This window comes from Curtobacterium salicis, from assembly GCF_011759505.1.
Lineage (GTDB): Bacteria > Actinomycetota > Actinomycetes > Actinomycetales > Microbacteriaceae > Curtobacterium > Curtobacterium salicis.
The window spans coordinates 286682-401217 of the sequence record NZ_JAAOYO010000003.1 but is presented as its reverse complement, the minus strand read 5'-3'; the positions used below and the strand labels follow the sequence as shown (position 1 = coordinate 401217).

Here is a 114536-nt window from a genome sequence, read left to right as displayed (position 1 = left end):
TCACCGGTCGGAGCATCCTGCTCGACCAGGTCACGAAGCGCTACCCCGGTCAGACGAAGCCCGCGGTCGACGGCATCACGCTCGAGATCCCGGCCGGCAAGATCGTCATGCTCGTCGGCCCGTCCGGCTGCGGCAAGACCACCACGCTGAAGATGATCAACCGGCTCATCGAGCCCACCGAGGGGCGCATCGTCGTCGGTGACGACGACGTGACGAAGATCGACGGCGACGAACTCCGCCGTCGGATGGGCTACGTCATCCAGGCCGGCGGGCTGTTCCCGCACATGACGGTCGCGGCGAACATCGCGGTCGTGCCGAAGATGCTCGGCTGGTCGAAGGACGAGATCGCCGCCCGCGTCGACGAGCTCCTCGACCTGGTCTCCCTCGACCCGGGCACCTACCGCGACCGGTACCCCCGCGAGCTCTCCGGCGGACAGCAGCAGCGCGTCGGCGTCGCCCGGGCCCTGGCTGCCGACCCGCCCGTCCTGCTCATGGACGAGCCGTTCGGCGCGGTCGACCCGATCACCCGGCAGCGTCTGCAGGACGAGCTCATCCGCATCCAGGCGGAGCTCCACAAGACGATCGTCATCGTCACGCACGACTTCGACGAGGCCGTCAAGCTCGGCGACTGGATCGTGGTGTTCTCCGAGGGTGCCCACATCGTGCAGTACGACTCCCCGGAGCGGATCCTCGCCGAACCCGCGAACGAGTTCGTGGAGAACTTCATCGGTTCGGGTGCCGGCCTCAAGCAGCTGACCCTGACCCGCGTGCGGGAGGTCGGGCTCGCCGACGCCGTCACCTGCTCCCCGGGCGAAGAGACCCAGGCCGTGCTGCAGCGCATGCGCGAGGCCGGTGGCCACGGGCACGCCGTCGTCGTCGACCAGCGCCAGCGTCCGATCGGGTGGCCGTCCCGCCGCCAGCTCGAGCGGCTCGACCGGATCCCGGACGGCACCGAGGTGGGCCTGCCGGTCGTGTCCGAGGCCTCCACCCTCAACGACGCGCTCGACACGATGCTCGTCTCGAGCGCCGGCGCCGCACTGGTGACCGGCCGTCGGGACGCGTTCCAGGGCGTCATCACGGTCGAGACGGTCATGGACGCGATCACCCGCACCCGTGCCGCCGCTGCCGGTGAGCAGGCCTACACGCCGGTCGGGACGAACACGAACCCGCTCGAGACGCTGCCGAGCTCGCCCGTCGCCGCCCGGGACGACCAGTGAGCGACGTCGTCACCGCGTCCCCGGCGACCGGCACGCGCACCAGCTGGCGCGGACTGGTGATCCAGCCCGTCGCGATCCTCGTCGTCTTCGGGGCGTTCGCCGTCTGGTTGGCCACGGCGGACCTGACCGAGTCCGAGCGGTCGACCCTCAACCCCTCCGGGCTGCTCGACCTGGCGTGGCAGCACGTCCTGCTCACCGTGGTGTCGACGGTCATCGTCCTCGTGATCGCCATCCCGCTCGGCATCGCGCTCACCCGCGGTCCGCTGCGGAAGGCCAGCGGAGCGATCCTCGCCGTCGCGAACTTCGGTCAGGCCGCACCCGCCGTCGGGCTCATCGTGCTGCTGGCGTTCTGGCTCGGCTTCACGTTCTGGGCCGCCGTCGTCGCACTGGTCCTGTACGCGATCCTGCCGGTGCTCCGGAACACGATCATCGGCATCGAGAGCGTCGACGCCCGGCTCGTCGAGGCCGGCCGCGGCATGGGCATGAGCGCTGCCGCCGTCCTGCTCAAGGTCGAACTGCCGCTCGCCGTCCCCGTCATGCTCGCGGGCATCCGCACCGCGCTCGTGCTGCTGGTCGGGTCCGCCGCCCTCGCGACGTTCATCGGTGCCGGCGGCCTCGGGCTGCTCATCACCACCGGCGTGAACCTGTTCCTGCCGAAGGTGCTCGTCTCCGGGGCGCTCCTCATCGCGCTCCTCGCCCTCTCCATCGACTGGCTCGGCCGCATCGTCGAGACGTTCGCCCGACCGAAGGGACTCCGATGACCCGCACGCGCACCACGGGCCGCCGCACCCGCCGTCTGCTCGCCGCCGTCGTCCTGGCGGGCGCGACCACGAGCCTCCTGGCCGGCTGCGGCCTGCAGCCCGCGGCCGCGTTCGTCCCCGCCGCCGCACCCGGCACGATCGAGCACATCGACGGCCTGCCCGAGGACGCGAAGCTCACGGTCACGTCGAAGAACTTCACCGAGCAGCTCGTCCTCGGCAAGATCGCGGTCCTGGCCGCCTCGGCCGCGGGCTTCGACGTCACCGACGAGACGAACGTCCCGGGCTCGGTGGCGGTCCGTCAGTTGATGACCGGCCACGACGCCGACGTCACGTACGAGTACACCGGCACCGCCTGGCTGACCTTCATGGCGCACAAGCAGGGGATCCCGGACAAGACCGAGCAGTGGCAGGCCGTCAAGGACGAGGACGCCGGCAACGGGCTCACCTGGCTGAAGCCCGCGCCGATGAACAACACCTACGCGTTCGCGGTGCGGAAGGAAGCCGTCAAGGACCTCGACGGCATCACGAAGCTGTCGCAGATCGCCGACCTGCCGGCCGACGAGCGCACCTTCTGCGTCGAGTCCGAGTTCAACTCGCGCGCCGACGGCTTCAAGCCGATGCTCGCCAAGTACGGGCTGACGCTCGGCGGCTCCGGTGACGGTGCGGTCCCGAAGGGCAACGTCGACATCCTCGACACCGGCACGGTCTACACGGCGACGGACCGGGGCACGTGCAACTTCGGCGAGGTGTTCACCACCGACGGCCGCATCAAGTCGCTCGGGCTGCAGGTGCTCGAGGACGACCGCGGGTTCTTCCCGGCGTACAACGTCGCACCGGTCCTGTCGACCGCGACGCTCGAGGAGTACCCGCAGCTCGAGGAGGTCTACGACCAGATCTCGCCGAAGCTCACCGACGCGGTGCTGCAGGAGCTGAACCGGCAGGTGGACGTCGAGGGCCGCGAGCCGGCGGACGTCGCCTTCGAGTGGATGGTGAAGGAGGGCTTCATCACGAAGCCCTAGTCGCGACGCGACCAGGTCACGGACGGGAGGCGCGGTGCCAGCTGGCACCGTCCCTCCCGTCACGGCCGTCGTGCCGCTGGCGCGTCACGCCGGTACCGGCGCGAGGGGCCCACCTCCCGTCCGTCGTCCGGACGCCGACCATTACGCTGTCCCCGTGTCAGAGCCACGACGGAGTCCGGGCAGTCAAGCTTCACTGCGTGAAGCCAACCGGGGTCGTGTCGTGGCGGCGGTCAAGCGCCACGGTGGCCTGACGCAGGTCGAGCTGGCCGGCGCGACCGGCCTCAGCCCCGCGACCGTGTCGAACATCGTCAAGGAACTCGTCGCCACCGGCGCCCTGCACGCCACCCCGAGCACCTCGAGCGGACGCCGCGCCCTGCGGGTGACGCTGCCGCACGGCCTCGGCCTGGTCGCCGGCGTCCACGTCTCGCCCCGGCACCTGCGGTTGGCGTTGTCCGACCTCAACGGGACCGTCCTGGCGGAGCGGCACATGCCCCTGGCCCGCGACCACCGCGCGGACGCCGAACTCGACAAGACCGCGCTGCTCGTGATGGACATGGCCGAGTCGGTGGAGTCCTCGATGGACGAGGTCCTGGCCGTCGGCCTGGCCGTCGCGGCCCCGATCGACCGACGGACGGGCATGACCGCTCGCGGCGGGATCCTCCGCGGCTGGGACGGGTTGCCGATCGGGGAGTCGCTCGAGCGTCGGGTCGGCAAGCCCGTGCAGGTCGACAACTCCGCGAACCTGTCGGCGCTGGCCGAGCACCGGAGCGGGGCGGCCCGGGGACGGGACTCCGTGATCACCCTGGACGTCGGCAACGGCATCGGGGCGGGGTTGATCCTGGACGGCCGGCTGTTCCGTGGGCACCACGGGGTCGCCGGGGAGTTCGGGCACACGCCCGTCGTCCCGCACGGACCCATCTGCCGGTGCGGCAACCGCGGCTGCCTGGAGGCCGTGGCCGGCGCTCCCGCCGTGCTCGAGAGCGTCCGCGACGAGGTCGGCACCCTGAAGACGGCGGACCTGATCCTCCGTGCGATGTCCGGCGACCCGGTGTGCATCCGGGCGATCGCGGACGCGGGCCGGGCGATCGGCACGGCCGCGGTGGGGCTCTGCAACGTGCTCGACCCGGAGCGGCTCGTGGTGACCGGGGAGTTCGCGCGTGCCGGGGAGCTGCTGCTCGGCCCGATGCGGCACGCCCTCGAGTCGATGCTCATCGTCGACGCGGACGGCACGCCGGACGTGGTGCAGGGCCAGCTCGGCGAGAAGGCCGCCGTGACGGGGGCGCTGGCGGTCGCGATCGAAGCGGTGGACGTGCACCACTCACGGTGACTTGATAACGATTTCGTCACGGCACCGCACCCTTGCGTTCAACTCTTGCAGCCAAGAACCGCCGCTGGCACACTCAGGTCACCGCCAACGTGGGCGGTCCACCTGTTGGAGGACATTTCGATGAAGAAAGCCACCACACGAGCCATGCTGGGCGTCGGCGCCCTGCTGCTCGCGATCACCACCCTGGCGGGCTGTTCGAACGGAGCCGACGCGGGAACGGGTTCCGGCGGCGGTGGGGGCGACGCCTCCAAGGCCAAGATCGGCCTGCTCCTGCCCGACTCCGTCACGGCCCGCTACGCCAGCGCCGACCGCCCGCTCTTCACCGCCGAGGTGAAGAAGCAGTGCAGCGGCTGCTCCGTCGTCTACGCGAACGCCGACGGCGACGCGTCCAAGCAGCTGCAGCAGGCACAGTCCATGCTCACGCAGGGCGTCAAGGTCCTGGTCCTCGACCCGTTCGACGGTGAGGCCGCGGCCTCGATCGTGCAGCAGGCGAAGGCCAAGAAGGTGCCGGTCATCTCCTACGACCGACTCATCGACAGCCCGGACCTCAGCTACTACATCTCGTTCGACAACGAGAAGGTCGGCGAGCTGCAGGGCGAGGCACTGGTCAAGGCACTCAAGGCGAAGAACGTCCCCTCGGGCTCCGGCATCATCATGGTGAACGGCTCCCCGACCGACAACAACGCCACCCAGTTCAAGGCCGGCGCCCACAAGGCGATCGACGACAGCGGCTACAAGGTGCTCGCCGAGTACGACACCCCCGGATGGGACCCCGCCAAGGCGCAGGACTGGGCTGCCGGGCAGATCAGCAAGCTCGGTGCGGACAAGATCACCGGCGTCTACGCGGCCAACGACGACACCGGCGGTGGCGTCATCGCGGCCCTGAAGTCGGCCGGCGTCTCCGAGCTCCCGCCCGTCACCGGCCAGGACGCGTCCCTCGCGGGCATCCAGCGCATCCTCTCGGGTGAGCAGTACATGACCGTCTACAAGGCGTTCAAGCCCGAGGCGTCCAAGGCAGCCGACCTGGCCATCCAGTTCGCCAAGGGTGACACCCCGAAGGGCGACACCACCACGAAGACGGCGGGCGGCGCGAGCGTGCAGTCCACCCTCCTCGACCCGGTCGCCGTGACGACCGCCAACGTGCAGGACACCGTCATCAAGGACGAGCTCTACACGGTCAAGCAGGTCTGCACCTCGCAGTACGCCAGCGCCTGCTCGAAGAACGGCATCGAGTAACGAACACCACCGGCCGCCCGGTCCGATCCGGACCGGGCGGCCCTCACGCACTTTCGATCGAGGACGACACCGTGAGCACCGAGCCCCCAGCAGCACACCCCACCACCGAACCCGTGATGTCCCTCCGCGGCATCGACAAGCGGTTCGGTGCCGTCCAGGCCCTCAGCGACATCGACTTCGACGTCCACCCGGGCGAGGTCGTCGCCATCGTCGGGGACAACGGCGCCGGCAAGTCGACGTTCGTGAAGATCCTCGCCGGCGTCTACACGCCGGACGGCGGCACGATCACCTTCAACGGCGACGAGGTCACCGTCCCGAACCCGGCAGCGGCCCAGTCCCTCGGCATCGCCACCGTCTTCCAGGACCTCGCACTCGCCGACAACCTCGACGTGGTGTCGAACCTGTACCTCGGTCGGGAGATCGCCCACCCCTTCCTCGACGAGGAGGAGATGGAACGCCGCTCGTGGGAGCTCCTGCAGCAGCTCGCCGCCCGGATCCCGTCGGTCCGCATCCCGATCGCGTCGCTGTCCGGTGGGCAGCGGCAGACGGTCGCGATCGCCCGGTCCCTGATCGGCGACCCGCAGGTCGTCATCCTCGACGAACCGACCGCGGCACTCGGCGTCGCGCAGACCGCCGAGGTCCTCAACCTCGTCGAGCGCCTCCGCGAACGCGGGCTCGGCGTCGTCCTCATCAGCCACAACCTCGCCGACGTGCAGGCCGTCGCCGACCGGGTCGCGGTGCTGCGACTCGGTCGGAACAACGGCACCTTCCGCATCGACGACGTCTCCTACGAGGAGATCATCGCGGCCATCACCGGCGCGACCGACAACGCCGTCACCCGTCGTGCCGCGGCCCGGACCGAGCAGGAGACCAGCGCATGAGCAAGACCGACGAGACCCTCACCGCGTCGACCCCGACCCCGTCGGCGGCCGACCTGCAGGACGAGCGACTGCTCCGCGACCAGGGGATCGGCGGCGCCGCGAAGGCGTTCGTCCGCCGGGTCCGCGGCGGCGACATCGGCTCGCTGCCCGTCGTGGTCGGTCTCATCGTCATCTGGGCGGTGTTCCAGGCCCTCTCGCCCGACTTCCTGTCCCCGGGCAACCTCGTCAACCTCGCGCTGCAGTGCGCGGCGGTCGGCACCATCGCGATCGGCATCGTCCTGGTGCTGCTCCTCGGTGAGATCGACCTGTCCGTCGGCAGCGTCAGCGGTCTCGCGGCGGCGATCCTCGGGCAGGGGCTGACGACACTCGGCTGGCCGCTCTGGCTCGTCATCGTCGTGGCACTCGCGGTCGGTGCGGCAGCGGGTCTGCTCTACGGCCTGCTCTTCACCCGCTTCGGTGTCCCGAGCTTCGTCATCACCCTCGCCGGTCTGCTCGGCTTCCTCGGCCTGCAGCTGCTCATCCTCGGCCCGAACGGCTCGATCAACCTGCCGTACTCGTCGCCGATCGTGCAGTTCGCCTCGGCGTCGTACCTGCCGCCGTGGTTGGCGTACGTGCTGGCCGCGGTCGCCGCCGGCGGGCTGTTCATCACCGAGGTCCGTCGCGCCGGCCGTCGTCGTCGTGCCGGCCTGTCCACCGGGGCGATGTCGCTGACGATCGCGAAGTCGGCCGCGCTGTTCATCGCGCTCGCCGTGATGGTCTGGTACCTGTCGCGGGACTTCGGCACCGGCACGTCCTTCGTGTTCTTCATCGTCCTCGTCGTGCTCATGAACTTCCTGCTGAAGCGCACCCGCTGGGGCCGCTCGGTCTTCGCGGTCGGCGGCAACGTCGAAGCCGCACGACGCTCCGGCATCCGGGTGAACCGCATCTACATCTCGGTGTTCGTGCTCACCTCGCTGTTCGCCACCATCGGCGGCATCCTCGCGGCGGCGCGACTCAACTCGGCCAGCCTGTCCTCCGGCGCCGGCGACACGAACCTCAACGCCATCGCCGCGGCGGTCATCGGTGGGACGAGCCTCTTCGGCGGACGCGGCAGTGCGTGGTCGGCGCTGCTCGGCATCATCGTGATCCAGTCGATCTCGAACGGGCTCACCCTGCTCAGCCTCGACTCCTCGATCCGCTACATGATCACCGGTGCGGTCCTGCTGCTCGCGGTCATCATCGACTCGCTGTCGCGTCGCAGCCGCGCCAGCCACGGGGCGGCCTGAGTCGGTGGCCTGAGTCGCGACCACCTCCGGACGGGAGGCGCACTGCCAGCCGGCAGCGCGCCTCCCGTCCGCCGTCCTCCACCGTGCCTGGTTCTCCACAGGCCCTCGTTCCCTCTGCCCGGCGGGACCGTGACGCCGGTATCGTCGTCGCATGGCACTGTTCGGACGACGCAAGCCCGACGTGCGCGATCGGCCCGTCAGCCAGGTCGAGCTGAAGCGTGCGGTGGACGAGGGGTTCCTCATCGCCAAGGCAGCCGTGACCGTCGCCGTGGCGAACCGGATCATCACCAACGCCCTGCGCGACCAGGGGTACTTCGACCACGCCCTCATCGCCGACGCCGCGCGCCAGGAGCTGCACCGGATGGCCGACGAACAGCGCGGGGACGCCGAACGGATGCGGGAGATCCGGGTCCGCTCGAGCAAGCAGGGCGGGCGCTCGCAGCACCAGCACGACTACCGCCGCGGGGACGACCTCAAGCTCCGCACGCGCGAGGCCACCTACGACGAGCTCGCGAAGCGCCTCGACGCACGCCGCGACGACCAGCACTTCGTCGACGGCATCGTGCTGGCCGCACGGGCCCGGGCGTGGGACGACATCGGCACCACCGTCGTCGGGCGTCTGGGATGGGCGCAGCGGCCCGCCGACGACTACGAGGTCGGGCGCGACGAACGTGTGCAGCAGCTCCTCGACGAGGACTTCGCCACCCTGGTCGCCGAGCACCCGGTCGTCTCCGGCACCCCGGTCGGCGCGGACGAGCCGGACGCCGACGGACCGGACGACGGCACCGACCCGGCCGAGGCGGACACCACCACGAGCTGACCGGGAAGCTCGCGCCTCGACCCGTGTCCAGCCGTCGCTCCGTAGGCTCGTCGGCATGGTTGATGCGGTGGTCGTCGGAGCCGGACCGAACGGGCTGGCCGCAGCGGTCACCCTCGCTCGGGCCGGCCTCAGTGTCGAGGTCGTCGAGCGGAACGACACGATCGGCGGCGGTGCCCGCACCACGGAACTCACGCTGCCCGGGTACCTGCACGACGTCTGCTCGGCCGTGCACCCGATGGCGCTGCAGTCCGAGTTCTTCCGGGCGTTCGGCATGGAGCGGCGCATCGAGCTCCGCCTGCCCGAGGTGCAGTACGGCCACCCGCTCGACGGCGGTCGTGCCGGCATCGCGTACCAGGACCTCGACCGCACGGCCGACGCGCTCGGGGTCGACGGCCGTGCCTACCGCCAGCTGATGGCCCCGCTGGTCGAACACGCTGACGAGGTCTCCGACTTCGCCACGGACGCCCTGCTGCACGTCCCACGGCACCCGGTCACCGTCGCCCGGTTCGGCCTCCGCGCGCTCGAGCAGGGGTCCCGCGCCTGGAACCTGCGCTTCCGTGACGACGTCGCCCCCGCCATGATCAGCGGCGTCGCGGCGCACTCGATCCAGCACATGCCCTCGCTCGCCACCGCAGCGGCAGCGCTGTCCCTCGGTGTCTACGCCCACGCACGCGGTTGGCCGGTGCCGATCGGCGGCAGCCAGGCGATCGTCGACGCGCTCGCCGCGGACCTCGTCGCGCACGGCGGCACGATCGAGACCGGCCGGGAGGTCCACTCCCTCGGTGACCTCACCCCGGCCAAGGCGGTGTTCTTCGACACCAGCGTGCCGTCGATGCTCCGGATCGCCGGCAACCAGCTGCCGGCACCCAAGCGCGGGGCGCTCCGGCGCTTCCGGTTCGGCAACGCCGCCGCCAAGGTCGACTTCGCGCTGTCCGAGCCGGTGCCCTGGACCAACCCGGAGCTCCACCGCGCCGGCACCGTGCACATCGGCGGCACCCGCGCCGAGATCGCCGAGGCCGAGGCGCAGGTCGCCCGCGGGCAGGACCCCGACCGGCCCTACGTGCTGGGCTCCGAGCCGACCGTCGTCGACCCGAGCCGGGCACCCGCGGGCGGACACGTCTTCTGGGCGTACGCCCACGTCCCGTCCGGGTCCACCGTCGACCACCAGGAGTCGGTGATCCGGCAGATCGAACGGTTCGCCCCCGGCTTCCGCGACACCATCGTCGCGACGAACAGCCGGACCGCCGAGGACATGGAGCAGTACAACCCGAACTACTCCGGCGGGGACATCGCCGCCGGCGCCGCGAGCTTCTGGCAGCTGGTCAAACGGCCCGTGCTCTCGAGTGACCCGTGGCGGATGGGCGGCGGGATGTACCTGGCGTCGCAGTCCGCCGCCCCCGGGCCCGGAGTGCACGGCATGGCAGGGTGGCACGCGGCGAAGAGCGCCCTCCGGCACACCTACGGGCTGCCGGTGGACGTCGACCTGGCCCCGAGGAGCTGACATGGCGAAGAACGTCCGGATCATCCACTGCACCCCCGAGGACGTGTTCGACGTCCTCCGGGACGGCTGGCTCTACCCCACGTGGGTGGTCGGCGCGTCGCGGATGCGTGGGGAGGACCCCGGGTGGCCCGCAGTCGGCACCGAGATCCACCACTCGTTCGGCGTCTGGCCGTTCGTCATCAACGACACCACCACGGTCCTGGAGTACGACGAGCCCCGGCGCATGGTCATCCAGGCCCGTGGGTGGCCGGTGGGTGAGGCCCGCGTCGAGGTCGAGGTCGAGCCGCACCCCCGCGGTTGCCGGGTCACCCTGCGCGAGAACCCCGTGAAGGGTCCGGGGACGCTGGTCCCCGGTTTCCTCGCGCAACCCGGCATCTGGGTCCGCAACCACGAGACCGCTCGGCGGCTCGGCTGGGTCGCCGCGGGGCGCGCGCGCAGCCGCTGAGCCGTAGCCACTGAGCCGCAGTCACTGAGCCGCAGCCGCTGCGCCGTTCCGCTCTGCCGGTGCGTGCCGGACGGGAGGCGCGGTGCGGCGCCGCCCCGCGCCTCCCGTCCGCCGCTGCTACTCCTCGCGGGAGAACGCGCTCGCGCGTGCGACCTGGTCCGCGGTCAGGGCGACGCCCGTGTACCGCTCGAACTGGCGCGCCGCCTGCAGCGCGATGACCTCGGCACCCGTGATGACGTGCGCACCGGCGTCGCGGCCCGCCCGGACGAGCGGGGTCTCGGAGGGGAACGCGACGACGTCGAAGACTGTGCCCGCGGCGGCGACGCGCTCCGGGGCGAACGCCAGCGCAGCCTCCTGGTCGCCGCGCATGCCGAGCGGGGTGACGTTGACGAGCACGTCGGCGTCACCGGCCTGGTCCTCGGCGCCGACCCACGCGTACCCGTACTGGTCCGCCAGGGCGGTGCCGGTCGCCTCGTTGCGGGCGACGACGGTGAGGTGGTCGAACCCGGCGCCGCGGAAGGCCGCGGTGACCGCCTTCGCCATGCCGCCCGAACCGCGCAGCAGCACGCGGGCGTCGCGGTCGACCCCGTGCGAGTCGAGCAGGGCGGCGACGGCCTCGTAGTCGGTGTTCGACGCGGTCAGGACGCCGGCGTCGTTGACGATCGTGTTGACGGAGCGGATCGCGGCGGCCGACTCCTCGAGTTCGTCGACCAGGGGGATCACGTCCTCCTTGAACGGCATCGACACGGAGCAGCCGCGGATGCCGAGCGCGCGGATGCCGGCGACCGCCCCGGGCAGGTCCGTCGTGGTGAACGCCTTGTAGACGTAGTCCAGCCCGAGCTCGTCGTACAGGAAGTTGTGGAACCGGGTGCCGATGTTGCTCGGACGGGCGGCGAGCGAGATGCACAGCTGCATGTCCTTGTGGAGGATGGGCATGCCGTCAGTCTCCCACGAGCGGTGGGATGGAGCGGTCCATACCGCCGCTGCCAGCGTGGAGTGCGGCGACCGTCGCCGGCCTGGCGTACCGTGACCGGGGATGACTGCTCTCCCTGACACCATGCGCGCCGTCCGCTTCGAGGAGTGGGGCGACCGATCCGTCCTGCACGTCGCCGAGGTCCCCGTGCCCGAGGTCGCTCCCGGCCGCGTGCTCGTGAAGGTCCGCGCCGCCGGCATCAACCCCGGCGAGTCCGCCATCCGCCAGGGCGTCGTCGACGGCCACGACCCCGAGAAGCTGCCGTCCGGCCAGGGAACCGACCTCGCCGGCACCGTCGCCGCGATCGGCCTCGACGTCGACGGGTTCGAGGAGGGCGACGAGGTCCTCGGCTGGTCGTGGGAGCGCTCGAGCCACGCCGAGTACGTCTCGGTGCCGGCCGGGCAGCTCGTCCCCAAGCCACGCCTGATGACGTGGGAGGCCGCCGGCGGTCTCGACGTCGTCGCCACGACCGCCGCCGCCGCGGTCCGCGCAGTCGACCCCCGCGCGGGCGAGACCGTCGTCGTCTCCGGAGCCGCCGGTGGCGTCGGCGGTTTCGTCACGCAGCTGCTCACGAACGAGGGCGTCGACGTCATCGCGATCGCGTCCGAGGGCAACCACGAGTGGCTGGCGTCGAAGGGCGCGCGGCCGGTGGCCTACGGCGACGGCCTGGAGGCCCGCATCCGCGAGCTCGCCACGAACGGCATCGACGCGCTCATCGACACGTTCGGCCCCGAGTACGTGCACCTCGGCATCACGCTCGGCGTCCCCACCGACCGCATCGAGACGGTCATCGCGTTCGAGGCCGCCGCGGAGGTCGGGGCGAAGGCGTCCGGCAGCGCGGACACCGCCGACCCGGAGATCCTCTCCGCCCTCGCGAACATGGTCGCCGACGGGTCGATCGAGCTCCCGATCGCCGCGACCCACCCGCTCGAGCAGGTGCAGGACGCCTACGCCGAGCTCGAGCAGCACCACACCCGCGGCAAGATCGTCCTCGTCCCGTAGCCCCCGGGCGGGGTGGGGGCATCCCCACCCCGGAACCGGGTGCGCGCTGGATGGCGGCCTCCAGGCCGGGCCCGTAGCGTCGAGGACATGACGAACACACTCCACCGCCCCCGCTCCGGTCGCCTGCTCGCCGGGGTCTGCGCCGGCATCGCCGACCGCTTCGGCTGGTCCCGCACCGCCGTCCGCGTGCTCTGGGTCCTGCTCAGCCTGTTCCCCGGGCCGCTCTGGATCGCCTACGTCGTGCTCTGGATCGTGATGCCGACGCAGGGCGGGCGGCGCTGATCCCGCCCGCTCCCGCGGGTCCGTCCCGCCATGGGGACGCGTCGGGAGGCCGGGACGGCAACGACGAACAGGGTCCGGACGCACCGCGTCCGGACCCTGTTCGTCGTTCCGTCACTCAGCGGCGGCTGCGGCCACCAGCGAAGCGCGTGTAGACGAGCAGCACGATGATCGCGCCGATGATGGAGCCGATGATGCCGGCAGGCTGGAAGAAGCCGTCCATCGGGTCGTGCTGGAAGATCAGGAAGCCGAGGAAGCCCCCGACGAACGAGCCGATGATGCCCAGCACGATCGTCATCACGAGGCTGATGTCCTGCTTGCCGGGGACGATGAGACGGGCGAGTGCGCCGGCGATGAGGCCGACGATGATGAGGCTGAGGATGAGACCGAGCATGGGCTGACTCCTTGGTGCGTTCTGCACGACCGGTAGAAGGGCCGAGCGCGTCCGTCACCCGATCGGGTGACGTGGTCAACCCTTCCACCCCCAAGGGTGTTCCGTCTCACCCCTTGGGGTGGAAAGGTGGCCCCATGCCGGTCGACGCTCCCACCACTCCGCTCCTCGTGACGCTCGTCGACGACTACGACGTCGTCCTCAAGGGCCTCGCGCACATGTTCGACGCGCACCGCGACCGGATCGTCGTGGCCGAGATCGACGCCAACGCAGAGCTCGACGACTCGATCGACATCGTGCTCTACGACTCGTTCGCGCAGCCGGAGTCCGACCAGCTCGAGATCGCCGCACTCGTCGCGAACCCACGAGCACGGCACGTCGTCGTCTACACCTGGAACCTCCAACAGGAGCTCGTCGACGCGGCGCTCGCGGAGGGGGTGCACGGGTACCTGTCGAAGACGCTGGGTGCCGCCGACCTGGTGGACGCGCTCGAGCGGATCGCTGCCGGGGAGGTCGTGGTCAGCCGCGCCGGACGTCGCGCCCCGAGCGCCGCCGGCCTGGACTGGCCGGGCAAGGGCGTGGGCATCACCGACCGTGAGTCCGAGGTCCTCGCGCTCATCACACAGGGCAAGAGCAACGCGGAGGTCGCCCAGCTGACCTACCTCAGCCCGAACACCGTGAAGTCACACATCCGCTCCGTCTACCGCAAGATCGGGTCCGACAGCCGCACCCAGGCGGTGCTCTGGGGGGTCGCGAACGGGTTCAGCCCGGACCACCACCGGATCGACCACTGGCTCGGCGGGCCCTGATCCCGACGGCGCCGCGCAGCACCGTGATCACGATCTCCGCGTCAGATCACCGCGGGCGCACCGCGCGTCGACGAGCCGTGACGCTCCCCACCTGAGCCTGCCGTCCGGACGGCGTAGGCTCGTCGTCGTGCCGGTCTCCGTCTTCGAGCTGTTCAGCATCGGTGTCGGCCCGTCGAGTTCCCACACCGTGGGCCCGATGCGCGCCGCCGCCGACTTCGCCGCGCGGACGGCGGACGGCCCGGTCGACACCATCCGCGTCGACCTCTACGGCTCGCTCGCATCGACCGGGCGCGGCCACGGCACGCTCGGCGCCGTCGCGGTGGGGCTCATGGGGGAGCGTCCAGAGGACGTCGACCCCGACGCGATGACCGCGGCGCTCGACGACCTCGAGACCACCGGGCAGCTGACCCTCGCGGGCGGTGCCACCGTGCCGTTCCGCCTGGACGACATCGTGCTGCACCCCCTGACGATGCTGCCGCGGCACCCGAACGCGATGCGGCTGCGCGCGTTCGACGCCACCGGCACCCAGACCGCGGTCGAGACCTACTACTCGATCGGCGGCGGGTTCATCGCCCGCGACGGCGACGAGGAGCCGGGCGAGGACGTCGCCGGCACCGCGATCCCGGTCGAGGACACCGTGCCCCACCCGTTCTCCAGCGGAGCCGAACTGCTGTCCGCCTGCGCGACCACGGGCCTCCCGGTCAGCGGGGTGGCGCTCGCGAACGAGACTGCGACCCGTCCCGAGGCCGAGGTCCGCGACCGACTCCTGCGCATCCACGCCGTCATGGAGGAGTGCGTCGACCGCAGCGTCCAGCGCACCGGCACGCTGCCCGGCGGGCTCGAGGTCCGCCGTCGTGCGGCCGACTGGTACGAGCAGCTCACCCGCGACGATCCGGACCACCACCCGCTCTTCGCGATGGAGTGGACGAACCTCACCGCGATGGCGGTCAACGAGGAGAACGCCTCCGGCGGCCGTGTCGTCACCGCACCGACGAACGGTGCCGCCGGGATCATCCCCGCGGTCCTCTTCCACGCACTCACCTACGTGCCGACGATCACGCCGGAGCGCCGCGACGACGCGATCGTCCGGTTCCTGCTGACCGCCGGCGCAGTCGGGTCCATCTACAAGGAGCGGGCGTCCATCTCGGGCGCCGAGGTGGGCTGCCAGGGCGAGGTCGGGTCGGCCGCGTCGATGGCCGCCGCCGGGCTCGCGGAGCTGCTCGGCGGGACCCCGGAGCAGGTCGAGAACGCTGCCGAGATCGCCATGGAGCACAACCTCGGACTGACCTGCGACCCGATCGGCGGGCTCGTGCAGATCCCGTGCATCGAGCGCAACGCGATCGCGGCGAACAAGGCCGTGAACGCCGCACGGATGGCGCTCCGCGGGGACGGCGTGCACCACGTCTCGCTCGACCAGGTCGTCGAGACCATGCGGCAGACCGGCGCGGACATGTCGCACAAGTACAAGGAGACCGCGATGGGCGGTCTGGCGGTGAACGTCCCGCTCTGCTGAGGGGACCGGCGCGCCGGGGGTGCGCCGGGCCTCCCGTACATCCGCCATGCGGTCCGACGGTCGCGTCAGCCAGAACGGGGGACGGGCGTCCGGACCCGCGGTGCGCTAGCGTGCTCGCGTCCCTCCGACCGCGCGGGGGCCGGCGCCCAGGGACCGGGCGACGTACCCGAGTCACGGAGCGACCACCGATGCCCACCCGCACCCCGTCCCTGCTGACCGCGTCAGCCCTCGTGGCGGCGCTCGCCGTCGTCGGTGTCGCCGTCCCGGCCACGGCCGCCACGGCGACCACGTCCGCTCCGGCGACCACGTCCGCTCCGGCGACCACGACCGCCCCGCCCCGGGTCGTCCCGCAGCACGCGATCCCGACGCCGACGGACCCGACCACCGGCGCCACCCCTGACGACGAGCCGGTCGACCTGACCGTCGTCCTGCGACCGTCGGACCAGGCCGCCCTCCGCGACCTGCCGAGCACGACGGCCGGGGCCACGGCGGACGCGCGAGCGGACGCCGTCGCCGAGGTCGCGCCGGAGACGGACGACCGCGCCGCCGTGCACGCCACGCTCGCCGCTGCCGGTTTCACGGTCACCGACGTCGACACCTGGCAGGTCGAGGCCCGCGGCACGGCCGCCCAGGCCGAGTCGGCGTTCGGCGTCGCGCTCGTCGGCACCGGCGACGGCATGCACCCCGTCGCCGAACCGGTCCTGTCGGGCGTGCTCGGCGGCGCCGCCACGAGCGTCCTCGGCCTGGACACTCGTCCCGCCGTCGCGCACGCCGCCGTCCCGGCCGGGTACGCCCCGGCGGACCTGGCGAGCGCCTACGCGTCCTCGACGAGCGCCACCGCCGGGGCCGGTGCGACGATCGCCACCGTGCAGTTCTCCGGCTGGGACCGCAACGACCTGGCCGCGTACGCGGCGGCGGCCGGACGACCCGTGCCGGCGCTCGACCAGATCGCCGTCGACGGGGCCGACGTACACCGGTCCGACGGGGCCGGCGGGGAGACCGAGGTCGCGCTCGACCAGGAGGCCCTGCTCGCCGTGGCACCGGCGGCTCGGCACCGCGTGTACATCGCACCAAACTCGTTCCAGGGGATGTACCACGCCTACGACCAGTTGGCCGACGACGTCCGGTCCGCCGGGATCACCGCCGTCAGCATCTCGTGGGGCAGCTGCGAGTCGTCGATGTCGGCTGGCGCACGCGTCGCGCTCGACGGCGCCCTCGACCGCATCGTGGCGGCCGGGGCGACCGTGTTCGCAGCCTCCGGGGACTCCGGCGCGCTGTGCCAGACCGGACCGTCGAGCGCGATCCGCGACGTGAGCCACCCGGCGTCCTCGCCGGCTGTGGTCGGTGTCGGTGGCACCGCGCTGTACGGCTCCGGCACGCACTGGAACGAGACCGGATGGTCGAACGAGTACGGCGCCGGCGGCGGCGGGACCTCGAAGGCGTACGGCAAGCCCGACTGGCAGACCGGCGTGGGCGTCAGCGGCACGAAGCGGCTCGTCCCGGACGTCGCCGCGGTCGCCGACCCGACGACGGGCCCGGGCATCTACCTCGGGACGGAGCACGGGTTCGTGTTCGGTGGCGGGACCAGCGTGGCGTCGCCCCTGGTGGCCGGCCAGTTCGTCGCCGCGCTGTCGGCCCGCGGCTGTGCGGCCGGCGTCGGCGACGTGCACGCGGCGCTGTACGCCAACCCCGGAGCGTTCCGCGACGTGAGCTCCGGCTCGAACGGCACCTGGAAGGCCGCGGCCGGGTACGACCGGGCGACCGGTCTCGGGACGCCGCGGTGGTCGGCGCTCGGGGCGCTCCTGCCGTCCACGCCGACCTGCCCGGCACCGTCCGGACCCGCCAGTGCCGGTGCCACCGCGACCTCGGTGACGTCCTCGGCCGTGGCCGTCCCCGCCGGCACGTCGATCCACTCCCCGAACGGGCAGTTCTGGCTCGACCTGCAGCAGAACGGCAACCTGGTCGAGTGGGGCAACGGTCGTGCGCTGTGGTCCACGGGGACCGCCGGCGCGGGGAACACGATGTCGCTCGGCGCGAACGGTGTGCTGACCGTGCGGTCGGCCTCCGGTGCGGTCAAGTGGACCTCGAAGGCAGCGACCTCGTCCGGCAGCGCGAAGCTCACCGTCACGGACACGGGCGACGTCCGGGTCACCGCCGGCAGCGGCAAGGTCCTGTGGCGCAACAAAGCACCGGGAGCGGACCGGCTCGTGCCGGGGGCCTCGCTGGTGCAGGGGCAGAGCCTGTGGGACACCGCGGGCAAGCGGCGGCTCGTGGTCCGGGCCGACGGGCAGCTCCGCGTGGTGATCGGCAGCCGTACGGCGATGAAGGTCACCAGCGGCGGTAGCGGATCGGCGCTGCAGATGGCCTCGAACGGCAACGTGGTGCTGTGGGACCAGTTCGGCAGCGTCGCGTGGTCGACGAAGACGTCGCGCTTCGGTGGGTCGGGCGTCACCCTGCGGATGCAGACGGACGGTGACCTCGTGTTGCGCAAGGGCACGAAGGTGATCTGGAAGAGCGGGACGAAGGGCTGAGCGCGGACGGGCACGGACGCCGGTCGGTGTCCGTGCCCGTCGCTGCTCGCCGGGTCAGGCCGTGGCGAGCAGGGTCAGCAGGCGGCTCGTCTCGGCCGTGATCGCGTCCCGCCCGGCTGCGACGTACTTCCGCGGGTCGACCACGTCCGGACGCTCGTCGAGCACGCCGCGGAGGGCCCGGGTGAACAGGCCGTTGAGGTGGGTCGAGATGTTGACCTTCGTCATGCCGGCCCGGACGGCGCCCTGCAGCTCCTCGTCCGACAGCCCCGACGAGCCGTGCAGCACGAGGGGGACCGGCACGGCGTCGTGCAGGCGTCGGACGAGGTCGCGGTCGACGGCGGCCTCCCGTGTCTGCATCGCGTGCGAGGTCCCCACGGCCACCGCCAGGGCGTCGACACCGGTCGCCCGGACGAAGGCGGCCGCGTCCGTCGGGTCGGTCCGGACACCGGGAGCGTGCACGCCGTCCTTGCCGCCGACCTCGCCGAGTTCGGCCTCGACCGCGATGCCCGCTGCGTGGCAGCGGTCGGCGAGGACCCGGGTGGCCGCGACGTTCGCGTCGTAGTCCAGGTGTGACCCGTCGTACATCACGGAGTCCACGCCGAGCGCGATGCCCTCGGCGACCAGGTCGACGTCCTCGATGTGGTCGAGGTGCACCAGGACCTCGACGTCGGCCGCGCGGGCGATCGCCTGGGTCGCGGTCGTGATCGGGGCGAGGCCGCCGTGGTAGCGGACGCAGTTCTCGCTGATCTGCAGGATGACGGGCAGGCCGGCGAGTTCGGCACCGGCGACGATCGCCTCGGCGTGCTCGAGCAGGACGACGTTGAAGGCGCCGACGCCGTGGCGTGTCGTACGGGCCGAGTCGAGCAGCCCGGTGAGGGCGAGGTCGGTGGTCATGCGGTGCTCCGGGTCGGTTCGGGGTCGGTCAGGAATCGGTGGGCGGCCTCGCGGTCGATCTCGCCCGCGACGGGACGCAGGACGGCGGCGGCGCCGAACGCGGCGGCCGTGCGGAGCGCGGTGGCGAGGTCCGGGTCAGCGGTGTCGCGGGTCAGCGCCAGCACGAGCCCGGCCGTGGCCGCGTCGCCCGCGCCGGTCGGGTTCCCGGTGACGTCGGGGACGGCCGCGACCTCGACGACCTCGGTGCGGGTGTGGGCCGCGATGCCGTCCGCGCCACGGGAGACGACGACGATGCCGGCGCCGCGGTCGAGCAGCGCGAGCGCCCCGTCACGCTCGTCCGCGCACCCGGTGGCCTCGGCCAGCTCCTCGCGGTTCGGCTTGCAGACGGTGGCGCCGGCGTCGGCCGCGGCCAGGAGCGCGGGCCCCGAGCAGTCGGCGACGACGAGCACACCCGCAGCGACCGCGTCGGCGATCCACGGCGTGACGACCTCGGCCGCGCTGCCGACGGGCAGCGAGCCGGAGACGACGAGGGCCTCGGCGGTCGGGAGCAGCGCCCGGACGGCCTCGTCCACGGGGAGCCAGGCGACGGGCGGCACGGTCGGACCCGGTTCGCCGAACATCGTCGGGTGTGCGTGGTCGTCGACGACCGTGACGGTGGTCCGGGTCTCGCCGGGGACCGGCACGGCGGTGGCGGTGAGCCCGAGGGCGGCGACCGCGTCGGCCACCCAGGTGCCGGACGGTCCGCCCAGGGGCAGGACCGAGTGCGTCGCGACGCCCTCGCTCGCCAGGACCCGCGCGACGTTGAGGCCCTTCCCGCCCGGCAGCCGGTCGACGGACCGGACGCGCTGCGTGGTGCCGATGCGCTGCTCGTCGACGCGGTAGGTGACGTCGACGGCCGGGTTCGGGGTGACGACGACGATCATGCGGACACCTCGGTGTGGGGACGGACGTGGCCGGTGGTCGTGTCGACGACGACGCGGACGGCGTCCGGGGCGAGACCGAGCAGGGCCCGCGCGCGCCCGGAACTCGCGGCGACGGCGTCGTCGAGTGACGTCCCCGTCGCCAGCAGGCGGAGGAAGCCGTCGCGGACCGTGCTCGTGCTGCCGGCCAGGGACGACCCGTCGGCGAGCATCGCGACCCCGTCCGACACGACGACGTCGGACCCGGCGATGCGGTACGGGCCGTCGGCGCATCCGGTGGCGGCCATCGCGTCGGACACCAGGACCATCCGGTCCCCGGTGCTCCGGCGGACCAGGTCCACGGTGACGTCGTCGAGGTGGTGGCCGTCGACGATCGCCTCGACGTACAGGCGCGGATCGGTGAGGGCGATCCCGACGGGGCCGGGGGCGCGGTGGTGCAGCGGCGGCATGCCGTTGAAGACGTGGGTGACGAGCCGGGCTCCGGCGTCGACCGCACGCGTGACGGTGTCGGCGTCGGCGTCCGTGTGGCCGATGGCGACGACGACCCCGGCCGCGGTCAGGCGTGCGACGGCGTCGAGGGCACCGGGGAGCTCGGGGGCGAGCGTCACGATGCGGAGCGCGCCGGCGGCGGCGTCCAGGGAGCGGTCGACCTCGGCCGGGGTCGGGGCGTGCAGGAGCTCGGCGGCGTGCGCACCGCGGCGGGCCGGCGAGAGCCAGGGCCCCTCGAGGTGCAGGCCGGCGAGCACGCCCTCGGTGACGAGCGGTCCGAGTCGCCGGAGCGCGGCCACGGTGTCGTCGGGCGTCCCGGTGGCGATCGAGGCGATCATCGTCGTGGTCCCACGGGCGGCGTGGTGGGCGACGGCGGCGCGGGCGTCGTCAGCGGTGCACGTCGCGAAGTCGTGTCCGAGGGCACCGTGCGCGTGCAGGTCGACGAACCCCGGCACGAGGACGTCCGTCACGACGGTCCGCCCGACGGGGCGAGGGCGTCGAGGAGGTCCCGAGCGAGCAGCCCGGCACCGATGGCCCCGGCGGCGTCGCCGTGCCGTGCCGCCAGGAGGGTCGGGGTCCGGATCCCGACGAGGCGCTCGGCCACGGCGTCGCGCAGGGGGTCGAGGAGCATCGGGCCGGACTCGGCCAGACCGCCGCCGACCACGACCGCGCGGCAGCCGGCGACCGCCGCGATCCACGCGATCGCGTCGGCCAGTGCGTCGACGCAGTCGGCCCAGACGGCGGTCGCGACGGGATCGCCCTGCCGGACGCGGAGCATCGCCGCGTGGGCCGACTCGGTGCTGGACCGCCGGGCGACGGCTCCGGCCGAGGCGACCTCTTCGAGACGGAGTCCGGCGTGTGGGCCCTGCTGGATGCGGACCTGGCCGATCTCGCCGGCCCAACCCTCGCCGCTGACCACCCGGCCGTCGACGACCAGGGCGCTCGCGAGTCCGGTGCCCACCGGGACGAACGCCACGGCACCGTGGTCGAGTCCACCGGCCCGCACCTCGGCGAGGGCCCCGGCTCGGACGTCGTGCCCGAACGCGAGGGGGACGTCGATCCCCACGGCCCGCAGTGCTGCGGTCACGGTGTCCCGCACGGGGACGTCGCGCCACCCCAGGTTCACCGACATGACCGAGCGGCCGGCGTCCTCGTCGACCACTCCGGGCACGACGAGGCCGACGGCGTCGAGGGTCGTGCCGTGCTGCTCGACGGTCGCGCGTGCACGGACGGCGAGGTCGGCCACGACGCGGCCGAGCGATGCGGCGGCGGGGTCGTCACGCGGGGTCGGGACTCGCTGCTCGTCGAGCACCTGTCCGTCGAGTGTGGTGGTCCGGGCCTTGATGCCCGTGCCGCCGACGTCGACCCCGAGCACCGCCCCGCGGCCCGTCATCAGGTGAGGATGACCGAGCGGGTGAGCGAACGCGGGTGGTCCGGGTCCAGGCCACGACGTTCGGCGAGGGCGACGGCGAACCGGTGCACGACGACGAGCCCGGCGAGCGGGTCGAGGTCGTGGTGCACGAGGCGGGCACCGGTGGCGGCGACCTCGTCGGCGAGACCCTCCGGCACGGCACCGAGCGACCAGACCAGACGGCCGGGCTGCGCGATCGCGATCGGCCCGTGGCGGTAGTCCATCGCCGGGTACGACTCGGCCCAGAACTGTGCGGCCTCGCGCGTCTTCAGGGCGGCTTCGAACGTCAGGCCCACGGCGGCGCCACGGCCGACGAAGGTCACCTGCTCGGCGTCGAGGAGGTCGTCGATCGGCAGCGTCAGGGCGGTCTCGGCCTGGACGGCGAGGGCTTCGACGTCGTCACCGAGCGAGGCGCGGAGCAGTGCGAGGGCGGTGGTCGCGAAGCGGGTCTGCACCACGGAGCGCTCGTCGGCGAACGGCAGCGCGACGACGTCGTCGGCGTCCGCGGCGGCGGGGCTGTCCGGCACGGCCGTGATCAGGACGGTGCGCTGGCCGGGCAGGGCGCGGAGGAGGTCGATGATCTCGGTGGTGGTGCCGGAGCGCGAGATGGTGACGACGCGGTCGTACTGTCGGTCGGCGGGGTACTCGGAGCCGGCGAAGGCGTCGGTCTGCCCGAGGCCGGCGGACTCACGCGCGACGGCGTAGCTCATCGCGATGAACCAGCTGGTACCGCAGCCGATGACGGCGACGCGCTCGCCCGGCTGGGGGAGGACGTCGATGAACGAGGGCAGCAGGGCCGCGGCGGAGCGCCAGGAGGCCGGCTGCGATGCCAGCTCGTCGCCCACGAAGGTGTCGGACATGGTGTCCTTCCGGTCGGACCGATCCTTGGTGATCGGATATCGGCCAGCATGACGATCGATCGTGCTCGATGCAAGTGCAAAACGTCATTTCCGATCATCCACCGCGCGGAAGAGCGCCCGTAGGATGACGCCATGACCCCGCAGCAGAGGCTCAACGCCCTCCTCGAGCTGGTGAGCGACCGTGGCAACGTCTCGATCACCGAGATCGGCGACGTGCTCGGGATCTCCGCCGCGACCGCCCGTCGCGACCTCGCCACCCTCGCCGACCAGCGCCTCGTCACCCGCACGCACGGTGGTGCCGCCGCACTCGGTGCCGGGTACGAGCTGCCACTGCAGTACAAGATCGCCCGCCAGGCGGAGGCGAAGACCGCAATCGCCCGGGCGACGGCGGCCCTCGTGGCCCCCGGCGACACGGTGGGGCTCAACGGCGGCACGACGACGACCGAGGTGGCGCGGGAACTCGGCAAGAGCGAGCGCTTCATCCGCTCCGACGGCGAGTACGGCATCACCATCGTCACCAACGCACTGAACATCGGGTACGAGCTGTCGGTGCGTGCCAACGTGAAGATCGTCGTGACCGGTGGCGTCGCCCGTCGGCAGTCGTACGAGCTCATCGGGCCGCTGGTCCGGGACACCCTCGACGAGTTCGCGCTGGACGTGGTCGTGCTCGGCGTCGACGGGCTGACGGGGCAGTACGGCGCCACGACCATGCACGAGGGGGAAGCCGAGGTCAGCCGACACTTCGCCTCGGTGGGACGCCGGGTCATCGTGGTCGCCGACTCGACGAAGATCGAGCGCTCGACCTTCGCCCGGATCTGCCCACTCGACCGCATCGACGTCCTGGTCACGGACCGGGACGTCCCGACGTCGTTCGCCGCGGACCTGGCCGCCGCCGGCACGGAGCTCGTCGTCGCGGACTGACCCGCGGTCCTGCCCCGCGCCTCCCGACAAGGGCGGGGAACGTTACCGGCGTGTAAAACCCACGCATCTCGCTTCCGTGAGCGATCCATGAGCGCATATTGTGCATTCATGATCGATTTGGCATCATGGACGTCACAATCACGCAAGGGAGCGAGATGAGCATCACGAGCACGCGCACACTCCGAGTCGGCGTGGTCGGCATCGGCCAGCGGTCCTACATCGCGGACCACGTGGCCGCCGCCGGACTCGATGCCGACGGGGTCGACGCCCGGATCGTGGCCGCCGCCGACGTCACCGCCTCAGGACGCGATCGCGCCGCCGAGGCCTGGCCGGACGCCACCGTGGTCGACGGCCACCACGCCCTGATCGGCACGGACGGCGCCGCGAACCTGGTCGACGCCGCGATCGTCACCACGCCGGACTGGACCCACGCCGAGATCGCGATCGACCTGCTCCGCGCCGGCATCGCCGTCTACCTCGAGAAGCCCCTCGCGATCACGGTCGAGGACGCCGACGCCGTCCTCAACACCGCTGCCGAGACCGGCACCCCGCTCTACGTCGGCCACAACTTCCGCCACTCCGCCGTCGTGCGCCTGATGCGTGACGTGATCGCCCGCGGCGAGATCGGCGAGGTCAAGGCCGTCTGGGTCCGCCACTTCGTCGGCAACGGCGGCGACTACTACTTCAAGGACTGGCACGCCGACCGCAGCCGCGTGAACTCGCTCCTGCTGCAGAAGGCCAGCCACGACCTCGACGTCGTCCACGCTCTGGCCGGCGCCTACACCAGCCGTGTCGTCGGCATGGGGTCGCTCTCGGTCTACGGGGACGTCACCGACCGCCGGGACCGCAGCGACGAGCTCATGACCGACTGGTTCTCGTTCGACAACTGGCCGCCCGCCGAGCAGACCGGCCTGAACCCCGTCGTCGACGTCGAGGACGTGTCGATGGTCATGATGACCCTCGAGAACGGCGTCCAGGCCAGCTACGAGCAGTGCCACTTCACACCCGACTACTGGCGGAACTACACCGTCATCGGCACCCACGGGCGTCTCGAGAACATCGGGGACACCGGCGGCGGCGTGGTCAAGGTGTGGAACCACCGCCGCAACTGGGACGTGGCCGGGGACGTCGAGTACCCGATCGACGGTGTCGAGGACGGCCACGAAGACGCCGACCTGCTCACGATGACCGAGTTCCTGCGGTCCATCGCGTTCGGCGAGCCGACCACCCTGTCCCCGGTCGCGGCCCGCGCCGCCGTCGCCGCCGGGGCGCTCGCCACCCGCTCACTCCGCAACGGCTCCGTCCCCATCGACGTGCCGCCCCTCCCCGAGGCCACCCTCCGCCACTTCGCGACCACTCCCGACCGCGACGACGTTCCCGAAAGGACCACCCGATGACCGCTCCAACCGCCCGTCCGGGCCGCGGCCGCCGCCGCGCACTGCTCGGTCTCGCAGCCGCCGTCAGCGCCGTCGCGCTCCTCGCCGGATGCAGCAGCCCCTCGTCCGCGGGGTCCTCGGACTCCGGTTCGGGCGAGGTCGCGAAGGACACGAAGGCGAACCTGACGTACGCCGTGTGGGACCAGAACCAGGTGAAGGCGATCAAGGCCAACATCAAGGGGTTCAACGAGGAGTACCCCGACATCAAGGTGAACGTCGACGTCACGCCGTACGCCAGCTACTTCACCAAGCTGCAGACCCAGGGCTCGAGCAACACGCTCCCCGACCTGTTCTGGATGAACGGCCCGAACTTCCAGCTGTACGCCGGCAACGGCAAGCTCGCCCCGATCACCGGTGAGGTGAAGTCCGGTGCGATCGACCCGGCGAACTACTCGGACGCGCTCAACAAGCTCTACACGTACGACGGCACCCAGTACGGCGTCCCGAAGGACTTCGACACCATCGGCGTCTGGATGAACAAGGCCCTGTTCGAGAAGGCCGGCGTGGCCATGCCGTCGAAGGACTGGACCTGGAGCGACTTCCAGAAGACCGGCGCCGAGCTGTCCCAGAAGCTGAAGTCGGACGGTGCGTACGGCGCCGCCGCGGGCATGGACGGCCAGACGACCTACTACGACACGATCTTCCAGGCCGGCGGCTCGGTCGTCGACGGCGACAAGTCGGAGTACGCCACGAAGGCCGCGCAGGAGGGCATCGGTTACTGGACCAACCTCATCAAGTCCGGCGCCTCGCCCTCGATCAAGCAGCTGACCGACACCACGGCGGACCAGTGGTTCACCTCCGGCAAGGTCGCGATGTACCAGGGCGGCAGCTGGTTCCGGTCCGCGCTCGTCGGTTCCGACATGGAGAAGGACGTCGTCGTCTACCCGCTGCCGAAGGGCAAGGAGCAGGCGACCGTCATCCACGGCGTCTCGAACGTCGTCGCCGAGGGTTCGAAGGACAAGGCCGCCGCGCAGGCGCTCCAGGTCTACCTGGCGAGCAAGCCCGCCCAGCAGCAGCAGGGCGACATGGGCGCCATCATCCCCGCCTACACCGGGACGCAGGACGCCTTCACGAAGACCATGCCGGACGCCGACCTGCAGGTCTTCCTCGACGCGGTCGACTACGCCAAGCCCCTGCCGGTGTCGAAGAACACCGCCGCGTGGAACACCCTCGAGACGAACCTGCTGCCCAGCGCCTTCGACGGCTCCGAGCCGGTCGACCAGGTGACGAAGGAACTCGCCCAGAAGATGGACGCAGCACTCGCCAAGGAGTGACGACGAGCCGGCCGGTCAGGCCCCGCGCCCGACCGGCCGGCCCCCGCACGTCCGCACCACCCGCCGCACGCAGCACCACCCGGACCCCCCGATCCGACCGCCCTGGCCGAGGAGCGACCTGATGACCATCAACACCCAGCGACCGGACGCCACACAGGCGTCCCCGCCACCCGAGACGCGCTCCGCCGCGCCCGCGCGGCCGAAGCCGGCACCACGGACCGACGGCTTCTGGCCGTGGCTCTTCGTGCTGCCGCTGCTCATCGGCGTCGGGACGTTCTTCATCTGGCCGATCCTGCAGACCTTCTACTACTCGTTCACGAGCTGGGGGGTCTTCGGCGGCTCGAGCTTCACCGGCCTCGCCAACTACGGTCGGCTGCTGACCGACCCGCAGCTGTACCAGTCGCTGTTCAACACGGTCGTCTACACGGTGATCGTCCTGCTCGGCATCCCGATCGCGGTCTGGCTCGCCAGCCTGCTGAACACCCCGGGCCTGCGCTTCGCCCAGTTCTACCGCGTGCTGTTCTTCCTGCCGTACGTGGCGATGCCCGCGGCGATCGCGCTGGTCTGGCGCATCATGTTCAACGGTGACTTCGGCATCGTGAACTGGTTCCTCGGCCTGTTCGGCATCGACGGCCCGTACTGGATCTCGACCCCGGGCTTCGCGCTCGTCGCGGTCTCGCTCGTCGGCCTGTGGTCGTCGCTCGGCTTCTCGATGATCATCCTCGGCGCCGGCCTCAAGGACATCCCGCCGGAGCTGTACGAGGCGGCCGAGCTCGACGGGGCGAGCCGGTGGCGTCAGTTCCACTCGCTGACGGTGCCGCTGCTGACACCGAGCATCTTCTTCGTGCTCATCATCACGACGATCTCGAGCTTCCAGCTGTTCGACCTGCTCTACGCCATCCTCGGCTCCACCAACCCGGTGATCCCGAAGACGATGTCCCTCGTCTTCTACTTCTACAACGCCGGCTTCATCGACAACGACAAGGGCTTCGCGGCTGCGATCGCGATGGTGATCTTCGTGCTCATCGGCATCATCACCATCGTGCAGTTCCGGGTCCAGCGGAAGTGGGTCCAGTCATGACCGGAATCATCGAGGCGCACGGCAGCAAGCTGACCGCGGCGACGAAGGCCGTCAGCCGCACCCGGTCGCGGGTCCGCGCCGAACCCCGTCCGGGTCGCCGCGGCGGCAGCCACTGGTGGATCCACGTGGTGCTCGGCGTCGGTGGCTTCGTGATGGCCTTCCCGTTCCTGTGGCAGATCATCATGGCGCTGTCCACGAACGCGCAGGTGACCTCGCCCACGCCGACCTTCTGGCCGGGCGAGCTGCAGTGGGGCAACTTCGTCCGCGTGTTCGACCGACTGCCGTTCCTCAGCCAGCTCGGGACGTCGATCTGGGTCACCCTGATCCGCACGGCGGCGCAGATCGTGCTGTGCACCCTGGCCGGCTACGCCTTCGCCCGCATGCGCTTCCGCGGACGTGCCGTCATCCTCGGGATCGTCCTGTCGATCCTGCTGGTGCCGTCGCAGGTGTACCTCATCTCGCAGTACCAGATCGTCCAGGGTCTCGGCTGGCTCGACACCCTGGCCGGCATCGTCGCGCCCGGGCTGTTCAGCGCCTTCGGCACGTTCCTCATGCGCACCGCGTTCCTCAACATGCCCGCCGAACTCGAGGAGGCCGCGCGCATGGACGGCGCGAACCCCTTCCAGACGTTCTGGCGGATCATGCTGCCGCTCGCCCGGCCGTCGATCAGCGTGCTCGCGATCACGACGGTCCTCTGGTCCTGGAACGAGCTCCTGTGGCCGCTCGTCGTCTCGACCCGGGCCGAGGACATGCCGCTCGCCGCCGGTCTCGCGACCCTGTCGAGCGACCGGACGATCGACTACCCGCTGCTCATGGCGGCGAGCCTGATGGCGATGGCGCCGGTGCTCATCATGTTCATCGTGCTCCAGCGCCGGGTGATCGACGGGCTCGCGTCCTCCGGGCTCAAGTGAGCCCGGCAGCCGTCGGACGGGAGGCCCGGGTCGACCCCGTCGCGCTCCTCACCGCCGCCGTCGGGTCGCGCGACGAGCCCGCGGGGCTGGCCCCGGCGCTCGAGGCCGCCGTGCAGCACCACGGCCCGGCGGGCCGGGAGGCAGCGGTGCTGGCCGCCCTCCGCGCGGTGCTGCCCGTGACCGAGCAGTGGCTCCGCAGCCATGGGTGCAGCCCAGAGGCCGCCGCGGCGAGCGTCGCCGACGTGGACCTGAAGGTCGACCGCTACGGGCTCGACGGCACCGGGCTGGACTGGCTGGTGCAGGTGGCGACCGGACGCGTGGTGGCCGTGGGGCGCCTCCAGTTCGAGCGGGCCGCCCACCTGCCGGACGGGACGCTTGCGTGGGGCGTGCACGTGCCGGAGGCCGGGCCGCTGGACCCGGACGCGTGCGACCGCTCGTTCGCGGACGCGCCCGCGGTGCTCCGACGGCTCGACCCGGACACGACGGTGGACACCTTCGTGTGCTCGTCGTGGCTGCTCGACCCGGAGGTCGCGGCCGTCCTCGGGCCGTCGTCGAACACGGCGCGGTTCGCGGCACGGTTCACGCTGCTGGCGGAGCCGGACGACCCCGACGAGGTCCACGAGGGTGACGAGTCGATGGCGAAGTTCGTCTTCGGCACCGACCTGGCTGCCGCGCGGCAGGCCGTCCCCGTCGGCCGACTGCAGCACGCCGTCCAGGATCGGTGGGCCGCCGGCGGGCACTGGTCGGAGCGCACCGGCACCGCTCCGGTCGGCGTACCGTCACCGACATGAGCGCACCCGACCGAGACCACCTGGACGACGGCGTCGACATGACCTTCGAGGAGCGTCGACACGACACGTTCCGCCGGATGTCCGGCTCCGACGAGCACGACGAGGCGCCGCGCGTCGAGGTCGAGCAGACCGAGTCCGGCGACGTCCGCATCGACGTCGCCGACAGCGCAGCCGTCCGTCCCGGCGACTGAGCACGCTCCTGCACCGACGCCGTCCGACGCGCGCGCGTCCACTGAGCGGGCCCCGCGTCCGCCGGTGACGGCGGCGCACGGCAGAATCGTCGGCGTGCACCTCGTCCTCTCCCGTGTCGACGGCGGTCTCACCGCGACGCCGCTGACCGACGCGGGAGCGCCGGACGGTCAGCCGACGCGCCTGGACGAGTCGCGCCTCCCGGCCTTCGTCGCCGCGCACGAGGCCCCCGGCGTCCGCTGGGTCTGGTCGGACACCGCGCGCTGGTACCCGGCCGTGCTGGCGGCGGGCGGACGCGTGGCCCGCTGCGTCGACCTGCGCCTCGGCCACCGCCTGCTCCGCAGCGCGCTCGCCACCCGCGCGTCCGCACTCGCCGCGGCACCCGTCAGCGCGTGGGACGCGGCCGCCGCCCCGGAGGCCCGACCCGCCCCCGCCACGCAGGCCTCGCTCTTCGACGACGACCTGTTCGCGATCGCTCCGGCCGACGACGACCTCGACCCGGTCGCGGAGCTGCGTGCGCAGCTCGACGCGGTCGCGGGGGCGACGGAGCCCGGGGCCCTGCGTCTGCTGCTCGCGGCGGAGTCCGCGGGTGCGCTCGTCGCCGCCGAGATCAAGCACGCCGGGTTGCCGTGGCGGACCGACGTGCACGAGCGGCTGCTCGCCGACGCCCTCGGCCCGCGGGTGCCGTACGGCGTCCGACCGCGGAAGCTCGAGGAACTCGCGGGCGTCCTCCGCCGACGGCTCGACGACCCCGATCTCAACCCGGACTCGCCCGCCGACGTCCTGCGCTCCCTGCGGCGGGCCGGACTCGTCGTCGACAGCACCCGGAAGTGGGAACTCGAACGACTGGAACACCCGGCGATCGAACCCCTGCTGGAGTACAAGCGCCTGTACCGGCTGCTCACCGCCAACGGGTGGACCTGGCTCGACGAATGGGTGCAGGACGGCCGGTTCCACCCGGAGTACGTGGTCGGCGGGGTCGTCACCGGACGCTGGGCGGCCAACGGCGGCGGGGCCCTGCAGCTGCCGAAGCAGGTCCGCGGCGCCGTCGTCGCCGACCCCGGGTGGGAGCTCGTCGTCGCGGACGCCGCGCAGCTCGAGCCGCGGGTGCTCGCCGCGATGTCGGGTGACACCGACATGGCCGCGGCCGGGGACGGGCAGGACCTCTACGACGGCGTCGTGGCCTCCGGTGCGGTGCAGACCCGGCAGCAGGCGAAGATGGCGATGCTCGGCGCGATGTACGGCGCGACCCAGGGCGAGGGCGGACGGTTCGTCCCGCGGCTCGCCCGGGCCTTCCCGCGGGCGCTCGACCTGGTGGAGCAGGCCGCCCGGGCGGGGGAGCGCGGGGAACCGGTGACGACCCGGCTGGGGCGGACGTCGCCGGTGCCGGAGCAGTCCTGGTTCGAGGCCCGGAACCGGGCGTACTCGGTGGACGGCGCTCCGGCGATGCAGCGGGCCGTCGAGTCCCGGGCCCGGAGCTGGGGGCGGTTCACCCGGAACTTCGTGGTGCAGGGCACGGCGGCCGAGTGGGCGCTGTCCTGGATGGGCGGCCTGCGCACCCGGCTGGCGGCCCGGACGGACGGGCCCGTCACCTCGGGGCCGCACATGGTCTTCTTCGTGCACGACGAACTCGTGGTGCACGCGCCGGCCGCCGACGCCGAGTGGGTGGCCGAGCAGGTCCGGGCCGCCGCGGTCGACGCCGGCCGGATCATGTTCGGTGGGTTCCCGGTCACCTTCCCGCTGACGGTCGCGGTGGTCCGGTCGTACGACCAGGCGAAGTAGCCACCCCGCCCGTCCCCGCACAGCCGCAGACGGGCAGGGTGGTCGGATGGAACAGCACCACGCCGACGGCCGCCCACCCACGGTCGGCCGCCCACCCGCGATCGGCGGAGTCGAGCGCGAGCGCGCCGACCGGACCGTCGGCGACGTCGACCTCACCCGCTGGCGGACCCGTGCCGGCCGGAGCATCGCCGACTCGTGGGCCGGCCTCGGCCGTCGCTTCGGCGCGCTGCCGCTGCTCCTCGTCACCCTGCTCGTCGGGATCGGCATCGCGGCGATCGCGACCTGGGTGGCCTCCGAGGTCTACGACGCCGTGCGCGAGTCCGACGACGTCGCCGTCCTCGACCGGCCGGTCCTCGACTGGATGCTCCTGCACCGGTCGCCCGCGCTCGACCAGGGCGTCACGTGGTGGACCGACATCGCGGGCACCATCGGCATGCCGATCGTCGCCGTGCTGTTCCTGGTCGGCTTGACGATCCAACGCCGGGCGTGGACGCCGCTGGTGCTCCTCGTCGCCGCGAGTGCCGGATCCCTCGCCATGACCATCGCGGGCAAGGACCTGATCGGCCGGGCACGTCCGCCGCTGTCCGACGCCGTCCCGCCCTACGAGCACTCGCCGTCGTTCCCGTCCGGGCACACGCTCAACGCGACGGTCGTCGTCGGCACCATCGTGTACCTGCTGCTCCTCCGGCAGAGCCGTGTCGTGACCCGGGTGTGGACGATCGTCGTCGGCACGCTGTTCGTGCTGTCGGTCGGGGTCTCGCGGGTGTTCCTCGGACACCACTGGACGACCGACGTCCTGGCGGCGTGGGCGCTCGGGCTGGCGTGGTTGGCGCTCGTCATCACCGCGCACCGGCTGTACCTGACGGCGCTGCACCGGGGCGCGGAGCCGACCCCGTCGTGAGAACTTGAATCACATGACTGTGATTTCAAGTTCCCAGCGATCGACTTGAATCGCGGTGCCTCTCGTTCAAGTAACTCGCTCGGAACTTGAACCGTGGAGATCGGCATCCTCGACGAAGTCGAGCGGCAGGGTGTGCGGATGTTCCGCGCCACCGACGTGGTCCGTGTGACCACCCGACCGGTCCGTCGCACGCCCCGGTGACGGCGCTGCACCGGGGCGCGGAGCCGACCCCGTCGTGACGGGGCTGCGCGCCCTCGTCAGATCGGCCCGGTAGGTTCGCCGCATGGAAGAACGGCTGATCGGCGGCAGGTACCGGGTGACCGGCACCCTCGGGCACGGCGGGATGGCATCGGTGTACCGCGCCGTCGACGAGCAGCTCGGACGAGAGGTCGCGGTCAAGCTCTTCCGCATCGGACCCGTCGACCACGGCGAGCGGGCACGTGCCGAGGCCGAGATCCAGGTGCTCGCCGGTCTCCGCAGCCCGAACCTCGTCACCCTGTTCGACGCGGCCCTCGACGACGCCGACGGCGACTCGTTCCTCGTCATGGAACTCGTCCCCGGCAGCGACCTCGCCACCCGTCTGCGTGAAGGTCCGCTGGACCCGACGACCACGGCCCGCGTGGGTGCGCAGGTCGCCGAGGGGCTGGCCGCCGTGCACGCGCAGGGCATCGTGCACCGCGACGTGAAGCCCGCGAACGTCCTCCTGGAGCAGGACGGCGAGCACGTGAAGCTCGCCGACTTCGGCATCGCCCTGCTCCGCGACGCCGCCCGTGTCACCGGCACCGGGACCGTCATCGGCACGGCCGCGTACCTCGCTCCGGAGCAGGTCCTCGGCCAGCCCGTCACCGGCGAAGCGGACGTCTACGCGCTCGGCCTGATGCTCCTCGAGGCCCTGACCGGCAAGCAGGCGTACGAGGGCAGCGCGGTCGAGGCCGCCACCGCCCGACTCGCCCGGGCGCCCGAGATCGACCAGCGCCTGCCCACGGCGTGGCGCACGCTGCTGCACGTCATGACGGCGCAGCACCCCGAAGACCGGCCGTCCGCCGCCGAGGCGGCCGCGCGCCTCCGTGCACTCGGTCGGGACGAGGTCGCCCCCGCCACGCAGCTCCTGCCGGGAGGCCCGGGGGCACTCACGCGCGCCGCGGCCGGTGCTGGGGTGGCCGGTGCTGCCGCTGCCGCGGTGGGCGCAGGTGCCGGAGCCGCGTCCGCGGACGAGGCGACGCGCCAGATGCCGGTGAGTGGGGCCTCCCGTCCGGACGACGCCACCCGTCGGCTGCCCACCCAGGCCCAGCCGGCGCGGAGTGCGGACGACGACGTGGCGACCACGATCCTCGGCACGCCGGCGGCCGCGGCTGCGGGTCCGGGTGCCGGCGGCACGAGCGGCGGCGGGACCGCTGCCCCGGCCCGACCGATCGGGACGGACCCCGACGAGCCCCGGCGGAAGCGCTGGGTGCTGCCGCTGATCATCCTGGCGGTGCTGCTGGTCGCGGGCATCGTCATCGCAGCCGTCGCCTTCAACCGTGACGACAGCACGACGCCGACCCCGACCGAGTCGACGCAGCAGACCGCGCCGACCGATGAGCAGCCGAGCTCCGAGCCGTCGGACGAGTCGAGCGAGCCCGTGCAGCAGCAGCCGAGCCAGCCGGCCGAGCAACCGTCGGAACAGCCCTCCGAGCCGGCGCAGGAGGAGCCCTCCGACGAGCCCTCGCAGCCGGCGGACGAGTCGAGCGAACCGACAGACCCGCTGCCGACGACCGCTCCGGAGCCGGGCACCGACACGACGCTGCCCGTGCAGGACCCGCTGGACACCGGGGTCGACACCACCTCGGAGCAGGCTCCGGTCACCGGCGGCGCGGGCGGCCCCGGTGGCGCGACCGGCGCCGGGGGCGCGACCGGCCCCGGGAAGTCGGGCGAGGCGCCGGGGCACAACAAGGGTCGAGGCTGACCTGCTGTTCACCTCGGCGGAGCACACTCGACCCATGTCGATGAGTGCACCGTTCGATCCCCAGCAGCAGGGCAGCGACGTCCCCGTGGACGGCTCCGACCAGGACGAACTCGAGGTCGAGGAGTCACGTCCGACGGCCTCGGGCTCCGAGCCGTCCGGCGGCGACGTCACCGGAGCGGACGCGACCGGCGACCCGGCCGACTCCCCGGTCCGACACGACGACGAGGACGAGGCCGGCGGTGGCCCGGTCTTCCGTCGCCCGCAGGCCGGCGACCGGCTGCACGCGGACGACCTCGGCGCCTAGCCAGGGGACGTTGCGGGGACTCCCGGGTCGCCGGTGCATGCTCGTCGGATGTCGATGAGCAGCGCGTTCGACCCCTCGAAGGGTCTCGCCATCCCCGAGGAGCAGGTCAGCGGCGACGGACTCGAGATCGACGAGGACCCGGCGGTGCTCGGGATCCGGTTCGACGTGGTGTCCGGTGGCACGGCGGACCCCGCAGCGGCCCTGCCCCCGCGCGAGCCCGACGAGGACGACGCACCGACGGACTAGCCGCGCCGGCACGTCGTCCCCGGGTGCCCCGTGTCCCGGATGTGCCCGGCCGTCAGGGGACGGTGTGCCCCGCGGCGGTGAGCACGCGGTACCACTCCTCGCGGCTCAGCTCGATGTCCGACCCGGCGGCCGAGTCCCGGACGCGCTGCGGGTTCGTCGTGCCGAGGACGACCTGGAAGTGCGCGGGGTGGCGGGTGATCCACGCGACGGCGATCCCGGTCGGGGTGGCGCCGTGGGCGGTGGCCAGTTCCTCGAGCACGTCGTTCAGCTCCGCGTACTGCTCGCGGTCACCCAGGAAGACGCCGTCGAAGAAGCCCTTCTGGAACGGCGACCACGCCTGCAGCGTCACGTCGTTGAGCCGCGAGTAGTTGAGGATGTCGTTGTCACGGTCGATGGCCTGGTCGAGTCCGCCCATGTTGGCGACGAGGCCCTGCGTGATGACGTTCGCGTGCGTGATGCTCAGCTGCACCTGGTTGAAGGCGAGCGGCTGTCGCACGGACTTCTTCAGCAGCTCGACCTGCCCGGGGGTGTGGTTCGAGACGCCGAAGTGGTGGACCTTGCCGGCCGCATGCAGCTCGTCGAAGGCCTTGGCGACCTCCTCCGGCTCCACGAGGGCGTCGGGGCGGTGCAGCAGCAGGACGTCGATGAAGTCGGTGCGCAGGGCGGTGAGCGACTCCTCGACCGAGGACATGATGTGCTCGTACGAGAAGTCGAAGTACGCGCCGTTGCTCGTCGGGCGGATGCCGACCTTGGTCTGCAGCACGATCTCGGCCCGCTCCGCCGGGGACAGCGTGACCGCGGCGCCGAACCGCTCCTCGCAGCCGTGCCAGCCGCCGTAGACGGCCGCGTGGTCGAACATCGTCACGCCGGCGTCGCGCGAGGCGGCGTACAGCGACCGGATGTCCTCGTCGCTCATGTCGTTGATCCGCATCAGGCCGACGACGACGTCGGATGCGGTGAGGTCCGTCTGTGGCAACTCCAGTGTCTTCACCCGACCGATCCTGCCAGTGGGCACCCGTGCGAGCCAGGCACTGGCCGTACCCGCCAGCGCGCGACGGACCGTCCGGCGCACTGCGGACCGCCGAGCGGCCGGACTACGGCAGCAGGACCGCGACGACCGCCGAGCCGTCGGTGCTCCAGCCGGCCGTGAGGCTCGCACCGGCGGGGACGTCGTTCCCGAGCACCCGCAGGACGGCGAGCGTCCCGTGGCCGGTCGCGACGGTGGTGACCGTGCCCTCGGTACGGGCGTCGATCGACGTGACGGTCGGGGAGGTCGGGTCGCTGCCGTCGCCGGAGGCTCGACCCTCCTTCTCGTAGGTGCCCGGCCCGGAGGCCCGCTCGAGTTCCGCCTCGTGGCCGCCGGTGGCGATCGCCCGCCGCAGGACGTCGGCGTACACCGGGTCGCCGACGGCGTCGTACACCCAGCGGTGGCCGAGGACGGAGTGCTCCATCTCGGTGACGAGGAACGCCTCGGCACCGGCGAGCGGCGCACCGCGGTACGTCAACGGCACGTGCAGGACGGGACCGTCGCCGGCGCGCACGAGGTACGTCTCCACGCCGACCTGGCCGTCCGGGTCGTCGAACCGGAAGCGTCCGACCTGCTCCACCGTGGTGCCGGCGGGGACACCGCTCCACGGCTGTCGGGGCAACCAGGCGCTGATCGCGTCGATCTTGCCGGGGGTGAGGGTCGCTTCGTGGATGACGGCCATGACGGCAACCTACCGGCACGCCCGTACCCTGGACCGGTGCGTGACGACCTGCTGCCCGTGCTCGCGTGCCCGGTGTGCGCCGAGCCGCTCGCCCGCACCGCCCCGGGTCAGGCGGGCTGTGGGAACGGGCACCGGTACGACGAGGCGAAGCAGGGCCACCTGACGCTCCTGCCCGCGAAGCGTCGGGCGTTGACCGCGGACACCCCGGCGATGGTCGACGCACGGCTCCGCTTCCTCGGGCACGGTCACTACGCGCCCGTCGAGCGGGCACTCATGCGCTTCGTCGCGGGGGCGACCGCGCCGGGCGTGGTCCTCGACGTCGGCTCCGGACCCGGCACCTACCTCGCCCACGCCCTCGGCGGCGGGAGCGAGGACGACACCACGGACGGCGGTCCGGCCGGGAGGCTCGGGGTCGCGTTGGACCTGTCGGCCGTCGCCGTCCGCCGCGCGGCGCGCATCCACCCGCGCGTCGGGGCCGTCGTCGGGGACGTGACCGAGCGCCTCCCGGTCGTCGACCAGGCCGCAGCCGTCGTGCTCGACGTCTTCGCGCCCCGCAACCAGCACGAGTACGCCCGGGTGCTGCACCCGGACGGTGTGCTCGTCGTCGTCACGCCCCGAGCAGGGCACCTGGCGGAGCTCGCGGCGGCGACGATCAGCGTCGACCCCGAGAAGGAGCGGCGTCTGCACGACAGCCTGACGCCCGCGTTCACCCCGCGGTCCAGCGAGGACCTGACGTGGACGATGGCGCTGACCGCCGAGGACGTCCACGACGTCGTGCACATGGGGCCGAGCCACCACCACGTGGCACCGGACACGCAGTTCGCACCGGAGACGGTCACGGCGGCGGTGCGCGTCAGCACCTGGACGCCCGTGCGCTGAGGACCCGGACCGGGCGCACGCGAGGTCCACCCGGCCCGGCGGGATCAGGACTGCGCGGGGACGTCCAGCGCCCAGACGACACCGAACCGGTCGCGGAGCTGTCCGGCGAGGGGCGACCACGCCGACGACCCCAGCGGCTGCCGGACCTCGGCGCCCTCCTGCAGGCCGTCCCACACCGACCGGATCTCGTCCTCGTCCGTGCCGACCAGGTAGACGTACGCGCTGTTCGTGCCCTGGTCGTAGGGCTGTCCGGGCCACACGTCGAACGCCATCACGCGGACGCCGCTCGCCGAGGTGACCTGACCCCAGACGACCCGGTCCGCCCAGGCCGGGTCGGCGACGGCGCCGCTCTGCCCGTAGGTCACGACGACCGGCTCCGTGCCGAGCGCAGCACCCCAGAACGCCAGCGCCGCGGCGGCCTGTCCGTCGAAGTTCACGTGGGGGATGGTGGTGATGGTCATGTCGACTCCTCGTCGTCTGCGAGGACCGGTCGTCCTCGTCATGAGGAGCATCCCGTCAGATGCGGTCAGATCCTGTCCGCTCCTGCTGGCATGCTCAGGGGATGCCCGCCCCGTCCTCCCGACTGCTCTCGCTGCTGTCCCTGCTGCAGGTGCGCCGCGAGTGGTCCGGACCCGACCTGGCCGGACGCCTCGACGTCAGTCCGCGCACGGTCCGGCGGGACGTCGACCGACTCCGCGAACTCGGCTACCGGGTCGAGGCGCTCCGCGGACCGGCCGGGGGCTACCGGTTGTCCGCCGGGTCGGACCTGCCGCCGCTGCTGTTCGACGACGACCAGGCCGTCGCCATCGCCCTGGCGCTCGCCGTCGCACCGGCATCCGGCGCCGACATCGCCGAGGCGGCCGCCCGCGCGCTGACGACGGTCCGGCAGGTGATGCCGTCCCGGCTCCGCCACCGCATCGACGCCGTCCAGGTCGTCACCACGCCCGGCGCGGTCGTCGTCGACCCGGGCGTGCTCGTCGCCGTGAGCGAAGCCGTCCGCACCCGCACGGTCCTCCGGTTCGGGTACACCCCCGCGTGGCCGCCGGGAGCGGATGACGACCGGCCGCCGCGACGGGTCGAACCCCACGCGCTCCTCGCACGGAACGGCCGCTGGTACCTGCTCGCCTGGGACACCGACGCGGTGGACTGGCGCACCTACCGGGTGGACCGGATCCTGCCGAAGGTGCCCACGGGCCTCCCGTTCGTGCCGCGTGACGTCCCGGGCAGTGACCCGGCGGCGTTCGTCGCGGCTCGCTTCCGTGGCGCGGACCCGGCCGGAGACGGGCCTGTCTGGCCCTGCGTCGGCTCGGCCGTGCTGCAGGTGTCGGCGCATGTCATCGCGCCGTACCTCGCCGAGGACGCCGTCCTGGAGGCGCTCCCCGACGGCACCTGTCGGCTCACCGCCGGCTCGTGGTCGTGGCCCGCCCTCGCGGCGCTGTTCGCCGGCTTCGACGCCGACTTCGTCGTCACCGGGCCCGATGCCCTGCGGGACGCGGCGCAGGAGGTGGCCGACCGCCTCCGCTCCGCGGCCACGGAGTGAGCCGTTAGGGCACTGCACGTGTCACCCACGGGGCCGTCAGGGAACCGTTAGGACCGACGGGCACGGGCACGGCCGGAGCCACCATCGGACTGCACCACAACCGGTGCGGTCCACGGCAGCTGCCGCGGGCACCTCGATCTCCAGGAGTCCCACGTGTTCGACGTCTTCGTCGTCGCCGGTGTCCTCGCCGTGTTCGGCGTGGTGGCACTGATCGCCAAGGGGGTGGAGCGACTGTGATCGCCATCACCATCGCCGCCGCCGTCCTCGGCCTCGCCGCTGTCGTGTACCTCGTCTGGGCGCTCGTCCGCCCCGAGAAGTTCTGATGGGCGCCGCGCAGACCTGGGCCGGAATCGCCCAGGTCGCCCTCCTCGTGCTGCTCCTCGTCGTGGCCCACCGGCCGCTCGGTGACTGGATGGCCCGTGTCTTCACGAGCACCCGCCACGGTCGGATCGAGCGTGGCGTCTACCGGTTGATCGGCGTCGACCCCGACGCCGAGCAGTCGTGGGCCGCGTACCTCCGTGGCGTGTTGCTGTTCAGCGTCGCCGGACTGCTGCTCGTCTACCTGCTCCAGCGCATCCAGGTGGTGCTGCCGGGTGACCTCGGCCTGCCCGCCGTCGGCCCCGCGCTCGCGTTCAACACCGCGGCGTCGTTCGTGGCGAACACGAACTGGCAGTCCTACTCGCCCGAGGCCACCGTCGGGTACACCGTGCAGATGGCCGGCCTGGCGGTGCAGAACTTCCTGTCCGCCGCCGTCGGTCTCGCCGTCGCCGTCGCCCTGGTCCGCGGGTTCGCCCGTCGGAAGTCCGGCACGCTCGGCAACGTCTGGGTCGACGTGGTCCGTGGCACCGGCCGCCTGCTCCTGCCGCTGGCGTTCGTCTCCGCACTCGTGCTCGTCGCGGGCGGCGTCATCCAGTCGTGGGGCGTCGGCACCGACGTCAGCACCCTCGCCGGTGGCACGCAGCACCTCCCGCACGGGTTCGTCGCCTCGCAGGAGGCCATCAAGGAGCTCGGCACGAACGGCGGCGGGTACTTCAACGTCAACTCCGCCCACCCGTTCGAGAACCCGCAGGCGTGGACGAGCCTCTTCGAGGTCTTCCTCATGCTCGTCATCCCGTTCTCGCTGCCCCGCACCTTCGGCAAGATGGTGGGCGACACCCGCCAGGGCACCGCGATCGTCTCCGTGATGAGCGGTGTCTTCCTGGTGTCCCTCGCCGCGATGTCGATCGCCGAACTCGCCGGTGGCGGGTCCGCGACGCACGCCGCCGGAGCCGCGATGGAGGGCAAGGAGGTCCGCTTCGGCATCCTCGGCTCGACCCTGTTCGCCACCGCCACGACCTCGACGTCCACCGGCGCCGTGAACGCCATGCACGACAGCTTCACCCCGCTCGGCGGGATGATGGCGCTGATCAACATGATGCTCGGCGAGGTCACCCCGGGCGGTGTCGGCTCCGGCCTGTACGGCATGCTCGTGCTCGCCGTCATCACGGTCTTCATCGGTGGTCTGCTCGTCGGCCGCACGCCGGAGTACCTCGGCAAGAAGATCCGCGCCAAGGAGATGACCTACGCCGCGCTGTACATCCTGGTCACCCCGACCGTGGTGCTCACCGGCACGGCGCTGTCGCTCCTGATCCCCGGCGTCCGCGAGCAGGTGCTCGGCACGTCGCTCTTCAACCCGGGCAACCACGGCCTGTCCGAACTGCTCTACGCCTTCACCAGCGCCGGCAACAACAACGGCTCGGCGTTCGGTGGCCTCACCGCGAACACGACGTGGATGAACTCCGCGCTCGGCGTCGCGATGCTGCTCGGTCGCTTCGTGCCGATGGTGTTCGTCCTGGCGCTCGCCGGGTCGCTCGCGTCGCAGGACAAGGTGCCGGCGACCGTCGGCACGCTGCCCACGCACCGGCCGCTGTTCATCGTGCTCCTGGGCGGCGTCGCCGTCATCGTCACCGCACTCACGTACTTCCCGGTGCTCGCACTGGGCCCGCTCGCAGAAGGACTGTCCTGATGACCACCCTGACTCCCGAGACGGAGCAGCACACCGCTGAGCAACCGGGCCGACGCTCGTCGGCCTTCGGACCCCGGCAACTGGCCGCGGGCCTCCCGGGTGCGTTCCGGAAGCTGGACCCCCGGCTGATGTGGAAGAACCCGGTGATGTTCATCGTCGAGGTGGGAGCCGCCCTGACGACGGTCACCGCCGTCGTCGAGCCCTTCACCCGGTCGGGAGGCGCGTCCGACTCCGGCGCGCCCGTCCCGTCCTCCTTCACCGTCGCCATCGCCGTCTGGCTCTGGCTGACCGTCGTGTTCGCGAACCTGGCCGAGTCCGTCGCCGAGGGGCGCGGCAAGGCCCAGGCCGACACCCTCCGCAAGACCCGCTCGACGACCAGCGCCCGCCGCGTCGTCGGCTACTCGGCGTCCGACCCGGCCGCGCTGTCCGCCGGGACGGAGGACGTCGCCTCGGTCGACCTGGCGAAGGGCGACCTGGTGGTCGTCGTGTCCGGCGAGGTGATCCCCGGCGACGGGGACGTCGTCGACGGCATCGCCTCGGTCGACGAGTCCGCCGTCACGGGAGAGTCCGCCCCGGTGATCCGCGAGTCGGGTGGCGACCGCAGTGCCGTCACCGGCGGTACCCGGGTGCTGTCCGACCGGATCGTGGTGCGCATCACCTCGACCCCGGGCGAGACGTTCATCGACCGGATGATCCGCCTGGTCGAGGGCGCCGCCCGCCAGAAGACGCCGAACGAGATCGCGCTGAACATCCTGCTCGCGTCGCTGTCGATCGTCTTCGTGATCGTCTGCCTCACCATGCAGCCCATCGCCGGACTCGTCGGCTCGAGCGTCAGCATCACGGTGCTCATCGCGCTGCTCGTCTGCCTCATCCCGACCACCATCGGAGCGCTGCTCTCCGCCATCGGCATCGCCGGCATGGACCGGCTCGTGCAGCACAACGTCCTGGCGATGTCCGGCCGCGCGGTCGAGGCCGCCGGTGACATCACCACGCTGCTCCTCGACAAGACCGGCACCATCACGTACGGCAACCGCCGCGCCTCCCGGGTCGTCCCGGTGCCGGGCGTGACCGAGCCGGAGCTGATGGCCGCCGCAGCGCTCTCGAGTGCCGCGGACGGGACGCCCGAGGGCCGCTCGATCGTGGACCTGGCGCTCGCCGCCGGGGTCTCCACGCCCCTCCCGGCCGGCGCGGTCGAGGTGCCGTTCACGGCGCAGACCCGGATGTCCGGCGTCGACCTGCCCGACGGGTCCTCGGTCCGGAAGGGTGCTGCAGCCGCAGTGCTCGCATGGGCCGACACCGGCGACGCCGGTGTCGCGGCGGCGATCGACGCGACCGTCACGGAGATCTCCGACCAGGGCGGAACGCCGCTCGTCGTCGGCCGACGTGACGCTGCCGGCACGGTCCAGCTGCTCGGCGTCGTGCACCTCAAGGACGTCGTCAAGGACGGTCTGGCCGAGCGGTTCACCGAACTGCGCAGCATGGGCATCCGCACCGTGATGATCACCGGCGACAACCCGCGCACCGCCAAGGCCATCGCGGCCGAGGCCGGCGTCGACGACTACCTCGCCGAGGCCACCCCGGAGGACAAGCTCGCACTGATCCGCCGGGAGCAGGAGGGCGGCAACCTCGTCGCCATGACCGGTGACGGCACGAACGACGCCCCGGCCCTGGCGCAGGCGGACGTCGGCGTGGCGATGAACACCGGGACGACCGCGGCCAAGGAGGCCGGCAACATGGTCGACCTCGACTCGGACCCGACGAAGCTCATCGACGTCGTCCGGATCGGCAAGCAGCTGCTCATCACCCGTGGTGCCCTGACCACGTTCTCGATCGCCAACGACATCGCCAAGTACTTCGCCATCATCCCGGCGATGTTCCAGGCGACGTTCCCCGGCCTCGGGGCGCTGAACATCATGCACCTGCACTCCCCGGCGTCGGCGATCCTGTCGGCGATCGTCTTCAACGCGCTCGTCATCGTGGCGCTCATCCCGCTGTCCCTGCGTGGCGTCAAGTACCGCGCAGCCTCGGCGTCGTCGATCCTCGGTCGCAACCTGCTCGTCTACGGGCTCGGCGGCGTGGTCGTCCCCTTCATCGGTATCAAGTTGATCGACCTCGTCGTCGGTCTCATCCCGGGGTTCTAGTCATGGCTTCCTCTTCTCGCTCCTTCCTCCGTTCCACCGGTGTGGCCGTCCGCCTCATCGTCCTCGCCACCGTCGTCCTCGGCGTCGCCTACCCGCTCGCGGTGTGGGGCGTCGGGCAGGCCGCCTTCCACGACCAGGCGAACGGCTCGATGGTCACCGACTCCTCCGGCACCGCCGTGGGCTCGTCGTTGATCGGGCAGTCGTTCACCGGCAAGGACGCGGCCCGCTGGTTCCAGTCCCGCCCGTCGGCCGCCGGCGAGGACGGGTACGACGCGAACGCCTCGTCCGGGTCGAACCTCGGCCCGTCGAACCCCGACCTGACCACGGCGATCGAGGAACGACGTGCCGCGATCGCCAAGGCCGACGGCGTGCCCGCGTCCGAGGTCCCGGCGGACGCGCTGACGGCCTCCGGCTCGGGGCTCGACCCCGACATCAGCCCGGAGTACGCGGCCCTGCAGGTGTCCCGCGTGGCCTCGGCCCGCGGGGTCTCCGAGGCCCGGGTCCGGGCCCTGGTCGCCGCGCACACCGAGTCCCGGCAGCTCGGGTTCCTCGGCTCGCCGGCGGTCAACGTCCTCGAGCTGAACCTGGCGCTGGCGAAGCTCGGCTGACCCCCCCGCGAAACACCGGTGTTCGTGCATCGAGCCGCGAGATCCCGCGGCGCGACCGACGAACACCGGTGTCTTGCGGAACCGACAACCACCACGACGCGAGAGGATGAGCGCGTGAAGCGAGGGAAGCTGCGGGTCCTGCTCGGCGCCGCCCCCGGCGTGGGCAAGACCTACACGATGCTCGAAGAGGGCCGCCGGATGGCCGACCACGGCCGCGACGTGGTCGTCGCCGTCGTCGAGACCCACGGCCGCGCCGCCACCGCCGCCCTCATCGACGGACTCGAGGTCGTCCCACGCCGCACGGTCGAACACCGCGGGGTCGCGCTCGACGACATGGACCTCGACGCCGTCCTCGCCCGCCGTCCCGAGGTCGCCCTGGTCGACGAACTCGCGCACTCGAACGCCCCCGGCAGCCCGCACGAGAAGCGCTGGCAGGACGTCGAAGCACTGCGGGCCGCGGGCATCGACGTCATCTCCACCGTCAACGTCCAGCACATGCAGTCCCTCGGCGACGTCGTCCGCGAGATCACCGGCACCGTCCAGCGTGAGACCGTCCCCGACGCCGTGGTCCGCGCCGCCGACCAGATCGAGGTCGTCGACCTGTCCCCGCAGGCCCTCCGCGACCGACTGTCCGACGGGCTCGTGTACCCGGCCACCCGGATCGACGCGGCCCTGTCGAACTACTTCCGCCTCGGCAACCTCACCGCCCTCCGCGAGATCGCCCTGCTCTGGCTCGCCGACGAGGTCGACGACGCCCTCAAGCGCTACCGCGCCGAACACGGCATCGCGAACCGGTGGGAGACCCGGGAGCGCGTCCTCGTCGCCCTCACCGGCGGACCCGAGGGCGAGACCCTGCTCCGCCGCGGGGCCCGCATCGCCGCCCGCTCGGCCGGCGGGGAGCTCGCCGCCGTCCACGTCACCACGAACGACGGCCTCCGCGAACGCCACCCTGGTGCCCTCGGCAAGCAGCGCGCCCTCCTCGAACAGCTCGGCGGCACCTACCACCAGGTCGTCGGCGACGACGTGCCCACCACCCTGGTCCGCTTCGCCCGCTCCGTCGACGCCACCCAGATCGTGATCGGCATCAGTCGCCGCAGCCGACTCGTCGCGGCCCTCACCGGCCCGGGCATCGGCAGCACCGTCATCCGGGAATCCGGCGACATCGACGTGCACGTCGTCACCCACGAACGCGCCGGCGGCGGCCTGGCCCTGCCGAAGCTCGGCGGCAGCCTGTCCCGCTCCCGGATCGTGGCGGCGTTCCTGCTCGCCCTGGTCGCCGGACCGGTCCTCACCTGGCTCCTCAGCCTGACCGACGACCCCGACTCGATCACCGTCGACGTCCTCGCCTACCAGCTGCTCGTGCTCGTCGTCGCCCTGATCGGCGGCATGCTGCCCGCCGTGTTCGCCGCCGTCCTGTCCGGACTGAGTCTCGACTTCTTCTTCGTCCGACCCCTGCACCAGGTCACCGTCCAGCAGCCCTGGCACCTGTTCGCCCTCGTCATGTACGTCGTCAGCGCCGTGCTCGTCAGCTTCGTCGTCGACCGCTCCGCGCGACGCTCCCGCACGGCACGCCGGGCCGCCGCCGAATCGGGGCTCCTCGTCGGGATCGCCGGCAGTGTCCTCCGCGGCGACGACGCCCTCCAAGCCCTCGTCGAGCGCACCCGCGAGGCCTTCGGCTTCGCCGGCGTCCGGGTCCGCCAGGGCGACGAGGTGCCCGCCACGTCGGGGACGTTCGGCGACGTGCCGGACGCGGCCACGACCCTCCCGTCCGGTGCCGTCCTCGAATTCGCCGGCGCACCAGACGACCCGACCCAGCGGCGGCTGCTGCGCGTCGTCGAGCAGCAGCTCGACGCCGCGCTGGAACACCGGGCACTCACCCGCACCGCCGTCGACGCGGAACGCATCGCCGCCGTCGACCGGGTGCGGAGCGCCATCCTGGCCGCCGTCAGCCACGACGTGCGCCGGCCGATCGCCGCCGCCAGCGCCGCCGTCCAGTCGCTCCGCGCACGCGACGTCCGGTTGGGCGAGGCCGACCGGGAGGCGCTCCTCGCGACCGCCGACGAGAGCCTCCGTCAGCTGGCGGTCCTGTTGGCCGACCTGCTCGACGTCAGCCGCGTGCAGGCCGGAGTGCTCGCCGCCGCCCCCGTGCCCACCGCACTCGACACGGTCGTCGCCCCCGCACTCGACGAACTCGAGCTCGGCCCCGAGGACGTCGACCTCGACCTGCCCGCCGAACTGCCGCCGGTCCTCGCCGACCCGGTGCTGCTGCAGCGCGTCGTCGTGAACCTGCTCGCCAACGCCGTCCGGTACTCACCCGACGGGGAGCGCGTCCGGATCGCGGCGAGCGCCTTCGCCGGCGGGGTCGAACTCCGTGTCGCCGACCGCGGCCCGGGGATACCTGAGGACCGGCGCGAAGACGTGTTCCAGCCGTTCCAGCGGCTCGGGGACACGGACAACGAGACCGGACTGGGACTCGGCCTGGCGCTCGCGCGCGGGTTCACCGAGGGCATGGGCGGCACGATCGAGGTCGACGACACCCCCGGCGGTGGGCTCACCGTCGTGGTGCGCCTGCCGATCGCGGGACACCTGGGAGTGGTGGGCAGATGAAGGTCCTGATCGCGGACGACGACGTGCAGCTGGTGCGGGCGCTCGCCGTGACGCTCGGTGCCCGGGGCTACGACGTCGTCACCGCCCGTGACGGTCGGGCCGCGATCGACGCCGTCATCACCGAGCGCCCGGACATCGTGCTGCTCGACCTCGGCATGCCCCGGCTCGACGGCATCGGGGTGCTCGAGGGCATCCGCGGGTGGTCGCAGGTACCGGTGCTGGTGCTGTCCGGGCGGACGGACTCGAGCGACAAGGTCGACGCCCTGGACGCCGGTGCCGACGACTACGTGACGAAGCCGTTCCAGATGGACGAGCTGCTGGCACGACTGCGGGCCCTCGGCCGGCGACGGGCACCGGCGAGCGGGACGGAAGCGACGCCGACGATCCGGATCGGGAACCTCGTGGTGGACCTCGTCGCGAAGCAGGTCACCGCGCCGGACGGTCCCGCGATCCGGCTGACCCCGACCGAGTGGCGGCTGCTCGAGGTCCTCGTGACGAACCCCGACCGGCTGTTGACGCGCGAGATGCTCCTCACCGAGGTGTGGGGCCCGACGCACGGCACCGACTCCGGGTACCTGCGGCTCTACATGGCGCAGCTGCGGCGGAAGCTCGAGCCGGAGCCGTCGCACCCCCGGTTCCTGGTCACGGAGGCGGGGATGGGCTACCGGTTCGCGCCGGCCGGCTGATCCGACGCGGCGGCTCGGTGTCGTGTCGCATGGCGCCGATCGGATCCGCGCAACCGGGTCCGGCTCGCGCCGTGGCATCCCGTGGTCCGAAGGGGTTCCTGTTGTGCTGCGACAGCTCAGCCGGCGTGCGCGTGCGCCGCGAGCTCCGCACGGGTCCGGGCGCCGTGCTTCCGGAGCAGGTTCGCCACATGGTACTTCACCGTGTTCACGGTGATGCCGAGGCCGTCCGCGATCTCCCGGTTGCCGACCCCGGTCGCCACGAGCCGGAGCACGTCGAGCTCGCGCGGCGTCAGGTCGGAGTCCTCGGGCCCCGGCGTCACCGGGACGGGTGGGTCGAGCGGCACCGTCACGTCGATCACCGATCCCCACCCGGGCGTCGAGTCGACCCGCATCTGCCCGGCCAGGGCCGCGACCCGTTCGGCGATCGGCCGCATCGCGTCGTCCTGGACGTCGTGCGTCCCGGCACCGTCGTCGCGGAGCTGCATGAGCAGGTTCCGGCCGTCGCAGTCCCACTGGATGCGGACACGGTTCGCCCGGCCCTCGTCGACCAGGGTGAGCACCGCCGTCCGGACCACCGCTCGGGCGGCGTGCGCGACGTCCCCGGGCAGGGCGCGACCGTTCGCGGGCGGTTCGACGAACTGCACGTCGAGGTCCCCGAACCGGACCAGGGGGCGCAGGTCGGCCCGGAGGCGCGAGAACGCCCCGGCGACCGGCTCGAGCAGGACCTCGCGCTGCCGGTCCGTCGACGTCCGGAGGTCCACGAGCGCCGCCGAGGCGATCTCGACCGCCTCGGCCCGGGCCGCGGCGTCACCGACGCGGGGTGAGCGGAGCACTGCCAGCACGGACTCGAGCGTCAGCGTGTGGCGGTCGGCCTGGTCGGCGAGCAGGCGAGCGTGGTCGGCGGGGGTGATCCGTGCCTCCCGGCCGGGCTGCGTGTCCATCTGGACGAACCTACCCGCCCTGCCCGTCGGCGGACGGGGAGCCGTCCGAACGGGTGGGACGCCCGCCGTGTCGGGTAGCGGCACCCGCAGGTGCGGGGGAGCACTGTTGTTGCATGACCACACACACGCTCGCTGCGGCGCTCGACCTCGTCAGCCACGAACTCGACGACCTCGTCGACGGGGTGGCCGAGGGCGACCAGGCTGCTGCCGACCGGGCGCTCGACCTGCTCGACGGTGCCGAGCGTGTGTTCGTGCACGGGGCCGGACGGTCCGGGCTCGCGCTGCGGATGACCGCGATGCGGCTGATGCACCTCGGGCTCGACGTGCACGTCGTCGGCGAGGTCACCACCCCCGCCATCGAGTCCGGCGACGTCCTGCTCACCGCGAGCGGGTCGGGCACCACCGGCAGCATCGTGCAGGCCGCACGGACCGCGGTGGACGTCGGCGCGCAGGTCGTCGCCGTCTCGACCACCGCGTCGTCGCCGCTCGCCGAGCTGGCCGAGGTCACCCTCGTGCTGCCGGCCGCGACGAAGACCGACCGCTCCGGCACCGCCTCGGTCCAGTACGCCGGCAGCCTCTTCGAGCAGGGCGTCGTCCTGCTCGGCGACGCGCTGTTCCACGCGCTGTGGCAGCGCAGCGGGCACTCCGCCGACGACCTCTGGCCGCGGCACGCCAACCTCGAATGACCCCTTCGGAAGGAACCACCATGCAGCTCCAGTTCGCCATCGACACCCTCTCCACCGAGACCGCCCTCGAGCTCGCCGCCCAGGCGGCACCGCACGTCGACATCCTCGAACTCGGCACCCCGCTCGTGAAGAGCGCCGGCGTCGCCGCCATCACGGCGATTAAGGAAGCCCACCCGGACAAGATCGTGTTCGCCGACCTCAAGACGATGGACGCGGGTGAGCTCGAGGCCGACATGGCGTTCCAGGCGGGCGCCGACCTCGTCACCGTGCTCGGCGTCGCCGGGGACAGCACCATCGTCGGCGCGGTCGCCGCGGCGAAGAAGCACGGCAAGGGCATCGTCGTCGACCTGATCGGCGTCCCCGACAAGGCCGCCCGTGCCCGCGAGGTCACCGAGCTCGGCGTCGAGTTCGTCGAGGTGCACGCCGGCCTCGACGAGCAGGCCGAAGAGGGCTTCACCTTCGACACGCTGCTCGAGGAGGGCAAGGCCTCGGGCGTGCCGTTCTCGATCGCCGGTGGCGTGAAGGCGTCCTCGGTCGCCTCGGTCAAGGCCGCCGGTGCCCGTGTCGCCGTCGCCGGCAGCGCGATCTACAGCGCCTCGGACGTCGGCGCTGCCGCCGCCGAGATCCGCGCCGCGATCGACGCCGCGTAGTCCTTCCGCAAGACGCAACGTCGGCGACGTCTCGCAGCGGTATTCCGTTGCGGGGTGTCGCCGACGTTGCGTTTCGCGGGGAGCCGGGCTTCAGCGGCGGTTCAGGCCACCCCGCCATGCTCGGACGATGCGCGTGCTGGTGGTCGACGACGAGGTCCGGCTCGCCGAGGGCATCCGGAACGGGCTGCAGGCCGAGGGCTTCGCCGTCGACGTCGCCCACGACGGGGTCGACGGCCTCTGGTACGCCCGCGAGAACCCGTACGACGCCATCGTCCTCGACCTGATGATGCCCGGCATGAGCGGCTGGAAGGTCTGTGAGACCCTCCGCGCCGAACAGGACTGGACCCCGGTGCTCATGCTCACCGCCAAGGACGGCGAGTGGGACCAGGTCGACGCCCTCGACGCCGGTGCGGACGACTACGTGACGAAGCCGTTCTCGTTCCCCGTGCTGGTCGCGCGTCTCCGTGCGCTCGTCCGGCGCGGGTCCCGGGAACGGCCCACGGTCCTCCAGGCCGGGGACCTCCGACTGGACCCGGCGGCGAGACGGGTGTGGCGGGGCGAGGCCCTGCTCGACCTGACCAGCCGCGAGTTCACGGTCCTCGAGTACCTCATGCGGCATCCCGGGCAGGTGCTGTCGAAGCGCGACGTCATCGCGAACGTCTGGGACGACGACTTCACCGGCGACCCGAACATCGTCGAGGTGTACGTCGGGCACCTCCGCCGCGCGGTCGACCGCCCGTTCGGCCGGAACGCCATCGAGACCGTCCGCGGGGCCGGGTACCGCCTCGACGCCGACGGTGGCTGAGCGCACGGCGGCCCGGTCGCGTCCGCCTGCCCGGTCGCGTCGGCCCGCGTCGATCCGCGCACGCGCGACGGGAGGCGCGGCTCTCGTCGTCCTCGTCGCCCTGGCCATCGGAGCCGTCGCCTTCGTCGGGGTCCTCCGCACCTCACTGTCCGACGGTGTGCGGACCGCTGCGGAGCAGACCCTCGACGGCCTGAGCGCCCGTGTGGAGGCCGACGGCGCAGCCGCAGTGGAGGCGGAGGACGACGACGTGCTGGCCCAGTTGCAGGACGCCGACGGTCGGGTGCTCGCCCGCGCCGACGACAGCCCCAGCCGGCCGCTCGACACCGCCGACGAGTCTCGCTCCCGGCATGACGGCGATCGGTGGCTGCTCGTGGCCGACGACGTCGACCTGCCGGGTGGTGGCGACGGCACCCTGGTCGTCGGCGCACCCCTCGAGGACGCCGACGCCGCGGTCCGGACCGTCAGCGTCCTGCTCGTGGTGGCGGTCCCCGTCGTCGTGGCGCTGATGTCCCTCGTGACGTGGTTCGTCGTCGGACGGGCCCTGCGTCCGGTCGACCGGATGCGCCGCGAGGTCGACGAGGTCGAGGGCACGAACCTGCACGCCCGTGTCGACGAGCCCGGCTCCGGCGACGAGGTCGACCGGCTCGCCGCGACCATGAACCGGATGCTCGGACGGCTCGAGGCGTCGCAGCAGGCGCAGCGGCAGTTCGTCTCCGACGCCTCACACGAACTGCGCTCTCCGCTCGCGACGATCCGGCAGCACGCCGAGGTCGCCCGCGCCCATCCGGAGGTCACCGGCACCACGGACCTCGCCGACGTCGTGCTCGACGAGGGCGCCCGGCTGCAGGAGCTCGTCGAGTCGCTGCTCCTGCTCACCCGCGTCGACGAACGCGGTCGCGACCGGGACCGGGCGGTGGACCTCGACGACCTCGTGTTCACCGAGGCGTCCCGACCACGCTCCGTCCACGGGACGGACGGGCGTGAGGACGGGCGTCCGGACGGAACGGCCGTGCGGACGGACGGGCGTGCAGCCGTGCGGGTGGACGTCTCTGGCGTGACCCCGGCGCGGGTCCGCGGCGACGACCGGCTGCTCGGCCGGATGGTGCGGAACCTCGTCGACAACGCCGTCCGGCACGCCGAGCACACCGTCGTCGTCGCGCTCGGGACCGACGGCGACAGCGCGGTGCTCAGCGTGGACGACAACGGGCACGGCATCCCGGAGACCGACCGGGCCCGCGTGTTCGAGCGGTTCGTCCGGCTCGACGAGGGGCGTGCTCGGGACGCCGGTGGCTCGGGGCTGGGGCTCGCGATCGTCGACGCCGTCGTCCGAGGGCACGGCGGGAGCGTCGCCGTGTCGGCAGCGCCCGGCGGGGGAGCGCGGTTCTCGGTGCGCCTGCCGCTGCTGCGCGACTGAGCGACCGGACCGGGTCGGGCCGGGCACGGGCCGGACCGGACAGCCGGACACGGACCTGGCACCGGGTTCGGGCCGGGGACCGGGCCCGGGCAGCCGGGCGGCCCGCCGGCGCCAGGCGTCGCCCCAGGTCGCTTCAGGTCTGCTTCAGTGCCCGTTGCCCAGGGTTGGTCACATGCAGACCACGACGAAGACCACCGCCCGCCGCATCGCCCTGATCACCGCACTCCCGCTCGTCGGGGCCCTGGCGCTCACCGGCTGCTCGTCGGACGACGACGACCGCGACGACGTGGCCGCAGCCTCCGCGCCGTCGGTCGTTCCGAGCGACAGCAGCACCGCCACCGCCGGGAACAGCGCCCTGGCCGCCGCCGCCGCGACCGCCCGGAAGGCCGTCGGCTCCGGCACCGTCACCTCGATCGAGCAGGAGGCTGGCGGCACCTCGTGGGAGGTCCTCGTCGTCACCTCCGACGGCGACGAGCAGGAGGTCCACGTCGACGCCGACGGCCGACGCACCACCGCCGGACCGACGAAGGAGACCTCGGACGCGGACGACGTCGCCGAGGCGAAGCGGTTCATCGCGGCCGCCGACCTGTCGGTCGCACAGGCCGCCTCCGCCCTGACGGAGACCGTCTCCGGCACGGTCACTGAGCTCGGCCTCGACGACCACGCCGGCGCGGTCGTCTGGGAGGGCGACGTCCGCGACGCGTCCGGCACCGAGCACAGCATCCGCATCGACGCCGGCAGCGGCGAGGTCGTCACGAACACGGTCGACTGACCCCCGCGGAACGCAACCCCGGCGACGCCCCGCAACGACATACCGTTGCGGGGCGTCGCTCGGGTTGCGTCTTGCGGGTCAGGCGGTGGCAGTAGCGTCGGCGGGGTGAGCACCGAGGCACGAACCACTCCAGCCCGTCGACACCGCGTGCTGCGGATCGGCGGGTGGATCGTCGCCGTCCTGCTCGTGCTGGTCCTGGTGTTCCTCGTCTGGGCGCACATCGTCATGCCGGGCACGCGGTCAGCGGCCCTGACCGTCTGGCGGGACGACCGGGTGTCGGTCCGCGACGCGGGCGACTCCGTCGTGATGACCCCGACGGGCACCCCGGACGGCGTCGGCGTCGTGTTCGTCCCCGGCGCGAAGGTCGACCCGTACGCCTACATGGCGAGCTTCCGGCAGGTGGTCGCGGACGGCACGACGGTGGTCATCACGAAGCCGACCCTCAACCTCGCGTTCTTCGACACCCGGGCCCTCTCGGTCTTCCAGGCGCACGCCCCGGAGGTCCGCACCTGGGCCGTCGGCGGCCACTCCCTCGGCGGCGTTCGAGCCTGCCAGCTCGCGGACGACCCCGACGTCGCCGGTCTGCTGCTGTTCGGCAGCTACTGCGCGAACGACCTGTCGGACAGCGACCTCGACGTGCTCAGCGTTTCCGGTTCGCGCGACGGTCTGTCGACGCCGGAGAAGGTCGCCGCAGCCCGCGACGAGCTCCCCGCCGACGCGACGATGACGCAGGTCACGGGCGCGAACCACGCCGACTTCGGCGCGTACGGCGCGCAGCCGGGCGACCTGACCGCGACGATCAGCCCCGACGAGGCACGTCGAGCGATCACGGCCGCGGTCGAGAGCTGGGTGCGCGACCTGCGCTGACGCGCACGAACGGGGGTGCGTGGCGGACACGGGGCGTGCCTCCCGACCGGCCGGGAGGCACGCCCCACCCCCGTCACCGAGCGGGCGTCTCCGAGTCGGTGCGGTCGCGACCCCGCGTCGCACGGGCCACGAGGTACAGGACCACGCCGACCGCGAGCAGGACCGCCGCGTACAGCCAGACCTGCCCGCTCTGCTGCGTCAGCAGGAGGATGCAGGACGCGACACCGAGCACGGGCACGAACGTCCACACCCGGAAGTGCTCGTGCTCCACCTCGTCCTTGCGCAGCACGAGGACCGCGACGTTCGTGCTGATGAACACGAAGAGCAGCAGGAGCACGACGGTCTCGGCGAGCGTGCCGACGTCCCCGACCAGGGTGAGGAGCATCGCGACCACGGTGGTGGCGATGATGGCCGTCCACGGGGTCTTCCGGTTCGGCAGGACCTTGCCGAGCAGGCGCGGCAGCAGTCGCTGCTCGGCCATGCCGTAGGTGACGCGGCTCGCCATGATCATGGTGAGCAGGGCGCCGTTCGCCACCGCGACCAGGGCGATGATGCTGAACACCCAGTCCGGGATCGGCACGCCGGTCGCAGCGACCACCGCGAGCAGGGGGCCGCTCGAGTCGGACAACTCCGACGCGGGCAGGGCGATCGAGCTGGCGAGCGCGACGAGCACGTAGACGACGCCGGCCGTGGCGAGGGAGCCGAACAGCGCGCGCGGGTAGACCCTCCGGGGTTCGCGGACCTCCTCGGCGACGTTGGCGGACGTCTCGAAGCCGACGAACGAGTAGTAGGCGACGATGGCCGCGCTGAGGGTCGCGAGGGCCGGGTTCGCCTCGGCGGGGAACGCCCCGACGCGTGAGACGTCACCGCCGCCGCCGCCCATCATCACGGCGACCGTGACGATGACGATGACGAGACCGGACAGCTCGATGATCGTCATGACGACGTTGCTCCGCAGGGAGTCCGAGATGCCGCGGGCGTTGAGGCACGCGACGAGGGCCAGGAACACGATCGCGGCCGGCACCGGCGGGACGTCGATGAACGTGCCGAGGTAGTCCCCGGCGAAGGCGAGCGACAGGCCCGCAGCACTCGTGACACCGGCGGCGAGCATCGAGAACCCGACCAGGAACGACACCAGCGGCACCTTGTACGCGCGCTCGGCGAACACCGCGGCGCCACCGGCCTTCGGGTACTTCGTCACGAGTTCGGCGTACGAGCCCGCCGTCAGCAGGGCCAGCAGCAGGGCGAGCACGAGCGGCGCCCAGAGCGCCCCACCGACGTCCTTCGACAGGGTGCCCATCAGGGCGTAGATGCCCGCGCCGAGCACGTCGCCCAGGATGAACAGGAACAGCAGGGGACCGGTGATCGCCTGCTTGAGCTTCGATCCGGACCCGTCCTGCGGCGGCGCTGAGGTGTCAGTGGTCATGTCCGCGAGCGTCCCGGGAACCGGCTGGACGGCGGTCCAGTTCCGCGCTCCCCGGACGTGCGCGGCGCGCTCCCGGCCTGGAACACGGCGCGGCGGAGCGGTCCTAGAGTTGACCCCGCAGCAATCGTGTTCGACACCGCTCCCCTGGAAGGTCTGCCCATGACGTCGACGGATCGGCGAACCCCTGCACCGCTCGCTGACCAGCGAGCCCTCCTCTTCGACCTGGACGGCGTGCTGACGCCCACGGCCGAGGTGCACATGCGTGCCTGGAGTCGCCTCTTCACGCCGTACCTCGCGCACCACGGAGTCGCGCCGTACGCCGAGCAGGACTACTTCGCGTACGTCGACGGGAAGCCCCGGTACGACGGCGTGCGCTCGCTGCTCGAGGCCCGCGGCATCGACCTGCCCGAGGGAACGCCGGACGACGACCCGACGCTCGACACCGTCTGCGGGCTCGGCAACCGGAAGAACGCCGAGTTCACCGCCGAACTGCAGGAACACGGGGTCTCGCCGTACCCGGGCTCGGTGCGGTTCCTCACCGCCGCGATCGACGCCGGGTACGAGGTCGCCGTGGTCTCCAGCTCGGCGAACGCGAAGCAGGTGCTCCGCACCGCGGGCATCATCGACCGCTTCGACGTCATCGTCGACGGTGCCGTCGCCCGGGCGGACGGCCTCGCCGGCAAGCCCGCACCCGACACCTACCTCGACGCCGCGACCCGCTTCGGCCTGACCGCCGCCCAGTGCGTCGTCGTCGAGGACGCCACGAGCGGTGTCGAAGCCGGCCGCAACGGGGCGTTCGGCCTCGTCATCGGCGTCGACCGCGGTGCCGGTGCCGACGCCCTCCGCGAGCACGGTGCTGACGTCGTCGTGACCGACCTGGCCGACCTCCTGCCCGACCTGTCTCCTGCCGACTCCGGAAAGACCGCATGAACCCCATCACCTCCGACCCCCTCGACCGCGTCCGGTACCCGGTCGACGAGTGGGCGCTGATCGAGACCGAGTACGCGGACGAGCAGGGCGTCGACGAGACGAACTTCGCGGTCGGCAACGGCTACCTCGGGCTCCGCGGCAACTTCGACGAGGGCCGCGGCGGCGTGCAGTACGGCACGTACATCAACGGCTTCCACGAGACCTGGCCGATCCGGCACGCCGAGACCGCGTTCGGGTTCGCGAAGACCGGCCAGACGATCATCAACGTCCCCGACGCCAAGGTCATCCGGCTGTACGTCGACGACGAGCCGCTCGTCCTGTCCGAGGCCGACATCCTCCGCCACAGCCGTCGGCTCGACTTCCGCGGCGGCTACCTGCTGCGCGAGACCGAGTGGTCGACGCCGTCCGGCAAGCGGGTGCTCATCCGCTCCCGGCGCCTGGTGTCCTTCGTCGAGCGGCACCTCGCCGTCATCGACTACGAGGTCACCATGCTCGACCACGACGCCTCCGTCCTGCTCTCGAGCCAGGTGCTCAACCGCCAGGACGTCGCCGACGAGTACCACGCCGGCATGAAGGCGGCCGCGGCGGCGTTCGACCCGCGCAAGGCCGAGTCCTTCACCGACCGGGTGCTGCAGCCGCGACTCAAGCGGAACGCGGGCTCGCGCTCCCTGCTCGGCTACCAGGCGACGAGCTCCGGCATGACGATCTGCGTCGGCGTCGAGCACCGGCTCGAGACCGAGAACAGCTGGGACGAGACCTCGAGCATCGAGGACGACCTGGCGAAGCACGTCTACCGGGTGCAGGCGAAGGCCGGGCAGCCGATCCGCCTGGTCAAGAGCGTGGTCTACCACACGTCCCGCGGCGTCCCGGCGCGCGAGCTCGCCGACCGGTGCGACCGCACCCTGGACCGCGCGAAGTACGAGAGCGTGGAAGAGGTCTTCGGGCAGCAGCGCAAGTGGCTCGACGACTACTGGGCGCGCAGCGACGTCGAGATCGCCGGCCAGCCCGAGGTGCAGCAGGCCGTCCGCTGGAACCTGTTCCAGCTCGCGCAGGCCACGGCCCGCACCGACGGCCACGGCATCGCGGCGAAGGGCGTCACCGGCTCCGGCTACGGCGGCCACTACTTCTGGGACATGGAGATCTACGTCCTGCCGTTCCTGTCGTACACGGCACCGATCGTCGCTCGGAACGCGCTCCGCTTCCGTTACAACATGCTCGACGCCGCACGCGCCCGGGCGCGCGAGCTGAACCAGCGCGGTGCCCTGTTCCCGTGGCGCACGATCAACGGCGAGGAGTCCAGCGCCTACTACGCCGCCGGCACCGCGCAGTACCACATCGACGCCGACATCGCCCATGCCCTCATGCAGTACGTGCGAGCCTCGGGCGACACGGACTTCCTGAAGCGCGGCGCGATCGACATCCTCGTCGAGACCGCCCGCCTGTGGGAGGACCTGGGCTTCTGGCGCTCCAACGGCGACCAGAAGTTCCACATCGACGGTGTCACCGGACCGGACGAGTACACGACCGTCGTCGACGACAACATGTACACGAACGTGATGGCACGGGCCAACCTGTGGTCTGCCGTCAACGCCTGCCGGCAGCTCGCCGTCGACGACCCCGACGAGTACGCGCGGATGATCCGTCGGACCGGCCTCGACCACGCCGAGGTCGAGAACTGGGAGCGCGCGGCCGAGTCGATGGAGATCCCGTTCGACCCGCACCGCGGCATCCACCCGCAGGACGCCCAGTTCCTCGACAAGGAGCTGTGGGACCTCGAGCGCACGCCCGAGTCCAAGCGCCCGCTGCTGCTGCACTACCACCCGCTGGTCATCTACCGGTTCCAGGTGCTCAAGCAGGCCGACGTCGTGCTCGCCCTGTTCCTGCAGGGCCACGAGTTCACGCCGGCCGAGAAGCGTCGCGACTTCGACTACTACGACGCCCTCACGACGGGTGACTCGACGCTGTCGGCGGTCGTGCAGTCGATCATGGCGGCCGAGGTCGGCTACCACGAGCTCGCCGGCCAGTACTTCCAAACGGCGCTCTACGTCGACCTCGCCGACCTGCACGGCAACACCACCGACGGCGTGCACATCGCGTCGACCGGCGGCATCTGGGGTGCGCTCGTCAACGGCTTCGGCGGCATGCGCGACCACGGCGGCCGCCTGACGTTCAACCCACGCCTGCCGATCGACTGGGACCGCCTGACGTACCGGATGACGGTGCACGGGTCGCGGGTGCGCGTCGACCTCGAGCAGCAGGCGTTGACCTTCACGGTCGAGACCGGTGACGGCTTCGACGCGTGGGTCCACAACCAGCAGATCGAGGTGCGTCCGGGCGAGCCGACCGTCGTCCCGCTGCCGCACCAGGGTCCGCGGATGGCCGGCCACGCGCCCACCACCAGTGACATCCAGGGGACGCTCCGCGCCGACGGTTCGGTGATCACCGCCTCCATCCCGACGATCTCGCTGGAACGCGACATGGAGAACGAGGACACCACCGCCTGACCGGCCGGGAGGCACGCCCTCCGTCCGACACCGATGCCCGCCTCCGCCTGGACTCCCGTCCAGGGCGGGGCGGGCACCGTGGTCTCCCGTGTCCTCCGGGCCGACGGGGTCCCGCTGCGGGGACCACCGACGCGAGAGGAACAGACCATGGGCAAGCGGTTCGAGGGCAAGGTCGCGATCGTCACCGGCGCGGGGTCCGGTATCGGCGAGGCGACCGCACGGGCGTTCGTCGCCGAGGGTGCCGGCGTCGTCCTGGTGGACAGCGTCGAGGAGAAGGTGCGTGACGTCGCCGACTCGCTGCCGACGGCGCAGGCGCTGTGGCTGCAGGCCGACGTGGCGGACGCGGACGCGTGGCAGACGGTCGTCGACGCGGCGATCGACCGGTGGGACCGGCTCGACGTCCTCGTCAACAACGCCGGTACGTTCACCTCCGGCGACATCACCGACATCTCGCCGGACGAGTGGCGCCGGGTCGTCGAGACGGACCTGTCGAGCGTCTTCTACGGCACGCGGGCCGCGCTGCCGTTCCTCCGCGAGACGAGGGGCTCGATCGTGAACACCTCGTCGGTGTCCGGCGAGGCCGCGGACTGGCGGATGAGCCCCTACAACGCGGCGAAGGGCGGCGTCTCGAACTTCACGAAGGCGGCGGCGCTCGACAACGGCGGGTTCGGCGTCCGTGTGAACGCCGTCGCGCCCGGACTGATCTGGACGGACCTGACGCAGTCGCAGGCGGAGGACGAGGAGCTCAAGCGGGAGTTCTCGGAACGGATCGCCCTCGGCCGAGGTGGTCGGTCGGAGGAGGTCGCCGCGGCGGTCCTGTTCCTGGCGAGCGACGAGGCGTCGTTCATCACCGGGGCGATCCTGCCCGTCGACGGCGGCACGATGGCGAGCAACGGGCAGCCGGCGCAGGCCTGAGGCCGGCGTGGGTGTTGCGTTCAGAACGCGTTCTGAATAGCCTCACTCCATGACTCTCCTCGCAGCCCCGCGTCGGCGGCGCACCGTCCAGTCCTCCGATCTGTCACGGCATGCCAAGGACGTCTTCGCGGCGGCCGAGCAGGAGCCCCTCGAGGTGACCCGCCGCGACGGCGCGCCGCTCGTCCTGACCACCAAGGAACGGTCGGACGAGGACGAAGCCGTGCTCGACATCGCCGCGGAGCTGATCGCTGCCGTCACGGTGAACGAGGAACTGCCGCTGCACGAGCGTCTCGCGATCCCGTACCCGTGGATCGGCATGCTCAGTCGCGAGGACCAGCGGCAGTTCGCTCGTGAGATCGTCGAGGTGGCGCGTGGCTCCTTCGCACTCCGGCAGCCACGCCGTCTCCTCCTCGAGATGCAGGCGTGGCGGAACTCGGCCGAGGCGATCGCCGCCGGGTGGGGTTCGGTCGAGCCGGAGCCCCTCGCACGACCGGTCGTCGTCGAGAAGCCCTGAGCGGTGGTGCCGAGGCGATCGGGGGTCGCTCGCCCCGTTCGGACCGACGAGTACACGATCGTGTTCGCGACGCGATCCGCCGAGCAGGGATGGCGCGACCTCGTCGCCACGCAACGGAACGCGGTCGTCGTGGCGTGGGACCGGCTCTCGACCGATCCACTCTCGGAGGACCTGACGTGTCACGCCCTCCGAGGTCAGCTCGGCACCGTGACCCACGACGGGCGGGACTGGGTTCGGCGGCAGTTCGAGCTCAAGCGCGGAGCGCGGATCTGGTTCGTGGTGGACGAGGCCGACCGCGTCGTCCACCTGCTCGATGTCCACACGCGCCACCCGAACCAGACCAAGTGATCCCGGCCGGCACGACGGCGGGCGGCGTGCCGATCAGAGCAGCTTGCGGAGCGTGTTCGTGTTGCGCGCCGTCGTGGTCCGCTTGAACCGGGCGGCCCCGGCGCGCTTCGCGAAGGCGGTCGAGGTGCTCGACCCCTTCGGGCACGACCAGTGGACGACGCCGTCCCCGCGGGCGACCTGCTCGACCGTCGGGTCGAGGTCGAGCCCGGCGAGCAGGTCGTCGAGCGCGGCGGGCTCGGACGCGAACACCACGTAGTCGTGCCGGTCGGCCGTCGACGCGAAGGGGAACCCCGCGACGAGGTCGGCCAGTGCGTCGTGCCGGACGAGCACGATCCAGGCGTCGTACCCGAAGCGGTCCCGGAGCGCCTGCTCGACGGACGCCCGCAGTTCGACGGGGTCGACGGGGTCCGTGGCGGTGAAGACGACGTTGCCGGAAGCCAGGACCGTCCGCACGTCGGTGTGGCCCAGGGAGCGGAACAGGTCGGCGAGGTCGGCGTTCCGGATCGTGATGCCGTTCACGTTGACCCCGCGCAGCAGGGCGATCCAGGTCGTCATGCCGCGACCGTAGCGCGGCGGTCGGTCGAGGTCCAGGACTGCCCTGTCCGGTCCGCCTCGTCCACCCCGTTCACGTCCAGGTCCGTGCGACGGTCCAGCCGCTGCCGTCCGGCACGATGTCGACCACCAGGGTCTCGCCGTCCTCGGCGGTCGCCTGGAAGCGCCATCCCGCGGTGCGTTCGGGTGCGTGGGTGATGGCGGTGGGCAGGTCGGACGGGGTCGTGGTCAACCGGGTCGGGACGTCGGTGACGCGCCAGCGCCGGCCGAGCCAGACCAGTCGGACGGGTGTGCCACCGGTCCACCACACGGTGACCGCGGTGTCGACGATCATCATCAGGAGCCTCCTCGTTCGAACGTGTGTTCGAATGCTAGGTCGGTCATCTGACACCTGCAAGCGCTCCGGCGCGCCGCGTTCGTCCTGCGGAGGACGCCGACAACGGGCCGAGGAGCAATCGTGTAGACGAGCATCATGACGAACGACGACAGCCAGGGTCCCGACGCCGCACACCAGGTCCCGGACGGGGTCTCGGAGGCGACGGTCGAGGCCCTCGGCAGCCTGTCCGCGGCGATCGAGGTCATCGAGCACGCCCGCGGTCTGCTCTACGGCTTCCACCGGCTCACCGGCACCGCCGACCTGAACATCGGCGAGGCGGTGGAGCAGCTGCGGAAGGCCGGGCACACCGAACTGGCGGAGCGCATCGACACCGAGCTCGTCGGTCGGAACGTGATCGCCGGGCGGTGGACGTTCCAGATCGTCGAGGACTACGACGACGGCTACTACGCCACCGCGAAGGAACTCGAGCGCACGGCGCGTGAGGAGCTCGTCGGCGGCAAGCGCCACCTGTTCGAGGCGGGCATGAAGGAGGACCGGCGCACGCCGGCCCACCGTCACCACGAGGCGACGCCCACCGACCTGCCGGACTGAGCCGGGCCTCCCGTCCGTCCCCTCCGCAATACGCAACCTGGGCGGTTGCTCGCCACGGGATACCGTTGCGAGCAACCGCCCAGGTTGCGTATTGCGGGGTCGGGTCAGCCGACGCCGAGCAGGGCCTCCAGGGGGCCGCGGGCGAAGTACAGCAGGAAGCCCGCGGCGACGACGTAGAGCAGCCACGAGACCTGCCGGCCCTTGCCGGACAGCGCCTTGATGAGCACCCAGCTGATGAAGCCCGCGCCGATGCCGTTGGCGATCGAGTACGTCAGCGGCATCACGACGATGGTCAGGAACGCCGGCAGCGCCGACCCGAAGTCCGACCAGTCGATGTCCGCGACCTGCGCCACCATGAGCGCACCGACGACGACGAGTCCGGCGGCGGCGACCTCGAGCGGGACCACCTGCGTCAGCGGCGTCAGGAACATCGAGGCCAGGAACAGCAGACCGGTGACGACCGAGGCCATGCCCGTCCGGGCACCTTCACCGATGCCGGCGGCGGAGTCGATGAACACCGTGTTCGACGACACCGAGGCGCCACCACCGGCGATCGCACCGGCACCCTCGACGACGAGCGCGGCGCGGAGGCGGGGGAACGTGCCGTCCTTCTCCGCGACCCCGGCGGCCTTGGCGAGCCCGGTCATCGTGCCCATGGCGTCGAAGAAGTTCGTGAAGACCAGCGTGAAGACGAGCATCGACGCCGCGAGCGGGCCGATGCGGGCGAAGGCGCCGAAGTCGAAGTGGCCGACGAGCGACAGGTCGGGCAGGGCGAACAGCGCGCTCGGCAGGCCCGGGGCGTTGAGGTTCCAGCCGGTCTTCGAGTCGACCGAGGTCGGCACGTGGAAGACCGCCTGCAGGATGATCGCGATGATCGTCGTCGCGATGATGCCGATGAGCAGGGCGCCCTTGACCTTGCGGGCCATCAGCGTGCCGATGATCACCAGGCCGATGAGGAACACGATCGTCGGCAGGGCCCCGACGGAGCCGTCCTCACCGAGTTGCAGCGGCGGGGACGCGAGCCCCGAGGAGCGCACGAAGCCGGAGTCGACCAGGCCGATGAACGCGATGAACAGGCCGATGCCGACCGTGATCGCCGCCTTGAGCTGCGCGGGCACGGCGGTGAAGATCATCGTCCGGATGCCCGTCAACGCCAGGATCACGATGATCACCCCGTTGATGACGACGAGGCCCATCGCTTCGGCCCAGGTCACCTGGTGGACGACGCTGACGGCGAGGAACGAGTTGATCCCGAGGCCCGCCGCGATGCCGAACGGCAGGTTCGCGACGACACCCATCGCGATGGTCATGAGCCCGGCGACCAGGCCGGTGGCAGCGGCCACCTGAGCGTTCTCGAGCCACCCGCCGCTGACGTCCTTGGCGGCCTGGTCGGCGCTGAACCCGCCGAGGATGAGCGGGTTGAGGATGACGATGTAGGCCATCGTCACGAAGGAGACGAGACCACCACGGATCTCTCGGGGGATGGTCGATCCGCGCTTCGTGACCGAGAAGAAGCGGTCGAGGCCGGATGCGACGCTGTTCCGGGGCGGGCTGGATGTCTGCGGGGCGCTCACCGGGCGAGTTTAAAGGAACCTGGGACCGCTGGCACGTCGCGGCCGCAGGGTAGCCGTCCTGGAGGCCCGTTCCCGGTGATCGGGGTACGTCACCGCGTTCCGTGGTCAGTTGCACCGCCGCTCGGCGGTGTTGGATGAGCGGGTGACGCAGCGCATGGACCGTGCCCGTGTCGAGGCCGCCGTGCGAGAGCTGCTGGCGGGCATCGGCGAAGACCCCGACCGGCCCGGGCTGGAGCGCACCCCGCAGCGGGTCGCCGACGCCTACACGGAGTTCTTCCGGGGGCTCGACCAGGACGCGACGCAGATCGCCCGCGACGGCACCGTGCCGGCCGGCGACGGCGAGCGCGGTGACCTGGTGATCGTGCGCGACATCCTCTTCCGCTCGGTGTGCGAGCACCACCTGCTGCCGTTCCTCGGCACCGCGCACCTGGCGTACGCGCCGGGCGAGCGGCTCATCGGGCTCGGGACGCTGGCGCGGGTGGTGGAGGCGCTGGCTTCCCGTCCGCAGCTGCAGGAGCGTCTCGGCGAGCAGGTCGTCCAGGCGGTGCAGGAGGGCCTCGAGGCGCGCGGCGTGCTGGTCGTCCTCGACGCCCAGCACCAGTGCGTGACGACCCGGGGCGAGCGGCAGACGAGTTCCACGACCGTGACCGTCGCGGCGAGCGGGATCCTCGCCGACGCGGCCGGGCGCGCCGAGGCGATCGCGCTCATCGGAGCCGGGGCCGGGGCCGGGGCCGGAGCCGGCGCTGGAGCCGGGACCGGCACCGACACCGGAGCCGGGGCGGACGTCTGATGCGCGTCGGACTCGGCACGGGCCTCCCGTCCGGTGCAGCCGGTGCGACCGGACCCGGGTGGGTGGTCCCGGACCTGCGCGAACCGGTCCGCACCATCGGCCGACGCACCTTCGACTTCGACCACCGCATCGCGGTGATGGCGATCGTGAACCGCACGCCGGACTCGTTCCACGACAAGGGCCGCACGTTCGCCCTGGACCGCGCGGTCCAGGCCGCCGTCACCGCGGCCGAGCAGGGCGCCGACTGGGTCGACATCGGCGGGGTGAAGTTCGCTCCCGGGCCGGAGCTGTCCGCGGCCGACGAGATCGAGCGCGTCCTCCCCGTCGTCGAGCAGGTCGCGCAGCAGTCCGACGTGACGATCAGCGTCGACACCTTCCGGCCCGAGGTCGCTGCCGCCGCGATCGCCGCCGGCGCCAGTGTCGTCAACGACACCACCGGCCTGACCGACCCGCGGATGGCCGCCGTCGTCGCGGACTCGGACGCGACGATCGTCATCACGCACTCGCTCGCGGCCCCCCGGCAGGAGTACCCGAAGCCGCAGTACGCCGACGTGGCGGGCGAGGTCGCGGCCTTCCTGCGGCTGCGCGTCGACCGGGCGCTCGACGCTGGCATCCCGGAGGACCGGATCATCATCGACCCGGGACACGACCTCAACAAGACGACCGTGCACACGCTCGAACTGACCCGGCGCCTGCCGGAGGTCGTCGCCCTCGGCTACCCGGTCCTCGCCGCGGTGTCGAACAAGGACTTCGTGGGGGAGAGCCTCGGCCGTCCCCGCGGCGAACGGCTGTCCGGGACGCTCGCGGCCGCGACGGTCAGCGCCATGCTCGGCGCCCGCATCGTCCGGATGCACGACGTCGTCGAGTCCGTCGACGCGATGCGCATGGTCGAGACCGTCCTCGGCTGGCGAGCACCCCTGGAAGCGAGGCACAACACGTGACGCACCTGCCCGACCCGATCGCCGACCTGTCCGACGACGAGCTGCTCGACGCCTACACGGACGGTGCCGCGGGCACTGCTGACGGCGGCTGGCTCCGCGTGAACTTCGTCAGCTCCCTCGACGGCTCCGCCACCGCAGCCGGGAAGTCCGGGTCCATGGGCGGGGACGACGACCTGCGCGTGTTCGACCTGCTGCGCCGGGTCGCCGACGTCGTGCTGGTCGCCGCGGGCACCGTTCGCGACGAGGGGTACGGGCCGATGGTGCTGCACGACGCCGACGTCGTCTGGCGCCGGGAGCACGGACTGCCTGACCAGCCGGTGTTCGCGATCGTCACGGGGTCGCTCGGCCTCGACCCGACGTCGCGGGTGTTCACCGAGGCGCCGGTCCGGCCGGTCGTCCTCACCTCGGCGTCCGCGGACCCCTCGCGGCGACACGCGCTCGAGGCCGTCGCCGACGTGGTGTCGTGCGGCGACGACTCCGTCGACCCCGCCCAGGTCCGGGCCGCCCTGGTCGACCGGAGCCTCCGCACCATCCACTGCGAGGGTGGGCCGTCCTTCCTCGGCGCACTGGTCGCCGCGGATCTGGTCGACGAGCTGTGCCTGTCGATCGACCCGTCACTCGAGGGTGGCGACGGCGGGCGCATCGTCCACGGGTCGTCGCCGGAGCTGCGGTCGATGCGGCTCGCGCACGTGCTGCACGGAGCGGGCGACGTGCTCCTGACGCGGTACGTCCGGGCGCGCTGACGGGGCGGTCCCGGTTCGCCGACGGCGCGGTCGCGGTTCGCTGACGCCTCGGCGGTCGTGCCCGCCGGGTAGGGTCGGGCGCGTGATCGACGTCGTGGTGTCCGGGGTCCTGTTCGACATGGACGGGACGCTCGTCGACTCGACCGCCATCGTCGAGGGGGCGTGGGGTCGCTTCGGCGCCGACCACGACCTCGACCCGCATACGATCCTCGGCTTCTCGCACGGCCGACAGACGATCGACACGATCCGGCACTTCCTGCCCGACCTCGAGCCCGACGAGCAGCGGCGGGTCGCACTCGAACTCGTCAACGACGAGGTCGAGAACACCGAGGGCATCATCGAGGTCCCCGGTGCCGGTGCGTTCGTCCGCCGACTGCTCGCCGCCGGCGTGCCCGTCGCGCTCGTCACCAGCGCCCCGCGAGAGCTCGCCGTGAACCGGATGCGTGCCGCCGACGTGCCCGTCCCGGACGCCGTGGTCGCCGCAGACGACGTCGAGCACGGCAAGCCGCATCCCGACGGCTACCTGCGCGGGGCGGCCCTGCTCGGCGTCGCGGCCGAGGACTGCCTGGCCTTCGAGGACGCCCCGGCCGGACTGGAGGCTGCGCTCGCCTCCGGTGCGACGACCGTCGCCGTCGGGCCGCTCGCCCCCGCCGACCTGCCGGCGGACCTGGTGCGCATCACGGGGTACGACGGGGTCACGGTGACGGCCGAGGGCGACGGGTTCCGCATCCGCGGCTGAGCGACGTCCCCGGCTGAGCGATCCGCGGCTGGGCGATCCCCGGTTGAGCGACGTCCCCGGCTGAGCGATCGCCCGGGTGGGCGACGTCCCCGCCGCACTGCGAACGTACCCAGCGGCGTCCGACGACCGTGGTGTGCGCAGCCGGAGACCCCGGCCTGCGGAAGGAGTGACCATGGCAGCCCTCGACGGCAAGAAGATCCTCGTCATCGCGACGAACTACGGCGTGGAGCAGGACGAGATCGTCGTCCCCACCGACCAGCTCCGTGAGCGCGGCGCCACCGTGACGGTCGCGGCGAAGGAGTCCGGCTCGATCCAGACCCTGGTCGGCGACAAGGACCCGGGGAAGAGCGTGGACGTCGACACCACCCTCGACGGTGTCTCGGCCGGCGACTTCGACGCCCTCGTGGTGCCCGGCGGCACGATCAACGCCGACACCATCCGCCAGGAGTCCACGGCGATCGACCTCGTGAAGGCGTTCGTCGCGGCCGGCAAGCCGATCGCGGCGATCTGCCACGGCCCCTGGACCCTCGTCGAGGCCGGGGTCCTGCCGGGTCGCACGATCACCTCGTTCCCCTCGCTGCAGACGGACGTCCGCAACGCCGGCGCCGAGTGGGTCGACCAGGAGGTCCAGGTCGACGAGACCGGCAGCACGATCATCACCTCGCGGAACCCCGGCGACCTGCCGGCGTTCGTCGACGCGATCCAGGCCGCCCTCGCCTGACCCAACCGCAAAACGCAACCCGGGCGGCAGCACGCAGCGGTACTCCGTCGCGTGCTACCGCCCGCGTTGCGTTTCGCGGGACCGTCAGCTGGCAGGGACCGGGTGCGCGGTGCGGAGCACGGCCGGGCCGGTCGTGAGCACCCCGTCGGACTCCGGGTCGCAGCGCACCCCGCCCCGCCCGCGCATCGCCCGGAACGCCCCGGGAGCCACCTCGGTGTCCATCCACGCGCACGGGTTCGCCGGCCGGTACCCACGGAACAGGACCGGGCCGTCGCCGGAGTCGAGCGAGAACGGCTCACCGCGCAGCGCCTCGACGTCGACGCCGCGCAGGAACACGTTCCGCCGGGTCGCCGCCGGGTCGATCGACACCCCGAGCTCGCGACCGACCGCCTCGAGTCCGCCGACCCCGATCAGGGTCACCGACGCGTGCACGTGCGCGCGGGCCGCGAAGTACCGGTCGCCGACGATCCCAAGTCCGGCACGCAGTTCGACGCGGTCGCGGAGCTCCTCCTCCTCGGCCGGTGACGCGCCGTCCGCGGGGCGTCCCTCGTAGCGGTGCCGCCGGGAGACCAGCAGCATCGTCACCTCGACGTCGCGGGCGTACGGCAGCGTGACCAAGGCGACCGGGTCGGGGACGGGAGCCATGCGGTCGACGGTAGCCGTGCCTCCCGGTCGGCCCGTCCACCCACGGTGCTGCGACGTCCGATTCCCGCCAGTCCGGTGTCGTCGGCCCGTGCCAGGCTGACCGCATGACGACCACCGGAGCCGACGCGCTGCCCGCCGCGGTGCCCGCCGCGGTGCCCGACGCGCTGCCCGACTCGGTGCACGACGAGCGGTACCGGATCGCGGCCTCGCGGGACGCCCGCTTCGACGGGCAGTTCGTCACCGCCGTGCACTCCACCGGCATCTACTGCCGCCCGAGCTGCCCCGCCCGCACACCCCGCTCGAGCGGCGTCACGTTCTACCGGACGAGCGCCGCCGCGCACCTCGCCGGCTTCCGCGCATGCCGCCGCTGCCTGCCCGAGGCGACCCCCGGCAGCCCGGAGTGGGACCTCCGCGAGGACGTCGCCGCCCGCGCGATGCGCCTGGTCCTCGACGGGGTCGTCGAACGGGAGGGCGTGCCCGGCCTCGCCGCCCGTGTCGGCTACTCGGAACGGCAGCTCAACCGGATCATGACCGACGAACTCGGTGCCGGACCGAAGGCCCTCAGCCGCGCGCACCGGGCGCAGACCGCGCGGACCCTGCTCACCTCCTCCGACCTGCCGATCGCCGACGTGGCGTTCGCCGCCGGCTTCGCCAGCATCCGCCAGTTCAACGACACCGTCCGCGAGGTCTTCGCGCTCACCCCCACCGGACTGCGGTCCCGACGGCGGGTCGCGCCGGGCGGCGACGGTGCGCTCCGCGTGCACCTGCCGGCGCGGCCGCCGTTCGACGTGCAGGGCCTCCTCGAGTGGCATGCGCTGCACGCGCTCGCCGGCATGGAGCAGGTCGGGTTCGACGCGGCGGGGCGGGTCGCCTCGTACGGGCGCGTGCTGGACCTGCCGGGAGGCCCGGGCTGGTTCCGCGCGACGGCTGCGGTCGCCGACGGGGCCGGGTCCGGTGCTCGCGCCGGCCGGGTGCGCACCGGACTGGACCTGCTCGTCCGGCTGTCCGACCTGTCCGACCTGCCCACGCTCGTGGCCCGGGTGCGGTCGCTGTTCGACCTCGACGCGGACCCGGTGGCGGTGGACGCCGCCCTCGCGGCGGTGCCCGAGCTCGCACCGGTCGTCGCACGGGTGCCCGGGATGCGACTGCCGGGGGCCGTGGACGCGCACGAGGTGGTGTTCCGCACGCTCATCGGGCAGCAGGTGTCCGTCGCGGCGGCCCGGACTGCGCAGACGCGGCTCGTGGCGGCGCTGGGCGTACCGGTGGCGGCGGGACTCGTGCCGGGTGTGGTCGCGGGTCCGGAGTCGTCCGATCTCGACGACTCCGTCGTCCGGCTGTTCCCCCGTGCCGCCGTGATCGCCGAGCGCGGGCGGGAGGTCCTCCGCGGCCCCGCCGCCCGTGTCGACACGATCGTGCGCGTCGCGGCGGCGCTCGCCGAGGGCACCCTGGTGGTCCACGGCGGGCAGTCCCTCGACGAACTCCGCTCGGGTCTGCTCGCGGTCAAGGGGATCGGACCGTGGACGGCCGACTACGTCGCGCTCCGGGTCCGACACCACCCCGATCTCTTCCTGCACAGCGACCTCGCCGTGCGGAACGGTGCACAGGAACTCGGGCTGCCCGGGACGGCGCGGGAACTCTCCCTATGGTCGGAACGGGTGGCCCCCTGGCGGAGCTACCTGACGATGCACTGCTGGCGGCCGATCATCGATCGCGCGATGGACCGGACCGCAGCGACCTCCACGAACTCCGGGAAGGAACCCCGATGACCGACGCCGTCCTCACCACCCTCTCCACCCCCGACGGGCCCTTCACCGTGCTCGAGGACGACCGCGGGCGGGTCCTCGCCTCGGGGTGGACCGCCGACCCCGACCGGGTGCTCGCGCGTCTGGCCGAACGGCACCGCCCGGCCCGGGTCCTCGACGGGCAGGTGCGCGCTGCCGATGCGGTGGACGCGTACTACGCCGGCGAGCCCGAACACGCCATGCAGGTGCCCGTCCACCAGGTCGGTACCGAGCTCTTCGCAGAGGGCTGGCGGCGGCTCCGGGACATCCCGGTCGGGTCCACGCTGACCTACACGGCCTTCGCCAGCGCGATGGGCCGACCGGACGCGGTCCGCGCTGCCGCCAGCGTCTGCGCCCGGAACGCCCCCGCCCTGTTCGTCCCCTGCCACCGGGTCCTGCGTTCCGACGGCTCACTCGGCGGGTTCGCCTGGGGTCTCGACGTCAAGCGGGCGCTGCTCGAACGCGAGTCTGTGGCTGCCGACGCCCTGGTCTGAGCGGGCACGTCAGACCGACGTCCGACCCGCGCCGGACCCGCGTCCGACCCGCGCCGGACCCGCGTCCGACCGGCCCCGCGCCCACCCCTCGGACAGGGCACGCGTTCACAGCGGGCACCAAGCGCTCCCCCAGGACGTGGGTGATGACGGGGGAGGCCGGGCCTGTCAGACTCGCGACGACGGCGTGGTCCACGAACACCGTGGACCGAGATCAGCGTCGAGCGCGATGCGTGTGGCACCCACCAGTGCGGCACGACCCGGGACGCGCCAGTCGCCGTCGAGACCGAACGAGGACGCCATGACGACCACCGCCGACCGATCGGTGCTGTCTGCTGACGGCACACGGATCGCGGTCTCGTCGAGCGGCGACGGCCCGGCGCTCGTCCTCGTGGGCGGGGCGTTCGACCACCGGGGCACCCCGTTCGTGGACGGCGTCGTCGCGGCGTTCTCGGACCGCTACCAGGTCGTCACCTACGACCGGCGTGGCCGTGGGGAGAGCGGTGACACCCGACCGTGGTCCGTCCAGCGGGAGATCGAGGACCTGGCCGCCGTGGTCGCCGACGTCGACGGCCCCGCGGACCTGCTCGGCATCTGCGTCGGTGCCGCGGTCGTCCTGCACGCCGTCGCCACCGGTGTGCCCGTCGGTCGCGCCGTCCTCTACGAACCGCCGTACCGCGCGAGTGTCGACGCGCACACCGACGACGTCCTGTTCGCCGACCGCCTCGACGAGATGATCGCGGGCGGACGCCGAGCCGCCGCTGTCCGGGCCTACCTCACCCGGGTGCTCGGCGTCCCGATGCTCCAGGTGTCCGCCGTGCCCCTGAAGCCGAAGCTGTGGAAGGCCCTGCTCGCCGACGCCGGGGTCCTCGGCCGTGACGTCCGCGTGCTCAGCGGCCTCGTGGTGCCGGAGCGGGCCCTCGCCTCCGTGGGCGTCCCGGTGCTCGTCGCCGCGGGCACCACCGGCCCGACGTGGACCCGGGCGGCCGCGCGCGCGGTGGTCGAGACCGTGCCGGGCTCGACGGCCGTGGTGCTCGAGGGGCAGGGCCACGTGCCGGACCCCGCGGTGCTGCGGAGCACGGTCGACGGCTTCCTCCAGACCCAGCCCAGTCCCGACCCGCACTGAACGGTCCCGACCCGCACGGACCCCTGCTCCGGTGCCCGCTGACCTGGGCCAGGATGGACGGGTGAACGCACCCCGCCTCGGACTCCTGCTCGACGTCGACGGCCCGATCGCCAGCCCGCTGTCGCGGACCATCGCGATCCCGAGCATCGTCGACGACCTCGTCGCCTTGGCGGCCGAGGGCATCCCGGTCGTGTTCAACACCGGGCGGAGCGACGCCTTCATCCGTGAGCAGGTCGTCGGTCCGCTCCTCGCCGGTGGCCTCGCCGCGGGCGGTCGGGTGCACGCGGTGTGCGAGAAGGGCGCCGTCTGGTGCTCGATCAGCCCCCGGTTCCCGGACGGCATGGGCGACCTGACCGTCGCCGAGGACCTGGCGCTGCCGCGGGACTTCGCCGACGAGATGCGTGAGCTCGTCCGCGACGAGTACGCCGACCTGGTGTTCTTCGACGAGACGAAGCACGCGATGGTGTCCGTCGAGCAGCTGGTCGACGTGGACAGTGCGGCCTACCTGGCGCGCCAGCCGGCGTTCGACGCCCAGGCGATGGCCGCGCTCGAGCGTCGGGGTCTCGGGGTCCGCCGGCTCGACGACGTGCGTCCGGACGAGCACGGAGCGGTGGCGTGGCGCGTCGACCCCACGATCATCTCGACCGACATCGAGTCCGACCGCAGCGGCAAGGACCTCGGGGCGGAGCGGGCACTCGAACTCCTCGCCGAGGACGGTGCCCTCCCGCTGGAGTGGCGTACCGTCGGCGACTCCCGGAGTGACTACGCGATGGCCGACTGGCTGCACGCGAACGGACACCGGGTCGCCCACGTGGACGTCCGTCCGGCTGACGGTGTGCCCGAGACGCCGTACCCGGTGCTCACCGCGCCGGACGGGGTCATCCACGACGAGGCCGGTGCCCGGTTCCTCCGCGCCTGGCGTGCGGGCCGCTCCGACTCGGTGGTCTGACCGCGCCTCCGGTTGCACCGGCGTGCGGTATACCACTACCCTTCCGTGGTCCGCCTGCTCCGATGACGGGATCGTCCATGGCCCTCCGCACCAAGTCCATCGAGGCGTCGCTCGCCGACGCTGACGAGAAGGGGCGCTCGCTCAAGCGCTCCCTGAAGACGTTCGACATCGCCGCGATGGGGATCGCCGTCGCGGTCGGCGCCGGCATCTTCTCGGTCGGCGCGAACGCCGCCGCGAACTTCGCCGGCCCCGGCGTCATCGTGTCGTTCCTGCTCGCCGCCGTCACGTGCGGCCTGGCGATCATGTGCTACGCCGAGTTCGCCTCGACGATCCCGGTCGCCGGCTCCGCGTACACGTTCACGTACGCCACGATGGGCGAGCTGCTCGCGTGGATCGTCGGGTGGGACCTCATCCTCGAGACCCTGACCGCCAGCGCCGTGATCGCGAAGTACTGGGGCATCTACCTCAGCACCGCGTTCGACGTGTTCGGCGTCACGCTGCCGAGCACCATCGCGATCGGCCCGATCGGCTTCACCTGGGGGCCGGTGCTCATCGTCGGCGTCTTCACGGCGCTGCTCGCGTTCGGCACCCGCCTGTCGAGCCGCGTCTCGGCGGTGATCACCGTCATCAAGGTCGCGATCGTCCTGTTCGTCATCGTGGTCGGCGCCTTCTTCGTCAAGGCCGCGAACTTCACGCCCTTCATCCCCGCGGCCGAGCCGTCGAAGGGCGCTGAGGGCAGCGTCTGGACCCAGTCGCTCGTGTCCTTCGCCACCGGATCCGAGCCCGCGCAGTACGGCGTCTTCGGCCTGCTCGCCGCGGCGTCGCTCGTGTTCTTCGCGTTCATCGGCTTCGACGTCGTCGCCACCAGCGCCGAAGAGACCGAGAACCCGCAGAAGACCCTGCCCCGCGGCATCTTCATCGGCCTCGGCATCGTGACGTTGCTGTACGTCGGCGTGAGCATCGTCATCACCGGCATGGTGTCGTACAAGCGGCTCGCGCAGGAGGACGCCCCGTCGCTGGCCTCGGCCTTCGACATCGTCGGCCTGCCGTGGGCCGCGGGCATCATCGCGATCGGCTCGCTCATCGGTCTGACCACCGTCGTCATGGTGCTGCTGCTCGGTCTGTCCCGCATCGTCTTCTCGATGAGCCGTGACGGCCTGCTGCCCCGCTGGTTCTCGGTCACGAACCCGAAGACGCAGACGCCGGTCCGGGTGCAGCTCATCGCCGGGATCGTCGTCGCGGTGCTCGCCGGGTTCACGCCGGTCGAGAAGCTCGAGGGACTGATCAACATCGGCACGCTCTCCGCGTTCGTGCTCGTGTCGATCGGCATCATCGTGCTGCGGAAGTCGCGCCCGGACGCACCGCGGTCCTTCCGGGTGCCGTGGTCGCCGGTGGTCCCGATCCTGTCCGCCGTGCTCTGCTTCTGGCTGATGCTCAACCTCGAGGTCGAGACCTGGATCCGCTTCGTCGTCTGGCTCGTCATCGGCTTCGCCATCTACTTCGGCTACAGCCGCCGCAACAGCCGCGTCGGCAAGGCGATGCGCGAGTAGCGAGGCTCTGCGGAACACCGGTGTTCGTCTGGCGCGCCGCGCAGAATCGCGATGCGACAGACGAACACCGGTGTTTCGCGATCCCCGTCAGGCGCCGAGGAGCAGGCTCACGCCGAAGGCCAGCATCACGACGGCGACCAGGGCGTCGAAGACCCGCCAGGTCAGCGGCTTCGCGAACAGCGGGCGCAGCAGTCGGCCGCCGAAGCCGAGTGCGCCGAACCACAGGCAGCTCGCCGCGACCGCCCCGACGGTCCACCACCACCGGTCGTCGACCCCCTGCCGGTTCGCGACCGACCCGAGGAACACCAGCGTGTCCAGGTACACGTGCGGGTTCGCCCACGTGAAGACGAGCATGGTGAGGACCGCGGCGCGCATCGTCGGCCCCGTCGGGTCCCCGCCCGGACGCCCGTCGCCGGGACGCCGGTCGCCCAGACCGGCCCGACCGGGAGGCGCGCCCTCCCCCCGCGACGTCGGTGCAGCCTCCAGGCCGTCGGCTCCGGTGCCCGCACCCGCCGAGACGGGCACCCCGTCCTCGGCGGCCCGCTCGTCGAGACGGATGGCCTCGCCCGACGGTCGCAGCGCCCGTCGGGCCGCGAGCACCCCGTACGTCAGCAGGAACGCGGCGCCGACGAACCGGGTGACGAGCAGTGCAGCCGGCACCCGCTCGACGACCGCCCCCACGCCGAGCACGCCGGCGATGATGAGCACCGCGTCGGAGAGCGCGCAGACCGCCACCGCGACGGCGACGACCCCCAGGCGGGCGCTGACCGCGAGTCGGAGCAGGTAGGTGTTCTGGACCCCGATGGCGACGATCAGGGCCAGCCCGGTGCCCAGGCCGGAGAGGGCGGGGAGCAGGGCATCGAGCGGCGTGGTCACAGGGGAACCGTAGGGGTCCGGCAGCCCGCAGACCAGCTCATGATCCTGGTGCGCCGTAAGCTGTCGTGATGGTGCGGTTCCAGCGAGACCATCTCGAGACCCTGCTCGCCGCGGTCGACGCGGGGACCTTCGACGCGGCCGCTCGCGAGCTGTCGATCACGCCCTCCGCGGTGTCGCAGCGGGTGAAGGCGATGGAGCAGCTCGTCGGCCGGGTGCTGCTGCAGCGGACCACCCCGATCGCGCCGACGCCGGACGGCGAGGTCGTCCTCCGGCACGCGCGACAGGTGCGGCTGCTGGACGAGGAGACCTCCCGGGCCCTCGACGTGCCGGACGCGGGTGTCCCGGGCCGGACGCCGTCGATCCCCCTGGCGGTGAACGCGGACTCGCTCGCGACGTGGTTCCTCGACGCCCTCGCGATCGTCCGGGCCGACACCGAGGTGGTCTTCGACCTGCACCGCGAGGACCAGGACCGTACCGCCGAACTCCTGCGCGCCGGCACCGTGATGGCGGCGGTCACGGCCGAGTCGGAGCCGGTGCAGGGCTGCTCGTCGGTCCCGCTCGGCGTTGACCGCTACCGGGCCGTCGCCGCCCCGTCGTTCGTCCGCCGGTACCTGGACGGCGCGGACACCGAGCGGCGGATGACGACCCGGCTGGACCGGGTGCCGCTCGTGGACTACGACCGCGACGACGACCTGCAGCAGGGCTTCCTCCGCCGGGTGCTCGGGCACGCTCCGAGCGGTCCGCGGCACTTCGTCCCGAACTCGGCGGACTTCGCACGAGCCGTGCAGCTCGGTTTCGGGTGGGGGTTGCTGCCGGAGGCGCAGTGCCTCGGCGCACTCGAGCGGGGTGCGCTGGTCGAGCTCACCCCCGCGCGGCGGGCGGACGTCGCGCTCTGGTGGCAGCGGTGGAACCTGGCGTCGCCGCTCCTGGAACGCGTGACCGACGCCGTCCGTTCGGTCGCGGCGGAGCGGCTGCACCAGCCGGGGTGACCGGGCGGCAGCCACGCCCACCAGCGCGCCGGCAGCCGTGCCCACCCGGGCGGCAGCCACGCCCACCCGGAGTCCACTGTCCCCAGAACGCACGACCCGCCGGGGGACAGGCCGGTGCCCCCTGGTCAGGGGGCATGTTCACACGATCGTCACATGCGCCGGGCGAACCGTGTCGTACGATCGCTCCACCGACGGCACGGGTCGTCGGCACATCCGAACACACACCGAACACCGGTCCTGTCTCCCGAGGGCGGACCGATCCGGTGCACGCCGCACCCTCGGCGGGCACCGTGCCACGGACGAGGAACCCCAGCCTCCGTCCGCGCCGGACCACCGCGTCCGGGTCCTGTCGCCATCGTCGCCGACGCCGTCGTCCGTCATGCCCCCGTGGGCCCGACGGACGGCATCTCCGACACCCGACAGGAGAACGCGCATGTCCGCACCCACGGACGTCCGACGACCCCGGACGACCCCTGAACCCCCGAACGGACCGGCCGAACAGGCCGTGTTCGACGCCCCCGCCGACGAGCGGGACCGAGAACGAGCCGGCACCCGAGCCGGTGACCCCCGCCGCAGCGCGACCCGTCGTTCCGCACGACGCATCGACCGTGCCGGGGAACTGCGCGAGCGTGAGCAGCGCGAGCAGCTCCACCACCTGACCGGCACCGCGGCGACCGGTCGGTCCCGTGCCGACACCCGGGCGCACAGCCCGGTGATGGTCCTCATCGTGCTGCTGGCGACGCTCGGCGTGGTCACGTACGCGGTGTTCCTGCTCAACCCCGCCAACCGCGGCGACTTCCTGCCGTACGGCCTGGTCATCGTCGCCGAGAGCGTCCTCGTCGGGCAGTCCCTGCTGTCGATGTGGACGATCCTGTCCGGCGGCACGGACCCCCGCGACTTCGCGTTCCACAACACCCAGGACACGATGTTCGACCTGGACGAGATCGACCGCGAGGGGCTCACCGACCGCAGCCACCTCTGGCCGATGCGCGTCCGGGGCAAGCGGGTCGTCGTCGACGTGTTCATCACGGTCTACGGCGAGGAGCTGACGAAGATCGCCGCCACCGTCGCGGCCGCCGTCGCGATGCGCGGTGAGCACCGCACGTGGATCCTCGACGACGGTCGGAGCGACGACGTCCGGGCCCTGGCGGACCGTCTCGGCGCCCGGTACGTCCGACGCCTGTCCTCGAACGGCGCCAAGGCGGGCAACATCAACCACGCCCTGACCCTGGCGAAGGGCGACTACTTCGCGGTGTTCGACGCCGACTTCGTGCCCGGCAAGGACTTCCTGTTCGAGACCGTGCCGTTCTTCGCGGACGGGTCGATCGCCTTCGTGCAGACGCCGCAGACCTACGGCAACCTGCACAACCTCGTCTCCCGCGGCGCCGGCTACATGCAGACGGTGTTCTACCGCTTCATCCAGCCGGGCCGGAACCGCTTCAACGCGGCCTTCTGCGTCGGCACGAACGTCATCTTCCGTCGTGCCGCGATCGACGACGTCGGCGGCATCCACACCGACTCGAAGTCCGAGGACGTCTGGACGAGCCTGCACCTGCACGAGCGCGGCTGGAAGTCGGTCTTCATCCCGATGACGCTCGCGGTCGGGGACGCCCCCGAGACCATCGAGGCGTACAGCAAGCAGCAGCTCCGCTGGGCGACCGGCGGGTTCGAGATCCTGCTGACGCACTTCCCGTTCAACCCGAAGCGCAAGCTGACGATGGACCAGCGCCTGCAGTACTTCGTCACGGCGAGCTTCTACCTGACCGGCATCGTGCCCGGACTGCTGCTCCTGGTGCCGCCGCTCGAGATCTTCTTCGACCTGCGTCCGATGAACATGTCCATCGGGGTGGGCGAGTGGGTGCTCTTCTACCTCGGCTTCTACCTGATGCAGGTCGTCCTGGCGTTCTACGCCCTCGGCTCGTTCCGGTACGAGACGCTGCTGCTCGCGGCGGTGTCGTTCCCGATCTACGCACGCGCGCTGTGGAACGTCCTCTGCGGGAAGGAGCAGGCGTGGCACGTCACCGGAGCCGGTCGTGGCCGAGCGCCGTCGCCGTTCAACTTCATCGTGCCGCAGGTGCTCGTCTTCGTCTTCCTGTCCCTGACGAGCGTCGTCGCGATCTGGCGTGACGTCTCGAACGGTCAGCTGACCCTGGCGACCGCGTGGAACATCACGAACTCGCTCATCTTCGGCGCGTTCATCATCACCGCGTTCCGGGAGCAGTCGGCGAACCGTCGTGCTGCCCGCCAGGAGCGCGACGCCGACACCGCCCCGGTGCTCGTGCTCGCCGCGGCCGGCCTCGAGCCCGCCCCGGCACTCCGGACCCATGTGGTCCGACCCGACTCGCTGCAGCCCGCACGCGACGTGATCACCGCGAGCGCCGCCTCCGGTACCCCGACCCCCGTGGAGGTCGCCTCGTGACCTGGACCAACCGACTCCGGCTGTACGGCGGCATCCTCGTGGTGCTCGTCGTCGTCGCCGCGTGCACGCTCGTCTTCAACCAGCGGCAGAGCGCCGTCGCCAGCACCTCGGCTGCGATCACCGCGCAGGAGTACGCCGTCGGCACCGACTACGGCGGAACCGTCACCGAGGAGTACGTCGAAGAGGGCGACACCGTCCAGGAGGGCGAGAAGCTCATGCAGGTGCAGAGCCTGCAGCTCGCGCAGGACATCCGGAAGGGCGTCGTCGGCGCGAACACGACGACGAGCGCCTACGAGATCGCCCCGGACGGCCTCATCACGTTCAAGGCCGAGGTCTCCGGCACCGTCGCGAAGCTCGACGTGAAGGCCGGCGGCTACGTCCAGGCCGGCTCCGAGCTCGGCACGATCCACAAGGCGCAGAGCCTGTTCGTGACGTCCGAGTTCCTCGTCAGCCCCCGCGACTACGGCCGCATCGCCGACGGCGCCACCGTCGACCTACTCCTGCCGAACGACCGCTCGCTCGAGGGAACGGTCAAGAACGTCAGCGTCGTCACCGACGGTGACGGCCAGGCGAAGACGACCGTGTCGGTCGAGAGCCCGGCACTGTCCGCGTCACCGTCCTCCGGCGTCACCAGCCCCGGCACCCCGGTCGACGCGACCCTGCACCTCCGTGACGACGGTCGGCTCTCCGGCGTCACCGACGGGTTCCGCGACTTCCTCCGGCAGATCGGCCTGTGAGCGTGCGGTTCCGCATCGGCGCCGTCGCCCTGGTGGCCGCGTCCGCCCTGCTGCTCACCGCCTGCACCGGCACCACCAGCGAGACCCGGACGGGAGGCTCGGACCGGGCCACCGGGACCGCCTCACCCGCCGTGGACGGTGCCGCCCAGCGCCGCGCCGTCACCGCGCTCGGTCCGGTCACGAAGACCACCGCGGGGGCCATGCGCCTCGCCGACGGGTTGGTGCCGCCGACGAACCGCTGGTTCTCCGGACTCGTCTACGGTGCCGCGCCGCAGCCGGTCTTCCCGACCCCGATCTCGTGGCAGGTGACCGACGACGGGTTCGCCGCCGGTCTGCCCGTCGTCAGCGCGACCGAGAAGACGATCGCCGGCGGTGCCGTGCAGCAGGTCGGTCTGGACCTCGGTGCCGACCGCACCCTGGTGTCCGCGTACGACCAGGTGTCCGTCACGGTCGAGCACCGGAAGGGTTCCACCGTCCTCGGTCACACCGTGCTCGCGCAGGGCTCGCCCCTTGTCTCGTACACCGCGGAGTCCGCCCAGACCGTCACCGCGACGGGCACCGTCACCGGGACGGCCGACGGTCCCGACGGCACGACCACGGGCACCATCGCCGCGGACGGCCGGACCTGGGGTGTCGTCACCACCGGTGACGTCGACGGCAGCGGCGTGCGTCTGGCCGCCGGCGGTTCCGTCGTGCTGTTCCCGGTGCCGGACGACGCCACCACGAAGCAGCTCCGGGCCCTGTCCGCAGCCGCTGCGTCGCCGCTGACCGAGGTCACGATGACCCGTTCGTCCACCGGCACCGCGTCGGACGGTCAGCAGCGGACCGCCCTCGGCTACCGCACCGCCGCAGCGGGGAAGACGCTCATCGTGCCGCAGCCCGGCCAGGGCACCACGGGCCTCAGCTGCACCGGCCTGCACTACGCGACCATCACCGGTGACGCGCCCGTCTGCATCGGTGCGGTGCTCCGGATCGCGGCCCCGAGCCTCCCGGCCGCCGACCGGCTCGACCTGTCCGGTCTGACGTCGGCGCAGCGCGCCACCCTCGTCGACCAGGTCCGGACGGACGCCGGCGGGGTGTCCGAGGCGTCCTTCGGTGCCGACAGCTACGGCGGTGGCAAGGACCTGTACCGGGTCGCGAACCTGTACCGGCTCGCCACCCAGCTCGACCTGGACGACGTGGCCAGCGGCCTCAGACGACAGCTCGTCAGCCAGATCGACCAGTGGACCGACCCCGAGGGCTGCGGTGTCAGCGGGACCCGGTGCTTCGCGTACGACGACACCGTGAAGGGGCTCGTCGGACAGGCGCCGTCGTTCGGCTCGGACGAGTTCAACGACCACCACTTCCACTACGGGTACCTGCTGTCGGCCGCCGCGATCGTGGCGGACGGCTCCGACGACCTCGTGGCGAAGTGGAAGCCGGTCCTCGACCTGGTGGCTGCGGACATCGCCTCCCCCGAGGCGACGAAGTCGTTCCCGGAACTCCGCGTGTACGACCCGTACGCGCAGCACTCGTGGGCCTCCGGGTACTCGCCGTTCGCGGACGGGAACAACCAGGAGTCGTCGTCCGAGGCGGTGTCGGCCTGGAACGGCCTCGCCCGCTGGGGCCAGGTCTCCGGCTCCCGTGCGACCGAGCAGCTCGGTGACTGGCTGCTCGCGAACGAGGCCGCGTCGGCGCAGCGCGACGTCCTCGACCCGGACCTCCGCACGTTCCCCGGGTTCCAGCACACCGTCGTCTCCCTGAACTGGGGCGGCAAGCGCGACCACGCCACCTGGTTCAGCGCGGACCCGGCGGCCCCGGCCGGCATCGAGCTCATCCCGATGCCCGCCGTCGCCGCGGACTACGTGGCCGCGGGCGGCAAGCAGCAGATCGGCCGGGTGCTCGACGAGGCCGTGCCGGAGGGCGACTACGCGGTGCAGTTCGGCGACTACCTGCTCATGTACCGGGCGTTGGCGTCGGGCAGTCAGGCGACGGCGGCACTGGCGGTCGCCCGGGACCTGCCGGCGGAGGACATCGACACCGGCAACACCCGGTCGTACCTGCTGGCCTGGATCATGTCGCACGAGTAGCCCGACCGGCGCAGCCGGACGAGCCGTGCCGGAGCCACAGGACGCAGTCCTGGGCTCCGGCACACCTGCGTCCGCCTACCGTCCACCCCATGAGCACGCGCGCGAAGACCACTGTCACCCTCGTCGGCCTCGCCACCATCGCCATGCTGCTGGGTGGTTGCTCGAACGCCGGCGCCCAGAACGGCGACCCGGTCGCGAAGGTCCCGGGCTCCGAGGAGTCCGCCACCCGCACCGACCCCGGCCAGCGCAACAGCGCCCCCTGCCAGGTCGCCTCGAGCGCCGCCGTCGACGCGATCGACAAGGCCGTGGGGCCGCATGACGACACGGACGTCGCGAGCGTCACGAAGGGCGAGGCCGGGTGGTACCTCGGTGTCTCGGTCGCCCCGAACCAGAGCGACGACCCCAACGACGACGAGGTCGCGATCTTCGGCACCGAGTCCGACCCGACCGCCGAGGACTTCGACGGCATGGTCGTCCCGGTGAACAAGGTCGCCGAGGACGTCGTCGCGGACGAGAGCACGGCGACCGCGGCACCGGCGGACTTCTCCGAGACCTCGGACGCCGCGAAGCAGGTCCAGAGCTGCATCGTCGAGGCCGTCGACCACTGACGCTCGGCGCGGCCGGTCAGGTCTGCCTGGTCCGGTCAGGTCTGCCCTGGTCCGGTCAGGTCTGGCAGCGCGGGCACCAGTAGGTGTCCCGCAGCGTGAGCTCCGACTCACCGAGGTCGCCGGACCGGATGCGCGTCCCGCAGCGCAGGCACGGCTTGCCCGCCCGGTTGTAGACCCAGAAGCGCTGCCCGGGCCGGTCGACGCCCGTGGTCACCCGGTTGCTCCGGTCGCGGTTGGCGACGATCAGCCGGGAGGCCATGGTCACCATCCGCGCCGGATCCCGCACCTCGCTGACCGGCCGGGTCGGCAACACGCCCCGGAGGAAGCAGAGCTCGTTCCGGTAGACGTTGCCGAGACCGGCCATCACCCGCTGGTCGAGGAGCGCCAGGCCCACCGGCCGGTCCGGGTCCGCCGTGAGGTTCGCGAGGGCGACGTCGGCGTCCCAGTCCGGCCCGAGGAGGTCCGGCCCGAGGTGCCCGACGACCTCGGACTCCCGGTCACGCGGCACGACCTCCAGGACACCGAGGGTGAAGCCGACCGTCGAGACGTCGGCGGCGTCGAGGACGACCCGAGCCTGGAACGCCGGTCGACGCCAGCGCTCCCCGGGGGCGTAGACGTCCCACCGGCCCTCCATCTTGAGGTGTGAGTGCACGGTCAGGTCGCCGATCCGGTGCAGCAGGTGCTTGCCGCGCGGGACGACCTCGTCGACGGTGCGACCGACGAGGTCGAGCGTGGCGAACGCCGGCACCCGGAAGTCGCTGCGGGTCAGTACCTTGCCGGCGAGGGCCGCGTGCAACCGTGCCGCGGCGCGGAAGACGGTGTCGCCCTCAGGCACGGAGCCGCAGTCCCTGGGGCGTGGCCGTGAAGCCCGCGGTGCGGAGCGCGTCCCCGAGCGGTGCCTCGAGGACGAAGACCCCGTCGACCCGCTCGACGGACAGCTTGCCCAGCCCGCTCCGGACGGTCGCGGCGATCGAGGTGGCGGCGGCGGCCAGGTCGGCCGGGTCCTCCGTGAACGTCAGGACGCTCTTGCCGCCACGTTCGACGTAGACGGCCAACCGTCCGTCGACGAGCACGACGAGGGCGCCGGCCTTCCGACCCGGACGGTGTCCGCGCGCGCCGCCCTTCGCGGGGGCGGTGCTCACACTGGTCTGGGCGACCGGGCCGACGGCGCCGGTCTGGTCGGCAGCTGCGGTCGGGTCGTCGGGGTCGACCGGTGCCGGATCGTGCGGCCAGGGCAACGACGCGCCGAAGGGGTTCGCCGGGTCGGTGGCCGACAGGGTCAGGGCTTCGCGCGCCCGGTCCGGATCGGCACGCTCCTCGTCGTCCAGGTCCTTCGCGTAGGTGCGGAGCCGGTCGACGGTCGGGCCGGTGGCGAACTGGGCGGCACCGAGGCCCTCGACGAAGTACCCGCGTCGGGCGCGGCCGGACTCCTCGAACTTCGCCAGCACCCGGTAGACCCCCGCGAAGCCGCCGCGGACCCCCTCGACCTGCACGGCGCCACGGGTGACCACGCCGTACCGCTCGAGCAGCAGTTCCGCGGTCGCCGCTGCCCGGACGGTGGCATCCGGTTCGGCGAGCGGCAGCAGGGACCAGCGCCCGCCGACGTTCGGCGGTCCGGACTGGGTCGGCAGCGTGGGTCGGCGTCGCCCGCGGTAGGCGCGGGTGCGCGGCGCGCTGGACGTCCGTGCCTTGCCGCCGAGCATCGCTCGCAGCGGGGCGAAGGTGTCGTTGGTGATCTGCCCGGCCCAGACCAGGTCCCAGAGCGCGGTCGTGAGCGCCGGGTCGTCCGTGCTGCCGACGGCCTGACCGAGCTGCCGGAAGAAGTACGCGCCGCCGCCGGCCAGGGCGCCGAGGACGTCCCGCTGCAGTTCGGTGGTCTCGTCGCCCGCGGCCTCGGCGAGGGTGGTCGCGGCGGTGTCCGCGAGGTGCAGCCGCACCCAGCCGTCGTTGCCGGGCAGCGTGCCGCCGCCGGACCAGAGGACCTCGCCGGTGGCGGTGAGCTCGTCGAGCATGCTGGGGGCGTAGTCGGAGACGCGGGCGGGCAGCACGAGCGACTCCCACGAGCTGGCGGGCAGGGCGACCCCGGAGAGCTGGTCGACCACCTGCAGCACGCCGTCGATCCCACGCAGCCCGCCGCGGGCCCCGGGGACGCGGACGTGCTGCCATGCGGGCAGGAAGCGGGCGAGGGCGTCGGGTGCGACGGGTTCGACCTCGTGCCGGAGCGCTGCGAGCGACTTCGTCCGGATGCGCCGGAGCACCTCGGAGTCGCACCACTCGGCGCCCTGGCGGTCGGGCCGGAACTCGCCCTCGACCAGGCGGCGGTCGGCGGTCAGGCGGCGCAGGGTGTCCTGCACGACGGCGACGCCGAGCCCCAGGCGCGAGGCGGCCTCGTGCGCGGCGAACGGCCCGTGACTGCGGGCGTACCGGCCGACCAGGTCACCGAGCGGGTCGGCGACCGGTTCGACGAAGGCGGTCGGGACGCCGATCGGCAGCGGCACCCCGAGGGCGTCGCGGAGCCGGGAGGCGTCCTCGATGACGGCCCACCGGGTGGCCCCGGCGTGCGAGAACGCCAGGACGCGGCGGTCGCGTTCGAGTGCCTCGAGCGCGGTGCGGAGGGTCGCTGCGGCCTCGGCGCGATCGGTCGCCTCGGCCAGCCAGCTCCGCTCCACCAGCTCGTCGGGGTCGAGCGCGCCGACGAGCCGGAGCACGTCGACCATGCCCTCGACGTCCCGTGCCCGGCGGTCCGGGGAGCGGCGCTGCAGGTCGCGCTCGACACCGTCGATGACGGCCGGGTCGAGCAGTTCGCGGAGCTCGGCGCGCCCGAGGAGCTCGCTGAGCAGGGTCGAGTCGAGGGAGAGCGCGGCCGCTCGGCGTTCGGCGAGCGGCGAGTCGCCCTCGTACATGAACGCCGCGACGTACCCGAACAGCAGGGTGCGGGCGAAGGGCGAGGGCTGCTCGGTCTCGCTCTCGACCAGGCGGATCCGGCGTCGGGCGATCTCGTCCGCGATGCCGAGCAGTGCGGGGACGTCGTACACGTCCTGCAGCACTTCGCGCACGGTCTCGAGCAGGATCGGGAAGGTCGGGTACTTCTGCGCGACCTCGAGCAGCTGCGACGCGCGCTGACGCTGCTGCCAGAGCGGCGACCGGCGTCCCGGGTCACGCCGGGGCAGCAGCAGGGCGCGGGCCGCACACTCGCGGAACCGTGCGGCGAACAGGGCGGAGCCGCCGACCTCGTCGGTGACGATGGTCTCGAGGTCGTCGCGTTCGAAGACGAACAGCTCCGCTCCGGGAGGCTCGGCGTCCGTCTCCGGGATCCGCACCACGATGCCGTCGTCTGCGGCCATGGCACCACCGTCGATCCCGTGCCGCTCCCGCAGCCGGGCCGCGACCGCGAGGGCCCACGGCGCGTGCACGGTCATGCCGTACGGGGAGTGCAGGATGAGCCGCCAGTCGCCGAGTTCGTCGCGGAAGCGCTCGACGACGAGCGTGGTGTCGCTCGGCACGTGGCCGGTGGCCGCGCGCTGGTCACGGAGGAAGGTGATGAGGTTCGTCACGGCCCGTTCGTCGAGCCCGCCGGCGGCGACGCGGGCGCGGGCGTCCTCGTCGGAGGCGGACTCGACCTCCCGCACGAAGGCCCCGGTGGCACGGCCGAGTTCGGCGGGGCGCCCGAGTCCGTCGCCCTTCCAGAACGGCACGCGGCCGGGCTGCCCGAACGCGGGGCTGACGAGGACCCGGTCGTGCGTGATCTCCTCGATCCGCCAGCTGGTGGCGCCGAGCGCGAAGACGTCGCCGACCCGGGACTCGTAGACCATCTCCTCGTCGAGTTCGCCGACGCGGGAGGCCCGCTCGCCGACCATGAACACGCCGAACATGCCGCGGTCCGGGATCGTGCCACCGCTCGTGACCGCCAGGCGCTGGGCACCGGGACGACCGGTGAGGGTGCCGTGCACGCGGTCCCAGACCAGGCGTGGGCGGAGTTCGGCGAACTCGTCGCTCGGGTAGCGGCCGGTGACCAGGTCGAGCGTCGCGTCGAACGCCGAGCGGGGCAGGCCGCTGAACGGTGCGCTCCGCCGGACGAGCTCGAACCAGTGCTCGACGTCGACGGTGTCGATCGCCCCGGCGGCGACGGTGTGCTGCGCCAGGACGTCGAGGGGGTTCGCGGGGACCGAGATCGACTCGATCTGCCCGGCGACCATGCGCTCGACGGTGACGGCGCTGTTGACGAGGTCGGCCCGGTGCTTCGGGAACAGCACCCCGCGCGAGATCTCGCCGACCTGGTGTCCGGCGCGCCCGACGCGCTGCAGGCCGCTCGCGACGGACGGCGGTGCCTCGACCTGGATGACGAGGTCGACCTCGCCCATGTCGATGCCGAGTTCGAGCGAGCTGGTGGCGACCACGCAGCGCAGCCGTCCGGACTTCAGGTCGTCCTCGATGATCGCGCGCTGGTCCTTCGACACCGAGCCGTGGTGCGCACGGGCGAGCACCGGGATGCTCCGCTCCGAGCCGCCACCGTCGGTCTGGCCGGAGCCGCCGATCAGCTGCGCCGGCGGGCGGGTCGGCGCGGGTCGCGCTGCCGTCCGGGCCGCAGGCAGCCCGTCGTCCTCGGGTACGGCGCCCGCGGGCACCAGGACCCCGTCGCCGGCGGCGGCGAGGGCGCGTTCCTCGTGGATCTCGTTGAGCCGGGCGGTCAGGCGTTCGGCCAGTCGGCGGGAGTTGGCGAAGACGATCGTCGACCGGTGCTGCTCGACGAGGTCCACGACGGACTCTTCGACGTGCGGCCAGATCGACCCGTTCGTCGGGCCGGAGGTCGCGTCGGCCCCGACCGGGGGTGCGCCGAGCTCGGTCATGTCGTCGACCGGCACGACCACGCGCAGGTCGAAGGTCTTCTGCGCGGGCGGCGCGATGATCTGCACCGGTGCACGACCGCCGAGGAAGCGCGCGACCTCTTCCGCGGGGCGGACGGTGGCGGACAGCCCGATGCGCTGGACGGGCTTCTCGAGCAGGTCGTCGAGACGCTCGAGGGAGACGGCCAGGTGCGCGCCACGCTTGGACGACGCGACCGCGTGCACCTCGTCCACGATGACGGTGTCGACGTTCAGCAGGGTCTCGCGGGCTTTCGACGTCAGCATCAGGTACAGCGACTCGGGCGTGGTGATGAGGATGTCCGGCGGCTGACGCAGGAGCTTCTGCCGGTCGGACGACGGGGTGTCACCGCTCCGGACCCCTACCGTGACGTCGGGCGGTTCGAGTCCGAGCCGCTTCGCCGTCTGCGTGATCCCGACGAGCGGCGAGCGCAGGTTCCGCTCGACGTCGACGCCGAGCGCCTTGAGCGGTGAGACGTAGAGCACGCGCGTGCGCTGCTTGGGCGGCGGGGTGTCCGGCGCCGAGATGAGCCGGTCGATCGACCACAGGAACGAGGCCAGGGTCTTGCCGGAGCCGGTCGGCGCGATGACGAGTGCGTGCTGTCCGGTCGAGATGGCGTCCCACGCGCCGGCCTGTGCGGGCGTCGGTTCGCGGAACGCCCCCCGGAACCACTCGGCGGTGGCGGGGGAGAAGCGCTCGAAGACGTCCGTCATGGTCCGCTCCATCCTGCTCCTCACCACCGACAGCAGCCCGTGCGGATCCGTGCTTGACAACGAGAACACTACCGATCTATCGTTAACGCATCGCGACCGGTACTGAACGGATCGCGAACGAACTTCGAGAAAGGAGTCGTCATGCGCCCCATGGACGACGAACACAGCTCCACGTCCCCCCGCGGCCCCTTCGGCCGCGGCCACGGCGGGCCCCGCTTCGGCAGCGCCCGTCAGCACCACGGCACGGGCTTCCCCGGCCGTGACCACGGTGACCACGAACACGGCCGCGGTGGCCGCGGCGGGCGGGGCTTCGGTCCCGGCTTCGGCGGACCGGGGTTCGGCGGACCGGGCTTCGGCGCCGGGTTCGGCGGCGGCTTCGGGCCGGGCTTCGGCCCCGGTCGCGAGCGCCGTCGCCGCGGTGACGTCCGCCTCGCCATCCTCGGGCTCCTCGCCGAGGGCCCGCAGAACGGCTACGCGGTCATCAAGACGATCGCCGAGCGCACCGGTGGCGCCTGGAAGCCGAGCCCCGGCTCGGTGTACCCGACGCTCCAGCAGCTCGTCGACGAAGAGCTCGTGGTCTCCACGGGCGACGGTCGGAAGACCCTCTTCGAGCTCACCGACGCCGGACGGGCCGAGGCCGAGTCCAAGGCCGACGAGATCGCCGCCGCGTGGGAGTCCACGCCCGGCATGCCGGACTCGCAGCGCGAGCTGTTCGACTCCCTCCGCAAGCTCGCCAGCGTCCTGCACGTGTTCCGGACGAGCGCGACGGAAGCGCAGACGAAGGCCGCCACCGAGAAGATCGACGGCCTGCGCCGGGACCTGCTCCAGGTCCTCAGCGACTGAGCGGTCGGCACCACCGCACCACACACCGGACGGGAGGCCCGTTGCCAGCTGGCAACGGGCCTCCCGTCCGTCTGCGGTCGCGTCGCCGAGCGGCAGCCCGCCGCCGGTGCTGCATCTCCTGTGGAGAGCGGTCTGTGTCCACAGATGCCGCGCCCGGGGCCGTTTCCGCGACCGGGCCTGGTAGGAACGGTGCATGTCCTCGCTGCGCACCCCCGACCCCGACCCCGATTCCGGCTCCGGCTGGCTGTCGGACGAGGAACTCGCGTCCGTCCGTCGTCGTCTGCCGATCTCCTACGTCGAGGCGGTGCCCGTGCGGCTCGACGGCCTCGGGGTCGTGACCGAGGTCGGCATCCTGCTCCGGGTGTCGCCGAGCGGCTCGATCGCGCGGACGCTCGTCTCCGGTCGGGTGATGTACGGCGAGTCGATCCGGACCGCGCTGTTCCGCCACCTCGAGAAGGACCTCGGGCCGATGGCGTTCCCGCAGCTGCCGGCGAGCCCGAACCCCTTCACCGTCGCCGAGTACTTCCCGCTGCCCGGCGCCTCGGTGTACACCGACGAGCGGCAGCACGCGATCTCACTGGCCTACGTCGTCCCGGTCACGGGCACGTGCGAGCCCCGCCAGGACGCCCTCGAACTCACCTGGATGAGTCCGATGGAGGCGGCGTCCGACGCGGTCGCGGACGAGATGGAGGGCGGCCGCGGCACGCTCCTCCGTGCGGGACTCGCCTCGGTCGGCGCGCTGCACTGACCAGCGCTGCGCTGACCCGCGCTGCACTGGCCGGCGTCGCACTGACCCGGCGGCGTCCACCGCACGACGAAGCCCCCGGATCCGATCGGATCCGGGGGCTTCGCAGCGCGGTACGAGACCGGCTTGGTTACTTGTCGTTCTTGAAGCTGTCGGCGACGCCGTGGGCCGCGTCCTTCACGTCCGTGACGCCCTGCTTGGCCGAGGCCTTGCCCTGGTCGGTCTGACCTTCGGCCTTCAGGCGGTCGTTGTCCGTGGCGTTGCCGAGGCCTTCCTTGGCCTTGCCTGCCGCCTTCTCAGCGGCGTTCTTGATGTCTTCGATCCCAGCCATGTGCGCTCCTCTCGACAACGGATGATTCCCCGACGGCTGCTCGCGCACCCGCCGGTGACCAGAACCGTACGCGCGACGTCCGTGTTCCTCGGAGGAAGCGTTCAGGACCAGGGTCAGCGGCCGGAACCGGCCGGACGGGAGGCGCGGCGCGAGCCACCACGACGGCCTGCGGGAGCAGCGTCGTCGCGCGGGGCACGGCCGGCGCTGTAGCCGCCGTCCGAGGACCAGACCGACGCCGAGCCACCGCGGGTGGTGTCGGAACCGGCACGACGCGGGGCGCCACGACGGTCGTCGCGACCGGCGCCCTCGGAGCGACCGCCACGGCGGGCACCGGAGCCGGCCGAGTCGGAACCGGCGGCGGAGCGTCCGGCGGAGGACGCGCCTCCCGAACGGCCGCCGGTGCCGGCGGCGGGGGCGCCACGACCACGCGAGCGGCCACGGCCCTGGCCGGCGGTGTCACCCGACGACTGGCGGCGCGGCTGCTGCTGCTGCTGCGGTGCCGGGGTGGTGTCCTCGCGGTACGGGGCCACCTCGCCGACGAGCTCGGTCACGGCCGCGGAGGTCGCGGTGACGTGCTGCGGCGTGACCTTGATCGCTGCGGCACGCATCATCTGCGCGACGTCGCGACGCTCGGCCGGCATCGTCACCGTGACGACGTCGCCCGACGAACCGGCACGGGCGGTGCGGCCGGAACGGTGCAGGTACGCCTTGTGCTCGGTGGGCGGGTCGACGTGCACGACGAGCTCGACGGCGTCGACGTGCACACCGCGGGCGGCGACGTCGGTGGCGACGAGCACCAGGGCGTCGCCGGAGGAGAACCGGGCGAGGTTCCGCTCACGGGCACCCTGCGAGAGGTTGCCCTGCAGGTCGACGGCCGGGATGCCCTGGCTGGAGAGCTGCTTGGCGAGGCGCTTGGCGTGGTGCTTCGTGCGCATGAAGAGGATGCGACGGCCGGTGCCGGAGGCGAGGGCCTTGACCAGGTCCTTCTTGGCGTCGGCGTCCGCGACCTCGAAGAGGTGGTGGGTCATCGCCTCGACGGGGCTGTTCTCGTCGTCGACCGAGTGCATCACCGGGTCGTGCAGGAACTTCTTGACGAGCTTGTCCACGCCGTTGTCGAGCGTGGCGGAGAACAGCAGGCGCTGGCCCTTGACCGGGGTCGCCTGCATGATCTTGGTGACGCCGGGCAGGAAGCCCATGTCGGCCATGTGGTCGGCCTCGTCGAGGACGGTGACCTCGATGGCGTCCAGGTGCACGTGGCCCTGCTGCATGAGGTCGGCCAGACGGCCCGGGCAGGCCACGACGATGTCCACGCCGCGGTTCAGCGCCTCGACCTGACGGCCCTGACCGACACCACCGAAGATGGTCGTCGTGTTCAGGCCCATGGCCTTGGCGAGGGGCGCGAGCGTTGCGTCGATCTGCGTCGCGAGCTCACGGGTCGGGGCGAGCACGAGGGCACGAGGGCGACCGGCGCGACGGCTGCGGGAGGATGCGGCCAGGCGGGCGGCGAGGGGGATCGCGAAGGCGATCGTCTTGCCGGAGCCGGTGCGGCCGCGGCCGAGCACGTCCTTGCCCTTGAGCGAGTCGGGCAGGGTGTCGACCTGGATCGGGAAGGCGTTCTCCTTGCCCTGGGCGACGAGGACGTCGACCATCGGCGTGGGGACACCGAGGTCGGCGAACCGGACCTCGGCGGAGTCGGTGTCCTGGGTGGTGCTGGTGTTCTGGGTGGTCATGGTGACCTCTCGGGCCCGGAAGGGCCGGAAGGGCGCGCGGTCGAGGCCGGCGCGGGCGGGAGCGCATCCGCTCAGCGGTCCGGGTCCGGGTGGACGTCGGCGCTGGAGTGCGGGTGCTGTCGCCGCAGCAGAGAGCCTGGCACCGGGATCTGCGCCACCGGACGGGTTCCGGGGCGAGGGTGGTGCGCGATACACATCGGTGTCGGTTCCGCACGTGAGTCGGTCAGACGCGGAGGTCTGTCCGTTCGTGCGGGACACCGGGAGGTTTCGGGGGCGTCCGTACGACGCACGAGGCGATCGGCGCCTCGAGTGGTCCCAGCATAGCGGGCTCGGGCGTCGGAACGGGAGGGGTGTTCGCGTCGGGCGTGTGACAGGGGCTCGCGGACGGCGTCACGAGCGGTCCACCGAGGCGTGCGAGGATGCGTCGTGCTCTTCCGCAGGTCCCTCGTCACCACCGCCCTGCTCGCGGCCGTCGCCACCGGTCTGACCGGCTGCGCCCTCGGCTCGGGGACCACGCCCGGCGCGTCCCGCACCGTCGACGACGCCGGGACGGGAGGCGCGACCGCCGGCGTCCGCGTCGCCGCACGGTCACTGCCCACCGGCGGTCTCCCGGACTACCAGCTCGGCGGGTCGTACGCACCGCCCGCCGGGGTCACGATCGTCGAGCGCGACAGCACCGCGAAGCCCGCCGCCGGCACCTACGGCATCTGTTACGTCAACGGGTTCCAGACGCAGCCGGAGGACCGGGCGTCGTGGCTCTCCGACCACCCCACGGCGGTCCTCCGCACGGCGGCCGGCAAGCCCGTCATCGACCCGGGCTGGCCCGACGAGCTCATCCTCGACACCCGGACCGCGACGGCCCGCGCCACGATCACCACCGTGCTGACGCGATCGATCGCCCGCTGCGCGGACCGCGGGTTCGACGCCGTCGAGTTCGACAACCTGGACTCCTGGACCCGATCCGGCGGACGCCTGACCCGCTCGGGGAACCTGGCGCTCGCCGCGTCGCTCGTCCGGGTGGCCCACCAGCACGGCCTGGCTGCGGCGCAGAAGAACACCCCGCAGCTCGGGACGGCCGGGCGGGAGCGCACCGGGTTCGACTTCGTGGTCGCCGAGGAGTGCGTGCAGTACGACGAGTGCGCGGCGTACACCGACGTCTACGGAGCCCAGGTGATCGACGTCGAGTACGCGGACACGCTCAAGGGGAAGTGGTCCGCGGTCTGTGCGATGTCCGACCGGCCGCGGATGACGATCCTCCGCGACCGGGACCTCGTCGCCGCCCGCCAGGACGGGTACGTCTTCCGCCACTGCTGAGCGGGGCGGACGAGTTCCGCGTCCAGCGACAGGGCTCGTGCGCGCCGAGCCGAGCCGTGTCGCTCAGCGCGGATCTCGGCGCGGCCGCGGCCGGCTCAGGCGCGGCCGGCTCAGGCGGGCCAGGCGTCGTGCAGCGCGGCCGCCGTCTGGTCGGCGGACAGACCCGCCTCGCGTGCGGCCGCGACGAGGGCGCTCGCCGCGTGCGTCACGGACTCGGGGACGGCGGCGGGCCGCACCACGCGGGTCCCGGCGCCACGTGCGGTCTGCACCAGCCCGGCTTCCTCGAGCAGCTGGTAGGCCTTCGCGACGGTCCCGGCGGCGAGTCCGAGCTCGGCGGCCAACCCGCGGACACTCGGCAGGCGTTCCCCGTCGACGAGGTACCCGGCGGCGATCTGGGCGGCGAGCTGCGAACGGACCTGTTCGAAGGGCGGCACGCGGCCGCCGGCGTCGATCGCGACGAATCCCGACATGCGGTCCACCCTAGGAGCCGTACCGCTCGCCGACGGGGACCGCCACGGGCAGGGTGTTACCGGGAGGCGCGAGCGGGCACGCCCACGCCGGGTCGTACGCGCACGAGGGGTTGTACGCGAAGTTGAAGTCGAGCACGAGCGCACCGTCGTCGCCACCCAGGTCGGAGCCCTTGATCGTGTCGATCAGGTAGCGCCCGCCGCCGTAGGTGCCGCCCGGCTTGCCGGCGCTCGCGTCCTTCACGGGGACGAACAGGCCGCCCGCGTAACCGCCGTGCGCCCAGACGTCGAGCGACCCGATGCCGGGCACCTGCACGATCCCCAGGCGGTCGAAGTGCACGATGCCGTCGGTGCCGGTCTCGACGTCGAGCACCTTCGGCTCGGCCGCCTCGATCGGCACGTGGAAGCGCCAGGCCGGGTCGTAGGCCGGGAACGGGAGGGACGTGAAGTCGGCGGCGTCCTCGGGCAGCAGCGGGCTGGCCGGGTGCCCGGCGAACATCGCGTCACGCCCCTGGCGCCACAGCGTGTGGGCCGCCTCGGGCTCGGGTGTCGCCCGGACCCGGCGGAAGAGGTCGAACGTCTCCCGACGCCAGTCGACGGTGGCGAGGGCGGTGCGGACGCGGTCGGCGTTCTCCGTCTGGGTCACGTCGTCGAGCGTACGCTCACGCGGTCCACGTCGGCGCGAGTGCGCGCATCCGGAAGGCCCGCCACTGCCAGATGACCCACATGCCGGGCCAGAGCGCCAGGCCGAGGACGGCGGGGCGGGTGCGGTAGGTCAGGCGGTCGCGGAAAAGCGTCCGGCCGTCGGGCAGTGCGGAGACGGCCATCCGGTGCCGCATGTCCATCCGGGCGAACAGGCCGCTCGTGCCACCACCACGGTCGACCTGGACCGGCACGCCGTCGGTCTGGTGCAGGTCGATGTCGACGTGGCTCGACCCGCTCGGCACCAGGCCGAACGTCCGGGCACTGATCGGGTGCGGTTCGTGGGGCGTCCAGTGCTCGGGGAATCCGGCGGGGTCGAGCGATCGGTAGACGAGGAAGGGCTTCGTGACGGCGACCATGACGGACGGCCGGAGGAGGGCGTCCCGGACGGCGTCGACGGGAGCGTCCAGGACGATGCGGAGACCGACGTGCATGCGGCGGACGCTACGCGGACCGGCTGGGGTCCGACCGGCCCGGGTCCGACCGGCCCGGGTCCGGACGCGACCGGGCTCGGACGTCGCCGGGCTCGGACGCGCCGGGCTCCGGCGTCGAGCTCAGGCGTGACGGGCCGAACGACGCCGCGCGCCCTCCGCGCGGTCGTGGCTGCGCAGACGTTCAGACAGCGACAGTCGCACGGTCGGCCACTCCGACTGGATGACCGAGAACACCACGGTGTCGCGCATGCTGCCGTCCTGTCCGATCGAGTGGTTCCGGATGACGCCGTCCTGCTTCGCGCCGAGCCCGGCGATGGCGGCCCGGGACCGCGTGTTGTGCCAGTGCGTCCGGAACTCCACGGCGATGCACTGCCACGACTCGAACGCGTGCGAGAGCAGCAGCAGCTTCGACTCCGTGTTGATCCCGGTGCGCTGGGCCGAGGCGCCCAGGAACGTCGCCCCGACCTCCACACGGCGGTTCTCGTGGTCGAGGTTCAGGAACGTCGTGGCCCCGACGACCCGGCCCGTGGGGCGGTCCCGTACCGCGAAGGGCAGCATCCGACCCGCGGCCTGCTCGGCCAGCCGTCGTCCGATCTCGGCGTCGACCTGCGACGGCGCGGGGACGGACGTGTACCAGGCACGCCAGAGGTCGCCGTCCGCGACCGCCGCCCGGAGGTCGTCCGCGTGCTCGAGCGACAGGGGCTCGAGCGTGACGCGGTCGCCGGTGAGCGTGGGCGCGGGGTCGGTCTCCATGGAACCGGATCGTACCGGCCGGCGCGGACACCTCGGCTGCGAACGGGATGTCGCATGCCGTCACACCGCGGCGCATGTGGCACCCGGCTCGGTACCGTGTCGACGTGCAGGAGCGAGGGCAGCGGCGGTACCAGGTCCGGTTCGGATGGGGTGCGGCGGGTGCCGCCCGGATCGCGGCCGACGCGCACCTCCTCGTCTGGGTCGACGTCCTCCCGGCACCGCTCCGTGAGCCGCCGGCGGGACCGGAGGCTCACCGCGTGCCGCTCGCGCTGCTGCCGGACGGGCCGGAGGTCGTGCTCGGCCACCTGGGGAACGTGACGGCCGTCGCGGAGCGGGTGCTGCGCCTCCAGGCCGACCGCGGTGACCGCTGTGTCGTGGCGGTCCTCGCTGCCGGCCGCCTCGACGAACCCCTCGGCGGCGGCGCAGCGGACGATGCCGGCGAGTTCCCCGACGTGTCCGCGCTGCCGGAGTTCGCGGTCGAGGACCTCCTCGCGGCGGGCGCGGTCGTCGACGCCCTGGTGACGAGCGGGGTGGACCACACCTCGCCCGAGGCGGCGGCGGCGTGTGCGGCGTGGACGGGCCTCCGACGGGCGGCGAAGCACCTGGTGACGGCGTCCGAGTCGGCGGACGCGATTGGCGTCGAGCGGGTGCACGCGGCGCTCGCCGTGGGGCCGGCGCTCGTCACGCTGCGGCCGTCCACCGACCGGGCGTAACGTCCCGGTCGACCGCCGTCCCATCGACGGGGGAGAACGAGGAGTGAGCCATGCAGGCACTGATCGGTGACACCGTCATCGCGGAGGCCCCGGAGACGGACCTCATCCAGATCGAGGGCAACTGGTACTTCCCGCCGGCGAGCGTGAAGACCGAGCTCTTCAGCGAGAGCCCCACGCAGTACCACTGCCCGTGGAAGGGCGACACCCAGTACTGGACCGTGACCGTCGACGGGCAGCAGCACGTCGACGCCGCCTGGTCCTACCCGGAGCCGATCCCGACGTCGTTCGACCGCGTCGGCAAGGACTACAGCGGGTACGTCGCGTTCTGGAAGGACGCCAAGGTCGCCGAGTGAGGCCCCGCGGCCGCACCGCACGCACTCGTGCGGCGCGGCCGCGTCACCCCGACGGCGCCAGCCGGCTGCCGCACTCGGCTGCCTCACCCCGTGACGGTGAGCACGATCAGCGCGACGTTCAGCGCGACGATCACCGCCGCGATCAGCCACGCGAGCACCTTCGTGCCGAGCGCGTTCACGTCGTCACCCATCACGCTCCGCCGTGACGTGTAGGCCACCAGCGGCACGATCGCGAACGCGATCCCGAAGCTCAGCACCACCTGGCTGATCACGAGCAGCTGCGTCGGGTCGTACCGCAGCGCCAGCAGGACGATCGCCGGCACGAGCGTGACGAGGCGCCGCACGACGAGCGGCACCCGCACGTGCAGCAGTCCGTGCATGATCTCCGCGCCGGCCATGCAACCGACCGAGGTCGACGCGAGACCGGACGCCAGCAGCCCGACCGAGAAGAGCACGCCGACGACGGGGCCGACGTTCTCGGCGATGGCGTGCTGCGCTCCCGGGATCGAGTCGGTGCCGGACACCCCCTGCAGCGTCGCGGCGGCGAGCACGAGCATGCTGATGTTCACCCCGCCGGCGAGGACGAGCGCCAGGGCCACGTCCCACCGCGTCGCCACGAGGACCCGCCGGCGCTCGGGGCCGACCGGGGTGTCGCCGTGCCGGTCGCGGGCCAATGCGGAGTGCAGGTACACGGCGTGTGGCATCACCGTCGCGCCGAGCATCGACGCGGCGAGCAGCACCGAGCCCGAGTCGGCGAACCGCGGTGCGATGCCCGCCAGGAGCGCCCCGGGGGAGACCTGCGCGAACAGCAGCCCCGCACAGAACCCGATCGTCAGGACCGCGAGCATCGCGGTGACGACGGCCTCGAAGGTCCGGGCACCGCGGTGGTGCTGGAGCAGCAGGATCACCATCGACACGACGCCGGTGATCAGCCCGCCGACGACCAGCAGGACCCCGAAGAGCAGGTGCAGGGCGAGTGCGCCGCCGATCACCTCGGCGACGTCGGTGGCGGCGGCGACGACCTCGGCCTGTGCCCAGAACAGCAGCCGTGGTGCGCGGCGCATCCGCAGACCGAGCAGTTCCGGCAGGGACCTGCCCGTGACGATGCCGAGCTTGGCGGAGAGGTACTGCACCACGACGGCGCTCGCGTTCGCGGCGACCAGGACCCAGAGCAGCAGGTACCCGTAGCGGGCGCCGGCAGTGAGGTTGGCGGCGACGTTGCCGGGGTCGACGTAGGCGATGGCCGCGACGAACGCCGGTCCGAGGAGCCCGAGGCCCGTGGCCCGTCGACCGGGAGGGCGCTGCCCGACGACCGGGGTGGCGGTGTCCGTCATGCCCCCACCATGCCAGAGGTTTCGGCGTGCCGAATCCAGACTTTCGGGAGGGCGTCCGATCTGCGCGGATCGCGCCGGCCGAGCGGGCGTCGTCTCAGACCGCGGCGCGCCTGGCCCGGTGGGCACGGACCTTGGCCCGGTTGCCGCAGCGCTGCATCGAGCACCAGCGCCGTGTGCCGCCGCGGGAGGAGTCGTAGAAGACGAGTCCGCAGTCCGGCGCCGAGCACCGGCTCAACCGCGCGGGACGGCCGTCGGCCTCGACGTCGTCGAACCCGACCTCGGTGAGCAGGGCGACGGCGTCCCGAGCGACGCTCGACAGCGCCTGCGCCAGCCGCACCCGGTTCGCTCCCGCACGACGTCGGCCACCCGGGAGGCTCGGGGGCACGTCCGGCAGGGCGGCGAACAGGTTCACCGTGTCGATGTCGTCCGGCACCGGTCGGGTCCGTCCGGTCCCGGCACGCAGTCCGGCGGCCACCGCGGTGCGTTCGGCCGCGGAGTCGGCCGGTGCCGGGGCGGCAGCGGTGGCGAGGCGGGCGATCGCGGCCCGGAGCGCCCGGGCGTCCTGCAGCTCACGGGCGGTCGCGCCGACGTCGATCGGTTCGGTGTGCAGCCCCAGCCACTCGTCGAGGTCGGCGGGGGTCGCCAGCAGTTCACCGAGGTGTCCGCGGGGGCGACGGCGGTCCGGGTCGTCCGCGAACCCACCGGTGTGCGCGAAGTCCAGGGCGATCCGACCCGCGTCGAAGAACCACGAGGACCCGGCATCGGTCCGGATGTCCTGCCCTGTTCGCATCCGCCCAGGCTAACGGGTGAGCGGCGCGCCTCCGGCACGATCTGCCGAAGCTGGGCTAGCAGTCCCGTTCCGGCGGTGCCAGGTGATGACGTTCCGCTCGTCGAACCGCCGACCGCACCGGGCGCAGGCCAGCGGACGGGTGGGCGTGCGGTACCGGAAGTGCTCGTGCCCTGCGGGGCAGGTGCCGACCCAGGGGGCGAGTTCGCTGGCGATCGGGCCGTCGTGCAGCCGGGACCCCGTGTAGCCGAGTCCCTGGGCGGTCCGACGCCAGGCGGGACCGTGCCCGGCGCGCGGTCCGCTCAACGCGTGCGCGATCTCGTGCAGCAGCACCTGCTCGACGTCCTCCGGGGTGAACCGGGTGGCGAGGTGCCGACTGACGGTGATCCGACGCCGCGCGAAGTCGCACTGGCCGGCACGGGTCTTCGCGTTGTCGAACGCGAACCCCCACGAGCCGTCGGGCAGGTGGTGGCCCATCAGCTCGGCGGCACGCGTCCGCACGTGGTCGAGCGGGCTCACTCGTCCTGGTCCGTGCGGGCGGTGCCGTCCGTCCGTCCGGGACGGTCCGGGCGCGCCAGACGGCCCCAGAGCGAGTCGCCCTCGGTCCGCGCGGCGTCGGGGGCACCGAGCACCCGGCGCGGGGTCGGCGGGATCCGCTTCGTCGGCTCCGCCACCCGGGTCACGGGCTCGGCCTCGGTCCGCACCGCCAGTTCACGCGCGGTGCGGGGTCGCTCGGCCTCCGGCTCGGCCGCGGGCTGCGTCATGGAGGCGCGGAGTGCGGCCTCGACCGCGGTGCGGAGTGCCTCGGTGCGCTCCGCGGGGGCCCCGGCGGCGCGGAAGGCGTCGTACGAGCGGCTGAGGACCGCGCGGGCCTCGTCGAAGCGGGAGAGCTCGTAGAGGGACCAGCCCTCGAGTTCGGCGGCGGCGCCCTCGAGCTCCGGCCACTCCTCGGTCGCGGCGGTGTCCCGGGCCATCGAGGCCTCGGTCGCAGCGCGTTCGTAGCGGCCGAGGTCGTGCAGGATGTGGGCGCGCCGGATCCGTGCCGCCACCTTGTCCTGGCGCTCCCCGGTGAACATCGTCAACCGGAACACCTCTTCAGCGACGGTCAGTGCCTCGTCCAGCCGGCCGAGCAGCCGGAGCAGTTCGGCGCGCTCGGCCAGGGCGTCGGTGCTGCGGCTCTGCCCGAGGTCGCGCAGGCGGTCCTGCACGGCCTGCACGTCGACGGCGGGTCGGAGGCTGATCGGCGCGAAGGTGCTGCCCGGGCTGACCCCGGCGGTCACCGGGGCGGCATGACGGGGCTCCCGGGCCTGGTCGGTCCGGTCGTGGTCTCGGCGTTCGTCGGGCGGGAGGGACATCAGGGTCGAGGGTATCCGCGTCGCCCCGGGAGGTGTCCGTGCCACGCGCACGAACGCACACGGCCCGCCCCGGGGGTCCGGGACGGGCCGTGTGTCGTCGCGCTGCTGGTCACATGCCGCCGAAGGAGCTGGCGGCGACGCCGATGTAGACGGCACCGGCCACGACGGCGGCGACGACGGCGAGGACGATCGCCAGGATGCCCCAGAGCCGCCCGCGCTTCGTGACGATCGCGACGATGCCCTGCACGATCGCCCACAGGCCGAAGACCGACCCGACGAGCATCAAGACGGAGCCGGTACCGAGGCCCGCCATCGACTCCGGGTCCTGCATCAGCTGACGCTGGAGCTCCTGCGTGTCACCGGGGGTGCCGGAGCCGCCGTTCTGCGCGTAGTCCTGCAACACGTTGCTGTTCGACAGGGCCGCACCGAGCAGGTACCCGCCGATCACGCCGATCACGAGCGCGGCGACGGCGGCGACGAAGGCGATGACCCCGACGGTCTTCTTCTTCGTGGGCTGTTCGTACGAGTGCCAGGCGGGCGCGCCGCCGTGCTGCTGCTGGTTGCCGTACTGCTGCGGCTGCCCGTACTGCTGGTGCTGCTGCTGCCCGTACTGGTCGGCCTGCTGTCCGTACTGCGGCTGCCCGTACTGCTGCTGTGCCGGCTGCTGCTGATCGTGCTGGCCCCACTGCGGCGCCGGCTGCTGCTGGTACTGCTGCGTCGGCTGGTCCTCGTACCGGGGCGCTCCGCCCTGCTCGGGGCTGACGCGCTCGCCGTAGCGCGGCTGTTCGTCATTGCGATCGTCGTTGGTCATCGGCGGCCTCCTCGTGGTGTGCGGTCGCGCGCTGGCGCGGCGTGCTGCCACCATCCTGGCAGCGTCCCCCGCCCGGGGTACGGCGCGCGCGCGATCCGCAGCGAGGGCTCAGGTCGTCGGCGGTCCGGGTCACGGCCGGTTCAGGCGCCGAACACCGACCGGTTCGGCTCGGGCGACCCGACCGCTGTGGTGTCGGTGACGATCGGTGCCCCGGCGATGAACGCCCGCAGCTCGGCACCGTGCACGACCTTGCTCGGCAGCGGGTCGGAGGAGTACCGCCTGGGCATGTCCGCGATCGGCAGCTCGCCGGGGGACCCGAGCAGCACGATGTTGCCGAACCGCCGGCCCTTCAGCATGCCGGTGTCCGCCACCGCCGCGACCGAGGGCAGCACCGACTGCAGCGTGGCCGCCTGCCCCCGGGCGAACGCCAGGCCCGCACCGTCGGCGACGTTCACCGCCACCATGCCCGTCGGGGACAGGAAGGACGCGACCGACCGGTAGAACTCGACACTCGTCACGTGCGCCGGCGTCCGCGCACCCGAGAACACGTCGACGACGGCGAGGTCCACGGTGCCGCGGAGCCCGGCCGGCAGCTTCTCCATCACCTCGCGGGCGTCGCCGTACCGTACGCGGATCGAGGCGCCGCGGGGGAACGGCAGGGCGTCCCGGACGTGGTCGACCAGGTCGCGCTCGAGTTCGATCACCTGCTGCCGGGAGCCCGGTCGGGTCACCGCCACGTACCGCGGCAGGGTCAGTGCACCGGCACCGAGGTGCAGCGCCGTGACGGGCCCCGGCGGCAGCAGGTCGATCGCGTGCCCGATCCGCCGGATGTACTCGAACGCCAGGTGCGTCGGGTCCTCGAGGTCGACGTGCGACTGCGGTGTCCCGTCCACCACCAGCGTGAACGAGCCCGGTCGGTGTCGGTCCGGTTCGACGACCGCGTACCCAGCACCCACCCGGAACCCGTCGAACGCATCAGCCATGCGTCCATGGAACACCACCCGGACCCCCGCCCGGTCCCCACCCGTGGGTGGTGGGCCGGCGGACACGGCCTCGCGACGATGGGACCACCGGCAGGGAACACCCCGCCGGACCACGACCGGGAGGCTCACCCCATGTCCGTCCAGCTCCTCACGAACATCGTCATCGGACTCGCACTCGTCGGGTACCTCGCCTGGAAGCAGTCCACCTGGCAGTTCCTGGACCCGGCCCGGATCTGGCGCGGCCCGGTCGTGATGGCGGGCATCGGCATCGTGGTCCTCGCCCAGAGCGCCGCCACGATCGACCCCGAGGACGTCGTGTTCCTCGGCGTCGAGGCGCTGCTCTCCGTCGGCATCGGCCTGGCCATGGGCCGCCTCAGCCGATTCCGGACGGTCAGCACCCCGGACGCGAAGGGCCGCACCCTGCAGTCCCGCACCGGCTGGGTCGGCGCCGCCCTCTGGGTCGCCCTCATCGTCGTCCGCATCGGCCTCGACGTCGTCGGCGCCCACCTCGGCGCGCACCTGCTCACCTCGACCGGCGTCGTCCTCCTCATGCTCGCCGTCAACCGGGCCGCCCGCGCCCTGGTCGTCGACCAGCGCCTCCAGCGCGACGCACGCGCCGCCCGCGGCATGATGGTGTGATGACCGACCTCCGCGGCCCCGAGGGGCGTGACGCCGGGACCGACTCCGCACGGAGCCGGTCCCGCGCCGGGTTGTCGGTCGGGCTCAACGCGATCGGGATCGTCGTCGTCGCCTTCTGGTTCGTCCGGAACGGCGTCGCCCAGGAGCTCCCCGTCTGGGTCTGGATCGCCGGGGCCGTCGCGCTCGCCGCCTGGGCCGTCCGCGAGTACGGCCCGCCCCGCGTCGCCGTGCCCGCCGCGGTGGTCATGGTCGCCGCCGGCTCGCTCGCGGTCGTCCACACCGACGGGCTGCTGCTCGTCCCCGTCATCATCGGGCTCGTGGTCCTCGAGGCCGCGCCGACCCTCCCCGTCTGGGCCGCCGTGGTCGCCGCGCTCGCCGCCGTGGTGGTCGTCGCCTCGGTCGCCACCGCGGCCGGCACTTCCGTGGCGCTGGTCCTCGGCTCCGCCCTCGGCCTGGCGCTCGGCGTCGTCATCGGCGTCAGTCGCCGACAGCTCCGGACGGCGGAGGAACAGACCCGCGTCCTCGAGGAGCAGGCCCGCCAGGCCGACCGCGACCAGCAGCGGGCCCGCTTGCTCGCCGACCGGGCACGGGTCGCCCGGGACGTCCACGACGTCCTCGCCCACTCGCTCGGCGGCCTCGTCCTGCAGCTCGACGCGGTGGAGGCCCTCCTCGAAGCCGGTCGCGTCGACGACGCGCGACAGCGTGCGGTCGACGCACGCGCCCTCGCCGCCGACGGGCTCGCCGAGGCACGTCGCGCGGTGCGTGCCCTCCGCGACGACCTGCCGGAGGAGGCGGTCCCCGCCGTGCGTGACCCCCTGCCGGACGCGAGCGGTCCGTCGGGGTCGGACCGGGCCTCCCGGCCGAGCGCAGACGGGATCGCCGGCCTGGTCGACGCACACCGTTCCTTCGGCGGGACCGCCGTCGTCCAGGGGGACCTCGACCTGCCCGACGTGGACGACGCCACCCGCGCCGTCGTCGTCGCCGGTGTCCGGGAGGCGCTCAGCAACGCCCGCAGGCACGCCCCCGGCCGCACCGTGTCCCTGTCCGTCATCCGGGACGGCGACGCCGTGGACGTCGTCGTCGCCAATCCCGTCGCCGCGGACGGACAGGGGCTGCTCGGCATGCGGGAGCGATTCGCGGAACTCGGCGGGGACGCGACCGTCGAGGCCGAGCGGTCCGACGGCGAGTTCGTCGTGGCGATGCACGTGCCGGTCGCCCAGGACGCAGGGCGGTCGACGGTCAGCGGGTCGAGCGGGCGGACACCGTGACGATCCGGGTCCTGGTGGTCGACGACCAGGCGATCGTCCGCGACGGGCTCGTGACGGTGCTCTCCCTCGTCGACGACCTGCAGGTCGTGGGCGAAGCCGAGGACGGCGCGGCCGCCGTGACCGCGGTCGCGGCGCTGACACCGGACGTCGTGCTCATGGACCTCCGGATGCCCGTCCTCGACGGCGCCGCGGCGACCGGGCGGATCACCGCGGAGCACCCGGGGGTCGCGGTCCTCGTGCTGACGACCTACGCGGACGACGACTCGATCCTCACCGCACTCGCCGCCGGTGCCCGGGGGTACCTGACGAAGGACGCCGGTCGCGCGGAGATCGCCACCGCGATCCGGGCGGTCGCCTCGGGGCAGACCACGTTCGACGCGACCGTGGGGGCGACGGTGCTGGCGCGGCTCGCAGCTGGTGCTGGTGCTGGTGCTGCCGGTGCTGCCCCCGAGGTCCGGCTGCGGTTCCCGGAGTTGACCCCGCGTGAGGCCGACGTGCTGACGCGCATCGCCGAGGGACGCACGAACCCGGAGATCGCCGCCGAGCTGTTCCTGACCGTGCCGACGGTGAAGTCGTACGTCAACCAGGTCTTCACGAAGCTCGGGGTCCGCACCCGGGCAGCGGCGGTCGCGCGCGTCCTGCGCTGAGGGTCCTGATCCGCCGAGGGTCCTGGTCCGCCGCGGCCCGCGTCATCGATGCTTCTGCATGGATCAACAGGAGACGCCAAGCCACGCGACGTACCGTCGACGGGTCCTCGCGACGACGAGCGACGCGACCGCGGATCCCCACCGTCCGGTCGTGCCCGTCGTCCCGGTCCCACCCGGACCACGTCGTCGACCGCCTCCCCGGCAGTCGCGCACGTGCCGGCCGGGTCCGCCCCGGACGCCTGCCCGACGACGAGCCCCGCTCCCGTCGCGGGTCTCGACGACGTGCTCCGCGTCCACCCGAACCACTGCGACCAGCCCGGTCGTGACCAGCGCGGACGTGATCAGCGCGGTCGCGACCGGCACCGTCGCGACCGGCACCGCTGCACGACGTCCGGGCCCGCGCCCGAAGGAGCACCCCATGACCGCCGACACCATGTCCGTCCCCGTCCGACCGAGCCGGCCGGGTCGGTCCCTGACCCACGCCGCGGCCCCGGTGCGGAGCGCGACGGGGTCGGGCCGTCCCTCCCGTCCGCTCGTCGAGGACCGCCAGGGCGCACCGCTCTGGATGCGCGTCGTCGGCGGGGCCTCGCTGGCCGCCGGACTGGCGCTCACCGCCGCCGTCCTGGGCTGGCCGGGGGACGCGCCGGAGTCGGCGCTGGTCATCCCCGGACTCGTCGCGGTCGTCGTGGGTGTCCTGGCGCTCGCCGCCCGGGCCGGCCTGACGGTCACCGAGGACGCCGTCGTCCTGCACTTCCGCCCGCTGCCGCCGCGACGCATCGCCCGTCGGGCCATCACGGCCGTCCGGGTGACCGAGGCGGACGCCCGGACCTACGGCGGCATCGGGCTGCGGATCGGTCGTCGACGCCGCGCGCTCGTGCTCACGCCGGGGCCGGGCGTGGAGATCACCGACGTGTCGGGACGGACGACGTTCGTGCGGAGCGACCGGCCGGACGAGGCGGTGCGGGCGCTCGTCGGTGCTGCTGTGGCTCCCGCCGGGGAATGAGACCGGTCGTCCGGGGCTTATACACGTCGGACTCGATCTCGGTCAAGCCAGGGACTGGACAGCGCACTGTCGAGCCACCTATGATGACAGTTCGCGCTCCCTGGCATCCGAGTCGTCATATTGCGGTCGACCGAGTTCCACGAAGACGCCTCTCAGCAGGTGCTTCGCTGAACACGCCTGGTGATGCCGGTCCCGTATATGGCGGCGGGACCCGCTCACCGATCATCCCACACGCGGCTCCGGACCCGGAGCTCACCGTACTCGTGTCCTGATCACCGGGTTGCGCCGAGCGATCAATCCACTCACCTACACACTGCTTCGTCAGTGTCGGCCCGACGGGGCCTACCGGAGGTCACACCCTTGGCTGCTGCGCCCAACGCATCCACCAACCCCAAGAACGGTCGCAACCACTCGCGACTCTCGTTCGCCAAGATCACGGACACCCTCACGGTTCCTGATCTGCTCGCCCTCCAGACGGAGAGCTTCGACTGGCTCGTCGGCAACGACGCATGGAAGGCCCGCCTCGCCGAAGGGCAGGAGCAGGGTCGTACCGACCTCGCGCTGCACTCCGGCCTCGAGGAGATCTTCGAGGAGATCTCCCCGATCGAGGACCTCGGCGAGACCATGCAGCTCTCGTTCACGTCCCCGGAGCTCGAGGACCCGAAGTACTCGATCGACGACTGCAAGGAGCGCGGCAAGACCTACGCCGCTCCGCTCTACGTCAACGCCGAGTTCATGAACCACATGACCGGTGAGATCAAGACGCAGACGGTCTTCATGGGCGACTTCCCGCTCATGACCGAGCGCGGCACGTTCATCATCAACGGCACCGAGCGTGTCGTCGTCTCGCAGCTCGTCCGCTCGCCGGGCGTGTACTTCGAGCGTGCGCAGGAGAAGACGTCCGACAAGGACATCTACTCCGCTCGCATCATCCCGTCCCGTGGCGCCTGGCTCGAGTTCGAGATCGACAAGCGCGACCAGGTGGGCGTGCGCATCGACCGCAAGCGCAAGCAGTCCGTGACCGTCTTCCTCAAGGCCCTCGGCCTGACGAGCGAAGAGATCATGGAGGAGTTCCAGGGCTTCGCGTCCATGGAGTCGACCCTCGAGAAGGACGCCGTCCTCACGAAGGAAGAGGCGCTCAAGGACATCTACCGCAAGCTGCGCCCGGGCGAGCAGGTCGCTGCCGAGGCTGCGCGTGCGCTCCTCGACAACTTCTACTTCAACTCCAAGCGCTACGACCTGGCCAAGGTCGGTCGCTACAAGCTCGACCGCAAGCTCGGCATCGACGCCCCGCTGTCCGACTCGGTGCTCACCGTGCAGGACATCGTCGCGACGATCAAGTACCTGGTGTCCCTGCACGCCGAGCGCACCACCATGGACGGCGTCCGTGACGGTGAGCCGGTGCAGCTCCGCCTCGACGTGGACGACATCGACCACTTCGGCAACCGTCGCATCCGTGCGGTCGGTGAGCTCATCCAGAACCAGGTCCGCACCGGTCTGTCCCGCATGGAGCGCGTCGTCCGCGAGCGCATGACCACGCAGGACATCGAGGCCATCACGCCGCAGACGCTCATCAACGTGCGTCCCGTCGTCGCTGCGATCAAGGAGTTCTTCGGGACGTCCCAGCTGTCGCAGTTCATGGACCAGAACAACCCGCTCGCGGGTCTGACGCACAAGCGTCGCCTGTCGGCCCTCGGCCCGGGTGGTCTGTCCCGTGAGCGTGCCGGCGTCGAGGTCCGTGACGTCCACCCGTCGCACTACGGCCGCATGTGCCCGATCGAGACCCCGGAAGGCCCGAACATCGGCCTGATCGGCTCGCTCGCGTCCTTCGGTCGGATCAACTCGTTCGGCTTCATCGAGACCCCGTACCGTCGCGTCGTCGACGGCGAGGTCACGAAGACGATCGACTACCTGACCGCCTCGGAAGAGGACGAGTTCGTCGTCGCACAGGCCAACGCCCCGCTGACCGACTCGTTCCACTTCGCAGACGACAAGGTGCTCGTCCGCAAGAAGGGCGGCGAGGTCGAGCTCGTCGGCAAGGACGAGGTCGACTACATGGACGTCTCGCCGCGCCAGATGGTGTCGGTCGCGACCTCGCTCATCCCGTTCCTCGAGCACGACGACGCGAACCGCGCACTCATGGGTGCGAACATGCAGCGCCAGGCCGTGCCGCTCCTCCGCTCCGAGTCGCCGCTCGTCGGCACCGGCATGGAGGGCTACACCGCCATCGACGCCGGTGACGTCGTCATCGCCGACAAGGCCGGTGTCGTCTCCGAGGTCTCGGCCGACGCCGTGACCCTGCAGCTCGACGACGGTGGCACGCAGACCTTCTACCTGCGCAAGTTCGACCGCTCGAACCAGGGCACGAGCTACAACCACCGCGTGATCGTCAGCGCCGGTGAGCGTGTGGAGCAGGGCGAGGTCATCGCCGACGGCCCCGCGACGGAGAACGGCGAGCTCGCGCTCGGCAAGAACCTCCTCGTCGCGTTCATGCCGTGGGAGGGCTACAACTACGAGGACGCGATGATCCTGTCGCAGAACCTCGTGAAGGACGACACGCTCTCCTCGATCCACATCGAGGAGTACGAGGTCGACGCCCGCGACACCAAGCTCGGCAAGGAAGAGATCACCCGCGACCTGCCGAACGTCAGCCCGGACCTCCTGGCCGACCTCGACGAGCGCGGCATCATCCGCATCGGTGCCGAGGTCCGCCCCGGCGACATCCTCGTCGGCAAGGTCACGCCGAAGGGCGAGACCGAGCTGTCCGCCGAGGAGCGCCTGCTCCGTGCCATCTTCAACGAGAAGTCGCGCGAAGTCCGCGACACCTCGCTCAAGGTGCCCCACGGTGAAGAGGGCACGATCATCGGCGTCAAGGTGTTCGACTCGCAGGACGGCGACGACGAGCTCGGCTCGGGCGTCAACCAGCGTGTGGTCGTCTACATCGCCCAGAAGCGCAAGATCACCGCGGGTGACAAGCTCGCCGGCCGCCACGGCAACAAGGGCGTCATCTCGACGATCCTGCCCGTGGAGGACATGCCGTTCCTCGCGGACGGCACCCCGGTCGACATCGTCCTCAACCCGCTCGGCGTCCCCGGCCGCATGAACTTCGGCCAGGTGCTGGAGATCCACCTCGGGTGGCTCGCCAAGCAGGGCTGGCAGGTCGAGGGCATCCAGGAGTGGGCCGAGAACCTGCCGGAAGCCGCGCACAGCGCAGCCCCCGGCACGAAGGTCGCCACCCCGGTGTTCGACGGTGCGTACGAGCGCGAGATCGAGGGTCTCCTCGACTCCACGCTCCCGAACCGTGACGGCGAGCGTCTGATCGGTTCCTCGGGCAAGGCGCAGCTCTTCGACGGCCGCTCCGGCGAGCCGTTCCCGGAGCCCGTGTCGGTCGGCTACATGTACATCCTGAAGCTGCACCACCTGGTCGACGACAAGATCCACGCCCGTTCGACCGGCCCGTACTCGATGATCACGCAGCAGCCGCTGGGTGGGAAGGCGCAGTTCGGTGGACAGCGCTTCGGCGAGATGGAGGTGTGGGCGCTCGAGGCATACGGTGCCGCGTACGCCCTCCAGGAGCTCCTGACGATCAAGTCCGACGACATCCTCGGCCGCGTGAAGGTCTACGAGGCGATCGTCAAGGGCGAGAACATCCAGGAGCCCGGCATCCCGGAGTCGTTCAAGGTCCTCATGAAGGAGATGCAGTCGCTCTGCCTGAACGTCGAGGTCCTCTCGGCCGACGGCCAGGCGGTCAGCCTCCGCGACACGGATGACGAGGTCTTCCGTGCCGCTGAAGAGCTCGGCATCAACATCTCCTCGCGGTTCGAGTCGTCGTCCGTCGACGACATCTGATCCCGCCCGCTGAACACGTTTCGAACCAGCAAGAGAGAAGAACATTGCTCGAAGCAACTTCCTTTGACGCCATTCGGATCGGCCTCGCTACCGCCGAGGACATCCGCCAGTGGTCGTACGGCGAGGTCAAGAAGCCGGAGACGATCAACTACCGCACTCTGAAGCCCGAGAAGGACGGTCTGTTCGGCGAACAGATCTTCGGTCCGTCCCGCGACTGGGAGTGTGCCTGCGGCAAGTACAAGCGAGTCCGGTTCAAGGGCATCGTCTGCGAGCGCTGCGGCGTCGAGGTCACCAAGTCCTCGGTCCGTCGTGAGCGCATGGGCCACATCGAGCTCGCCGCACCCGTCACGCACATCTGGTACTTCAAGGGCGTCCCGTCGCGCTTGGGCTACCTGCTGGACATGGCCCCGAAGGACCTCGAGAAGGTCATCTACTTCGCGGCGTACATGATCATCAGCATCGACGAGGAGGGCCGTCACGCTGACATGCCCGGCCTCGAGAACGAGATGCGCCTCGAGATCAAGAACCTCGAGAACCAGCGCGACTCGATCATCGCCGACCGCCTCAAGAAGCTCGAGGACGACCTCGCAGCGCTCGAGGAAGAAGGCGCCAAGGCCGACGTGAAGCGCCGGACCAAGGACACCGCCGAGAAGGAGATGTCCCAGGTCCGCAAGTCCTTCGACGAGGACATCACCCGTCTCGAGCGTGTGTGGGAGGACTTCCGCAACCTCAAGGTGGGCGACCTCAAGCCCGAGGACGCCGTCTTCCACGAGCTCCAGGACCGCTTCGGGATCTACTTCGACGCCTACATGGGCGCCGAGGCGATCAAGCTGCGGCTCGAGGCCTTCGACCTGGCCGCCGAGGCCGAGGCACTGCGTCTGCAGATCGCCGAGGGCAAGGGCCAGAAGAAGATCCGTGCGATCAAGCGTCTGCGCGTCGTCAGCTCGTTCCTCGCCACCGGCAACTCGCCGGCAGCGATGGTGCTCGACGTCGTGCCGGTCATCCCGCCGGAACTGCGCCCGATGGTGCAGCTCGACGGTGGCCGCTTCGCCACGTCGGACCTCAACGACCTCTACCGTCGTGTGATCAACCGCAACAACCGTCTCCGCCGCCTGCTCGACCTCGGTGCCCCCGAGATCATCGTGAACAACGAGAAGCGCATGCTGCAGGAAGCGGTCGACGCGCTGTTCGACAACGGTCGTCGTGGCCGCCCCGTCACGGGTACCGGCAACCGCGCCCTCAAGTCCCTGAGCGACATGCTCAAGGGCAAGCAGGGTCGTTTCCGCCAGAACCTGCTCGGCAAGCGCGTCGACTACTCGGGTCGTTCGGTCATCATCGTCGGCCCGCAGCTCAAGCTCCACCAGTGCGGTCTGCCCAAGCAGATGGCGCTCGAGCTGTTCAAGCCGTTCGTCATCAAGCGCCTCATCGACCTGTCGCACGCGCAGAACATCAAGTCGGCCAAGCGCATGGTCGAGCGTTCGCGTGCCCAGGTGTGGGACGTGCTCGAGGAGATCATCCGCGAGCGCCCCGTGCTGCTGAACCGTGCGCCCACGCTGCACCGTCTCGGCATCCAGGCGTTCGAGCCGCAGCTCGTCGAGGGCAAGGCCATCCAGCTCCACCCGCTGGTCTGTGCTGCGTTCAACGCGGACTTCGACGGTGACCAGATGGCCGTGCACCTGCCGCTGTCGGTCGAGGCCCAGGCCGAGGCCCGCATCCTGATGCTCGCCTCGAACAACATCCTGAAGCCGTCCGACGGCCGCCCGGTGACCCTGCCCGCACAGGACATGATCATCGGTCTGCACCACCTGACGACCGTCCGCGAGGGCGCCGTGGGTGAGGGCCGTTCGTTCTCCTCGGTCGCCGAGGCGATCATGGCGAAGGACCAGAACACGCTGCACCTCAACGCGACCGTGAAGATCCGCATGTCGGGTGTCCACTTCGCCGAGGGTGAAGCACCCGAGGGCTACGAGGTCGGTCAGACGATCCTCCTCGAGACCACCCTCGGTCGCGCGCTGTTCAACGAGACCCTCCCGACGGACTACCCGTTCGTCCAGAAGGTCACCGACAAGGGCACGCTCTCCGCGATCGTCAACGACCTCGCCGAGCGCTACTCCAAGACGGAGACGGCAGCCGCACTCGACCGGATCAAGGACGCCGGCTTCTACTGGGGCACCCGCTCCGGTGTGACCGTCGCCCTCTCGGACGTCGTGACGCCTCCTCGCAAGAAGGAGATCATCGCGGGCTACGAGATCCAGGCCGCCAAGGTCCAGGGTGAGTTCGACAAGGGTCTGATCACGGACTCGGAGCGTCGCGCCGACCTGATCAAGATCTGGACCGAGGCCACCAACGAGATCGCGCAGGAGATGCGCGACAACTTCCCGATCGACAACACCATCAACCGCATGGTGTCCTCGGGTGCTCGTGGTAACTGGCTGCAGGTCCGCAACATCGCCGGTATGCGTGGTCTGGTGAACAACCCGAAGGGCGAGATCATCGCCCGCCCGATCATCAACTCGTACCGCGAGGGCCTGACCGTGGCGGAGTACTTCATCGCCACGCACGGTGCTCGCAAGGGCCTGGCGGACACGGCTCTCCGTACCGCCGACTCGGGCTACCTGACCCGTCGTCTCGTGGACGTGTCGCAGGACGTCATCATCCGTGAGGACGACTGCGGGACGACCCGTGGCCTCGAGCTGCCGATCGCGACGATGGGCGCCGACGGCAAGCTCGTCCGCGACCCGCGTGTCGAGAACACCGTCTACTCGCGCACCCTCGCGACCGAGGCCGTCGACGCCTCGGGCACCGTGGTGGCCGAGGGCGGCGAGGACGTCGGTGACGTCCTCCTCGACAAGCTGCTGGCAGCCGGTGTCGAGAGCATCAAGGTGCGCTCGGTCCTGACCTGCGAGTCGGCCGTCGGTGTCTGCGCACAGTGCTACGGCCGGTCGCTCGCCACGGGCAACCTGGTCGACATCGGTGAGGCGGTCGGCATCATCGCCGCCCAGTCCATCGGTGAGCCCGGTACCCAGCTGACGATGCGTACCTTCCACACGGGTGGTTCGGCCTCGGCCGACGACATCACGCAGGGTCTGCCCCGCGTGACCGAGCTCTTCGAGGCTCGTACACCGAAGGGCGCGTCCCCGATCGCCGAGGCCCCCGGCCGCGCCACGATCGAGGACACGGACAAGGGTCGTCGGATCATCCTCACGCCGGACAACGGCGACGAGCCGTTCATCTACCCGGTGCTCAAGCGCGCGACCCTCCTCATCGAGGACGGCCAGCACGTCGAGCTCGGCGAGCAGTTCATCGCCGGCACCGTCGACCCGAAGGAAGTCCTCCGGGTCAAGGGTGTCCGAGAGGTCCAGAAGCACCTGGTCAACGGTGTGCAGGACGTCTACGGCTCGCAGGGTGTGCCGATCCACGACAAGCACATCGAGGTCATCGTCCGCCAGATGCTCCGCAAGGTCACCGTCGTCGACCACGCCGACACCGACCTGCTGCCGGGTGAGCTCGTCGACCGGTCGCGCTACAACGCGATCAACCGGGCGGCGCTGCAGGAGGGTCGCAAGACCGCCTCGGCTCGCCAGGAGGTCATGGGCATCACCAAGGCGTCCCTCGCGACCGAGTCGTGGCTGTCCGCCGCGTCCTTCCAGGAGACCACCCGCGTCCTGACGCAGGCGGCCATGGAGGGCAAGCAGGACCAGCTCGTCGGCCTCAAGGAGAACGTCATCATCGGTAAGCTCATCCCCGCCGGGACGGGCCTCAGCCGGTACCGCGACGTGGACGTGAACGCGACGGAAGAAGCGAAGGCGGAGCGGTACCCGAACCGCATCTTCGCGGACGACTCGTCGTTCTCGGATGCCGACCTGAGCTTCGTCGACTTCGACAGCTTCTCGTCGGACGACTTCACGCCGGGTACGTACAACTGAACCGAGTGAGTCCCTGAGGAGGGCCCCGCATCCAGTCGGATGCGGGGCCCTCCTTCGTTGCTGCGCCCGCCTGCGTTGCTGCGCCGGCGCGACGGGTGGCAGACGGGAGGCGCGGGGCGGGCCCGCCGCGCGCCTCCCGCCCGGATCCGGTCGGGTCCTAGACCGAGCGACCGGCATCGCTGTCGCGACCGCCGGAACCGTGGCCGCTCTCGTCGGCGAGCGAGTAGAGGCTGAGGACGTTGCCGTCGGGATCGCGGGCGTCGAACCAGTCGACGGCTCCGTCGACGCACTCGATCGGGCCGACGTCGATGCCGAGCGCGGCGATGCGCTGGTGTTGTGCGGCGACGTCGTCGACGCCGAAGCGGACGATGACCGGGTTGTCGTCCGCGTCCGGGTCCTCGAGGAGCTGGATCCAGATGCCGCCGACCTCGTACTCGGCGACGCCCTCGGTGGGCTCGAGGTCCGGCTCGACACGTTCGAACACCGCGCCGTACCAGAGGCAGGAGGCCTCCAGGTCGGTGACGGGCAACCCCACGGTCACGCTCGTGATGTCCATGCCCCATCATGGTCCGTCGGTGCCCGACGCGTCGAGGGGTAGGGCATGCTGTGAGGATGGCGACGCTGCGCGAACGGGTGACGGCTCCGGCTCACCTCGACCTCCCCGTCCCGGTCGGCGGGCTCACCTTCCGACCGGCCACGATGGCTGACCTGCCGGAGGTGCACGGCATCGCGCTCGAGTCCGCTGCGGTCGACGAGCCCCTCGCGCATCCCTCCACAGAGGACTTCGCGCACCGGCTGTCCACAGAAGGACTGGATCCGGCTCGGGACACCGTCGTCGGGATCGATGCTGATGGGCATGTGCACGCCTACGCCATCGTCATCCCCGTCCCGACCCGCGACACCGCTGCCCGGATCCTGCTGGGTGGCTCGGTCCGCCCCGCGTCCCGCGGACAGGGGATCGGCCGACGGATGCTCGCATGGCAGACCGATCGCGCGCGACAGCACCTCGCGGGTGTCGACCTCGACCTGCCCGGTGCGGTCGACCTCACCGCGCCGCAGGGCTCGTCCGCGCTCGCGCTCGCTGCCCGCGCCGGCCTGCACCCCGTGCGGACGTGGGTCGACATGCAGGTCGTGCTCGACGACGACGCTCCCCGTCGAGAGCCGCTGCCGACGCTCCCTGCGGGCCTCGAGCTGCGCGCTGCCACGACCGACGACATCGAGCCGATGCGGGCGGCCAAGAACGACTCCTTCCGCGACCACTGGGGCTCGCAGCCCATGGTGGAAGCCGACTGGCGTGCGTACCTCACCGCGGAGAAGAGCCGACTCGACCTGTCACGGGTGGTCGTCGACGAGCGTGGGGACGTCCTCGCGTTCACCGTGGTCGAGTCCGACCCCGCTGCCTTCGGTACGCGTGGCCGGAGCTTCGGTTACCTCCACTGGGTCGGGGTCGTCCGTCGTGCCCGCGGGCGTGCCCTCGCGCCACTGGTGGTCGGTGCGACGCTCGACGCCGTGCGGGACGCCGGCCTGTCCGCGGCGTCCCTCGAGGTCGACGCCGAGAACCCCAGTGGTGCGGTCGCGCTCTACGAGCGCCTCGGCTTCGTCGGCGGGACCGCCACGATCACGGCCTCGATGGCGCTCTAGGGCGGTCGCGGGGATCTCGATACCGATCGGTACCCCTGTTCTGGGTCCAGGCAGGACCGCTCCGCCCCCTCCTTCTGGGACTGCTCCGAGCGAGCACCTCGGACGTACCGTGGTCCAGCGCCGCAACCCTGGCGGCGCCCCCGAACCACGCCGCTCCGTCGCGCGCGCAAGCAAGGAGGTGCAGGGCACATGGCAACCCTGTCCGAGATCCTCATCCTCAACGGCGCCCTCCCGATCGAGTACCTCGACGCGATGACGGGCCACGAGGACGTCGACGAGCACGCGATCCGCTCCCTCGTCGAGCAAGGCGTCGTGAGCGAGGCGCAGTACATCACCGCGCGAGCGGCGTCGCACAACTCCAAGACGGTCCCGCTGACCGACTACCCGGTCGACGGCACCGCCGTCTCGGTCCTGCCGGCGCCCCTGTGCCGACGGCACTCGGTGCTGGGCATCGGGTTCGAGGGCGAGACGCTGGTGCTCGCGATGGTCAACCCGGCGAACGTCCTGGCGATCGACGACGCCCGCGCCGCGTCCGGTCGCCCGATCAAGCCGCTGCAGGTCGACGAACGCGATCTGCTGGCAGCCTTCGACCGCTACCTCCGCGCCGACGACGAGCTCAACGACCTGACCTCGTCGCTCGAAGAAGAAGCGCGCACGACCGAGCAGCAGGCCGACATCGGCGACGGGTCCCTCGACGACGTCCCGATCGTGCGGTTCGTCAACCTGCTCGTCTCGCAGGCGATCCAGGACCACGCGTCCGACATCCACATCGAGCCCGGCGAGCACGAGGTCCGTGTCCGATACCGCATCGACGGTGTCCTGCACGAGATGACCCCGGCGCCGAAGAACATCCAGAACGGTGTCATCAGCCGGCTCAAGATCATGAGCGACATCGACATCGCCGAGCGCCGGAAGCCCCAGGACGGCCGCATGTCCGTCCGGCACGGCGGCCGCCAGATCGACCTGCGTGTGGCCACGCTGCCGACGGTGTGGGGCGAGAAGGTCGTCATGCGGATCCTCGACAACACGAACACGTCGTTGACCCTCAAGGACCTCAACCTGCTCGACCGGAACGCCGCCGCCTACCAGCGCTCCTACTCGAAGCCCTACGGCATGATCCTGGTCACCGGTCCGACGGGCTCCGGCAAGTCGACCACGCTCTACACGACGCTCAACGCCGTCGCGAAGCCCGAGATCAACGTCATCACGGTCGAGGACCCGGTCGAGTACCGGATGGCCGGTGTCAACCAGGTCCAGGTCAACCCGAAGGCCGGCCTGACCTTCGCCTCGGCGCTCCGCAGCATCCTGCGTTCCGACCCCGACGTCGTCCTGCTCGGTGAGATCCGTGACCACGAGACCGCGCAGATCGCGATCGAGGCGTCGCTGACCGGCCACCTCGTGCTCTCCACCCTGCACACGAACGACGCCCCGTCGGCCATCACCCGGCTCACCGAGATGGACATCGAACCGTTCCTCGTCGGGTCCGCACTCGACTGCGTCGTCGCGCAGCGTCTCGCCCGCAAGCTCTGCGACCGGTGCAAGGCCCCCGCGTTCTACGAGGCCGAGCAGCTGCACGCCCTGGGCTTCCTCGACAGCGCCGACGCCGCCGTCCCGGACTTCTTCGCCCCGATCGGCTGCTCCGTCTGCTCGAACACCGGGTACCGCGGACGCATCGCCCTGCACGAGGTCATGACCGTGACCGAGGAGATCGAGCGCCTCGCGGTGTCCCGCGCCTCGAGCGCCGAGATCAGCCGTGTCGCCCAGGAGCAGGGCATGCTCACCCTCCGCATGGACGGGTGGGAGAAGGTCAAGCTCGGGCTCACGAGCGTCGA

The 114536-nt window shown here is 72.0% G+C and carries 107 protein-coding genes (2 of these 107 running past the window's edge); 75 read left to right on the top strand and 32 right to left on the bottom strand.

From position 1 onward, the window contains the following. The 10 genes from E9228_RS10425 to E9228_RS10380 all read left to right on the top strand — a co-directional run. Nucleotides 1-1217 carry the 3' portion of an ATP-binding cassette domain-containing protein gene (locus E9228_RS10425; protein ID WP_166780493.1) on the top strand. It extends 43 nt beyond the left edge of the window, so the window shows 1217 of its 1260 coding nt (coding positions 44-1260); the start codon falls outside the window, past its left edge; it ends in the stop codon at nucleotides 1215-1217. Continuing rightward, complete coding sequence (locus E9228_RS10420) at nucleotides 1214-1978, top strand: ABC transporter permease subunit (RefSeq protein ID WP_166780492.1); 765 nt, start codon at nucleotides 1214-1216, stop codon at nucleotides 1976-1978. Before E9228_RS10425 ends, E9228_RS10420 begins: the two co-directional genes overlap by 4 nt. Next, entirely contained in the window at nucleotides 1975-2997 is a 1023-nt protein-coding gene (locus E9228_RS10415; protein ID WP_166780491.1) for a glycine betaine ABC transporter substrate-binding protein, read from the top strand. The genes E9228_RS10420 and E9228_RS10415 overlap by 4 nt, the downstream gene beginning before the upstream one ends. A gap of 154 nt (nucleotides 2998-3151) precedes the next feature. Next, nucleotides 3152-4324: an ROK family protein gene (locus E9228_RS10410; RefSeq protein ID WP_166780490.1), complete on the top strand. Its 1173-nt coding sequence runs from the start codon at nucleotides 3152-3154 to the stop codon at nucleotides 4322-4324. A 120-nt stretch (nucleotides 4325-4444) separates the two neighbouring features. After that, nucleotides 4445-5560, top strand: a complete 1116-nt coding sequence (locus tag E9228_RS10405) for a sugar ABC transporter substrate-binding protein (protein ID WP_166780489.1) — start codon at nucleotides 4445-4447, stop codon at nucleotides 5558-5560. A 116-nt stretch (nucleotides 5561-5676) separates the two neighbouring features. Further along, nucleotides 5677-6441: an ATP-binding cassette domain-containing protein gene (locus E9228_RS10400; RefSeq protein WP_166780829.1), complete on the top strand. Its 765-nt coding sequence runs from the start codon at nucleotides 5677-5679 to the stop codon at nucleotides 6439-6441. Further along, the gene (locus E9228_RS10395) at nucleotides 6438-7706 is read left to right on the top strand and encodes a sugar ABC transporter permease (RefSeq protein ID WP_166780488.1); all 1269 of its coding nucleotides are present in this window, start codon (nucleotides 6438-6440) and stop codon (nucleotides 7704-7706) included. The genes E9228_RS10400 and E9228_RS10395 overlap by 4 nt, the downstream gene beginning before the upstream one ends. Before the next feature lie 151 nt (nucleotides 7707-7857). Beyond that, nucleotides 7858-8526 carry a hypothetical protein gene (locus E9228_RS10390; protein ID WP_166780487.1) on the top strand — a complete coding sequence of 223 codons (669 nt, stop codon included), beginning with the start codon at nucleotides 7858-7860 and terminating at the stop codon, nucleotides 8524-8526. Between the two features lie 55 nt (nucleotides 8527-8581). After that, complete coding sequence (locus tag E9228_RS10385) at nucleotides 8582-10027, top strand: phytoene desaturase family protein (protein ID WP_166780486.1); 1446 nt, start codon at nucleotides 8582-8584, stop codon at nucleotides 10025-10027. Nucleotide 10028: 1 nt separating this feature from the next. Beyond that, nucleotides 10029-10472: an SRPBCC family protein gene (locus E9228_RS10380; protein ID WP_166780485.1), complete on the top strand. Its 444-nt coding sequence runs from the start codon at nucleotides 10029-10031 to the stop codon at nucleotides 10470-10472. Nucleotides 10473-10589: 117 nt separating this feature from the next. On the opposite strand, the gene E9228_RS10375 is transcribed toward E9228_RS10380, so the two are convergent. Further along, nucleotides 10590-11408: a shikimate 5-dehydrogenase gene (locus E9228_RS10375; RefSeq protein WP_166780484.1), complete on the bottom strand. Its 819-nt coding sequence runs from the start codon at nucleotides 11406-11408 to the stop codon at nucleotides 10590-10592. A 100-nt stretch (nucleotides 11409-11508) separates the two neighbouring features. Here E9228_RS10375 and E9228_RS10370 point away from each other — a divergent pair, with 100 nt between their 5' ends. Beyond that, the gene (locus E9228_RS10370) at nucleotides 11509-12447 is read left to right on the top strand and encodes an NADP-dependent oxidoreductase (protein WP_166780483.1); all 939 of its coding nucleotides are present in this window, start codon (nucleotides 11509-11511) and stop codon (nucleotides 12445-12447) included. A gap of 87 nt (nucleotides 12448-12534) precedes the next feature. Continuing rightward, a complete protein-coding gene (locus E9228_RS10365; RefSeq protein ID WP_111074046.1) occupies nucleotides 12535-12729 on the top strand; it encodes a PspC domain-containing protein in 195 nt (64 codons plus the stop codon). A gap of 115 nt (nucleotides 12730-12844) precedes the next feature. Here E9228_RS10365 and E9228_RS10360 read toward each other — a convergent pair whose 3' ends face one another. Beyond that, on the bottom strand, nucleotides 12845-13120 hold the full coding sequence (locus E9228_RS10360; RefSeq protein WP_166780482.1) for a GlsB/YeaQ/YmgE family stress response membrane protein: 276 nt from the start codon (nucleotides 13118-13120) through the stop codon (nucleotides 12845-12847). Between the two features lie 134 nt (nucleotides 13121-13254). Here E9228_RS10360 and E9228_RS10355 point away from each other — a divergent pair, with 134 nt between their 5' ends. The 3 genes from E9228_RS10355 (at nucleotide 13255) to E9228_RS10345 (ending at nucleotide 17970) form a co-directional block, all read left to right on the top strand. Next, nucleotides 13255-13926 (top strand): LuxR C-terminal-related transcriptional regulator, encoded by a 672-nt coding sequence (locus tag E9228_RS10355; RefSeq protein WP_166780481.1) that lies wholly within the window; start codon nucleotides 13255-13257, stop codon nucleotides 13924-13926. Nucleotides 13927-14053: 127 nt separating this feature from the next. Beyond that, a complete protein-coding gene (locus E9228_RS10350; RefSeq protein WP_166780480.1) occupies nucleotides 14054-15439 on the top strand; it encodes an L-serine ammonia-lyase in 1386 nt (461 codons plus the stop codon). 188 nt (nucleotides 15440-15627) lie between these two features. Next, on the top strand, nucleotides 15628-17970 hold the full coding sequence (locus tag E9228_RS10345; protein ID WP_166780479.1) for a hypothetical protein: 2343 nt from the start codon (nucleotides 15628-15630) through the stop codon (nucleotides 17968-17970). Between the two features lie 54 nt (nucleotides 17971-18024). Here E9228_RS10345 and E9228_RS10340 read toward each other — a convergent pair whose 3' ends face one another. The 5 genes from E9228_RS10340 to E9228_RS10320 are packed head-to-tail and all read right to left on the bottom strand — an operon-like array spanning nucleotide 18025 to nucleotide 22544. Then, the gene (locus tag E9228_RS10340; protein WP_166780478.1) at nucleotides 18025-18864 is read right to left on the bottom strand and encodes a class II fructose-bisphosphate aldolase; all 840 of its coding nucleotides are present in this window, start codon (nucleotides 18862-18864) and stop codon (nucleotides 18025-18027) included. After that, complete coding sequence (locus tag E9228_RS10335) at nucleotides 18861-19787, bottom strand: 1-phosphofructokinase family hexose kinase (protein ID WP_166780477.1); 927 nt, start codon at nucleotides 19785-19787, stop codon at nucleotides 18861-18863. The genes E9228_RS10340 and E9228_RS10335 overlap by 4 nt, the downstream gene beginning before the upstream one ends. Next, the gene (locus E9228_RS10330) at nucleotides 19784-20743 is read right to left on the bottom strand and encodes an amidohydrolase family protein (protein WP_166780476.1); all 960 of its coding nucleotides are present in this window, start codon (nucleotides 20741-20743) and stop codon (nucleotides 19784-19786) included. The genes E9228_RS10335 and E9228_RS10330 overlap by 4 nt, the downstream gene beginning before the upstream one ends. Continuing rightward, nucleotides 20740-21666, bottom strand: a complete 927-nt coding sequence (locus tag E9228_RS10325) for an ROK family protein (RefSeq protein ID WP_166780475.1) — start codon at nucleotides 21664-21666, stop codon at nucleotides 20740-20742. The genes E9228_RS10330 and E9228_RS10325 overlap by 4 nt, the downstream gene beginning before the upstream one ends. Beyond that, entirely contained in the window at nucleotides 21666-22544 is an 879-nt protein-coding gene (locus tag E9228_RS10320; protein WP_166780474.1) for an SIS domain-containing protein, read from the bottom strand. Before E9228_RS10320 ends, E9228_RS10325 begins: the two co-directional genes overlap by 1 nt. 132 nt (nucleotides 22545-22676) lie before the next feature. Here E9228_RS10320 and E9228_RS10315 point away from each other — a divergent pair, with 132 nt between their 5' ends. The 12 genes from E9228_RS10315 to E9228_RS10260 all read left to right on the top strand — a co-directional run bounded on the left by E9228_RS10315 (nucleotide 22677) and on the right by E9228_RS10260 (nucleotide 34325). After that, a complete protein-coding gene (locus tag E9228_RS10315) occupies nucleotides 22677-23465 on the top strand; it encodes a DeoR/GlpR family DNA-binding transcription regulator (RefSeq protein ID WP_166780473.1) in 789 nt (262 codons plus the stop codon). 155 nt (nucleotides 23466-23620) lie between these two features. Next, complete coding sequence (locus tag E9228_RS10310) at nucleotides 23621-24862, top strand: Gfo/Idh/MocA family protein (RefSeq protein WP_166780472.1); 1242 nt, start codon at nucleotides 23621-23623, stop codon at nucleotides 24860-24862. Further along, nucleotides 24859-26175, top strand: a complete 1317-nt coding sequence (locus E9228_RS10305) for an ABC transporter substrate-binding protein (RefSeq protein WP_166780471.1) — start codon at nucleotides 24859-24861, stop codon at nucleotides 26173-26175. The genes E9228_RS10310 and E9228_RS10305 overlap by 4 nt, the downstream gene beginning before the upstream one ends. Nucleotides 26176-26296: 121 nt before the next feature. After that, a complete protein-coding gene (locus tag E9228_RS10300) occupies nucleotides 26297-27256 on the top strand; it encodes a carbohydrate ABC transporter permease (protein WP_166780470.1) in 960 nt (319 codons plus the stop codon). After that, nucleotides 27253-28167 carry a carbohydrate ABC transporter permease gene (locus tag E9228_RS10295; protein WP_252727978.1) on the top strand — a complete coding sequence of 305 codons (915 nt, stop codon included), beginning with the start codon at nucleotides 27253-27255 and terminating at the stop codon, nucleotides 28165-28167. The genes E9228_RS10300 and E9228_RS10295 overlap by 4 nt, the downstream gene beginning before the upstream one ends. Beyond that, nucleotides 28164-28958 carry a hypothetical protein gene (locus E9228_RS17585; protein ID WP_166780469.1) on the top strand — a complete coding sequence of 265 codons (795 nt, stop codon included), beginning with the start codon at nucleotides 28164-28166 and terminating at the stop codon, nucleotides 28956-28958. Before E9228_RS10295 ends, E9228_RS17585 begins: the two co-directional genes overlap by 4 nt. Beyond that, on the top strand, nucleotides 28955-29149 hold the full coding sequence (locus E9228_RS10285) for a multidrug transporter (protein WP_166780183.1): 195 nt from the start codon (nucleotides 28955-28957) through the stop codon (nucleotides 29147-29149). Before E9228_RS17585 ends, E9228_RS10285 begins: the two co-directional genes overlap by 4 nt. Nucleotides 29150-29243: 94 nt before the next feature. Then, the gene (locus E9228_RS10280; RefSeq protein ID WP_166780468.1) at nucleotides 29244-30929 is read left to right on the top strand and encodes a bifunctional 3'-5' exonuclease/DNA polymerase; all 1686 of its coding nucleotides are present in this window, start codon (nucleotides 29244-29246) and stop codon (nucleotides 30927-30929) included. Nucleotides 30930-30975: 46 nt separating this feature from the next. After that, complete coding sequence (locus tag E9228_RS10275; protein WP_166780467.1) at nucleotides 30976-31830, top strand: phosphatase PAP2 family protein; 855 nt, start codon at nucleotides 30976-30978, stop codon at nucleotides 31828-31830. A gap of 283 nt (nucleotides 31831-32113) precedes the next feature. Next, a complete protein-coding gene (locus E9228_RS10270; protein WP_166780466.1) occupies nucleotides 32114-33775 on the top strand; it encodes a serine/threonine-protein kinase in 1662 nt (553 codons plus the stop codon). 34 nt (nucleotides 33776-33809) lie between these two features. Next, nucleotides 33810-34079 (top strand): hypothetical protein, encoded by a 270-nt coding sequence (locus tag E9228_RS10265; RefSeq protein ID WP_166780465.1) that lies wholly within the window; start codon nucleotides 33810-33812, stop codon nucleotides 34077-34079. Nucleotides 34080-34127: 48 nt separating this feature from the next. Beyond that, the gene (locus E9228_RS10260) at nucleotides 34128-34325 is read left to right on the top strand and encodes a hypothetical protein (RefSeq protein ID WP_166780464.1); all 198 of its coding nucleotides are present in this window, start codon (nucleotides 34128-34130) and stop codon (nucleotides 34323-34325) included. A 52-nt stretch (nucleotides 34326-34377) separates the two neighbouring features. Here the strand turns inward: E9228_RS10260 and E9228_RS10255 are convergent, their stop codons facing one another. Continuing rightward, a complete protein-coding gene (locus E9228_RS10255; protein ID WP_341849860.1) occupies nucleotides 34378-35316 on the bottom strand; it encodes an aldo/keto reductase in 939 nt (312 codons plus the stop codon). Nucleotides 35317-35419: 103 nt separating this feature from the next. Continuing rightward, nucleotides 35420-36034, bottom strand: coding sequence for a CG0192-related protein (locus E9228_RS10250; protein WP_166780463.1), 615 nt, complete (start codon nucleotides 36032-36034; stop codon nucleotides 35420-35422). A 36-nt stretch (nucleotides 36035-36070) separates the two neighbouring features. On the opposite strand from E9228_RS10250, the gene E9228_RS10245 reads away from it, so the two are divergent. Further along, a complete protein-coding gene (locus tag E9228_RS10245) occupies nucleotides 36071-36913 on the top strand; it encodes a putative RNA methyltransferase (RefSeq protein WP_166780462.1) in 843 nt (280 codons plus the stop codon). A gap of 44 nt (nucleotides 36914-36957) precedes the next feature. On the opposite strand, the gene E9228_RS10240 is transcribed toward E9228_RS10245, so the two are convergent. Then, the gene (locus tag E9228_RS10240; protein WP_166780461.1) at nucleotides 36958-37374 is read right to left on the bottom strand and encodes a VOC family protein; all 417 of its coding nucleotides are present in this window, start codon (nucleotides 37372-37374) and stop codon (nucleotides 36958-36960) included. 101 nt (nucleotides 37375-37475) lie between these two features. Here E9228_RS10240 and E9228_RS10235 point away from each other — a divergent pair, with 101 nt between their 5' ends. From E9228_RS10235 to E9228_RS10205, 7 genes are all read left to right on the top strand, one after another. Beyond that, nucleotides 37476-38453: a helix-turn-helix transcriptional regulator gene (locus tag E9228_RS10235; RefSeq protein ID WP_166780460.1), complete on the top strand. Its 978-nt coding sequence runs from the start codon at nucleotides 37476-37478 to the stop codon at nucleotides 38451-38453. Between the two features lie 233 nt (nucleotides 38454-38686). After that, nucleotides 38687-38776, top strand: a complete 90-nt coding sequence (locus E9228_RS17580) for a potassium-transporting ATPase subunit F (protein WP_111074018.1) — start codon at nucleotides 38687-38689, stop codon at nucleotides 38774-38776. After that, nucleotides 38776-40458 carry a potassium-transporting ATPase subunit KdpA gene (gene kdpA / locus E9228_RS10225; protein WP_166780459.1) on the top strand — a complete coding sequence of 561 codons (1683 nt, stop codon included), beginning with the start codon at nucleotides 38776-38778 and terminating at the stop codon, nucleotides 40456-40458. Before E9228_RS17580 ends, kdpA begins: the two co-directional genes overlap by 1 nt. Beyond that, nucleotides 40458-42599: a potassium-transporting ATPase subunit KdpB gene (kdpB, locus tag E9228_RS10220; protein ID WP_166780458.1), complete on the top strand. Its 2142-nt coding sequence runs from the start codon at nucleotides 40458-40460 to the stop codon at nucleotides 42597-42599. Before kdpA ends, kdpB begins: the two co-directional genes overlap by 1 nt. Nucleotides 42600-42601: 2 nt before the next feature. Further along, a complete protein-coding gene (gene kdpC, locus E9228_RS10215) occupies nucleotides 42602-43207 on the top strand; it encodes a potassium-transporting ATPase subunit KdpC (RefSeq protein ID WP_166780457.1) in 606 nt (201 codons plus the stop codon). Between the two features lie 114 nt (nucleotides 43208-43321). Then, nucleotides 43322-45814, top strand: coding sequence for an ATP-binding protein (locus E9228_RS10210; protein ID WP_166780456.1), 2493 nt, complete (start codon nucleotides 43322-43324; stop codon nucleotides 45812-45814). Further along, a complete protein-coding gene (locus tag E9228_RS10205) occupies nucleotides 45811-46500 on the top strand; it encodes a response regulator (protein ID WP_166780455.1) in 690 nt (229 codons plus the stop codon). The genes E9228_RS10210 and E9228_RS10205 overlap by 4 nt, the downstream gene beginning before the upstream one ends. Nucleotides 46501-46616: 116 nt before the next feature. Here the strand turns inward: E9228_RS10205 and E9228_RS10200 are convergent, their stop codons facing one another. Then, entirely contained in the window at nucleotides 46617-47441 is an 825-nt protein-coding gene (locus tag E9228_RS10200) for a LuxR C-terminal-related transcriptional regulator (protein WP_166780454.1), read from the bottom strand. Between the two features lie 113 nt (nucleotides 47442-47554). Here E9228_RS10200 and hxlB point away from each other — a divergent pair, with 113 nt between their 5' ends. From hxlB to E9228_RS10170, 6 genes are all read left to right on the top strand, one after another. Next, a complete protein-coding gene (hxlB, locus tag E9228_RS10195; RefSeq protein ID WP_166780453.1) occupies nucleotides 47555-48127 on the top strand; it encodes a 6-phospho-3-hexuloisomerase in 573 nt (190 codons plus the stop codon). A gap of 20 nt (nucleotides 48128-48147) precedes the next feature. Next, the gene (gene hxlA, locus E9228_RS10190) at nucleotides 48148-48777 is read left to right on the top strand and encodes a 3-hexulose-6-phosphate synthase (protein WP_166780452.1); all 630 of its coding nucleotides are present in this window, start codon (nucleotides 48148-48150) and stop codon (nucleotides 48775-48777) included. Between the two features lie 127 nt (nucleotides 48778-48904). Continuing rightward, a complete protein-coding gene (locus tag E9228_RS10185; protein WP_166780451.1) occupies nucleotides 48905-49582 on the top strand; it encodes a response regulator transcription factor in 678 nt (225 codons plus the stop codon). Beyond that, nucleotides 49575-50996 carry a sensor histidine kinase gene (locus E9228_RS17575; RefSeq protein ID WP_341849859.1) on the top strand — a complete coding sequence of 474 codons (1422 nt, stop codon included), beginning with the start codon at nucleotides 49575-49577 and terminating at the stop codon, nucleotides 50994-50996. Before E9228_RS10185 ends, E9228_RS17575 begins: the two co-directional genes overlap by 8 nt. A gap of 172 nt (nucleotides 50997-51168) precedes the next feature. Next, the gene (locus E9228_RS10175) at nucleotides 51169-51768 is read left to right on the top strand and encodes a PepSY domain-containing protein (protein WP_166780450.1); all 600 of its coding nucleotides are present in this window, start codon (nucleotides 51169-51171) and stop codon (nucleotides 51766-51768) included. Between the two features lie 105 nt (nucleotides 51769-51873). Beyond that, a complete protein-coding gene (locus E9228_RS10170) occupies nucleotides 51874-52635 on the top strand; it encodes an alpha/beta family hydrolase (protein ID WP_341849858.1) in 762 nt (253 codons plus the stop codon). 73 nt (nucleotides 52636-52708) lie between these two features. Here E9228_RS10170 and E9228_RS10165 read toward each other — a convergent pair whose 3' ends face one another. Beyond that, nucleotides 52709-54061, bottom strand: coding sequence for an APC family permease (locus E9228_RS10165; protein WP_166780449.1), 1353 nt, complete (start codon nucleotides 54059-54061; stop codon nucleotides 52709-52711). Nucleotides 54062-54220: 159 nt separating this feature from the next. On the opposite strand from E9228_RS10165, the gene E9228_RS10160 reads away from it, so the two are divergent. The 5 genes from E9228_RS10160 (at nucleotide 54221) to E9228_RS10140 (ending at nucleotide 59272) form a co-directional block, all read left to right on the top strand. Next, nucleotides 54221-54991 carry an HAD family hydrolase gene (locus E9228_RS10160; RefSeq protein WP_166780448.1) on the top strand — a complete coding sequence of 257 codons (771 nt, stop codon included), beginning with the start codon at nucleotides 54221-54223 and terminating at the stop codon, nucleotides 54989-54991. Then, nucleotides 54988-57495 carry a glycoside hydrolase family 65 protein gene (locus E9228_RS10155; protein WP_166780447.1) on the top strand — a complete coding sequence of 836 codons (2508 nt, stop codon included), beginning with the start codon at nucleotides 54988-54990 and terminating at the stop codon, nucleotides 57493-57495. The genes E9228_RS10160 and E9228_RS10155 overlap by 4 nt, the downstream gene beginning before the upstream one ends. A gap of 147 nt (nucleotides 57496-57642) precedes the next feature. Continuing rightward, nucleotides 57643-58410, top strand: a complete 768-nt coding sequence (gene budC / locus E9228_RS10150) for a meso-2,3-butanediol dehydrogenase (protein ID WP_166780446.1) — start codon at nucleotides 57643-57645, stop codon at nucleotides 58408-58410. Between the two features lie 49 nt (nucleotides 58411-58459). Continuing rightward, on the top strand, nucleotides 58460-58924 hold the full coding sequence (locus E9228_RS10145; RefSeq protein ID WP_166780445.1) for a prevent-host-death protein: 465 nt from the start codon (nucleotides 58460-58462) through the stop codon (nucleotides 58922-58924). Between the two features lie 60 nt (nucleotides 58925-58984). Beyond that, entirely contained in the window at nucleotides 58985-59272 is a 288-nt protein-coding gene (locus E9228_RS10140) for a hypothetical protein (protein WP_252727977.1), read from the top strand. 33 nt (nucleotides 59273-59305) lie between these two features. Here E9228_RS10140 and E9228_RS10135 read toward each other — a convergent pair whose 3' ends face one another. Together E9228_RS10135 and E9228_RS10130 are read right to left on the bottom strand one after the other, a co-directional pair. Beyond that, nucleotides 59306-59827 carry a DUF1697 domain-containing protein gene (locus E9228_RS10135; RefSeq protein WP_166780443.1) on the bottom strand — a complete coding sequence of 174 codons (522 nt, stop codon included), beginning with the start codon at nucleotides 59825-59827 and terminating at the stop codon, nucleotides 59306-59308. Nucleotides 59828-59897: 70 nt separating this feature from the next. Beyond that, the gene (locus E9228_RS10130) at nucleotides 59898-60161 is read right to left on the bottom strand and encodes a hypothetical protein (protein WP_166780442.1); all 264 of its coding nucleotides are present in this window, start codon (nucleotides 60159-60161) and stop codon (nucleotides 59898-59900) included. A gap of 135 nt (nucleotides 60162-60296) precedes the next feature. On the opposite strand from E9228_RS10130, the gene E9228_RS10125 reads away from it, so the two are divergent. Next, on the top strand, nucleotides 60297-60752 hold the full coding sequence (locus tag E9228_RS10125; protein ID WP_166780441.1) for a hypothetical protein: 456 nt from the start codon (nucleotides 60297-60299) through the stop codon (nucleotides 60750-60752). Between the two features lie 104 nt (nucleotides 60753-60856). Here E9228_RS10125 and E9228_RS10120 read toward each other — a convergent pair whose 3' ends face one another. Further along, entirely contained in the window at nucleotides 60857-62326 is a 1470-nt protein-coding gene (locus tag E9228_RS10120) for a solute carrier family 23 protein (protein ID WP_166780440.1), read from the bottom strand. 154 nt (nucleotides 62327-62480) lie between these two features. On the opposite strand from E9228_RS10120, the gene folE reads away from it, so the two are divergent. From folE to E9228_RS10095, 5 genes are all read left to right on the top strand, one after another. Then, nucleotides 62481-63116 (top strand): GTP cyclohydrolase I FolE, encoded by a 636-nt coding sequence (gene folE, locus E9228_RS10115; protein ID WP_208385988.1) that lies wholly within the window; start codon nucleotides 62481-62483, stop codon nucleotides 63114-63116. Beyond that, nucleotides 63116-64057 (top strand): dihydropteroate synthase, encoded by a 942-nt coding sequence (gene folP / locus E9228_RS10110; RefSeq protein WP_166780438.1) that lies wholly within the window; start codon nucleotides 63116-63118, stop codon nucleotides 64055-64057. Before folE ends, folP begins: the two co-directional genes overlap by 1 nt. Next, nucleotides 64054-64800: a dihydrofolate reductase family protein gene (locus E9228_RS10105; RefSeq protein ID WP_166780437.1), complete on the top strand. Its 747-nt coding sequence runs from the start codon at nucleotides 64054-64056 to the stop codon at nucleotides 64798-64800. The genes folP and E9228_RS10105 overlap by 4 nt, the downstream gene beginning before the upstream one ends. A gap of 82 nt (nucleotides 64801-64882) precedes the next feature. Beyond that, entirely contained in the window at nucleotides 64883-65539 is a 657-nt protein-coding gene (locus E9228_RS10100; RefSeq protein WP_341849857.1) for an HAD-IA family hydrolase, read from the top strand. A 172-nt stretch (nucleotides 65540-65711) separates the two neighbouring features. Next, nucleotides 65712-66260, top strand: coding sequence for a type 1 glutamine amidotransferase domain-containing protein (locus E9228_RS10095; protein ID WP_166780436.1), 549 nt, complete (start codon nucleotides 65712-65714; stop codon nucleotides 66258-66260). An 84-nt stretch (nucleotides 66261-66344) separates the two neighbouring features. Here E9228_RS10095 and E9228_RS10090 read toward each other — a convergent pair whose 3' ends face one another. Then, nucleotides 66345-66905, bottom strand: coding sequence for a molybdenum cofactor biosysynthesis protein (locus tag E9228_RS10090; protein ID WP_208385812.1), 561 nt, complete (start codon nucleotides 66903-66905; stop codon nucleotides 66345-66347). A 104-nt stretch (nucleotides 66906-67009) separates the two neighbouring features. Here E9228_RS10090 and E9228_RS10085 point away from each other — a divergent pair, with 104 nt between their 5' ends. From E9228_RS10085 to E9228_RS10065, 5 genes are all read left to right on the top strand, one after another. Then, complete coding sequence (locus tag E9228_RS10085) at nucleotides 67010-68671, top strand: AlkA N-terminal domain-containing protein (protein ID WP_166780435.1); 1662 nt, start codon at nucleotides 67010-67012, stop codon at nucleotides 68669-68671. After that, nucleotides 68668-69180 carry a methylated-DNA--[protein]-cysteine S-methyltransferase gene (locus E9228_RS10080; RefSeq protein WP_166780434.1) on the top strand — a complete coding sequence of 171 codons (513 nt, stop codon included), beginning with the start codon at nucleotides 68668-68670 and terminating at the stop codon, nucleotides 69178-69180. The genes E9228_RS10085 and E9228_RS10080 overlap by 4 nt, the downstream gene beginning before the upstream one ends. A 298-nt stretch (nucleotides 69181-69478) precedes the next feature. Then, nucleotides 69479-70303, top strand: coding sequence for an alpha/beta fold hydrolase (locus E9228_RS10075; RefSeq protein ID WP_166780433.1), 825 nt, complete (start codon nucleotides 69479-69481; stop codon nucleotides 70301-70303). A 61-nt stretch (nucleotides 70304-70364) separates the two neighbouring features. After that, the gene (locus E9228_RS10070) at nucleotides 70365-71252 is read left to right on the top strand and encodes a hypothetical protein (RefSeq protein ID WP_341849856.1); all 888 of its coding nucleotides are present in this window, start codon (nucleotides 70365-70367) and stop codon (nucleotides 71250-71252) included. 77 nt (nucleotides 71253-71329) lie between these two features. Then, nucleotides 71330-72802: an APC family permease gene (locus E9228_RS10065; protein WP_166780431.1), complete on the top strand. Its 1473-nt coding sequence runs from the start codon at nucleotides 71330-71332 to the stop codon at nucleotides 72800-72802. An 87-nt stretch (nucleotides 72803-72889) separates the two neighbouring features. Here E9228_RS10065 and E9228_RS10060 read toward each other — a convergent pair whose 3' ends face one another. Continuing rightward, entirely contained in the window at nucleotides 72890-73678 is a 789-nt protein-coding gene (locus E9228_RS10060) for a LysE family transporter (RefSeq protein ID WP_166780430.1), read from the bottom strand. A 68-nt stretch (nucleotides 73679-73746) separates the two neighbouring features. Between E9228_RS10060 and E9228_RS10055 the strand changes: the two genes are divergently transcribed. The 5 genes from E9228_RS10055 (at nucleotide 73747) to E9228_RS10035 (ending at nucleotide 80500) form a co-directional block, all read left to right on the top strand. Next, entirely contained in the window at nucleotides 73747-74667 is a 921-nt protein-coding gene (locus tag E9228_RS10055; RefSeq protein WP_208385810.1) for a LysR family transcriptional regulator ArgP, read from the top strand. A gap of 433 nt (nucleotides 74668-75100) precedes the next feature. Next, complete coding sequence (locus E9228_RS10050; protein ID WP_252727976.1) at nucleotides 75101-77086, top strand: glycosyltransferase family 2 protein; 1986 nt, start codon at nucleotides 75101-75103, stop codon at nucleotides 77084-77086. Then, the gene (locus tag E9228_RS10045; protein WP_166780429.1) at nucleotides 77083-77823 is read left to right on the top strand and encodes an efflux RND transporter periplasmic adaptor subunit; all 741 of its coding nucleotides are present in this window, start codon (nucleotides 77083-77085) and stop codon (nucleotides 77821-77823) included. Before E9228_RS10050 ends, E9228_RS10045 begins: the two co-directional genes overlap by 4 nt. Then, nucleotides 77820-79892 carry a glycosyl hydrolase gene (locus E9228_RS17570; protein WP_166780428.1) on the top strand — a complete coding sequence of 691 codons (2073 nt, stop codon included), beginning with the start codon at nucleotides 77820-77822 and terminating at the stop codon, nucleotides 79890-79892. The genes E9228_RS10045 and E9228_RS17570 overlap by 4 nt, the downstream gene beginning before the upstream one ends. Before the next feature lie 89 nt (nucleotides 79893-79981). Beyond that, a complete protein-coding gene (locus E9228_RS10035; protein ID WP_166780427.1) occupies nucleotides 79982-80500 on the top strand; it encodes a hypothetical protein in 519 nt (172 codons plus the stop codon). 55 nt (nucleotides 80501-80555) lie between these two features. Here the strand turns inward: E9228_RS10035 and E9228_RS10030 are convergent, their stop codons facing one another. Both E9228_RS10030 and E9228_RS10025 read right to left on the bottom strand, forming a co-directional pair. Continuing rightward, nucleotides 80556-81335 (bottom strand): Fpg/Nei family DNA glycosylase, encoded by a 780-nt coding sequence (locus tag E9228_RS10030; protein ID WP_166780426.1) that lies wholly within the window; start codon nucleotides 81333-81335, stop codon nucleotides 80556-80558. After that, complete coding sequence (locus E9228_RS10025) at nucleotides 81328-86076, bottom strand: ATP-dependent helicase (RefSeq protein WP_166780425.1); 4749 nt, start codon at nucleotides 86074-86076, stop codon at nucleotides 81328-81330. The genes E9228_RS10030 and E9228_RS10025 overlap by 8 nt, the downstream gene beginning before the upstream one ends. A gap of 141 nt (nucleotides 86077-86217) precedes the next feature. Between E9228_RS10025 and E9228_RS10020 the strand changes: the two genes are divergently transcribed. Together E9228_RS10020 and E9228_RS10015 are read left to right on the top strand one after the other, a co-directional pair. Continuing rightward, the gene (locus tag E9228_RS10020) at nucleotides 86218-86919 is read left to right on the top strand and encodes a PadR family transcriptional regulator (protein WP_166780424.1); all 702 of its coding nucleotides are present in this window, start codon (nucleotides 86218-86220) and stop codon (nucleotides 86917-86919) included. 193 nt (nucleotides 86920-87112) lie between these two features. Continuing rightward, nucleotides 87113-87667, top strand: a complete 555-nt coding sequence (locus E9228_RS10015; RefSeq protein ID WP_166780423.1) for an NUDIX hydrolase family protein — start codon at nucleotides 87113-87115, stop codon at nucleotides 87665-87667. Between the two features lie 127 nt (nucleotides 87668-87794). Here the strand turns inward: E9228_RS10015 and E9228_RS10010 are convergent, their stop codons facing one another. Beyond that, on the bottom strand, nucleotides 87795-87995 hold the full coding sequence (locus E9228_RS10010) for a CsbD family protein (protein WP_166780422.1): 201 nt from the start codon (nucleotides 87993-87995) through the stop codon (nucleotides 87795-87797). 113 nt (nucleotides 87996-88108) lie between these two features. Next, nucleotides 88109-89725, bottom strand: coding sequence for a DEAD/DEAH box helicase (locus E9228_RS10005; RefSeq protein WP_166780421.1), 1617 nt, complete (start codon nucleotides 89723-89725; stop codon nucleotides 88109-88111). A gap of 426 nt (nucleotides 89726-90151) precedes the next feature. Between E9228_RS10005 and E9228_RS10000 the strand changes: the two genes are divergently transcribed. Beyond that, entirely contained in the window at nucleotides 90152-91039 is an 888-nt protein-coding gene (locus E9228_RS10000) for an endo alpha-1,4 polygalactosaminidase (RefSeq protein ID WP_166780420.1), read from the top strand. A gap of 110 nt (nucleotides 91040-91149) precedes the next feature. Here E9228_RS10000 and E9228_RS09995 read toward each other — a convergent pair whose 3' ends face one another. From E9228_RS09995 to E9228_RS09980, 4 genes are all read right to left on the bottom strand, one after another. Then, the gene (locus tag E9228_RS09995) at nucleotides 91150-91509 is read right to left on the bottom strand and encodes a GntR family transcriptional regulator (RefSeq protein ID WP_166780419.1); all 360 of its coding nucleotides are present in this window, start codon (nucleotides 91507-91509) and stop codon (nucleotides 91150-91152) included. Nucleotides 91510-91519: 10 nt separating this feature from the next. Beyond that, on the bottom strand, nucleotides 91520-92152 hold the full coding sequence (locus tag E9228_RS09990; RefSeq protein ID WP_166780418.1) for a DUF1684 domain-containing protein: 633 nt from the start codon (nucleotides 92150-92152) through the stop codon (nucleotides 91520-91522). A gap of 16 nt (nucleotides 92153-92168) precedes the next feature. Next, nucleotides 92169-92642, bottom strand: coding sequence for a hypothetical protein (locus E9228_RS09985; RefSeq protein ID WP_166780417.1), 474 nt, complete (start codon nucleotides 92640-92642; stop codon nucleotides 92169-92171). A gap of 120 nt (nucleotides 92643-92762) precedes the next feature. After that, nucleotides 92763-93395 carry a GNAT family N-acetyltransferase gene (locus E9228_RS09980; RefSeq protein WP_166780416.1) on the bottom strand — a complete coding sequence of 211 codons (633 nt, stop codon included), beginning with the start codon at nucleotides 93393-93395 and terminating at the stop codon, nucleotides 92763-92765. Between the two features lie 104 nt (nucleotides 93396-93499). On the opposite strand from E9228_RS09980, the gene E9228_RS09975 reads away from it, so the two are divergent. Together E9228_RS09975 and E9228_RS09970 are read left to right on the top strand one after the other, a co-directional pair. Then, nucleotides 93500-94108 (top strand): 2-phosphosulfolactate phosphatase, encoded by a 609-nt coding sequence (locus E9228_RS09975; RefSeq protein ID WP_166780415.1) that lies wholly within the window; start codon nucleotides 93500-93502, stop codon nucleotides 94106-94108. 50 nt (nucleotides 94109-94158) lie between these two features. Continuing rightward, nucleotides 94159-94461, top strand: coding sequence for a DUF427 domain-containing protein (locus E9228_RS09970; protein WP_166780414.1), 303 nt, complete (start codon nucleotides 94159-94161; stop codon nucleotides 94459-94461). A gap of 83 nt (nucleotides 94462-94544) precedes the next feature. Here the strand turns inward: E9228_RS09970 and E9228_RS09965 are convergent, their stop codons facing one another. The 6 genes from E9228_RS09965 to E9228_RS09940 form a co-directional block, all read right to left on the bottom strand. Next, complete coding sequence (locus E9228_RS09965) at nucleotides 94545-95795, bottom strand: Nramp family divalent metal transporter (RefSeq protein WP_166780413.1); 1251 nt, start codon at nucleotides 95793-95795, stop codon at nucleotides 94545-94547. 94 nt (nucleotides 95796-95889) lie between these two features. Next, complete coding sequence (locus E9228_RS09960; RefSeq protein WP_111043514.1) at nucleotides 95890-96585, bottom strand: CGNR zinc finger domain-containing protein; 696 nt, start codon at nucleotides 96583-96585, stop codon at nucleotides 95890-95892. Nucleotides 96586-96594: 9 nt separating this feature from the next. Then, complete coding sequence (locus tag E9228_RS09955) at nucleotides 96595-97101, bottom strand: SprT-like domain-containing protein (protein ID WP_341849855.1); 507 nt, start codon at nucleotides 97099-97101, stop codon at nucleotides 96595-96597. Further along, nucleotides 97098-97937 (bottom strand): hypothetical protein, encoded by an 840-nt coding sequence (locus E9228_RS09950; protein WP_166780412.1) that lies wholly within the window; start codon nucleotides 97935-97937, stop codon nucleotides 97098-97100. The genes E9228_RS09955 and E9228_RS09950 overlap by 4 nt, the downstream gene beginning before the upstream one ends. Nucleotides 97938-98046: 109 nt before the next feature. After that, nucleotides 98047-98748 carry a hypothetical protein gene (locus E9228_RS09945; protein ID WP_166780411.1) on the bottom strand — a complete coding sequence of 234 codons (702 nt, stop codon included), beginning with the start codon at nucleotides 98746-98748 and terminating at the stop codon, nucleotides 98047-98049. 140 nt (nucleotides 98749-98888) lie between these two features. Beyond that, nucleotides 98889-99731, bottom strand: a complete 843-nt coding sequence (locus tag E9228_RS09940) for a spermidine synthase (RefSeq protein ID WP_166780410.1) — start codon at nucleotides 99729-99731, stop codon at nucleotides 98889-98891. Between the two features lie 132 nt (nucleotides 99732-99863). Between E9228_RS09940 and E9228_RS09935 the strand changes: the two genes are divergently transcribed. The 6 genes from E9228_RS09935 (at nucleotide 99864) to E9228_RS09910 (ending at nucleotide 111063) form a co-directional block, all read left to right on the top strand. Beyond that, nucleotides 99864-100370: a hypothetical protein gene (locus tag E9228_RS09935; RefSeq protein WP_166780409.1), complete on the top strand. Its 507-nt coding sequence runs from the start codon at nucleotides 99864-99866 to the stop codon at nucleotides 100368-100370. Next, the gene (locus E9228_RS09930) at nucleotides 100370-101638 is read left to right on the top strand and encodes a sensor histidine kinase (RefSeq protein ID WP_166780408.1); all 1269 of its coding nucleotides are present in this window, start codon (nucleotides 100370-100372) and stop codon (nucleotides 101636-101638) included. The genes E9228_RS09935 and E9228_RS09930 overlap by 1 nt, the downstream gene beginning before the upstream one ends. Continuing rightward, nucleotides 101635-102285, top strand: a complete 651-nt coding sequence (locus E9228_RS09925; RefSeq protein ID WP_166780407.1) for a response regulator — start codon at nucleotides 101635-101637, stop codon at nucleotides 102283-102285. Before E9228_RS09930 ends, E9228_RS09925 begins: the two co-directional genes overlap by 4 nt. A 418-nt stretch (nucleotides 102286-102703) precedes the next feature. Then, the gene (locus E9228_RS09920; RefSeq protein WP_166780406.1) at nucleotides 102704-103288 is read left to right on the top strand and encodes a hypothetical protein; all 585 of its coding nucleotides are present in this window, start codon (nucleotides 102704-102706) and stop codon (nucleotides 103286-103288) included. A 360-nt stretch (nucleotides 103289-103648) separates the two neighbouring features. Beyond that, nucleotides 103649-107137 carry a DNA-directed RNA polymerase subunit beta gene (rpoB, locus tag E9228_RS09915; RefSeq protein ID WP_166780405.1) on the top strand — a complete coding sequence of 1163 codons (3489 nt, stop codon included), beginning with the start codon at nucleotides 103649-103651 and terminating at the stop codon, nucleotides 107135-107137. Nucleotides 107138-107181: 44 nt separating this feature from the next. Continuing rightward, entirely contained in the window at nucleotides 107182-111063 is a 3882-nt protein-coding gene (locus E9228_RS09910; protein ID WP_166780404.1) for a DNA-directed RNA polymerase subunit beta', read from the top strand. A gap of 157 nt (nucleotides 111064-111220) precedes the next feature. Here the strand turns inward: E9228_RS09910 and E9228_RS09905 are convergent, their stop codons facing one another. Next, nucleotides 111221-111619: a VOC family protein gene (locus E9228_RS09905; RefSeq protein ID WP_166780403.1), complete on the bottom strand. Its 399-nt coding sequence runs from the start codon at nucleotides 111617-111619 to the stop codon at nucleotides 111221-111223. Between the two features lie 56 nt (nucleotides 111620-111675). On the opposite strand from E9228_RS09905, the gene E9228_RS09900 reads away from it, so the two are divergent. Together E9228_RS09900 and E9228_RS09895 are read left to right on the top strand one after the other, a co-directional pair. Beyond that, the gene (locus E9228_RS09900; RefSeq protein WP_166780402.1) at nucleotides 111676-112704 is read left to right on the top strand and encodes a GNAT family N-acetyltransferase; all 1029 of its coding nucleotides are present in this window, start codon (nucleotides 111676-111678) and stop codon (nucleotides 112702-112704) included. A 189-nt stretch (nucleotides 112705-112893) separates the two neighbouring features. Beyond that, nucleotides 112894-114536, top strand: the 5' portion of a protein-coding gene (locus E9228_RS09895; protein ID WP_166780401.1) for a GspE/PulE family protein. 25 nt of this gene lie beyond the right edge of the window; 1643 of the gene's 1668 nt are visible here — the first part of the coding sequence; it begins with the start codon at nucleotides 112894-112896; its stop codon lies off the right edge, out of view.

Bases quoted from the DNA above. Each gene is read 5' to 3' on its own strand.
- E9228_RS10415 (WP_166780491.1), top strand. From the start codon at position 1,975: ATGACCCGCACGCGCACCACGGGCCGCCGCACCCGCCGTCTGCTCGCC.
- E9228_RS10405 (WP_166780489.1), top strand. From the start codon at position 4,445: ATGAAGAAAGCCACCACACGAGCCATGCTGGGCGTCGGCGCCCTGCTG.
- E9228_RS10400 (WP_166780829.1), top strand. From the start codon at position 5,677: ATGTCCCTCCGCGGCATCGACAAGCGGTTCGGTGCCGTCCAGGCCCTC.
- E9228_RS10395 (WP_166780488.1), top strand. From the start codon at position 6,438: ATGAGCAAGACCGACGAGACCCTCACCGCGTCGACCCCGACCCCGTCG.
- E9228_RS10390 (WP_166780487.1), top strand. From the start codon at position 7,858: ATGGCACTGTTCGGACGACGCAAGCCCGACGTGCGCGATCGGCCCGTC.
- E9228_RS10385 (WP_166780486.1), top strand. From the start codon at position 8,582: ATGGTTGATGCGGTGGTCGTCGGAGCCGGACCGAACGGGCTGGCCGCA.
- E9228_RS10380 (WP_166780485.1), top strand. From the start codon at position 10,029: ATGGCGAAGAACGTCCGGATCATCCACTGCACCCCCGAGGACGTGTTC.
- E9228_RS10375 (WP_166780484.1), bottom strand. From the start codon at position 11,408: ATGCCCATCCTCCACAAGGACATGCAGCTGTGCATCTCGCTCGCCGCC.
- E9228_RS10370 (WP_166780483.1), top strand. From the start codon at position 11,509: ATGACTGCTCTCCCTGACACCATGCGCGCCGTCCGCTTCGAGGAGTGG.
- E9228_RS10365 (WP_111074046.1), top strand. From the start codon at position 12,535: ATGACGAACACACTCCACCGCCCCCGCTCCGGTCGCCTGCTCGCCGGG.
- E9228_RS10360 (WP_166780482.1), bottom strand. From the start codon at position 13,120: ATGCTCGGTCTCATCCTCAGCCTCATCATCGTCGGCCTCATCGCCGGC.
- E9228_RS10355 (WP_166780481.1), top strand. From the start codon at position 13,255: ATGCCGGTCGACGCTCCCACCACTCCGCTCCTCGTGACGCTCGTCGAC.
- E9228_RS10345 (WP_166780479.1), top strand. From the start codon at position 15,628: ATGCCCACCCGCACCCCGTCCCTGCTGACCGCGTCAGCCCTCGTGGCG.
- E9228_RS10340 (WP_166780478.1), bottom strand. From the start codon at position 18,864: ATGACCACCGACCTCGCCCTCACCGGGCTGCTCGACTCGGCCCGTACG.
- E9228_RS10335 (WP_166780477.1), bottom strand. From the start codon at position 19,787: ATGATCGTCGTCGTCACCCCGAACCCGGCCGTCGACGTCACCTACCGC.
- E9228_RS10325 (WP_166780475.1), bottom strand. From the start codon at position 21,666: ATGACGGGCCGCGGGGCGGTGCTCGGGGTCGACGTCGGCGGCACGGGC.
- E9228_RS10320 (WP_166780474.1), bottom strand. From the start codon at position 22,544: ATGTCCGACACCTTCGTGGGCGACGAGCTGGCATCGCAGCCGGCCTCC.
- E9228_RS10315 (WP_166780473.1), top strand. From the start codon at position 22,677: ATGACCCCGCAGCAGAGGCTCAACGCCCTCCTCGAGCTGGTGAGCGAC.
- E9228_RS10310 (WP_166780472.1), top strand. From the start codon at position 23,621: ATGAGCATCACGAGCACGCGCACACTCCGAGTCGGCGTGGTCGGCATC.
- E9228_RS10305 (WP_166780471.1), top strand. From the start codon at position 24,859: ATGACCGCTCCAACCGCCCGTCCGGGCCGCGGCCGCCGCCGCGCACTG.
- E9228_RS10300 (WP_166780470.1), top strand. From the start codon at position 26,297: ATGACCATCAACACCCAGCGACCGGACGCCACACAGGCGTCCCCGCCA.
- E9228_RS10295 (WP_252727978.1), top strand. From the start codon at position 27,253: ATGACCGGAATCATCGAGGCGCACGGCAGCAAGCTGACCGCGGCGACG.
- E9228_RS10285 (WP_166780183.1), top strand. From the start codon at position 28,955: ATGAGCGCACCCGACCGAGACCACCTGGACGACGGCGTCGACATGACC.
- E9228_RS10275 (WP_166780467.1), top strand. From the start codon at position 30,976: ATGGAACAGCACCACGCCGACGGCCGCCCACCCACGGTCGGCCGCCCA.
- E9228_RS10270 (WP_166780466.1), top strand. From the start codon at position 32,114: ATGGAAGAACGGCTGATCGGCGGCAGGTACCGGGTGACCGGCACCCTC.
- E9228_RS10265 (WP_166780465.1), top strand. From the start codon at position 33,810: ATGTCGATGAGTGCACCGTTCGATCCCCAGCAGCAGGGCAGCGACGTC.
- E9228_RS10260 (WP_166780464.1), top strand. From the start codon at position 34,128: ATGTCGATGAGCAGCGCGTTCGACCCCTCGAAGGGTCTCGCCATCCCC.
- E9228_RS10250 (WP_166780463.1), bottom strand. From the start codon at position 36,034: ATGGCCGTCATCCACGAAGCGACCCTCACCCCCGGCAAGATCGACGCG.
- E9228_RS10240 (WP_166780461.1), bottom strand. From the start codon at position 37,374: ATGACCATCACCACCATCCCCCACGTGAACTTCGACGGACAGGCCGCC.
- E9228_RS10235 (WP_166780460.1), top strand. From the start codon at position 37,476: ATGCCCGCCCCGTCCTCCCGACTGCTCTCGCTGCTGTCCCTGCTGCAG.
- kdpA (WP_166780459.1), top strand. From the start codon at position 38,776: ATGGGCGCCGCGCAGACCTGGGCCGGAATCGCCCAGGTCGCCCTCCTC.
- kdpB (WP_166780458.1), top strand. From the start codon at position 40,458: ATGACCACCCTGACTCCCGAGACGGAGCAGCACACCGCTGAGCAACCG.
- kdpC (WP_166780457.1), top strand. From the start codon at position 42,602: ATGGCTTCCTCTTCTCGCTCCTTCCTCCGTTCCACCGGTGTGGCCGTC.
- E9228_RS10205 (WP_166780455.1), top strand. From the start codon at position 45,811: ATGAAGGTCCTGATCGCGGACGACGACGTGCAGCTGGTGCGGGCGCTC.
- E9228_RS10200 (WP_166780454.1), bottom strand. From the start codon at position 47,441: ATGGACACGCAGCCCGGCCGGGAGGCACGGATCACCCCCGCCGACCAC.
- hxlB (WP_166780453.1), top strand. From the start codon at position 47,555: ATGACCACACACACGCTCGCTGCGGCGCTCGACCTCGTCAGCCACGAA.
- hxlA (WP_166780452.1), top strand. From the start codon at position 48,148: ATGCAGCTCCAGTTCGCCATCGACACCCTCTCCACCGAGACCGCCCTC.
- E9228_RS10185 (WP_166780451.1), top strand. From the start codon at position 48,905: ATGCGCGTGCTGGTGGTCGACGACGAGGTCCGGCTCGCCGAGGGCATC.
- E9228_RS10175 (WP_166780450.1), top strand. From the start codon at position 51,169: ATGCAGACCACGACGAAGACCACCGCCCGCCGCATCGCCCTGATCACC.
- E9228_RS10165 (WP_166780449.1), bottom strand. From the start codon at position 54,061: ATGACCACTGACACCTCAGCGCCGCCGCAGGACGGGTCCGGATCGAAG.
- E9228_RS10160 (WP_166780448.1), top strand. From the start codon at position 54,221: ATGACGTCGACGGATCGGCGAACCCCTGCACCGCTCGCTGACCAGCGA.
- E9228_RS10155 (WP_166780447.1), top strand. From the start codon at position 54,988: ATGAACCCCATCACCTCCGACCCCCTCGACCGCGTCCGGTACCCGGTC.
- budC (WP_166780446.1), top strand. From the start codon at position 57,643: ATGGGCAAGCGGTTCGAGGGCAAGGTCGCGATCGTCACCGGCGCGGGG.
- E9228_RS10145 (WP_166780445.1), top strand. From the start codon at position 58,460: ATGACTCTCCTCGCAGCCCCGCGTCGGCGGCGCACCGTCCAGTCCTCC.
- E9228_RS10135 (WP_166780443.1), bottom strand. From the start codon at position 59,827: ATGACGACCTGGATCGCCCTGCTGCGCGGGGTCAACGTGAACGGCATC.
- E9228_RS10130 (WP_166780442.1), bottom strand. From the start codon at position 60,161: ATGATGATCGTCGACACCGCGGTCACCGTGTGGTGGACCGGTGGCACA.
- E9228_RS10125 (WP_166780441.1), top strand. From the start codon at position 60,297: ATGACGAACGACGACAGCCAGGGTCCCGACGCCGCACACCAGGTCCCG.
- folE (WP_208385988.1), top strand. From the start codon at position 62,481: ATGGACCGTGCCCGTGTCGAGGCCGCCGTGCGAGAGCTGCTGGCGGGC.
- folP (WP_166780438.1), top strand. From the start codon at position 63,116: ATGCGCGTCGGACTCGGCACGGGCCTCCCGTCCGGTGCAGCCGGTGCG.
- E9228_RS10095 (WP_166780436.1), top strand. From the start codon at position 65,712: ATGGCAGCCCTCGACGGCAAGAAGATCCTCGTCATCGCGACGAACTAC.
- E9228_RS10090 (WP_208385812.1), bottom strand. From the start codon at position 66,905: ATGGCTCCCGTCCCCGACCCGGTCGCCTTGGTCACGCTGCCGTACGCC.
- E9228_RS10085 (WP_166780435.1), top strand. From the start codon at position 67,010: ATGACGACCACCGGAGCCGACGCGCTGCCCGCCGCGGTGCCCGCCGCG.
- E9228_RS10080 (WP_166780434.1), top strand. From the start codon at position 68,668: ATGACCGACGCCGTCCTCACCACCCTCTCCACCCCCGACGGGCCCTTC.
- E9228_RS10075 (WP_166780433.1), top strand. From the start codon at position 69,479: ATGACGACCACCGCCGACCGATCGGTGCTGTCTGCTGACGGCACACGG.
- E9228_RS10065 (WP_166780431.1), top strand. From the start codon at position 71,330: ATGGCCCTCCGCACCAAGTCCATCGAGGCGTCGCTCGCCGACGCTGAC.
- E9228_RS10055 (WP_208385810.1), top strand. From the start codon at position 73,747: ATGGTGCGGTTCCAGCGAGACCATCTCGAGACCCTGCTCGCCGCGGTC.
- E9228_RS10050 (WP_252727976.1), top strand. From the start codon at position 75,101: ATGTCCGCACCCACGGACGTCCGACGACCCCGGACGACCCCTGAACCC.
- E9228_RS10035 (WP_166780427.1), top strand. From the start codon at position 79,982: ATGAGCACGCGCGCGAAGACCACTGTCACCCTCGTCGGCCTCGCCACC.
- E9228_RS10025 (WP_166780425.1), bottom strand. From the start codon at position 86,076: ATGACGGACGTCTTCGAGCGCTTCTCCCCCGCCACCGCCGAGTGGTTC.
- E9228_RS10020 (WP_166780424.1), top strand. From the start codon at position 86,218: ATGCGCCCCATGGACGACGAACACAGCTCCACGTCCCCCCGCGGCCCC.
- E9228_RS10015 (WP_166780423.1), top strand. From the start codon at position 87,113: ATGTCCTCGCTGCGCACCCCCGACCCCGACCCCGATTCCGGCTCCGGC.
- E9228_RS10010 (WP_166780422.1), bottom strand. From the start codon at position 87,995: ATGGCTGGGATCGAAGACATCAAGAACGCCGCTGAGAAGGCGGCAGGC.
- E9228_RS10005 (WP_166780421.1), bottom strand. From the start codon at position 89,725: ATGACCACCCAGAACACCAGCACCACCCAGGACACCGACTCCGCCGAG.
- E9228_RS09995 (WP_166780419.1), bottom strand. From the start codon at position 91,509: ATGTCGGGATTCGTCGCGATCGACGCCGGCGGCCGCGTGCCGCCCTTC.
- E9228_RS09985 (WP_166780417.1), bottom strand. From the start codon at position 92,642: ATGCACGTCGGTCTCCGCATCGTCCTGGACGCTCCCGTCGACGCCGTC.
- E9228_RS09980 (WP_166780416.1), bottom strand. From the start codon at position 93,395: ATGGAGACCGACCCCGCGCCCACGCTCACCGGCGACCGCGTCACGCTC.
- E9228_RS09970 (WP_166780414.1), top strand. From the start codon at position 94,159: ATGCAGGCACTGATCGGTGACACCGTCATCGCGGAGGCCCCGGAGACG.
- E9228_RS09965 (WP_166780413.1), bottom strand. From the start codon at position 95,795: ATGACGGACACCGCCACCCCGGTCGTCGGGCAGCGCCCTCCCGGTCGA.
- E9228_RS09960 (WP_111043514.1), bottom strand. From the start codon at position 96,585: ATGCGAACAGGGCAGGACATCCGGACCGATGCCGGGTCCTCGTGGTTC.
- E9228_RS09950 (WP_166780412.1), bottom strand. From the start codon at position 97,937: ATGTCCCTCCCGCCCGACGAACGCCGAGACCACGACCGGACCGACCAG.
- E9228_RS09945 (WP_166780411.1), bottom strand. From the start codon at position 98,748: ATGACCAACGACGATCGCAATGACGAACAGCCGCGCTACGGCGAGCGC.
- E9228_RS09940 (WP_166780410.1), bottom strand. From the start codon at position 99,731: ATGGCTGATGCGTTCGACGGGTTCCGGGTGGGTGCTGGGTACGCGGTC.
- E9228_RS09935 (WP_166780409.1), top strand. From the start codon at position 99,864: ATGTCCGTCCAGCTCCTCACGAACATCGTCATCGGACTCGCACTCGTC.
- E9228_RS09930 (WP_166780408.1), top strand. From the start codon at position 100,370: ATGACCGACCTCCGCGGCCCCGAGGGGCGTGACGCCGGGACCGACTCC.
- E9228_RS09920 (WP_166780406.1), top strand. From the start codon at position 102,704: ATGACCGCCGACACCATGTCCGTCCCCGTCCGACCGAGCCGGCCGGGT.
- E9228_RS09905 (WP_166780403.1), bottom strand. From the start codon at position 111,619: ATGGACATCACGAGCGTGACCGTGGGGTTGCCCGTCACCGACCTGGAG.
- E9228_RS09900 (WP_166780402.1), top strand. From the start codon at position 111,676: ATGGCGACGCTGCGCGAACGGGTGACGGCTCCGGCTCACCTCGACCTC.